This window comes from Sphingopyxis sp. OPL5 (assembly GCF_003797775.2).
GTDB lineage: Bacteria > Pseudomonadota > Alphaproteobacteria > Sphingomonadales > Sphingomonadaceae > Sphingopyxis.
The window spans coordinates 4326655-4439648 of the sequence record NZ_CP060725.1 but is presented as its reverse complement, the minus strand read 5'-3'; the positions used below and the strand labels follow the sequence as shown (position 1 = coordinate 4439648).

The 112994-nt window shown below is 66.0% G+C and carries 112 protein-coding genes and 2 pseudogenes (2 of these 114 only partly in view); 56 read left to right on the top strand and 58 right to left on the bottom strand.

The genetic code is table 11. The features are described from left to right. From EEB18_RS21370 to EEB18_RS21320, 11 genes are all read right to left on the bottom strand, one after another. Positions 1-134 carry the beginning of a 2Fe-2S iron-sulfur cluster-binding protein gene (locus EEB18_RS21370; protein ID WP_187669045.1) on the bottom strand. 856 nt of this gene lie to the left of the window's left edge, so the window shows 134 of its 990 coding nt (coding positions 1-134); the start codon lies at positions 132-134; its stop codon lies off the left edge, out of view. A gap of 40 nt (positions 135-174) precedes the next feature. Then, positions 175-1278, bottom strand: a complete 1104-nt coding sequence (locus EEB18_RS21365; protein WP_187140707.1) for a toluene hydroxylase — start codon at positions 1276-1278, stop codon at positions 175-177. 44 nt (positions 1279-1322) lie between these two features. Next, positions 1323-1643 (bottom strand): MmoB/DmpM family protein, encoded by a 321-nt coding sequence (locus EEB18_RS21360; RefSeq protein WP_187140706.1) that lies wholly within the window; start codon positions 1641-1643, stop codon positions 1323-1325. A gap of 41 nt (positions 1644-1684) precedes the next feature. Then, a complete protein-coding gene (locus EEB18_RS21355; RefSeq protein WP_262408032.1) occupies positions 1685-2017 on the bottom strand; it encodes a Rieske 2Fe-2S domain-containing protein in 333 nt (110 codons plus the stop codon). 59 nt (positions 2018-2076) lie between these two features. Continuing rightward, a complete protein-coding gene (locus tag EEB18_RS21350) occupies positions 2077-2340 on the bottom strand; it encodes a toluene-4-monooxygenase system B family protein (protein WP_187140704.1) in 264 nt (87 codons plus the stop codon). A gap of 12 nt (positions 2341-2352) precedes the next feature. Next, positions 2353-3846: a YHS domain-containing protein gene (locus tag EEB18_RS21345; RefSeq protein ID WP_187140703.1), complete on the bottom strand. Its 1494-nt coding sequence runs from the start codon at positions 3844-3846 to the stop codon at positions 2353-2355. A gap of 27 nt (positions 3847-3873) precedes the next feature. Further along, on the bottom strand, positions 3874-5304 hold the full coding sequence (locus EEB18_RS21340; RefSeq protein ID WP_262408031.1) for an aldehyde dehydrogenase family protein: 1431 nt from the start codon (positions 5302-5304) through the stop codon (positions 3874-3876). Positions 5305-5315: 11 nt separating this feature from the next. Further along, on the bottom strand, positions 5316-6053 hold the full coding sequence (locus tag EEB18_RS21335) for a glutathione S-transferase family protein (RefSeq protein WP_222943123.1): 738 nt from the start codon (positions 6051-6053) through the stop codon (positions 5316-5318). Continuing rightward, positions 6050-6727: a glutathione S-transferase family protein gene (locus EEB18_RS21330; protein WP_187140702.1), complete on the bottom strand. Its 678-nt coding sequence runs from the start codon at positions 6725-6727 to the stop codon at positions 6050-6052. Before EEB18_RS21330 ends, EEB18_RS21335 begins: the two co-directional genes overlap by 4 nt. 122 nt (positions 6728-6849) lie before the next feature. Continuing rightward, positions 6850-7530 carry an SDR family oxidoreductase gene (locus EEB18_RS21325; protein ID WP_187140701.1) on the bottom strand — a complete coding sequence of 227 codons (681 nt, stop codon included), beginning with the start codon at positions 7528-7530 and terminating at the stop codon, positions 6850-6852. Positions 7531-7545: 15 nt separating this feature from the next. Beyond that, positions 7546-8763 carry a CaiB/BaiF CoA transferase family protein gene (locus EEB18_RS21320; protein ID WP_187140700.1) on the bottom strand — a complete coding sequence of 406 codons (1218 nt, stop codon included), beginning with the start codon at positions 8761-8763 and terminating at the stop codon, positions 7546-7548. Positions 8764-8887: 124 nt separating this feature from the next. Between EEB18_RS21320 and EEB18_RS21315 the strand changes: the two genes are divergently transcribed. Further along, positions 8888-9814: a LysR family transcriptional regulator gene (locus EEB18_RS21315; RefSeq protein WP_187140699.1), complete on the top strand. Its 927-nt coding sequence runs from the start codon at positions 8888-8890 to the stop codon at positions 9812-9814. A 70-nt stretch (positions 9815-9884) separates the two neighbouring features. On the opposite strand, the pseudogene EEB18_RS22805 reads toward EEB18_RS21315, so the two are convergent. Next, positions 9885-10246: pseudogene (locus EEB18_RS22805) on the bottom strand (transposase); the annotation flags it as partial. Between the two features lie 581 nt (positions 10247-10827). Beyond that, positions 10828-11682, bottom strand: coding sequence for a class I SAM-dependent methyltransferase (locus EEB18_RS21305; RefSeq protein WP_187140697.1), 855 nt, complete (start codon positions 11680-11682; stop codon positions 10828-10830). Positions 11683-11829: 147 nt separating this feature from the next. Here EEB18_RS21305 and EEB18_RS21300 point away from each other — a divergent pair, with 147 nt between their 5' ends. The 4 genes from EEB18_RS21300 (at position 11830) to EEB18_RS21285 (ending at position 16398) form a co-directional block, all read left to right on the top strand. After that, on the top strand, positions 11830-12801 hold the full coding sequence (locus EEB18_RS21300; protein WP_187140696.1) for a glucokinase: 972 nt from the start codon (positions 11830-11832) through the stop codon (positions 12799-12801). Between the two features lie 76 nt (positions 12802-12877). Beyond that, positions 12878-13819, top strand: a complete 942-nt coding sequence (locus tag EEB18_RS21295; RefSeq protein WP_187140695.1) for a DUF808 domain-containing protein — start codon at positions 12878-12880, stop codon at positions 13817-13819. A 45-nt stretch (positions 13820-13864) separates the two neighbouring features. Next, positions 13865-15181 carry an aspartate aminotransferase family protein gene (locus tag EEB18_RS21290; protein ID WP_187140694.1) on the top strand — a complete coding sequence of 439 codons (1317 nt, stop codon included), beginning with the start codon at positions 13865-13867 and terminating at the stop codon, positions 15179-15181. 113 nt (positions 15182-15294) lie between these two features. Beyond that, positions 15295-16398: a choice-of-anchor A family protein gene (locus tag EEB18_RS21285; protein ID WP_056347953.1), complete on the top strand. Its 1104-nt coding sequence runs from the start codon at positions 15295-15297 to the stop codon at positions 16396-16398. On the opposite strand, the gene EEB18_RS21280 is transcribed toward EEB18_RS21285, so the two are convergent. Then, complete coding sequence (locus tag EEB18_RS21280; protein WP_187140693.1) at positions 16395-17630, bottom strand: ATP-binding protein; 1236 nt, start codon at positions 17628-17630, stop codon at positions 16395-16397. The two genes, EEB18_RS21285 and EEB18_RS21280, sit on opposite strands and share 4 nt — an antisense overlap. A 149-nt stretch (positions 17631-17779) precedes the next feature. Between EEB18_RS21280 and EEB18_RS21275 the strand changes: the two genes are divergently transcribed. Then, complete coding sequence (locus tag EEB18_RS21275) at positions 17780-18205, top strand: hypothetical protein (protein WP_056348531.1); 426 nt, start codon at positions 17780-17782, stop codon at positions 18203-18205. A 61-nt stretch (positions 18206-18266) separates the two neighbouring features. Continuing rightward, positions 18267-19268, top strand: a complete 1002-nt coding sequence (locus EEB18_RS21270; protein ID WP_056347949.1) for a fumarylacetoacetate hydrolase family protein — start codon at positions 18267-18269, stop codon at positions 19266-19268. A gap of 41 nt (positions 19269-19309) precedes the next feature. Here the strand turns inward: EEB18_RS21270 and EEB18_RS21265 are convergent, their stop codons facing one another. The 7 genes from EEB18_RS21265 to EEB18_RS21235 all read right to left on the bottom strand — a co-directional run bounded on the left by EEB18_RS21265 (position 19310) and on the right by EEB18_RS21235 (position 26432). Then, entirely contained in the window at positions 19310-20278 is a 969-nt protein-coding gene (locus EEB18_RS21265) for a type II secretion system F family protein (protein ID WP_410468139.1), read from the bottom strand. Positions 20279-20347: 69 nt separating this feature from the next. Then, positions 20348-21316 carry a type II secretion system F family protein gene (locus EEB18_RS21260; RefSeq protein ID WP_187140691.1) on the bottom strand — a complete coding sequence of 323 codons (969 nt, stop codon included), beginning with the start codon at positions 21314-21316 and terminating at the stop codon, positions 20348-20350. 66 nt (positions 21317-21382) lie between these two features. Then, positions 21383-22660, bottom strand: coding sequence for a P-loop NTPase (locus tag EEB18_RS21255; RefSeq protein WP_187140690.1), 1278 nt, complete (start codon positions 22658-22660; stop codon positions 21383-21385). Then, positions 22657-23301: a CpaD family pilus assembly protein gene (locus tag EEB18_RS21250; protein ID WP_187140689.1), complete on the bottom strand. Its 645-nt coding sequence runs from the start codon at positions 23299-23301 to the stop codon at positions 22657-22659. Before EEB18_RS21250 ends, EEB18_RS21255 begins: the two co-directional genes overlap by 4 nt. 25 nt (positions 23302-23326) lie before the next feature. Then, positions 23327-24883, bottom strand: coding sequence for a type II and III secretion system protein family protein (locus EEB18_RS21245; protein ID WP_187140688.1), 1557 nt, complete (start codon positions 24881-24883; stop codon positions 23327-23329). Position 24884: 1 nt separating this feature from the next. Further along, the gene (gene cpaB, locus EEB18_RS21240) at positions 24885-25925 is read right to left on the bottom strand and encodes a Flp pilus assembly protein CpaB (RefSeq protein ID WP_187140687.1); all 1041 of its coding nucleotides are present in this window, start codon (positions 25923-25925) and stop codon (positions 24885-24887) included. Positions 25926-25973: 48 nt separating this feature from the next. Further along, positions 25974-26432 carry a prepilin peptidase gene (locus EEB18_RS21235; RefSeq protein WP_262408258.1) on the bottom strand — a complete coding sequence of 153 codons (459 nt, stop codon included), beginning with the start codon at positions 26430-26432 and terminating at the stop codon, positions 25974-25976. 125 nt (positions 26433-26557) lie between these two features. Between EEB18_RS21235 and EEB18_RS21230 the strand changes: the two genes are divergently transcribed. Next, complete coding sequence (locus EEB18_RS21230; protein WP_187140685.1) at positions 26558-27688, top strand: NAD(P)/FAD-dependent oxidoreductase; 1131 nt, start codon at positions 26558-26560, stop codon at positions 27686-27688. Positions 27689-27777: 89 nt separating this feature from the next. Then, entirely contained in the window at positions 27778-27954 is a 177-nt protein-coding gene (locus EEB18_RS21225; protein WP_082545046.1) for a YegP family protein, read from the top strand. A gap of 18 nt (positions 27955-27972) precedes the next feature. On the opposite strand, the gene rnhA is transcribed toward EEB18_RS21225, so the two are convergent. Genes rnhA through ispH form a run of 3 tightly spaced genes read right to left on the bottom strand, consistent with a single transcriptional unit; the run spans position 27973 to position 30385 of the window. After that, the gene (gene rnhA, locus EEB18_RS21220) at positions 27973-28440 is read right to left on the bottom strand and encodes a ribonuclease HI (protein ID WP_187140684.1); all 468 of its coding nucleotides are present in this window, start codon (positions 28438-28440) and stop codon (positions 27973-27975) included. Then, positions 28437-29399, bottom strand: coding sequence for a homoserine kinase (gene thrB, locus EEB18_RS21215; RefSeq protein ID WP_187140683.1), 963 nt, complete (start codon positions 29397-29399; stop codon positions 28437-28439). Before thrB ends, rnhA begins: the two co-directional genes overlap by 4 nt. After that, positions 29399-30385 (bottom strand): 4-hydroxy-3-methylbut-2-enyl diphosphate reductase, encoded by a 987-nt coding sequence (ispH, locus tag EEB18_RS21210; protein ID WP_187140682.1) that lies wholly within the window; start codon positions 30383-30385, stop codon positions 29399-29401. The genes thrB and ispH overlap by 1 nt, the downstream gene beginning before the upstream one ends. Before the next feature lie 208 nt (positions 30386-30593). Between ispH and EEB18_RS21205 the strand changes: the two genes are divergently transcribed. The 9 genes from EEB18_RS21205 (at position 30594) to tatC (ending at position 37850) form a co-directional block, all read left to right on the top strand. Next, positions 30594-31205 carry a hypothetical protein gene (locus EEB18_RS21205; protein WP_410468115.1) on the top strand — a complete coding sequence of 204 codons (612 nt, stop codon included), beginning with the start codon at positions 30594-30596 and terminating at the stop codon, positions 31203-31205. Between the two features lie 136 nt (positions 31206-31341). Then, complete coding sequence (gene argS, locus EEB18_RS21200; protein ID WP_187140762.1) at positions 31342-33069, top strand: arginine--tRNA ligase; 1728 nt, start codon at positions 31342-31344, stop codon at positions 33067-33069. Further along, entirely contained in the window at positions 33069-33845 is a 777-nt protein-coding gene (locus tag EEB18_RS21195; RefSeq protein ID WP_056347924.1) for an SPOR domain-containing protein, read from the top strand. Before argS ends, EEB18_RS21195 begins: the two co-directional genes overlap by 1 nt. A gap of 95 nt (positions 33846-33940) precedes the next feature. Next, positions 33941-34948: a beta-N-acetylhexosaminidase gene (gene nagZ / locus EEB18_RS21190; protein WP_056347922.1), complete on the top strand. Its 1008-nt coding sequence runs from the start codon at positions 33941-33943 to the stop codon at positions 34946-34948. 18 nt (positions 34949-34966) lie between these two features. Further along, positions 34967-35749 carry a segregation and condensation protein A gene (locus tag EEB18_RS21185; protein WP_056347921.1) on the top strand — a complete coding sequence of 261 codons (783 nt, stop codon included), beginning with the start codon at positions 34967-34969 and terminating at the stop codon, positions 35747-35749. Beyond that, the gene (gene scpB, locus EEB18_RS21180) at positions 35746-36342 is read left to right on the top strand and encodes an SMC-Scp complex subunit ScpB (RefSeq protein WP_056347919.1); all 597 of its coding nucleotides are present in this window, start codon (positions 35746-35748) and stop codon (positions 36340-36342) included. The genes EEB18_RS21185 and scpB overlap by 4 nt, the downstream gene beginning before the upstream one ends. Before the next feature lie 46 nt (positions 36343-36388). Further along, positions 36389-36622 (top strand): twin-arginine translocase TatA/TatE family subunit, encoded by a 234-nt coding sequence (locus EEB18_RS21175; RefSeq protein ID WP_056347917.1) that lies wholly within the window; start codon positions 36389-36391, stop codon positions 36620-36622. A 32-nt stretch (positions 36623-36654) separates the two neighbouring features. Continuing rightward, on the top strand, positions 36655-37047 hold the full coding sequence (gene tatB / locus EEB18_RS21170; RefSeq protein ID WP_187140681.1) for a Sec-independent protein translocase protein TatB: 393 nt from the start codon (positions 36655-36657) through the stop codon (positions 37045-37047). Then, the gene (tatC, locus tag EEB18_RS21165; RefSeq protein WP_056347915.1) at positions 37044-37850 is read left to right on the top strand and encodes a twin-arginine translocase subunit TatC; all 807 of its coding nucleotides are present in this window, start codon (positions 37044-37046) and stop codon (positions 37848-37850) included. Before tatB ends, tatC begins: the two co-directional genes overlap by 4 nt. Positions 37851-37868: 18 nt before the next feature. Here tatC and EEB18_RS21160 read toward each other — a convergent pair whose 3' ends face one another. Continuing rightward, complete coding sequence (locus EEB18_RS21160) at positions 37869-37997, bottom strand: entericidin A/B family lipoprotein (protein WP_056347913.1); 129 nt, start codon at positions 37995-37997, stop codon at positions 37869-37871. A gap of 219 nt (positions 37998-38216) precedes the next feature. After that, on the bottom strand, positions 38217-39647 hold the full coding sequence (gene mgtE, locus EEB18_RS21155) for a magnesium transporter (protein WP_056347911.1): 1431 nt from the start codon (positions 39645-39647) through the stop codon (positions 38217-38219). 169 nt (positions 39648-39816) lie between these two features. Here mgtE and EEB18_RS21150 point away from each other — a divergent pair, with 169 nt between their 5' ends. Continuing rightward, positions 39817-40269 (top strand): peptidylprolyl isomerase, encoded by a 453-nt coding sequence (locus EEB18_RS21150; protein ID WP_056347909.1) that lies wholly within the window; start codon positions 39817-39819, stop codon positions 40267-40269. 30 nt (positions 40270-40299) lie between these two features. Here the strand turns inward: EEB18_RS21150 and EEB18_RS21145 are convergent, their stop codons facing one another. Further along, the gene (locus tag EEB18_RS21145) at positions 40300-41433 is read right to left on the bottom strand and encodes an NAD(P)H-dependent flavin oxidoreductase (protein ID WP_187140680.1); all 1134 of its coding nucleotides are present in this window, start codon (positions 41431-41433) and stop codon (positions 40300-40302) included. A 113-nt stretch (positions 41434-41546) separates the two neighbouring features. Here EEB18_RS21145 and nadC point away from each other — a divergent pair, with 113 nt between their 5' ends. The 3 genes from nadC to EEB18_RS21130 all read left to right on the top strand — a co-directional run bounded on the left by nadC (position 41547) and on the right by EEB18_RS21130 (position 43428). Beyond that, positions 41547-42392, top strand: coding sequence for a carboxylating nicotinate-nucleotide diphosphorylase (nadC, locus tag EEB18_RS21140; protein WP_187140679.1), 846 nt, complete (start codon positions 41547-41549; stop codon positions 42390-42392). Further along, the gene (locus EEB18_RS21135) at positions 42379-43101 is read left to right on the top strand and encodes a ribonuclease T2 family protein (RefSeq protein WP_187140678.1); all 723 of its coding nucleotides are present in this window, start codon (positions 42379-42381) and stop codon (positions 43099-43101) included. The genes nadC and EEB18_RS21135 overlap by 14 nt, the downstream gene beginning before the upstream one ends. A 93-nt stretch (positions 43102-43194) precedes the next feature. Continuing rightward, a complete protein-coding gene (locus EEB18_RS21130) occupies positions 43195-43428 on the top strand; it encodes a hypothetical protein (RefSeq protein WP_056347903.1) in 234 nt (77 codons plus the stop codon). A 641-nt stretch (positions 43429-44069) separates the two neighbouring features. On the opposite strand, the gene EEB18_RS21125 is transcribed toward EEB18_RS21130, so the two are convergent. Further along, positions 44070-45365, bottom strand: a complete 1296-nt coding sequence (locus EEB18_RS21125) for an MFS transporter (protein WP_187140677.1) — start codon at positions 45363-45365, stop codon at positions 44070-44072. 134 nt (positions 45366-45499) lie between these two features. Between EEB18_RS21125 and pgsA the strand changes: the two genes are divergently transcribed. From pgsA to EEB18_RS21110, 3 genes are read left to right on the top strand one after another with little or no spacing between them, the layout of a single operon-like run. Further along, entirely contained in the window at positions 45500-46072 is a 573-nt protein-coding gene (gene pgsA / locus EEB18_RS21120) for a CDP-diacylglycerol--glycerol-3-phosphate 3-phosphatidyltransferase (protein ID WP_187140676.1), read from the top strand. Between the two features lie 4 nt (positions 46073-46076). Continuing rightward, entirely contained in the window at positions 46077-46334 is a 258-nt protein-coding gene (gene moaD, locus EEB18_RS21115; protein WP_187140675.1) for a molybdopterin converting factor subunit 1, read from the top strand. Next, complete coding sequence (locus tag EEB18_RS21110) at positions 46331-46771, top strand: molybdenum cofactor biosynthesis protein MoaE (protein ID WP_187140674.1); 441 nt, start codon at positions 46331-46333, stop codon at positions 46769-46771. The genes moaD and EEB18_RS21110 overlap by 4 nt, the downstream gene beginning before the upstream one ends. Positions 46772-46877: 106 nt before the next feature. On the opposite strand, the gene EEB18_RS21105 is transcribed toward EEB18_RS21110, so the two are convergent. After that, positions 46878-47783: a hydrogen peroxide-inducible genes activator gene (locus tag EEB18_RS21105; protein ID WP_056347895.1), complete on the bottom strand. Its 906-nt coding sequence runs from the start codon at positions 47781-47783 to the stop codon at positions 46878-46880. Positions 47784-47919: 136 nt separating this feature from the next. Here EEB18_RS21105 and EEB18_RS21100 point away from each other — a divergent pair, with 136 nt between their 5' ends. Further along, positions 47920-48387, top strand: coding sequence for an EF-hand domain-containing protein (locus EEB18_RS21100; protein ID WP_187140673.1), 468 nt, complete (start codon positions 47920-47922; stop codon positions 48385-48387). Here the strand turns inward: EEB18_RS21100 and trmFO are convergent. After that, a complete protein-coding gene (gene trmFO, locus EEB18_RS21095; protein WP_187140672.1) occupies positions 48384-49730 on the bottom strand; it encodes a methylenetetrahydrofolate--tRNA-(uracil(54)-C(5))-methyltransferase (FADH(2)-oxidizing) TrmFO in 1347 nt (448 codons plus the stop codon). The two genes, EEB18_RS21100 and trmFO, sit on opposite strands and share 4 nt — an antisense overlap. Before the next feature lie 77 nt (positions 49731-49807). On the opposite strand from trmFO, the gene EEB18_RS21090 reads away from it, so the two are divergent. Both EEB18_RS21090 and EEB18_RS21085 read left to right on the top strand, forming a co-directional pair. Then, positions 49808-50494 carry a lysoplasmalogenase gene (locus EEB18_RS21090; RefSeq protein WP_187140671.1) on the top strand — a complete coding sequence of 229 codons (687 nt, stop codon included), beginning with the start codon at positions 49808-49810 and terminating at the stop codon, positions 50492-50494. Between the two features lie 109 nt (positions 50495-50603). Further along, the gene (locus EEB18_RS21085; RefSeq protein WP_187140670.1) at positions 50604-51302 is read left to right on the top strand and encodes an SDR family oxidoreductase; all 699 of its coding nucleotides are present in this window, start codon (positions 50604-50606) and stop codon (positions 51300-51302) included. Between the two features lie 54 nt (positions 51303-51356). On the opposite strand, the gene EEB18_RS21080 is transcribed toward EEB18_RS21085, so the two are convergent. Next, positions 51357-52199 (bottom strand): TauD/TfdA dioxygenase family protein, encoded by an 843-nt coding sequence (locus EEB18_RS21080; protein ID WP_187140669.1) that lies wholly within the window; start codon positions 52197-52199, stop codon positions 51357-51359. A gap of 165 nt (positions 52200-52364) precedes the next feature. On the opposite strand from EEB18_RS21080, the gene EEB18_RS21075 reads away from it, so the two are divergent. The 3 genes from EEB18_RS21075 to EEB18_RS21065 all read left to right on the top strand — a co-directional run bounded on the left by EEB18_RS21075 (position 52365) and on the right by EEB18_RS21065 (position 53803). Continuing rightward, positions 52365-52745, top strand: coding sequence for a glycine zipper 2TM domain-containing protein (locus tag EEB18_RS21075; protein WP_187140668.1), 381 nt, complete (start codon positions 52365-52367; stop codon positions 52743-52745). A 140-nt stretch (positions 52746-52885) separates the two neighbouring features. After that, the gene (locus tag EEB18_RS21070) at positions 52886-53446 is read left to right on the top strand and encodes a peroxiredoxin (protein WP_187140667.1); all 561 of its coding nucleotides are present in this window, start codon (positions 52886-52888) and stop codon (positions 53444-53446) included. 18 nt (positions 53447-53464) lie between these two features. Next, the gene (locus EEB18_RS21065) at positions 53465-53803 is read left to right on the top strand and encodes a hypothetical protein (protein WP_187140666.1); all 339 of its coding nucleotides are present in this window, start codon (positions 53465-53467) and stop codon (positions 53801-53803) included. A gap of 9 nt (positions 53804-53812) precedes the next feature. On the opposite strand, the gene EEB18_RS21060 is transcribed toward EEB18_RS21065, so the two are convergent. From EEB18_RS21060 to gyrA, 3 genes are all read right to left on the bottom strand, one after another. Beyond that, a complete protein-coding gene (locus tag EEB18_RS21060; RefSeq protein ID WP_187140665.1) occupies positions 53813-55885 on the bottom strand; it encodes an amidohydrolase family protein in 2073 nt (690 codons plus the stop codon). Positions 55886-56015: 130 nt separating this feature from the next. Next, positions 56016-56324, bottom strand: coding sequence for a DUF952 domain-containing protein (locus tag EEB18_RS21055; RefSeq protein WP_187140664.1), 309 nt, complete (start codon positions 56322-56324; stop codon positions 56016-56018). After that, the gene (gyrA, locus tag EEB18_RS21050) at positions 56321-58987 is read right to left on the bottom strand and encodes a DNA gyrase subunit A (protein ID WP_410468138.1); all 2667 of its coding nucleotides are present in this window, start codon (positions 58985-58987) and stop codon (positions 56321-56323) included. Before gyrA ends, EEB18_RS21055 begins: the two co-directional genes overlap by 4 nt. Positions 58988-59278: 291 nt before the next feature. On the opposite strand from gyrA, the gene EEB18_RS21045 reads away from it, so the two are divergent. The 3 genes from EEB18_RS21045 to EEB18_RS21035 all read left to right on the top strand — a co-directional run bounded on the left by EEB18_RS21045 (position 59279) and on the right by EEB18_RS21035 (position 62902). Then, a complete protein-coding gene (locus EEB18_RS21045) occupies positions 59279-60490 on the top strand; it encodes a hypothetical protein (RefSeq protein ID WP_187140662.1) in 1212 nt (403 codons plus the stop codon). A gap of 61 nt (positions 60491-60551) precedes the next feature. After that, positions 60552-61523, top strand: coding sequence for a hypothetical protein (locus tag EEB18_RS21040; protein ID WP_187140661.1), 972 nt, complete (start codon positions 60552-60554; stop codon positions 61521-61523). Then, positions 61520-62902 carry a sensor histidine kinase gene (locus EEB18_RS21035; protein WP_187140660.1) on the top strand — a complete coding sequence of 461 codons (1383 nt, stop codon included), beginning with the start codon at positions 61520-61522 and terminating at the stop codon, positions 62900-62902. The genes EEB18_RS21040 and EEB18_RS21035 overlap by 4 nt, the downstream gene beginning before the upstream one ends. Before the next feature lie 31 nt (positions 62903-62933). Here the strand turns inward: EEB18_RS21035 and EEB18_RS21030 are convergent, their stop codons facing one another. From EEB18_RS21030 to gltX, 3 genes are all read right to left on the bottom strand, one after another. After that, complete coding sequence (locus EEB18_RS21030) at positions 62934-63506, bottom strand: hypothetical protein (protein ID WP_187669044.1); 573 nt, start codon at positions 63504-63506, stop codon at positions 62934-62936. Between the two features lie 262 nt (positions 63507-63768). Next, positions 63769-65055 carry a citrate synthase gene (locus tag EEB18_RS21025; RefSeq protein ID WP_187140658.1) on the bottom strand — a complete coding sequence of 429 codons (1287 nt, stop codon included), beginning with the start codon at positions 65053-65055 and terminating at the stop codon, positions 63769-63771. A gap of 36 nt (positions 65056-65091) precedes the next feature. Then, entirely contained in the window at positions 65092-66546 is a 1455-nt protein-coding gene (gltX, locus tag EEB18_RS21020) for a glutamate--tRNA ligase (protein ID WP_187140657.1), read from the bottom strand. A gap of 130 nt (positions 66547-66676) precedes the next feature. Here gltX and EEB18_RS21015 point away from each other — a divergent pair, with 130 nt between their 5' ends. Further along, positions 66677-68764: a ComEC/Rec2 family competence protein gene (locus EEB18_RS21015; RefSeq protein ID WP_262408030.1), complete on the top strand. Its 2088-nt coding sequence runs from the start codon at positions 66677-66679 to the stop codon at positions 68762-68764. Here EEB18_RS21015 and lexA read toward each other — a convergent pair. The 11 genes from lexA to EEB18_RS20960 all read right to left on the bottom strand — a co-directional run bounded on the left by lexA (position 68718) and on the right by EEB18_RS20960 (position 81110). Next, on the bottom strand, positions 68718-69401 hold the full coding sequence (gene lexA, locus EEB18_RS21010) for a transcriptional repressor LexA (protein ID WP_056347868.1): 684 nt from the start codon (positions 69399-69401) through the stop codon (positions 68718-68720). The two genes, EEB18_RS21015 and lexA, sit on opposite strands and share 47 nt — an antisense overlap. Before the next feature lie 65 nt (positions 69402-69466). Beyond that, positions 69467-70657, bottom strand: a complete 1191-nt coding sequence (locus EEB18_RS21005; protein ID WP_187141519.1) for a molybdopterin molybdotransferase MoeA — start codon at positions 70655-70657, stop codon at positions 69467-69469. Then, positions 70654-71127 (bottom strand): cyclic pyranopterin monophosphate synthase MoaC, encoded by a 474-nt coding sequence (gene moaC, locus EEB18_RS21000; RefSeq protein ID WP_187141520.1) that lies wholly within the window; start codon positions 71125-71127, stop codon positions 70654-70656. Before moaC ends, EEB18_RS21005 begins: the two co-directional genes overlap by 4 nt. Positions 71128-71184: 57 nt before the next feature. Continuing rightward, entirely contained in the window at positions 71185-72015 is an 831-nt protein-coding gene (locus tag EEB18_RS20995) for a hypothetical protein (RefSeq protein ID WP_187141521.1), read from the bottom strand. A gap of 382 nt (positions 72016-72397) precedes the next feature. Further along, positions 72398-73183 carry an indole-3-glycerol phosphate synthase TrpC gene (trpC, locus tag EEB18_RS20990; protein WP_187141522.1) on the bottom strand — a complete coding sequence of 262 codons (786 nt, stop codon included), beginning with the start codon at positions 73181-73183 and terminating at the stop codon, positions 72398-72400. Further along, the gene (gene trpD / locus EEB18_RS20985) at positions 73180-74178 is read right to left on the bottom strand and encodes an anthranilate phosphoribosyltransferase (protein WP_187141523.1); all 999 of its coding nucleotides are present in this window, start codon (positions 74176-74178) and stop codon (positions 73180-73182) included. Before trpD ends, trpC begins: the two co-directional genes overlap by 4 nt. Then, positions 74175-74765 carry an anthranilate synthase component II gene (locus EEB18_RS20980; protein WP_187141524.1) on the bottom strand — a complete coding sequence of 197 codons (591 nt, stop codon included), beginning with the start codon at positions 74763-74765 and terminating at the stop codon, positions 74175-74177. Before EEB18_RS20980 ends, trpD begins: the two co-directional genes overlap by 4 nt. Before the next feature lie 78 nt (positions 74766-74843). Further along, the gene (locus EEB18_RS20975) at positions 74844-75851 is read right to left on the bottom strand and encodes an NADP-dependent oxidoreductase (RefSeq protein ID WP_187141525.1); all 1008 of its coding nucleotides are present in this window, start codon (positions 75849-75851) and stop codon (positions 74844-74846) included. Next, positions 75848-76915 carry an alpha/beta fold hydrolase gene (locus EEB18_RS20970; protein WP_187141526.1) on the bottom strand — a complete coding sequence of 356 codons (1068 nt, stop codon included), beginning with the start codon at positions 76913-76915 and terminating at the stop codon, positions 75848-75850. The genes EEB18_RS20975 and EEB18_RS20970 overlap by 4 nt, the downstream gene beginning before the upstream one ends. Before the next feature lie 725 nt (positions 76916-77640). Beyond that, the gene (gene trpE, locus EEB18_RS20965; protein ID WP_262408029.1) at positions 77641-79158 is read right to left on the bottom strand and encodes an anthranilate synthase component I; all 1518 of its coding nucleotides are present in this window, start codon (positions 79156-79158) and stop codon (positions 77641-77643) included. A gap of 2 nt (positions 79159-79160) precedes the next feature. Beyond that, positions 79161-81110: a peptidylprolyl isomerase gene (locus EEB18_RS20960; protein ID WP_187141527.1), complete on the bottom strand. Its 1950-nt coding sequence runs from the start codon at positions 81108-81110 to the stop codon at positions 79161-79163. Positions 81111-81288: 178 nt separating this feature from the next. Here EEB18_RS20960 and tpiA point away from each other — a divergent pair, with 178 nt between their 5' ends. The 11 genes from tpiA (at position 81289) to EEB18_RS20905 (ending at position 93799) form a co-directional block, all read left to right on the top strand. Then, positions 81289-82041 (top strand): triose-phosphate isomerase, encoded by a 753-nt coding sequence (gene tpiA, locus EEB18_RS20955; protein WP_187141528.1) that lies wholly within the window; start codon positions 81289-81291, stop codon positions 82039-82041. A 225-nt stretch (positions 82042-82266) separates the two neighbouring features. Next, a complete protein-coding gene (gene secG, locus EEB18_RS20950; protein WP_262408028.1) occupies positions 82267-82707 on the top strand; it encodes a preprotein translocase subunit SecG in 441 nt (146 codons plus the stop codon). A gap of 118 nt (positions 82708-82825) precedes the next feature. After that, positions 82826-84457 (top strand): CTP synthase, encoded by a 1632-nt coding sequence (locus EEB18_RS20945; protein WP_056347848.1) that lies wholly within the window; start codon positions 82826-82828, stop codon positions 84455-84457. 27 nt (positions 84458-84484) lie between these two features. Further along, on the top strand, positions 84485-85171 hold the full coding sequence (locus tag EEB18_RS20940; RefSeq protein ID WP_056347846.1) for a Crp/Fnr family transcriptional regulator: 687 nt from the start codon (positions 84485-84487) through the stop codon (positions 85169-85171). Between the two features lie 336 nt (positions 85172-85507). Beyond that, positions 85508-86758, top strand: a complete 1251-nt coding sequence (locus tag EEB18_RS20935; RefSeq protein ID WP_187141530.1) for a lipoprotein-releasing ABC transporter permease subunit — start codon at positions 85508-85510, stop codon at positions 86756-86758. Next, entirely contained in the window at positions 86751-87470 is a 720-nt protein-coding gene (locus EEB18_RS20930) for an ABC transporter ATP-binding protein (RefSeq protein ID WP_187141531.1), read from the top strand. The genes EEB18_RS20935 and EEB18_RS20930 overlap by 8 nt, the downstream gene beginning before the upstream one ends. Further along, on the top strand, positions 87457-87933 hold the full coding sequence (locus EEB18_RS20925) for a glutathione peroxidase (protein WP_187141532.1): 477 nt from the start codon (positions 87457-87459) through the stop codon (positions 87931-87933). Before EEB18_RS20930 ends, EEB18_RS20925 begins: the two co-directional genes overlap by 14 nt. A gap of 10 nt (positions 87934-87943) precedes the next feature. Then, positions 87944-88141, top strand: a complete 198-nt coding sequence (locus EEB18_RS20920) for a hypothetical protein (RefSeq protein ID WP_187141533.1) — start codon at positions 87944-87946, stop codon at positions 88139-88141. Positions 88142-88198: 57 nt separating this feature from the next. Then, entirely contained in the window at positions 88199-91687 is a 3489-nt protein-coding gene (dnaE, locus tag EEB18_RS20915; RefSeq protein WP_187141534.1) for a DNA polymerase III subunit alpha, read from the top strand. Between the two features lie 4 nt (positions 91688-91691). Next, positions 91692-92099, top strand: coding sequence for a GFA family protein (locus EEB18_RS20910; protein ID WP_187141535.1), 408 nt, complete (start codon positions 91692-91694; stop codon positions 92097-92099). A gap of 95 nt (positions 92100-92194) precedes the next feature. Beyond that, positions 92195-93799 carry a long-chain fatty acid--CoA ligase gene (locus tag EEB18_RS20905; protein WP_187141536.1) on the top strand — a complete coding sequence of 535 codons (1605 nt, stop codon included), beginning with the start codon at positions 92195-92197 and terminating at the stop codon, positions 93797-93799. 44 nt (positions 93800-93843) lie between these two features. On the opposite strand, the pseudogene EEB18_RS20900 reads toward EEB18_RS20905, so the two are convergent. The 5 genes and pseudogenes from EEB18_RS20900 to EEB18_RS20880 form a co-directional block, all read right to left on the bottom strand. Beyond that, a pseudogene (locus EEB18_RS20900) lies at positions 93844-94133 on the bottom strand (GIY-YIG nuclease family protein). A gap of 54 nt (positions 94134-94187) precedes the next feature. Further along, on the bottom strand, positions 94188-95276 hold the full coding sequence (locus tag EEB18_RS20895) for a PA0069 family radical SAM protein (RefSeq protein WP_187141537.1): 1089 nt from the start codon (positions 95274-95276) through the stop codon (positions 94188-94190). Positions 95277-95425: 149 nt separating this feature from the next. Then, positions 95426-95950, bottom strand: a complete 525-nt coding sequence (gene moaB / locus EEB18_RS20890; RefSeq protein WP_187141538.1) for a molybdenum cofactor biosynthesis protein B — start codon at positions 95948-95950, stop codon at positions 95426-95428. Next, positions 95940-97685, bottom strand: coding sequence for a lytic transglycosylase domain-containing protein (locus EEB18_RS20885; RefSeq protein ID WP_187141539.1), 1746 nt, complete (start codon positions 97683-97685; stop codon positions 95940-95942). Before EEB18_RS20885 ends, moaB begins: the two co-directional genes overlap by 11 nt. A 3-nt stretch (positions 97686-97688) precedes the next feature. Continuing rightward, the gene (locus tag EEB18_RS20880; protein WP_262408027.1) at positions 97689-98459 is read right to left on the bottom strand and encodes a uracil-DNA glycosylase family protein; all 771 of its coding nucleotides are present in this window, start codon (positions 98457-98459) and stop codon (positions 97689-97691) included. A gap of 143 nt (positions 98460-98602) precedes the next feature. Between EEB18_RS20880 and EEB18_RS20875 the strand changes: the two genes are divergently transcribed. From EEB18_RS20875 to EEB18_RS20845, 7 genes are all read left to right on the top strand, one after another. Continuing rightward, positions 98603-100258: an electron transfer flavoprotein-ubiquinone oxidoreductase gene (locus EEB18_RS20875; RefSeq protein WP_187141541.1), complete on the top strand. Its 1656-nt coding sequence runs from the start codon at positions 98603-98605 to the stop codon at positions 100256-100258. Between the two features lie 94 nt (positions 100259-100352). Beyond that, on the top strand, positions 100353-101906 hold the full coding sequence (locus EEB18_RS20870) for a tetratricopeptide repeat protein (protein ID WP_262408026.1): 1554 nt from the start codon (positions 100353-100355) through the stop codon (positions 101904-101906). Next, the gene (locus EEB18_RS20865; RefSeq protein ID WP_187141542.1) at positions 101903-102751 is read left to right on the top strand and encodes a 4-(cytidine 5'-diphospho)-2-C-methyl-D-erythritol kinase; all 849 of its coding nucleotides are present in this window, start codon (positions 101903-101905) and stop codon (positions 102749-102751) included. The genes EEB18_RS20870 and EEB18_RS20865 overlap by 4 nt, the downstream gene beginning before the upstream one ends. Beyond that, positions 102748-103479: an N-formylglutamate amidohydrolase gene (locus tag EEB18_RS20860; RefSeq protein ID WP_187141543.1), complete on the top strand. Its 732-nt coding sequence runs from the start codon at positions 102748-102750 to the stop codon at positions 103477-103479. Before EEB18_RS20865 ends, EEB18_RS20860 begins: the two co-directional genes overlap by 4 nt. Before the next feature lie 59 nt (positions 103480-103538). Further along, positions 103539-105401 (top strand): dihydroxy-acid dehydratase, encoded by a 1863-nt coding sequence (gene ilvD / locus EEB18_RS20855; RefSeq protein ID WP_056347815.1) that lies wholly within the window; start codon positions 103539-103541, stop codon positions 105399-105401. Beyond that, a complete protein-coding gene (locus tag EEB18_RS20850) occupies positions 105398-105787 on the top strand; it encodes a hypothetical protein (protein WP_187141544.1) in 390 nt (129 codons plus the stop codon). Before ilvD ends, EEB18_RS20850 begins: the two co-directional genes overlap by 4 nt. Positions 105788-105799: 12 nt before the next feature. Continuing rightward, a complete protein-coding gene (locus EEB18_RS20845) occupies positions 105800-106096 on the top strand; it encodes a hypothetical protein (protein WP_187141545.1) in 297 nt (98 codons plus the stop codon). Here EEB18_RS20845 and EEB18_RS20840 read toward each other — a convergent pair. After that, positions 106081-106533, bottom strand: a complete 453-nt coding sequence (locus EEB18_RS20840; protein WP_187141546.1) for a hypothetical protein — start codon at positions 106531-106533, stop codon at positions 106081-106083. The genes EEB18_RS20845 and EEB18_RS20840 overlap by 16 nt on opposite strands. Before the next feature lie 75 nt (positions 106534-106608). On the opposite strand from EEB18_RS20840, the gene EEB18_RS20835 reads away from it, so the two are divergent. Together EEB18_RS20835 and EEB18_RS20830 are read left to right on the top strand one after the other, a co-directional pair. After that, on the top strand, positions 106609-108057 hold the full coding sequence (locus EEB18_RS20835; protein WP_316248978.1) for an NAD(P)H-hydrate epimerase: 1449 nt from the start codon (positions 106609-106611) through the stop codon (positions 108055-108057). A 1-nt stretch (position 108058) separates the two neighbouring features. Then, positions 108059-109258, top strand: coding sequence for a class I SAM-dependent RNA methyltransferase (locus EEB18_RS20830; protein WP_187141548.1), 1200 nt, complete (start codon positions 108059-108061; stop codon positions 109256-109258). A gap of 36 nt (positions 109259-109294) precedes the next feature. Here EEB18_RS20830 and EEB18_RS20825 read toward each other — a convergent pair whose 3' ends face one another. The 4 genes from EEB18_RS20825 to EEB18_RS20810 all read right to left on the bottom strand — a co-directional run bounded on the left by EEB18_RS20825 (position 109295) and on the right by EEB18_RS20810 (position 112120). Beyond that, positions 109295-109729, bottom strand: a complete 435-nt coding sequence (locus tag EEB18_RS20825; RefSeq protein WP_056347802.1) for an MAPEG family protein — start codon at positions 109727-109729, stop codon at positions 109295-109297. A gap of 15 nt (positions 109730-109744) precedes the next feature. Beyond that, positions 109745-110176 carry an MAPEG family protein gene (locus EEB18_RS20820; RefSeq protein WP_056347800.1) on the bottom strand — a complete coding sequence of 144 codons (432 nt, stop codon included), beginning with the start codon at positions 110174-110176 and terminating at the stop codon, positions 109745-109747. 144 nt (positions 110177-110320) lie between these two features. Beyond that, the gene (locus EEB18_RS20815) at positions 110321-111484 is read right to left on the bottom strand and encodes a CaiB/BaiF CoA transferase family protein (protein ID WP_187141549.1); all 1164 of its coding nucleotides are present in this window, start codon (positions 111482-111484) and stop codon (positions 110321-110323) included. Positions 111485-111592: 108 nt separating this feature from the next. Next, a complete protein-coding gene (locus tag EEB18_RS20810) occupies positions 111593-112120 on the bottom strand; it encodes a helix-turn-helix transcriptional regulator (protein ID WP_222943122.1) in 528 nt (175 codons plus the stop codon). A gap of 191 nt (positions 112121-112311) precedes the next feature. Between EEB18_RS20810 and EEB18_RS20805 the strand changes: the two genes are divergently transcribed. Further along, positions 112312-112994, top strand: partial view of an NAD(P)/FAD-dependent oxidoreductase gene (locus EEB18_RS20805; RefSeq protein WP_187141550.1) — the 5' end (the start) only. The gene runs 937 nt beyond the window's last position; 683 of the gene's 1620 nt are visible here — the first part of the coding sequence; its start codon is at positions 112312-112314; its stop codon lies off the right edge, out of view.

Below are 112994 nucleotides of genomic sequence, written 5' to 3'. Positions count from 1 at the left end.
CAGGAGCCGCAGGCACCCGACGCGCATTCATACGGGAGATTAAGCCCCGCCCGGAGCCCCGCCATCAGCAATGTCTGTCCCGGATGACAGGCAAAAGCCTCCCCGGTCGATGCAACGGTCGCCTCGACCGTCACATCGCTGCGCGATGCTAGCATTGTCTCTATGCGACGGCTTTTAGGCGTCGCTCCCCAGTTCAGCCTCGTTGATGAGAGCGCTCCAGTCGGTGCGCACCCGTGACCGCATCGTCTCGGCAATCGCAGCCGAAGCCGGCTTGCCCTTGCCGAAAAGCGATTTCTCCTCGCGGACGGAATAGGCTTCCGCGGTCGCACCCGTGACGTAGCGCGTGATCAGATCCGTGCCCGCCTGCACGATCTCGTCCACCCGCCCGCGAGACTCAGCCACCAGTGTCCTCATCTCCGACCTGGCGTCAGGCGCCTGGGCGATGACGAACCGGGCGACGGCAATGCTCCAGCGGTTGGCGCGCACCGTATCGACATAGAGATTCTCGGCGATCAGCGCGTCGGTCTCGGCGCCCAGCGATCGCGCGACGATCGCGAATTGCTGCAGGAAGATGTTGTCGAGCACCGGCCGTACGCACAGTTCGTAGCCGACGAAGGCGCGGTCGAAGTCGTAGACCAGCATGAGTTGCTCGATTGCCTTGCGGATCGGTTGCCAGCCCGCATCCTTTTCCCAGATCGCGCGCTCGCCCGTCCCGAAGCCGCGCATTGGATGGGCATTGTCGAGCTGCTTGGTGCGGTAAGCGATCCGCTGGACGCGGCGCAGCGTGTCGGCGGTCTGGAACGTCGCACAATTGCCGACATAGGAGGACGGGGCCAGTTGCTGGACATAGGACGAAAGCATCTGCTGGCCATGCGCCAGATAGCGGCAGGGCGTCATCGCCGTCTGCAGGAAGGTCAGCGCCGTGTCGTCGAGACGACCGTCCGCCTTCTTTACCTCGGTGAAGTTGCGCAGCAGCTCGTCGACATAGGTTTCCTGCTCATCCTGCAACTGGCAATATTTGCGGTAGGTGAGCTCGTCCGGATCGCGAAAGTCGTTCCAGGCGGTGACGCCGAACAGTTTCGCGTCGCGATGCTCCCTGAGCCACACATTACCGGGAACGTCGGGGCCCATCTCGAGGGGCTGGCCACCGTCGTTCCGGTAGGTGTGGTTCATATTATGGGTGACGACTTCATATTCGCTCGGCTTGCGCCCGAGATTGCCGAAGCTGGACCAGGTCTTCGCCCGGTTCCTGCCGATACGTGTGACGGCTCCGCTCATGTTCCCTCTCCTAAAGGTGTGGCTTGCGTGTCCAGCACCTCTCTTTAGTTGCTGTGATACCAGGTGATTTCGCTGTCGGTGGTCTTGATGCGGCCAGCGAAGCTGGGCATCTCGATCTCGATCCGGGGCAGCGGGAAGTCGCGCCCCAGGTTGCGCTCCATCGATTTGCGCGTGAGACGGCAGGAGCCCAGCGTGTTGATGCGGATATAATCGCCGCGGTCGATCACGAAGACCTGCTTGTCGGGATTGTCTTCCGCGATCGCGTCCATCGCGGCGTCTGCGATCTCGCCCGAGCGCAGGATCGGGCCGCAGCCCTCCTCGCTGATCTCCTGCACCTCGACGATACGGCTTTCCGAAGTCTCCATCTCCACCTCCCTCATCCCTTGTGCTTTTGTGTCTTCCACGATCATTCCTCGATGGGCTGCTCGCCGACGCGAACCTTCCCCGCATCAATTTCAACCGGATAGCGCTTGAGCCGGCAGTTGGACGGGTTGATGCCCCGGCCGCTGTCGGCGGCGAACTGCCAGAGGTGTGCGCGGCAGGTCAGCACCCCCTTTTCGAACTTTCCCTCGACCAGCGGGATGTCCTGGTGCGGGCAGATCGCCTGATAGGCGTGAAACTGCCCTTCATGCTTGAGCACCAGCACCTCGACGTCCCCGGCCTCGAAGACATCCATTTCGCCGTCCCAGAGCTCGTCCTCGCTGCAAATCTCGTGAAACGTCACGCCGGTCGCGGTCACTGACATCATTCCTTTCCTTTCCATGCTGTCGCGACCGCGACCGTCTTCTTCTCGTTGCGTCAGGCGGCGTAGCGCACCGTCACGAAATCGAGCGGCGCGACGCCCTTCTCGGCCATCACCTCGCCGAAGTTGCGATCGAGCGGCACAACCTCATCGGCAATGAGCGCCTCGTAGGTGCCGCCTGGCTTCGCCTTGATGCGGCGCCCGACCGAATGGATCGCGACCGCATCGGCGATCTCGGCCATGCTGTTGTCGGTATCGATCGCGACGAGGTGCGGCACGAAGTCGCCCTCGAACACGCCGTAGATGGGAAACAATGCCATGATGCTTCTCCCTTATTCGGCGGCCTGCGCGTAGGACCGATAGTCCTCCGCCCAGCGGTAGCCATAAGCGTCGTCGCCCATCACATCGGGGGTGATCGACATGTAGGCGAGACCGCCTTCGAGGTTCATCGGCTGGATCATGCCGAGCAGGAACCGATCGATGACGTTGGTGTGACCCGCATAGCGCTCGGGCTCGACGTCGAAGCACCACTTCGAGATTTCGCTGTCGAAATTATAGACCCGACCCTTATATTCGGACTTCCACTGCTTGAGGTGGTGGCGGTCCCAGCCGGAGCCCAGCGGCAACTGGGTGATGTTGCAGAGCGCCGGCAGCGTCGCCGGGTAGGTCTGCTCCATCTTGCCCTCGTTCACATTGTCGATGATCTCGTCCCAGAGACCGCCCCAACTGTCTTCCCAGCTCGGATATTTCTCGTTGAGCCAGGCGCGCTCGGCCTTCGACACGCCGGCATTGGGCTTCCAGAACAGGGTCGGCCGCCAGAACCAGGTGCCGATATGCATGGCGTGATGGCCATGTTCGAGGCATTCGAGGAACTGGTCCCAATACCATGGCTGCTTGAGGCCGAGGTCGCGAGTCACGCGCTCGTGCTGGGTGACGACCCACTCGAGCATGAACTCCTTGAAGCTCTGCTTGCGATGCTCGAGCGGCGTGTAATAATCCATCGCCGTCCCGGTCAGCGTCTGGAACAGGCGGAACGACCGCCAGAAGGCGACATCGAAGATCCGCTGCGCGCGTTCGGGATCGTGCTTCATCATGATCTCGAGCGTCGGGAAGCCGGCCTGGGCGTGGCGGGCCTCGTCGGTCTGGATCGACGAAAGGAGGTTCGAGAAGTCAATGTCGCCCGCCGCCATCGCGTCGGCCGCCAGCGCCACGAACTGGACGTTGGTGAACCCATGCTCGACGACCAGGCTGGTCGCGATCGCCGCTTCCACGACATTGGCATTCAGCATCCAGTCGTCGAAGAAATTCTTGACCGCGAGGACGCCCCACTCGTTGGTGTGGAACCCCTTGTTGCACCAGTCGAACCGGGGATCGTTCTTCAGGAGGTCGTGGCTGAAAGCGAGGTCGAGCTGCGCGTGGCGCGTCTCGTCGAGCATTCCGTAGACGCCCATATTGCGCCAGGCAGGGGAGGGCGCGAACCGGCAGAAGCGCGACTGCAACGTGATAGCCATCTGCTCGACGAAGCAGGTGGTGCCCATGTGCAGATGGCTCGCCGCAGTATGGGCGGGGTCGAGCCGCTCGTAGAGATTCGCGCGCTTCAGCGCCTCGCGCACCGCATGGGCGCCGGCCTCCTTCTCGCGCTGGACCGACACATAGTCGCGATAGGTGCAGCGATAGGGCTCGTCCCACGTCAGCCAGGCTTCTTTCGGCACGGGGCCGACGCCACTCCACTGTTCGGGGAAAGCCTGCTTCTCGTCGACATAGGACAGGGTCCAGTCGACATCGCGGGCAATGTCATACCAATCGTCACGTTGCAGCAGGGACATGGATATTCTCCTCTCCGGTCAACCCCGTCAGGGGCCGACCTTCTTGACGTTGACGACGTGGACAGAGGTATATTCCTCCAGACCCCAGCGAGCGCCTTCCACTCCGAGACCGGACTGTTTGACGCCTCCGAACGGGATATCGGGTCCCATGGACGGGTGTTGGTTGACCCACGTCGAGCCGGCCTCCATGCGCTCGGCCAGCGCAGCTCCGGCCCCTACGTCTGACGTCCAGACCGATGCGCCGAGCCCGAATTGCGATGCGTTCGCGCGCGCGAGCGCATCTTCGGGATCGCTGTACCGATAGACGGTGAGGATGGGACCGAAGGCCTCCTCATGAACGATGTCCGCATTCGACGGCACATCGCCCAAGAGGGTGATGGGGAACCAGTAGCCAGGGCCATCCGGCACCTCCCCAACATGGAGAACAGTAGCACCCTTCGCCTTGGCGTCTTCGACCAGGGCGACGAGGCGGGCATGCTGCGCGGCATTCTGGATGGGACCCATCTGGATCCCATCGGCGAAGCCGTCGCCGATCTTGACCGACCTAGCGATCTCGATCATCTCCGCGATCAGCGCGTCGTGCAGGCTGTCGGGCACGAACAGGCGCTTGAGCGCCGCGCAGACCTGGCCGCAATTCGAGAATTTCGCCCAGAAGATATCGTTGGCGAACTTTTTGGGATCGACGTCGGGCAGCACGATGCCGGCATCATTACCGCCAAGCTCGAGCGTCAGGCGCTTCAGTGTCGGCGCAGCGTCCGCCATGATGCGCTTGCCCGTCGCGGTCGAGCCGGTAAAGGCGATCTTGCGGATGTCGGGATGGGTCACGAGCGCGGCGCCGACCTCGTTGCCGCCGTTGATCACGTTGACGACGCCTGCCGGGAAGATTTCGCGCGCGATCTCCCCGATCTTCAGCGTGGCAAGCGGGGTCACGAGGGCGGGCTTCACCACGACGGTATTTCCCGCAACCAGGCAGGGGCCGAGCTTCCATAGGCACAGCAGGACCGGATAGTTCCAGGCCGTGATCGCGGCGACGGGCCCAAGCGGACGCCGGCGCAGCTCGACGAACTGTTCGGGCTTGTCGCGGATCACGACTGGATCAAGGTCGAGATCGCAATAGCTCTCCATGGTCGCGATAGCGCCGTTGATCTCGCCCTTGGCGTTGTTGATCGGCTTGCCCTGCTCACTGGTCAGCATGTGCGCGAGGATGTCGATATTCTCGCGCAGCTTCGCCGCGAACGCGCGCACCAGTTGCTGACGCTCGGCGATCGGGGTCGTGGACCAGGCCGGGAAGGCCGCCTTGGCGGCGGCCACGGCATCGTTGACCTGCATCGGGTTGGCGACGGGGGCCTTCACGAAGGGCTCGGCCGTCGAGGGGTTGATGACCTCGACGAAATCGGTGGTCGGCGCAGCCTGACCGCCGATCGTCATTTTCGGGTCGCCAACAGTCACCATATCCATCTTTCGACTCCTCAGTTCGACGAGCTTCGTTCGCCAAGGCGCGTTTGCCCCGCGCCGAACAGCGTCTTCCATTGATCGGGATCATAACCCTGATAGCCTTGCCCGCGCTCGATGCCCCTGGCATCCTCGGGGCGCACCTTCGCCGAAGGCCGCTCGGCAATGCGGTCCGACCAGGCCTTGACCGCCGGATAATCGGCGAGATCGACGCCATGTCCCTTCGACACGCGGGTCCACGGAAACGCGGCGAGATCGGCGATGGTGAAGCTGTCGCCGACCAGCCATTGGCGTGCGCTCAGCGCATGTTCGAGCACATCATAATGCCGGCGGACCTCGCGCTCGTATCGCTCCCTGGCATAGGGAATATCGATCCCGGCCTTGGGCGCATGGCTCACGAAATGCGCGCCTTGCCCGCTCATCGGGCCTTGCCCGCTGACCTGCCAGCAGACCCAGGCGAGGCAATGATATTTGTCCGCTTGGTCTTGCGGCAGCAGCTTGCCGAACTTCTCGGCGAGATAGAGCAGGATAGCGCCGCTCTCGAACACGCGGATCGGCTCGCCGTCGGGACCGTCATGATCGAGGATCGCTGGCACCTTGCCGTTCGGGTTGATCGCGAGATATTCGGGCTTGAACTGATCGCCCTTCGAAATATCCGTCCAGACGATGCGATAGGGCGCACCGACCTCCTCGAGCATCATCAACACCTTCCGGGCGTTGGGCGTCGTATGGTAGAAGAGGTCGATCACGATCATGCCGCCTTTTTGCTGACGTCGGAGATCCGGGCCCTGAGCCGCTCGACATAGGCGACTAGATTGGGCTTCGAGGCGACGTAGTCCTTGGTGTCGAAGATGAAGGGCGTCTCGAGCGTATGCTTGAGGAGCGAGAGCACATTGGCATCGATCGAGCGCGGCTTGTCACCCATGAAATAGGGCTGGTCGCCGAGCTGGCCGGCAAGCGCATCGACGTCCTGCCGCGCGCGGGCATAGACCTGCTCCGCGTTGAGGCGGCCCATGCCCTGCCCATCGAACTCGCCGAGCACCATGCGGCGGAAGGTCTCGAGCTCGTTGCGCAGCGATGCGTCGGGCTGGTTGCCGCCACAGATGATGGGAACATACGTTTCCCAGTTCGCCTGCTCGCGCCAGCGTGGCTGAATGACCGCCGACCAGTAGAAATGCTCGTCGAGCAGGCGATTGAACGCCATCATCTGCGCGCGCTCGCGCGCGTCCGCTCCCCTGTCGAGCGGCTCGCTGCGGCTCGCCTCGAAGTGGCGGATGATGGCGGTCGAATCCGCGACGATCGTGCCGTCGTCATCCTCGATCGTTGGCAGCTTGCCGTGCGGCGTGTCCGCCTTCAGGGTGAACGGGTTGGCGCCGACCAACTGGTAGTCGATCCCGGCCAGGTCCATGTAAAAGGCAACCTTGGTCACATAGGGACTGATGCAGGGAACCGACCATCCCGGACCGTAGCAATACAGCTTCACCATTATCCTCTCCTTTCCTCCGATCAGCCGATGTTTGCCTCGGCCTTGTCGGACATTTTATTATCACCTCACCAGATGAGCGCCTGTCCGTTCGAGTGGCGGAAGTCGCCGGCGGTCTCGAGCGTCAGCTCGTCCATGCGTGCGATAAGGCCCGTGGCGGCCTCGGCGGGCGAAATATAATTATAGTCGCCGGGATAATCCTTCACGAGGTCCGTCTTCACCATGCCGGGATGGAGCATCCGCACGGCAATGCCCTGCTTCTTCAGGTCATGGTGCAGGTTGAGGCCGACCATGTTGGCGGCCGCCTTCGATAGACGATAGCTATACTGGCCGCCCGAGCTGTTGTCGCCGAGCGAGCCTACCCGGCTCGTGACGATTCCGACCTTCGAGCCTTCCTGCAGCAGCGGCAACGAAGCCTCGATCGTGCGCAGCGGCCCGACCGTGTTGATCTGGAATTCCCAGTTGAGCCTGTCGTAGTCGATCTTGCCGAGCTCGTCCAAGGTCATGACGCCGGCGATATGATACAGCACGTCGACCTTGACGCCGCTCTCCTGCAGCGTTTTGACCATGCCGCTCACGGCATCGCCCGACGTCACATCCACCTTGGGCAGGATGGTGACGGAAGCATCCTCGAAATCGGTGCTTTCCCCCATGATCGCCGCATAAACCGTGTCGCCGCGATCCGCGAGTTGCTTGGCGATATTCCAGGCGATGCCCTTGTCGGCACCCACCACCAAAGCTGTCGTCATTGTCCGTGCCTCTCCTTAAGCGGCTTGTTCGCGTGTCTGTTCGGGATCGAGGCCCAGCGCGCCGTCGTGGCGCAGCTTCTCGATCGCGCTGCTGTCATAGCCCACCTCGGCCAGAAGCTCGGCGCCATGCTCGTTGAGGAGCGGCGCGCCGCTGCGGTGGGCGGTCGGGGTCTTCTCGAAACGGGCTGGCGCGCGGGTCTGACGCAGCGGGCCTGCTGCAGGGTGATGATATTCGAGGAGGATATTGTTCGCGATCACTTGCGGATGCGCGATGACCTCGCGGCGGGTGAGAGCCGGTGCGCACGGGACGTCATGCTTCTCCAGCAGCGCCATCCAATGGGCGGTCGGCATCGTCTTGAGCACATCTTGCGTTAGTTCGAGGCGGGCATCGACATTGGCATCGCGGTTCTCGGCAGAGCAGAAGCGCTCGTCGGCGAGCCACTCCGGCTTCTCGAACGCCGTGCAAAGGCCCCGCCATTCCTTGTCCGACATGATCGACACGGTCATGTGGCCATCGGCGGTCTCGTAGATGAGGTCGATGAAGGAGGCGGCGGTCGCCGGGGCATCCGCCTGATCGGGATAGGTGAGGCCGCCCATGTCGGAGGCCCAGAGAAAATAGAGCACCGAATCGAGCATCGACAGGCGAATGTGCTGACCCTGACCCTCGGTGCCGCGCCCGACCAGCGCTGCGGTCATCGTCTGCGCCGCCATCACCGCCGCGAGCTTGTCGGGAAGCACCGTGCGGATGAGGCGAGGGCGCTCGCCATCGCTGCCGGCCTGGATGGTGGTGAGACCAGAGACGGCCTGGATAACCGGGTCGTAGACCGGCTTCCCGACCCAGGGACCCTCGTCGCCGAAACCGGAGATCGAGAGATAGATGAGCTTCGGGTTGATCGCCTTCAGCGCCTCATAACCGAGCCCCAGGCGCTGCATAACGCCGGGACGAAAATTCTGGACGAAGATATCGGCGCTCTCGACCAGCTTCTTGAGCGCATCGACGCCCGCCGGGTTTTTGAGGTCGAGCGCGATCGAGCGCTTGTTGCGGTTGATGTTGAGGAACATCGAGGACATGCCGCCCCGGCGATTGCCGAGCGAACGTATATGATCTCCCTTACCCGGTGTCTCCACCTTGATGACGTCTGCGCCCTGGTCCGCCAGGATCATCGTGGCCCACGGCCCCGACAACATCGTGGTGGCATCGATCACGCGCACGCCGGACAACGGTCCAGACATTCTTCTCTCCCAACATGGTCGTTCGCCGGGTCAACCGGCTTGGATCGTTGAAAGCAGAGTGCAATATCTGCATCGTTCTGATAATCTGGTATTCTTTGATTTCACTGTTCTGATTGGGTGAACGATGCCACTGCGCAACCTCTACAGAATGGCGGTTTTCGCCAAGATCGTCGAGAAGGGCAGCTTTTCCGAGGCAGCGCGCGCGCTTGGCATCGCAAAGTCGGCCGTCAGCCAGCATCTGACTTCGCTTGAGGAATCGCTCGACGTAACCCTGATGATTCGCACCACGCGGTCACTGGCCCTAACCGATGAGGGGCTCGAATATTATGAGAGCTGCGCGCGCATCGTCGCCGAAGCCGAACGCGCCCAGCAGGGCGTGGAGCGCACGCGGGAGAGCGAAAAGGGTAAGGTTCGGCTGACCTGCTCCTATAATTTGGGCCTGAATTTCGTGGTGCCCGCTATGGCGGAGTTCCGCACATTGCATCCCAACATCGAACTGGATCTGATCCTCGAGGATCGGATCCTCAACATCGTCGATGAGGGTATCGACCTCTCGCTCAGATCAGGCTGGCTTACCGACAGTGCGCTGTTCGCCGTGACGCTGGCGCCGATGGAGATGGTTCTGTGTGCCAGCGAGTCCTATCTGGCCGAACATGGTTGCCCGACCCGCCCTTCAGAGCTGGCGGCCCATAGCTGGGTCGGGATTTCCGGCGTGTTCAATCCGGATCGGGTGTCACTTGAGACCGATACGGGGAAAACCGAGACTGTAAACCTTACCACACCTCTACGGGTCAACAGCGGCATGGCGGCGCGCTTTCTCATTCAGGGCGGTGCCGGTATCGGCATGCTTCCGAACTACGCTATTCAGGAAGCTCTTCGCTCAGGCGATATCGTGCGCATCATGTCGGAATGGCGATCCAAGCGCGGAACGATCTCGGCCCTGTTTCCTTCGAAGCATCACATGTCGAAACGCAGCCGCGCATTGATCGAGTTCCTGCGAACGCAGCTTCAAGAAACATTGAACCTCAACGCCGGCAGCTCCAAGCCGTAAAAGGTAAAATCCTAGTGGTTTCTGACTTTTTTTAATCGTCGGGATTGCGAGCAGTGTTAGCCAGAGGTAGTTATGAATATCTGGCGAGCGCCGCGACTTGTCTGATCATGATGGCGCTGAAAGCGACGTCATGTGGCCCTACGAGTGTTTGCGCATATCATTCGTAGTACTTGACCGGCCTGCAGAAGTTGGTGCCCATGCGAAGGAGCGTTCGACCACCCACCGGCGAGGCGGGAGAACGAAGCCGCGCTTTGCCTCGGGCAATTTGACGACTTCTAGGGTGATGCCGTGCTGTTGGGCGGCCTGTGCGGCATGGTCGCCGGTATAGCCTTGGTCGATCCAGGCGATCTCAACGCTGTCGCCGGTGACGGCCTGAACGGTCCGAGTGAGTGCCTCGACCTCGCCGCGATTCTCCGCGCTGGCCGGCGTGACACTGCGACGCGAGCAGGTGACCTCGAACGCCGAAGTCCGATCAGGTTGCTGCCGGATCGCGAGCCGGCAACGGCTGGAGCTTGGGTGACGGACCAGCCGCAAATCAGCGTGGTCGATCGAGACTGCGGGGGCGCCTATTCGTGGACAGCGGCAAGACCTTGCCGCGACAGCCTCCGCATCCTTGCCGACCGGTGTCGCTCGCGACATTGTAGCTGTTCGTGCCGCTATCATAGCGCGGTGACGTCGGTGACGTTGGCAATCGACGGTACACGGCGGTCTACGGCGGCTCTAGCGTAGTAGCAGTTGCGACTGATATTCGTCCCATTTATCCACGCTGGGGCGCCATTTCCTTCATCGCAGATATGAAAGCGGCTTGGTGCCGCTTCGGCAGCTTGGCCGCGAGGCCCGATGCAAGTGGATGAATACCCCGGGCAGTACGTCCGAAACGTCTCGCGGTTGCTGATCACGGGGCCTGTATACCCCCCAGGCAGACGTCCGTGGTCGCTCCCGTGATCGTTCCCTATCATAGCGCGATTCGCGGCCGACGGACAGCGTTGTCGTCTCTCCGTTCGTCGCGCTTTTTAACTATTTTTTGCGGTCACGATCCACGCTGCGCCGTTGATAAGTACCGATGATTCGCCGGGTTGCCGGGCGAAGGTTGCGCGCACCGCATCGGCGGCTTTTGCCCGGATATCATCGGGTTGATCGGTGAGTGCGCGCGACAGCGGTCCGACCGCCGACGCCAGCAGCACGGCATCGTCGATCGCCGCCGCGCGCGTCGCGCCATGGCCATAGGGAATGACCGTATCGAACGGGGCGATTGCGATGTCCGCAAACCCCGCGGCCGCGAGGATGTCCTCGATTCGCGCGCGGTCGGCGAAGGCGAATGGGCCGGGGGCCAGTGGATCGGTCACAGGCGGCGTAACCAGATCGCGGATCGCCGTCATCGGCAGGCGCACCCAGTCGTTCTCCGCCGGTGTGCGCCAGCAGGCGAAAGCCAACCGCCCACCGGGTTTCAGGGCGCCCCGCATGTGGTCGAAGGCCGCGACCGGATCGTCGAAGAACATCACCCCGAAACGCGAAAACAGCAGGTCGGCCGCCGCCGGTTCCCACGCCGCGGTGGCGGCATCGGCGAGCCGGAATGCGACCGGCGCATCGGCCGGGGCATCGGCGCTGGCGCGGGCGATCAACTGCGGAGAAATATCGACGCCGAGTACATGGCCTTCGGACCCCGTCCGCGCCGCCAGGGCAAAGCTCGTCGCGCCCGCGCCGCATCCGATGTCGAGGATATGGTCGCCGGGTGCGACATCGGCGGCGGCGATTGCGGCATCGCCGAACGCCGCGAGCATCAGGTCGAGTCGCTGTTGGTGGAGGACCCAGTTGTCGCCGCTTGCGCCGGTCCATTCATGCGTACGGGATGGTGCGGCGCTGCTCATGACGATGCTCCTTATTGCGATCTATTCGCAAGTATCGGATATCCGTCGCCGGGACAAGTCCTGCGCATAGCTATGCCCTGTTGCCAGCCGCCGGGTCATGCGACAGTCTTGCGGCCAGATTATCGCGGGATGCCGTCAGGGAGAGATATGAGCGAGTCCATCGTCACGGTCGATATCGGCGGCACCCACGCGCGCTTCGCGATCGCCGAGATTGCGGATGGCCGTGTCCTGTCGCTCGGTGAAGCGACGACCTTGCACACCAAGGACCATGCCAGCTTCCAGACCGCGTGGGAGGATTTCGGCCGCCAGCAGGGCGGAGTCCTGCCGCGCGGCATCGCGATCGCGATCGCCGGGCCGACGCGCGGTGAGGTGATCCGCTTCACCAACAACCCGTGGATTATCCGCCCCGCGCTGATCGGCGAAAAGCTCAACGTCGACCGCTATGTGCTGGTCAATGATTTCGAGGCGGTCGGCCATGCCGTGGCGCAGGCCGATAGCGGCTATTTCGAGACGCTCTGCGGCCCCGAAACGCCGCTTCCCGAAACCGGCACGATCAGCGTCATCGGACCCGGCACGGGTCTCGGCGTCGCGCACATCTGGCGCGACGGCACCGACTATCGTGTCCAGGCGACCGAGGGCGGCCATATCGACTTCGCGCCGCTCGACAGCATCGAGGACGCGATCCTCGCGCGGCTGCGCAAACGCCATCGCCGCGTATCGATCGAACGCATCGTCTCGGGACCCGGCATCGTTGACATATACGAGACGCTCGCAGCGATGGAGGGGCGCGCGGTGACCCCGCTCGACGACCGCACGATCTGGACCAACGGCACCAGCGGCACCGACAGCCTCGCCGCCGCGGCGATCGACCGCTTCTGCCTGTCGCTCGGCAGCGTGTCGGGCGACCTCGCGCTGGCGCAGGGGGCGAGCGGCGTGGTGATCGCGGGTGGCCTCGGCCTCCGGATCAAGGACAGCCTGATCAAATCGGGCTTCCCCGAACGGTTCGTCGAAAAGGGCCGGTTCGAGGGTTTTATGGCCGCCTTGCCGGTGAAGCTGATCACCCACCCACAGCCCGGATTGTTCGGCGCGGCGGCCGCCTTTGCGCGCCAGCATCTCTGACGCGGCGCAACATCCCCTTTCGCATGGCGCTCCGGCTCGATAGAGCGGGGGAAACTGCCACGGGGATCAAGCTTATATGCCTTCAGGACTTTTCGCGCTGCTCGACGATGTGGCGACCATCGCCAAGGTGGCGGCGGCGAGCATCGACGATATCGGCGCCGCGGCGTCCAAGGCAGGGGTGAAGGCCGCCGGGGTGGTGATCGACGACACCGCGGTAACCCCGCGCTATCTGACCGGTTTCACGCCCAACCGCGAACTGCCGATCATCTGGCGGATCGCCAAGGGGTCGATCAAGAACAAGCTGATCTTCATCCTTCCGGTGCTGCTGTTGCTGTCGGCGCTCGCGCAATGGGCGATCACCCCGATCCTGATGGTCGGCGGTGCCTATCTCTGCTTCGAGGGCGCAGAGAAGGTCTGGCACAGCCTGACCGCCAAGGATCATCCGCTCGAGGAAGATGTCGCGCTGGTCGCCGACAAGAATCACGAGGAAGAAATGGTGTCGGGGGCGATCCGCACCGATTTCATCCTGTCGGGCGAAATCATGGTGATCGCGCTCAATGAAGTGCTGACCGAGCCGCTCGGTATGCGCGCCGCGACGCTCGCGGTCGTCGCGATCGTCATCACGATCGCGGTGTACGGCGTCGTCGGGCTGATCGTGAAGATGGACGATATCGGGCTGCATATGAGCAAGGGCGGCACCGGCGCCGGCCGCGCGATTGGGCGCGGGCTGGTCACGGCGATGCCGAAGCTGCTCGCGGCGCTGGCGACGATCGGCACCGCGGCGATGCTGTGGGTTGGCGGCCAGATCGTGCTGCACGGGCTGCACGACCTGCATCTGGCCAACCTGTCCGAACCGCTCGAACATTTTGCGGAGGCTGTCGGCGGCGGCTTGCCGGTCGCGGGCCTGTGGGAATGGTTGATCAACGCCGGCGGGGCGGGCATCTTCGGCCTGTTGCTTGGCGGGATCATCGTCGGTGCGCTCCATCTGCTGCCGGGCCGCAAGAAGGCGGCGCACTGACTTCTCCCCTCCCGTTCAGGGGAGGGGGGCTTTAAGGAGGCGACAATGCACCGCGAAAACGATCCCCTCGCCGCCTTCTGGATGCCCTTCACCGCGAACAAGGCATATAAAACAAACCCGCGCCAACTCGTCTCGGCGAGCGGTATGTATTACCAAAGCGCCGACGGCCGGCAGATCCTCGACGGCACCGCGGGGCTATGGTGCTGCAACGCCGGCCATTGCCGGCCCGAGATCGCCGAGGCGATCGCGCAAACCGCGCGGACCCTCGATTTCGCGCCGACCTTCCAACTCGGCCATCCACTCGTTTTCGAACTCGCCAGCCGGGTCGCGGCGTTGATGCCCGATGGTCTCGACCGCATATTCTTTACCAACAGCGGCAGCGAATCGGTTGATACGGCGCTGAAAATTGCGCTCGCGGTGCAGCGTGCGCGCGGGCAGGGGAGCCGGACGCGGCTGATCGGGCGCGAGCGCGGCTATCATGGCACCGGCTTTGGCGGGATCAGCGTCGGCGGCATCGGCAACAACCGTCGCGCCTTCGGCCCCGGCCTGCCCGGCGCCGACCATATCCGCCACACCCACGGCGTTCCCGGCAACGCCTTCGCGCGCGGCTTCCCGCCGCAGGGCGCCGAACTCGCCGACGACCTGCAGCGCCTCGTCGACCTCCACGGCGCCGAAACGATCGCGGCGGTGATCGTCGAGCCGATGGCGGGTTCGACCGGGGTGCTGATCCCGCCAGTCGGCTATCTGCAGCGCCTCCGCGAAATCTGCGACCGCCACGGCATATTGCTGATCTTCGACGAGGTGATCACCGCCTTCGGCCGCGTCGGCGCCGCCACCGCGGCCGAGGCGTGGGGCGTCACCCCCGACATCCTGACCATGGCCAAGGGGCTGACCAACGCTGCGGTCCCGATGGGCGCGGTCGCGGTGAAGCGCGACCTTCACGACGCCGTGATCGACAGCGTCCCGGGCGGGATCGAGCTGTTCCACGGCTACACCTATTCGGGCCATCCGCTCGCCAGCGCGGCGGGGCTGGCGACGCTCGACCTCTACGCCCGCGACGGCCTGTTCGACCGCGCCGCCGACCTCGCCGCTTATTGGGACGAGGCTGCCCACAGCCTGAAGGGTCGGCGGCATGTCATCGACATTCGCACCATCGGCCTCGTCGCCGGTATCGAACTCGAACCCCGCCCCGGCGCGCCGACCGCGCGGGCGACCGAGCTGTTCCATGCCTGCTTCGACGACGGCCTGCTCGTCCGCGCCACCGGCGACATCATCGCGCTGTCGCCGCCGCTGATCGTCGAGAAAGTGCAGATCGACCAGATGTTCGCCAAACTCGGTGACGTGCTAGCGGTGATAGATTGAGGGGCGAGCGTCCCGAAACGGCACAACGGCTCGTCGCCTCCTTCTACAAAATCAGACCGAAAATTGCTAGGGGCGCCGCCTCTCCTGCTCCTGAAAATCTGGAATCTTCACCCGTGTTCATCGCTTTCCGTTCGCTCGCCCCGCTCGCCCTGGTCGCGGCGCTCCCCCTTGCTCCCGCCGTCGCGCAGTCGACGACGGCGGTTACAGGCCTCGATGCGCTGCGCGAGTGGAACCTAGTGGTGCTGGGCGACCTGCAATCCTCGTCCGAAGTCGAGGGCCGGACCTTCGTCGGCGGCAATCTGACCGGAAACTCGTCCAACTACAGCATCCGTCCGCTCGGTACTTCACCCACCGGACAGCCGGGACTGACCGTTGTGGGCGACGTCAACGGCGGGCACAAGAATCTAAACAATGGCGGCGGCGCGATCGTCGGCGGCAACGTCAACAGTGGCTTCAACCTCAACGGCGCTGCGCAGACGGTGAAGGTGGGTGGCACGATCAGCAATACCAATGTCAACCAGAACACGGTGGTGTCCAACCTCGGCACCAGCAACCCGTCGTTCGTGTCTGGTTTGCAAAATCAGAAAAGCCAGCTCGGCAGCAGCCTGACCAGCCTGTCCTATGACATGGGCACGCTGACCGCGAACAGCCAACTGGTCATCCAGGGCAATCGCGGCACGTTCAATGCCCAGCCGGATGCGAACGGCACGGCGATATTCAACATCAGTTCGGCCGATCTCGACCGGATCGGCGAGATCCAGTTCAACCTGAACGGGGCAAACACAGCGATCGTCAACGTCAGCGGCCGTTCGGTCAGCCTCAACGACAATTTCCTCGGCGGCACGAACAACCTTGGCGAGCATTTGATCTGGAATTTTCATCAGGCGGAGGACCTGAACCTGACCACCGCCTGGGGCGGTTCGGTGCTGGCGCCGCTTGCCGACGCGCAGACCGCAAATTACATTCAGGGTTCGGCGGTGTTCCGCAATCTCAACCAGAATGGCGAGATGCATACCGGCACCTACAACGGCGGCAATATCGGCTCGCCGGGCGGTGGATCGGGTTCGTCGGGCGGAAGTTCGTCGGGTGGCGGTTCGAGTTCGGGCGGCGCGACGCCGGTGCCCGAACCGGGGATGTTCGGTCTCTTCGGTCTCGGCGTCGGCGGCCTCCTCTATTGGCGTCGCCGGAACGCGAAAAAGGCAGGTCGCGAAGGCTAAGCTCCGCTCGCCAACGGAAAGGCCACCGACACCCGCGTTCCCTTGCCGACGTCGCTTTCGATATCGAGCTGTCCCTGATGGCGCTCGCTGATATGCTTGACGATCGCCAGCCCAAGCCCCGTTCCGCCGACCGAGCGGCTGCGCGCCTCGTCGACGCGATAGAAACGTTCAGTCAGGCGGGGGAGGTGGTCGGCGGCGATGCCGTCGCCTTCGTCGCGCACAGACAGCCGCGCGCGCTGGCCTTCGCGGATCAGTTCGACCGTCACCGGGGTGTCGGCGCGGCCATATTTCATCGCGTTCGAGATGATGTTGTGCGCCAGTTGGCCAAGTTGCGCCTCGTCGCCGAGCATCGGCAGCGGCATATCGTCGAAGACCGCGACGATATCGCGGGCGCGCGGCCTTTCGCTGTCTCGCAGCTGGGCGATCGTCGTGCGCACGATCGAGGTCAGATCGACCGGGGTGGTGGGGCGCCGGAACCGGTCGGCCTCGACCCGCGAGATCGACAAAAGGTCGATGACGAGTTGCTGCATCCGCCGCGCCTCGCGCTCGATGATCGACAGGAAGCGGTGGCGGGTCGCGGTGTCGGCGTCGCCGTTCATGTCCTGTAGCGTCTCGACATAGCCGAGGATCGCGGCGAGCGGCGTGCGCAGTTCGTGGCTTGCGTTGGCGACGAAGTCCGACCGCATCCGGTCGGCGGCGTCGATCGCGGCGCGGTCGGCGAGGAAGATGATCTTCTGCCCGCCCGACAGCGCCGCGATGCGCATCGTCCAGCGCTGGCCCGGACGCGGGAAATCGACGAGGTTGATCGGTTCCGGCGTCGCGGGCGCGTCGATCCCCGACAGCCATTCGGTCGCGGCGGGGTGTCGGATCGCGGTGCGCACGTCGGCGCCGACGATGTGGCGGCCGAGCAGGCGGATAGCGGCGTCGTTGGCGAGGGTGACGATATTGTCATCGCAGCCGAGCAGGGGTTCCTTTTCCTGGTCGGCCCACAGTGCGAAATCGGGATGGCGGAGCAGCGACGCCGGCGGCGGGGCGGGGGACGGCGCTGTGCCGGCGCGGTTCTCGGCCATCACGGGGCTGGGCAGCGCCGAATAGACGAGCGCGGCGGCGGCGACGCCCGCAGCGGCCAGTATCGCGATCGCCAATGCGTCGCCGCCGGCCAGCGCGGCAAGGATGACCGCGATGGCGACCAGGGTCAGCGCCACGACGAGGCTGGAGAGGCGGTCGAACATCGGCGCTCGGCCTCGCACGAAGCGGGGGCGCGGCGCAAGCGGCTTTGCAGCCATTAACGCCTTGTCGCCAAATGTCCCGAAACGGGAAGTGGCGGCGCACATGCGGTCTTTTGCTTTTCCCCGCGTCGTCCATGGTTTATGCGCCGATCATGGAACAGCAGGATCAGCCGAATGGCGCGGGGGCGCCCAATTCCGATGAAGCCATGGAAGCCGTTCCGTCGCGGCGCCGGATGCTCGCGCTCGGCGCGGTCGGCGTGTCGGCGGCACTGACGATACGTCCCGCCTTTGCTCAGACCGCGGTATCGGTGATGAATTGCCAGATCCCGGTGCCCGACGTGTCGGGTGCGGGCAAATATATCGACGGCAGGGGCAATCTGGTCGCCGCGGGCACCAAGGGTGCGTTTCCCGGCTCGCCGCGGCCGTTCACCGGCGAAGAGGTGAAGCGCGCCTTTCGCGGCCAGACGCTGCCGGGCACGACCTCCAGCCAGTCGCAGGCCTATCTGGAATATATCCGGCGCTTGCGGGCGGGGCAGAGCGGGTTTACCTGTTTCGCCTCGATCACGATGCAACGCTGATCATCGCTTCCTTGGTTGGCGATGACGGTTCCCCCCGCATCGCCAGACAAAGGAAATCCGCTTGAAACTAGCCTCGCTGAAGAAGGGTCGCGACGGGCGGCTGGTCGTCGTTTCGGACGATCTCGCCTGGTATGCCGACGCTGGCCAGATCGTCCCGACGATGCAGGCGGCGCTCGACAATTGGGCTTATGCGGCCCCCCGCCTCGCAGCGCTGGCCGAGGATCTCAACCATGATGCGATCCCCAAGGATCGGTTTCACGAGCGCGACGCGGCATCGCCGCTGCCACGCGCCTATCAATGGGCCGACGGCAGCGCCTATGTGAACCACGTCGCGCTGGTGCGCCGGGCGCGCGGCGCCGAAATGCCCGACAGCTTCTGGCACGATCCGCTGATGTATCAGGGCGGCAGCGACGCCTTTCTCGCGCCGCGCGACCCGATCCCGCTCGGCGATCCCGCGTGGGGCTGCGACATGGAGGCCGAGGTCGTCGTGGTCACCGGCGACGTGCCCGCCGGTACCGACGCGGTCGCGGCGCGCGGCCATATCCTGCTCGTCGGGCTGACCAACGACGTGTCGCTGCGCGGGCTGATTCCGGCCGAACTCGGCAAGGGCTTCGGTTTCTTCCAGTCGAAACCCTCAAGCGCGATGTCGCCGGTGTTCGTCACCCCCGACGCGCTTGGCGAGCGGTTCCGCGATGGCAAGCTTCACGGCACCCTGTGCGTTGACCTCAACGGCCAGCCGCTCGGCCGTGCCGATGCCGGGGTCGACATGACTTTCGATTTTGGTGCGCTGATCGCGCATGCGGCGAAGACCCGCGACCTTGGCGCGGGTACGATCATCGGCTCGGGCACGGTGTCGAACCGCGATGCCGATGGCGGACCGGGCAAACCGATCGCGCAGGGCGGATTGGGCTATTGCTGCCTCGCCGAGGTGCGCACGGTCGAAACGATCCTAGAGGGCGAAGCGAAGACGCCTTTCATGCAGAAGGGCGATACGGTCCGCATCTGGATGGACGACGATCGCCACCACAGCATTTTCGGTGCAATCGAGCAGCAGGTCGGCTGATCTGGAGCAAATACCCCTCCCGCGCGGCGGGAGGGGCTTTGTCACATTCCGCTGAGCGCGTCCTTGAGCGAACAGGCGGCCGGGCCAAGGATCACGATGAACAGGCACGGCAGGATGAACAGGATCAGCGGCACCGTCATGATCGCGGGCAGGCGAGCGGCCTTTTCCTCGGCGCGCATCATGCGCTCGTTGCGGAATTCGGCCGACAGCACGCGCAGCGCGCTGGCGAGCGGCGTGCCGTATTTCTCGGTCTGGATCATGGTCGTGACCACGCCCTTCACCGAATCGAGATTGACGCGATAGGCAAGGTTCTCGAACGCTTGGCGGCGTTCGGTCAGGAAGCCGAGCTCGATTGAGGTCAGCGCGAACTCTTCGCCCAGTTCGGGATAGGCGCGGCCCAGTTCCTTGGACACGCGGCTGAAAGCGGAGTCGACGGTCAAACCCGCTTCGGCGCAGATGACGAGAAGGTCCAACGCGTCGGGCAGGCCCTTGCGGATCGCGTCGGTGCGCTTCGACCGCTTGTTCTCTACGAACAGGTCAGGGGCCTTGTAACCCAACAACAACGCCGCCATCGTCGCCCCCGACCGCTTAAACGGGGTCAGGTCGGGCCACATGTCGACGCCATAGATCAGGAATGCGACGAGTCCGCCGAACACGATGGGCAGGATCAGGCGGCCAAAGATAACCGCGACCGCGAGATCCTTTGACCGAATACCCGCCTGCGCCAGCTTCTGCTGCACATCCTTGATCTGGTCTTCCTGCAGCACCTGAAGCTTGCCGAGGAAGGTGCGCATCTTGTCAGCGGTCTGGTTTTTTCGGACAAGTTTCGCGCGGCGCTTCGCGGTCGACGCGGTGATACCGGCCTTGAGCTGTTCGCGGCGGTCGTTCAGCGCCTTGACGCGCTTCGCCATCGGATCGCGCACGGTCAGCGCGCCATAAAGCGCGATCAGTACTGCGCCGACGCCGACCGCAGCGAGCGTGGTCGCGACCCAGATGACATCGACGCCCATGATGGTCGGGCCGCTGGTCGAACCGGTGAACGAGGCGAGGAGCAGGGTGATGTTCATTCGTCGCGCCCCTTAGATTTCAAAACTGATCATGCGCGACATGATGAAGGCGCCGAGGCTCATCCATACCAGTCCGCCGAGTCCAGTGATGATCAGCCTTTCTTCGAAGAAGAAGCCCTGAAGATATTCGGGGTTCATCGAATAGACGATACCGAAGACGAAGAAGGGCAGCGCACCGACGATATAGGCCGACGCCTTGGCTTCCGACGACATCGCGCGAATCTTCAGCTTCATCTGCGCGCGCTTGCGGAGCACGTCGGAAAGGTTCGCGAGCGTTTCGGCGAGGTTGCCGCCCGTTTCGCGCTGAATTGCGATCGTGATGCAGAAGAACTGGAATTCCGGCGTGCCGAGCATCTCGGCCGATTCCTGCAAAGCCGCTTCCATCGTATTGCCGATGCGGATGCGTTCGACGACACCCTTGAACTCTTCGCCGACCGGGCCGGGCAATTCCTGGCTGACGACCTGGAAGGTCTCGGTCACGGGAAGGCCCGATTTCAGGCCACGGACGAGCAAGTCAATCGCGTCGGGAAAACGCGTGTTGAACTTGGCGACGCGCTTCTTGATCAGCCGGTTGATCACGAAATAGGGCAGGCCGAGCGCGGCGATCACGCCAATCAGGGCGGCTAGCGGGAACGGGCTGCGGATCAGCAACAGCAAGCCCGCAACGACGACGAACAGGGCCATCGACGCCATCATGTACTGGCTGACCGTCCAGCTCTTGCCGGTCCGGCGGAGCCGCTTTTCCATTTCTTCGCGGCGCGGCATGAAGCTGGAGAGGCTCTGACCGCCCCTGTTGCTTCCGGACTGGATCGTTTTGCGCATCTGCGCCGCGACCACCGCTTCGGTCGACGCGGCGTGGCGGTCCTTGACCATCGCCAGTCGCCGCGACTTCGCCTTGCCCATCGACGGGCCGCTGAACAGGACAAGCATGGTGAAGGCCAGAAAGGCGCCACCGATGATAAGGATGACTGACAGGTCCATAGTCGGTTTTCGTCCGCTTCTCGTCCCAAGGCCGGCTGGCGACCGGTCACCCGGCCGCCATCGTCCTTATTTTGCGCCCTTTTTGGCCATCATGCCGCCGATCCCGCCAAGCTTGCCAAGCAGCGAGGCGCCCGACTTGCCCTTGGCGGACGGTGCCACGGCCTCTTCGGCCTCGGTGTCCGCGCCATCGAGGATGAGCCGCATCAACTGGTTCCACACCGCGCTGGCCTTGGTGCCCTTGCAAATCTCGGCGTAGGATTTGCCAAGCTTTGCCGACTGGCTGACCAATTTGGGGTCGAACGGAATCACGATGTCGATCTGACGTTCGATCGACGATTCGAACTCCTTGCGCGACAGTTCGCCGATCGCGGTCTGGAACTTGTTGGCGACCAGGATGACGCGGGCACCCGGCACATTTTGCTTGAACCACGACAGGATGCGGATCGTGTCGCGCGCCGAGGCGAGCGTCACGTCGGCGACCAGCAGGATCGTTCCGACTTCCGACACCAGGTGCGGGAAGGGGATCAGCACGTGGCGCGGGATGTCGACGATCGTCATCTCGAATGCGTTGCGCAGCTCTTCTTCCAGCTGGAAAAAGGCCGAACCGTCGGTCATCACGGGCTGGTGGATCGGCGCTTCGGCCGACAGCAGGCTGAGCTTGTCCGATGCCCGCACCATCGCGCGTTCAATGAACAGACCGTCGATGCGGCTCGGATTGTCGATCGCGTCGATCAGCCCACGGCCCGGTTCGAGGTCGAGGGTCAGCGCGCCGGTCCCGAAATGGATGTCGAGGTCGAGCAACGCCGTCTGGCGACCGGCCTGTTCACTCATCGCCCAAGCGAGCGAGGTCGATACAAGCGAGGCGCCGACGCCGCCGCGAACGCCAACTACCGCCATCATGTGATGCGGCTTGTCGTCCATCATGTCGGCATGCTTCGGTGCGGACAGCATCGCCTGTGCCATCGTCAGCGATTCGCGGACCTGGTCGAGTGATAGCGGCTTGAGCAGATAGTCCTGGATTCCGCTCGACAGCAGGTCGCGATACAGGCGCACGTCGTTCACCTGGCCGGCGGCGATCACCACCGTACCGGGCTCGCAGACTTCGGCCAGCGCGTTGATGTCGTTGATCGGATCGCCCGATTCAGACATGTCGACGAACAGGATGTTCGGGCTCGCCGAGACCGACAGCGACTGGACCGCATTGCGCAGGCCGCCCTTGTTGCACTTCTCGATAGGCCAGCCCATGTCGTTGGCGGCCGCGCGGATCAACTCCAGCGTATCATCATCGCACACGAAGGCGTTGAAGGGTTCGCGCAGGCCGGCTGCTTTAAATGGCGCGTTCACTGATTGCCTCCCCCGCTGGTTGACGTCTGTTTGAGTTCGCCGGCGCCCGAGGGCGGCCTCTCGCGGTAGGTCTTGATCGCGCGCGTCGCCGACGCGGGATCCTGACGATCGTTGCTCGCGCCCTTGATCAGGTCGTTCGGATCGGCGACCATCGCGGCGAGGTTGCTGTTCGACGCGCAGCCATAGTTGGACGAGGTCGCGTTGTTGAAATTGATCGACGACTTGCTCGACCAATCGGGGCAACCCGGGACCGAAGCGGACGCACGGGTAACGACGACGCGCAGGCTGCCGGGCGCCACCGTGCCGGTCGTGACCGGAACGGCGTTGCTGAGCAACATGCCGCGGCGTTCGATCATCGCGCGGATCGACGCCTGGGCCGCGCTGGCGCCATAGGGCGAAGGGTCCTCGATCGAAATGCGATCACCATAGCGCACGCCCATCGCGTCGAGCCAGCCTTGCAGGCGCCCCTGTTCGCTTGGCGGTAATTCGCCGCCGCTGGTCGCGACATCGAACTGATAAATGCTGTTGCGGACGATCGGCTGATGGACCGAATCGAGACCTGTATTAGAATGGGCGCCGCCCGTGCAGCCGGCGAGCGTCGCGGCCATTGCGAGGGTCGTCCAAGTTGCGATCTTGTTCATAATCTTGCTCCTGAAAACCAGCGCGTCACTTGATGCTGAAGCCCGGCGACACATCGGCCCCGGCGCGCAGGCGATCGGCGTCGGCCGGCGAGGTGTCGAGGCGCGGCTTGGGGCGGTCGCCGCCGGTCACGCCGTTGCTCGTCTGGTTGATGAGCAGGCGCGCGGCATCGTTGGCATCCTGATAGGCGTCGGTGGGCAGCTTGATGTCGTTGGCCGAGACCGGCTGGACCAGATAGGGCGTCACGATGATGACCAGTTCGGTCTCGCCGCGGCGGAAGCTGTCCGATTTGAAGAGCATGCCGAGAAGCGGCACGTCGCCAAGCCCCGGCATCTTGTCGATGGCGCCGATCGAGCGATTGTTCATCAGCCCGGCGATCATGAAGCTTTCGCCCGACCCCAGTTCGACGGTCGTCTCGGCGCGGCGGACGGTCAGTGCCGGAACCTGGAAGCCCTGCAATTCGATCGCGCCCTCGGTCGACAGTTCCGACACTTCGGGGCGAACGCGCAGGCTGATTCTGCCGTTGGACAGGACCGTCGGCGTATAGGCCAGGCTGACGCCATATTTGCGATATTCGATCGTCGTGCCGGCGAAGTTGCCGGGGATCGGAACAGGGAATTCGCCGCCGGCGAGGAAGTCGGCGGTTTCACCCGAAATCGCGGTCAGGTTCGGCTGCGCCAGCGTCACGACCATGCCCGAACGCTCGCCCGCATCGAGCGAGGCGATCAGGTCGAGGCCGAACAGGCGACCCGCGCCGGCAAGGCTGCGGACGCCGGCTGGCGTGTTGATCGTGTATGTCTTGCCATAGGTGGTGCTGTTGAGCGGCTGCCCCGTGACCGGGTTATAGGGCGTTGGCACCGTGTTGGGGGGGAAGATCGCCGTCGGCGCCGTGGGATAGGCGATCTCGCCGGCCGAACGTCCACCGAAAACGCCGCCGAGGAAGCCGTTGCCGAGCGGGCCATCGCGGTCGCGGGTCAGCAGGTTGCCGCTGATTTCCTTGACGAGCGAGCGATTCACCTCCGCGATGCGGACCTGCAGATTGACCTGCAGCGGCGTCGCGGTGCGCAGGCGCGAGAGCACCTTGGTCTGGTCTCCGACGAAAGCCTGGACCAGCCGTTCGGCCTCGGCGGCATCGTCGGGCGAATGGACCGTGCCGGTGAGCAGAACGAAGCCGTTCATCGTGTTCGCAGAAATCGTCGCCTCGGGCATCGCCAGCGAAAGCATCTGGTCGATGGTCTCGATATTGTTGCCGACGCGCGCGACGGTCGAATAGACGACCCGGCCGCTGGCATCGGTGGCATAGATGCTCGTTTCGCCCGGCTTCTTGCCGAAGATGTAGAGCTGACGGCTCGAGCGGACCTGAACGTCGGCGACTTCGTCGTTGGCGACGAAAACGTCGGTCATCGCGGCGGGAAGGCTGATCAGCCGGCCGCGTCCCACCGACAGGTCGACGCTGCTGCTGGCATTCTGGACCGCTTGTGCCAACGCCTGGTGGGCGGGGGCCGTTACCAGCGTGGCTGCCACCAGGCCGATGGCCAGGGTGCGGGCCAGCGCCGCTGCCTTGAACTTGGGTTTGCTGCTCATCTTACTTACCCCCAACCGGAACTTCGGTCACTTTTTCGCCGCGCGTCACCCGCACGATCGGACCGCGGGGTGCCGCCGGTGCTGCACCTCCATAATTCGAGTTCTGTCCGCCGCCGTAGTTGTTGTTCGGCTGCTGACGTGGTGCCGACACGCGGCCGCTGACCGGGACCCAGAAGCGCGACACATCGCCGCCGGTCGTCGCCGAGCCACGACCCGAGGTCGGGCGTGCGGCGGCTTCGGCCATCATCTTCTTTTCGGCGGCCGTGCCGCCCTTGGTCGGGACGTTGATTTCGCCCGAAGCGATCGCGGCGTCGAGTTCGCCGGCGCTTTCGGCCAGCGGGCGCAGGGCGAGCGACAATTTGCCCATGTCCTGTGCAACGGCGATCTTTTCGGCGATCTCGGGCGTCGCTTCGAGCGTCACCGAGCCGAACGTGCGAACCGGGGTCTTGCCCGTCTCATCCTCGGCATCATAGCGCTGGTCGGTGGCGAGCACGCGGACGTTGCGCACGATCGTTTCGGCGGTGAACAACTGGTCGTCGGGATAGGCGCTGCCTTCCTTGACCTTGATTTCCTGGGCCAGCACCACGTCGACGCGGTCCCCCGGAAAGACGAAGCCGGCGACGCCCTGTTCCTGGCTGACCTTGACGGTCACCGCGCGCATGCCCGGGCCAAGCGCCGCGGCGAGGAAGCCGCGATCGTCGGGATGGACGAGCGCGCCCTGCGTCAGCGGCTGGCCGGCGGTGATCGGATAGCGAACCACCGTGCCGACAAGGCCGTTCACGTCGGTCTTCTCTTTCAGGAAATAGGCCTTCTCGACCAGTTCCTTGGGCCAAGGCTGGAAACGGAAGCTGTCGGGGCCGATAATCGTCCCGACGGGCAGCTGGCGGGTTGCCACCAGAATCATCGGGCCCTGGACGTCCGGTGCCGCGGCGGCGCGCGCTTGCGGAGCCGCCGCGCCGCGCATCATCTGGTTGACCCCGAACGCCGCCCCGATCGCAATGACCAGCGCGCCGACGATCAGCATTATCTTTCGCGTATCCATGACGATTTTTCGCCTCCTAACACTCGCCAGACGCGGCGGTGCTTGCCCTCAACTCGATGCGATAGCCTGAAACTGGTTAAGATATTGTTGGTGAAGCGCCCAAAGGCCCGCAGCGGCGATTGCAACACCATAGGGGACCTGCGGCTTGGCCTCCGGGCGCTTGACGATCTGCCAGACGAGCATGGCGGCCGACACCGCCGCCCCGGACAGCGCCATCACCATCAGTGACGGCATCGTCAGCGGAACCGGCACCCACAGGAATACGGCAAAAACGTTTTTCACGTCGCCCCCACCCATGGCGTTGAACATGTACATCACCAGGAAAGCGGCGAAGATCGTCGCGGCGACCCCAACGAGAATCGCGACGTCGGGCCACAGCGTCCATCCGGCGGCAAACCAGAAAGGAATCGCGAGGACCGCGATAAGGCCATTGAGGCCGTTCGAAATCTCGCGCCAGCGCAGGTCGCTGATCGCCGAGCAGATCATCAGGATCGCCGCGAGCAGCATCAGGATCAACTGGGGAGCATGGCCGTTCATGCCCCGATCCCATAGAGGTCATGGCTTACCAAATAGTAACCATGTTGGGCGCCGCGCATGCTTGCATTCCGGGACCCAGAAGATATGCGGCGGGGATGACCGGCGCGCTCCCTTCCGACATCGACGTCCTGATCGTCGGCGCTGGGATCGCGGGCGCCAGCCTCGCCGCCGGTCTCGCGTTGCATCGGCGTGTGCTGATGATTGAAGCAGAGGATGTACCTGGATATCATGCGACGGGCCGCTCGGCGGCTTTTTGGCAGGAAAGCTATGGCGGAACCGGCGTCCAGCCGCTGACGGCGGCGTCCTTCGAAGCGCTCGCCCACCCGCATCCCGATTTTTCCGATCGCCCCTTCCTCTTGCCGCGCATGGCGGTGATGATCGGGCGTCGTGACGAGGCGCCGGCGGTCGATGCCTTTGTCGCCGCGTTCGAGGCGAAGGGCGTCGCGGTGTCGCGCCTGTCGGCCGCCGCGCTTGCCGATCATATCCCCGGGCTTCGCCCCGACTGGAGCGAGGCGGCGTTCGAGCCGTCATGCCGGGACATCGACGTTGGCGGCTTGCATGCCGCCTATCTGCGCGCGGCGAAGCGGGCAGGAGCACTGCTGTCGGTGCGCACGCCGCTGATTTCGGCGCGCCGCGAACAAGGCGGCTGGCGGGTGGAAACCGGCCAGGGCACAATCCGCGCCGCGCTGATCGTCAACGCGGCGGGCGCCTGGGCCGATGCGGTCGCCCGCGCTTGCGGCGTCGCGCCGGTCGGTATCCGTCCCTATCGCCGCACGATCGCGCAGGTCCGGCTCGGGGTTCCTACACCCGCCGCGCTGCCGCTGATCGGGCATGTCGGTGGTGATTTTTATTTCAAGGGCGAGGGCGAGGGGCGCATCTGGCTGAGCCCGCACGACGAGACGCCGAGCGATCCCTGCGACGCCGCGCCCGAGGAACTCGACGTCGCCCTAGCGATCGACCGGCTCCAAGCGGTCGTCGATTGGCCGATCGCGGCGGTCGAGCGCAAATGGGCCGGACTGCGCAGCTTTGCGCCCGACCGGCTTGCGGTCCTTGGTCCCGACCCCGACGTGCCGGGTTTTGTCTGGTGCGCGGGGCAGGGCGGTTTCGGTATCCAGACCGCGCCCGCGATCGCGGGTTTGCTCGCCTGGCAACTTGGCGCGCCTGCGCCTGACGGCGCGATCGCGCGCGTCGACCCATCGCCTTATGCGCGAGCACGCTTCGCCTGATATCTCAACGGCACGCTTGCGCACGGCAATCGCCGGGCTAACATGGGTTAGCCGCACGGACCGGCGGCTGTATCTTTGGAGAACCCCCGATGGCCCATTATTTCGAGATCAAGAAGAACAAGGCCGGCGAGTTTGTCGCCTATTTCAAATATAACAGCGAAACGATGTTCTGGACCGAGGGCTATTCGAGCAAGGCCTCCGCGGTGAACGCCATCGAATCGATCAAGAAGAACGGCCCCGGCGCCGAGACCAAAGAAGCCGAATAAGCGATCGGGCGCGGGCGTTCAGCGCGCCCGCGCCTTTCGCATGATGTCCAGCGCGGCGTCGCTGGCGAGCTGGTCGGCGAGTTCGTTGTCGGGGTGCCCGGAATGGCCCTTGACCCACAGCCACTCGATCTGGTGGCGCGCCGCCTCGGCGACCAGTCGCTGCCACAGATCGGCATTGGCGACCGGCTTTTTCGCCGCGGTCTTCCAGCCGTTTTTCTGCCAGCCGAAGACCCATTTGGTAATACCGTCGCGAACATAGACGCTGTCGGTCGACAGTTCGACGCTGCAACGGCGTTTGAGCGCCGCCAGCGCCTCGATCGCCGCCATCATTTCCATGCGGTTGTTCGTCGTATCGGGTTCGCCGCCCGACAGGGTCTTCACCACGTCGCCCCAGCGCAGCACCGCGCCCCAGCCGCCCGGGCCGGGGTTGCCCTTGCACGCGCCGTCGGTCGCGACGATCACCGTTTTGCCCACCGCCTCGGTCATGCGGCAGCGAAGAGGCTGTCGGCGTCGGCAGCCTGATAGCGGCGCAGCCGTTCGAGGAATGGCGACGGATCCTTGCGCGTCACCAGCGCATCGGCGGGGGTATGCACCCAGTCGTGCGCGCGGGTGAGCAGGAAGCGCAGCGATGCGCCGCGGGCGAGGAGGGGCAGCGCCGCCTGTTCCGCATCACTGAGCGTGATCGCGCCGGCATAGCCGCGCATCAGCGCCTTGGCGCGGGCCGCGTCGCACCGTGTGCCGTCGGCCGAAAAGGTCCAGCTCGCATGGGTGACCGCGACGTCATAAGCGCGGAAATCGGTCGCGGCGAAATAGAAGTCGATCAGCCCGGTGACCCGGTCGCCGAGCATCAGCACATTATCGGGAAACAGATCGGCATGGATGACATGCGCCGGCAAATCGGTCGGCCAGTGCGCGTCGAGATAGTCGAGTTCATCGCCGACGATCGCGGCGAGGCCGGGGCGCACCGCATCGAGGTCACCGGTTGCCTCGGCGATGGCGCGCCAGTGACGATGCCCCATGCTGTTTTCGCGTCCGCCCGCATAGTTCGCCAAGGCGCCATGCATGCCGCCCAGTGCCGCACCCGCCGCAGCGCATTGTCCCGGTGTCGGATGGTTCAGCGAAATGCCGGGCAGGAACTGGATGATGCAGGCGGCGCGATCCGAGATGCGCTGGATCGCAAGGCCGTCGCGGTCGCGGATCATCGGCGGCACCGCGCAGCCGCTGGCGGCGAGATGAGCGAGCAGGTCGACGAAGAAGGGCAGTTCTTCGACCTTCACCCGCTTTTCATAGAGCGTCAGGATGAACCGCCCGGCGGTGGTTTCGAGCAGGAAATTGCTGTTTTCGACGCCCTCGGCGATCCCTTTGCACGACAGGACGGTGCCGATGTCGTAGCGGGCGACGAGCGCGGCGAGATCGTCGGGGTCGACCCCGGTATAGACCGCCATCAGGCCGCTGCCGGCTCGAGGCCACGCGGCAGCTTGAACACCATATTCTCTTCGGCGGTTACCACCACATCTTCGATGATCGGGCGGTGTGCCGCGACCGCGTCGATGACCTCGCGCACCAGTTGCTCGGGCGCGCTGGCGCCGGCGGTGATGCCGAGCGTGCCGATATCGGCCAGCCATGCGGGGTCGATGTCGCCGCCGCGCTGGACGAGATGCGCGGGCGTGCCCATGCGTTCGGCGACCTCGACCAGTCGCACGCTGTTCGAGCTGTTGGGCGCACCGATCACGATCATGCGGTCGCAGCGGCCGGCGATCGCCTTCACCGCTTCCTGCCGGTTCGACGTCGCATAACATATATCTTCGCCGCGCGGTCCTGCGATCGCGGGAAAGCGGTGCTGGAGCGCCGTGATGATGTCGCGGGTGTCGTCGACCGAGAGGGTTGTCTGGGTCAGGAAGGACAGCATTTCGGGATCGGGCGGCGACAGCGCGGCAACATCGTCGACCGATTCGACCAGGGTCATCGCCCCCTCGGGCAATTGCCCCAGCGTCCCGATCACCTCGGGGTGGCCGGCATGGCCGACGAAAATGATGTGGCGGCCGCTTTCATACGCGCGTTCGGCCTGGCGATGGACTTTCGACACCAGGGGGCAGGTCGCGTCGATATAATCTAGTCCGCGTGCCTCGGCCTTGGCGGGGACCGCCTTGGGCACGCCATGGGCGCTGAACACGACTGGCACGCCGTCGGGAACCTGTTCGAGCGATTCGACGAAAATCGCGCCCTTCGCCTTAAGCGTATCGACGACATAGCGGTTATGGACGATCTCATGCCGCACATAGACGGGCGCGCCATAGCGATCGATCGCCAGTTCGACGATGCGGATCGCGCGGTCGACCCCGGCGCAAAAACCGCGCGGCGCGGCGATCAAAACCGTCAGTTCTGCCGCTTCGCTGCCATTTGCGGCGGGTATATTACGGGGTGCGTTCATCTCGCGGGCGCTCTAGCGCAGCGGCCGCGGTGCGGTAAAGCAACTTCGCACCGTTGCGCCCCGTTCATCGCCCCGATAAGAAGCGGCGCGCATGGAGCAGGGATCAATCGCCCTCGTCGCCCCAGCCAAGTGGAAAGCCTTGACCATCATGATGCCCATTTCGTCCCCGTCGCGTAAATTTCTGGCTGTGCTGTGTGGCACGGCGGCCATGGCGACGGTCGCGGGCTGCGCGAAGGACAATGAGCTGGACCTGTCGGGCGGCGTCGGCATCACCGCGACGCGGTCGGCCTGCCCCGCGGTGGCGGTTCCGCTCCAGACCGGCGACGTCACGCTTTTCGACCCCGCGACCAGCCGCGATGCGGCGGCGATCGACGTCGTGGCGACGATCACCAACCTGACACCCCAGTGCAACGACACCGGCGAGAAGGTCTATCAGCTCGCCAGTTTCGATGTCGTCGCGACGCGTCGCGACGCCGGCCCGGCGCGTTCGGTCACCATCCCCTATTTCTCGACCGTCGTGCAGGGCGGCACCGCCGTCGTCGCCAAGCGGATCGGTGCGGTGACCGTCAGCTTCGCCGACGGCCAGACCCGCGGCACCGGTCGCGGCCAGGCGTCGGCCTATGTCGACCGCGCGGCGGCGACGTTGCCCGCCGACATCATGGAACGCATCACGCGCAAGCGCAAAGCGGGCGACCAGGATGCCGCGATCGATCCGCTGAGCATCCCCGAGGTCCGCGCCGCCGTCGCGCGCGCCAGCTTCGAACTGCTCGTCGGCTTTCAGCTGACGCAGGACCAGCTCGAATATAACGTCCGACGATAAGCATCGCGACGGCGCCGTTTCGCGCCGTTCGCGTCGGTTCGCCCTGCGGCGCCATCGGGCGACGCAGGGCTTTTCGCGTTGCCCAAGCTGCTATAGGGCGCGCGCCAGCAGCTTTGTTCAAAGATAGGCCATGCCCGTGACCCTGTTCAGCCGTTTTTCCGCCCATATCGGCACCGCCCTCGATGCGCTGGTAGCGCGCGGCGCGCTTCCTGACGGGCTCGATCGTTCGTCGATCAGCGTCGAACCGCCGCGCGACCCCTCGCACGGCGATGTCGCGACCAACGCCGCGATGGTGCTCGCCAAGCCCGCGGGCATGAACCCGCGGGCGCTCGCCGACCTGCTCGTCGCCGAACTCAGCGCGCTCGACGAAGTGACCGAGGCGAGTGTCGCCGGACCGGGCTTTATCAACCTGCGTCTGGCCGACGACAGCTGGCGCGCCGAACTCGCGCTGATCCACGCCAGCGGCGATGATTATGGCCGCTCGGCGACTGGGCAGGGGCGCACGGTCAACGTCGAATATGTCTCCGCCAATCCGACCGGGCCGATGCACGTCGGCCATTGCCGCGGCGCGGTCGTCGGCGACGCGCTCGCCGCGCTGCTCGAATATGTCGGGCATGACGTCATCCGCGAATATTATGTCAACGACGCGGGAGCGCAGGTCGACGTGCTCGCGCGGTCGGTGCACCTGCGGTACCGTGAGGCGCTCGGCGAGGATGTCGGCGCGGTGCCCGAGGGGCTTTATCCCGGCGATTATCTGATCCCCGTCGCACAGAAGCTGGCCACCGAATATGGCGACCGCTTCGTCGGTGCGCCCGAAAGCGTATGGCTTGGGCTGTTCCGTGCCGAGGCAGTCAGCGCGATGATGGACATGATCCGCGCCGATCTCGCCAAGCTGGGCATCCATCACAATCTCTTCTCGTCCGAGGCCGAGCTGCAGGCGGCGGGCAAGCCGGCAGACGCCGAAAAATGGCTGCGCGATCACGACCTCGTTTATGACGGTGTGCTCGAAGCGCCGAAGGGCGAAACGCCCGAAGATTGGGAGCCGGTCGAACTGCCGCTGTTCCGCTCGACGCGGTTCGGCGACGATCAGGATCGGCCGATCAAGAAATCGGACGGCAGCTGGACCTATTTCGGCGCCGATCTCGCCTATCATTTCCAGAAGGCCGAGACCGCCGACGAACTGATCGACATCTGGGGCGCCGACCATGCCGGCACGGTCAAGCGGATCAAGGCCGCGGTCGCCGCGATGACCGAGGGCAGGAAGAAGTTCGACGTCAAGCTGGTGCAGATGGTCCGCCTGCTCAAGAACGGCGAGCCGTTCAAGATGTCGAAGCGCGCGGGCAATTTTGTCACCCTCGCCGATATCGTCGACGAGGTCGGCAAGGACGCGGTGCGTTTCACCATGCTCACGCGCAAGGCCGATGCGCAGATGGACTTCGACTTCGCGAAGGTCGTCGAGGCATCGCGCGACAACCCGGTCTTCTATGTCCAATACGCCCACGCGCGGATCGCGTCGTTGAAGCGCAAGGTTGCCGAAGCGGGAATCGCGGCGGCACAGCCGAACCCCGCGCGGCTCGACGAGCAGGAACTGGGACTGGTGAAATTGCTCGCGCAATATCCGCGAATCGTCGAATCGGCGGCGGCGGCGCGCGAGCCGCATCGGATCGCTTTTTATCTGGGCGACGTCGCCGCAGCCTTCCACGCCTGGTGGAATATGGGCAACGACCGGCCCGAGGCGCGTGTGATCATTGCCGACGACGCCGAATTGACCGCGACCCGCCTTTATTTGGCCGATGGAATCGGGCAGGTTATCCGGGGCGGGCTCCACCTGATGGGTGTGGAAGCGCTCGAGGAGATGCATTGATGGCGGGCGACAGCGACAAGGGGCAGGGCGAAGCCGGACTGGGGCTGGGCGACGAGGATCGTCTGCCCTGGCTCGAAGCGGCCGACGAGTTCGAGGATGACGGTGAAGTTTCGCCGACCCGGCTGCTCGTCATGGTGCTCGGCGGCCTGTTGCTGATCGGCGCGGTTCTCGGAGGCCTCTGGTGGATCCAGAATGGCGGGGCGCGCGGTGAGGGCGAACTGATCGTCGCGCAAAAGGGCGACTACAAGGTCGCGCCGAAGAATGACGCCGCCAAGACCTTCGAGGGCGAGGGCGACGCGAGTTTCGCCGCGAGCGAGGGCGCCGAGCCGTCGGGCAAGGTCGATGCCTCGCGGATGCCTGAGGAACCCGCCGCCAGCCCCGCCGAACGCGAAGCCGCTTCCAAGGCCGCGAAGAAAGCCGAGGCCGACAAGATCGCCGCCGCCAAAGCGGCGCGCACCGCCACCGACAAAGACAAGGGCAAACCCGCTGCGACCTCGGCGAAGACCGCCGAACCGGCCAAGGCGGCACCGGCGGCTTCGGGATCGGCGATGATCCAGCTCGGCGCGTTCAGCAGCGAGGCGGCCGCGGCCAAGGCATGGACAAACCTGTCCAAACGCTTTGCCTATCTGTCCGAGCTTTCCAAGTCGGTGTCGCCGGCGACGGTCGACAGCGGCCAGGTCTATCGCCTGCGCGCGGTCGCCGGGACGGCGGCCAACGCCCAGAGCCTGTGCGGAAAATTGCGCGTGGCGGGTGAAAATTGCGTCGTCGTCCGCTGATTCGCCCCGCTTGGCCGCAGCGGACTTTGGTTCGATATAGGGGCTGTGCCATGCACGCGCCTGAGGGGGTGCCGACCGATGGAGGTTGACGCACGATGATACCCGCGATTTTCGGCCTCTCGGGCCACAGCCTCACCGACGACGAGCGCGCCTTCTTTCGCGACAGCGACCCGGCGGGCTATATATTGTTCGGGCGCAATATCGATAATCGTCAGCAATTGCGCAGGCTTACCGACGAATTGCGCGATCTCGACGGGCGCGAAAACCTGCCGATCCTGATCGACCAGGAGGGCGGCCGCGTTGCGCGCATGAAATCGCCCGAATGGCCGGCTTTCCCGAGCGGGGCGGCGTTCGACGCGCTGTACGAACGCGCGCCGGCGAGCGCGATCGAAGCGGCGCGGCTCAACGCGATGGCGCTCGCATCGATGCTGTCCGAAGTTGGCATCACCGTCGATTGCCTGCCTTTGCTCGACGTGCGCCAGCCCGGCGCGAGCGATGTCATCGGCGACCGCGCGCTCGGCAGCGAACCGATGCGCGTTGCCGCGCTCGGCCGCGCGATCCTGAGCGGGCTGCAGGACGGCGGCGTCGTCGGCATCGTCAAGCATATCCCCGGCCATGGCCGCGCGCTGCTCGATTCGCACAAGGAACTGCCGGTGGTCACCGCGCTCGACCGCGACCTCCAGACCGACCTTGCCCCCTTTGCGGCGCTGCGCGACGCGGCGATGGCGATGACCTGCCATGTCGTCTTCACCGCCTGGGACCCCGACCGGCCCGCGACGATGTCGCCGGTCGTCATCGACAGCGTGATCCGCCAGCGCATCGGTTTCCACGGGCTGCTGATGAGCGACGATCTCGACATGGAGGCGCTCTCGGGCGACGTTCCTTCTCGCGCGGCGGCGGCGGTCGCGGCGGGCTGCGACATCGCGCTCAATTGCTGGGGCAAGATGGGCGACATGATCGGCATCGCGGGCGCGCTCGACCCGATCAGCACCGTCTCGCGGGCGCGGCTGGAAGGCGCGATGGACCGCATCGCGGGCACCCACGACGAACGCCAGTTCGCGCTGCTGGTCGACCAGCGCGACGCGCTGCTGGCGCTGGCGTGATGAGGGCCTGATCCGCCGATGGAGGAACTGCCGCTCGACTATGATGTGGCGCCCGCGGCCGAGCGTGAGGATGCGCTCCAGCTGTCGCTCGACAGTTGGGAAGGCCCGCTCGACCTGCTGCTCACGCTGGCGCGCAGCCAGAAGGTCGACCTCCGGCAAATCTCGATTCTCGCGTTGGTCGAGCAATATTTGACATTCATCACCGAAATGCGCGCCAAGCTGGAGGTTGCCGCCGACTATCTGGTGATGGCGGCGTGGCTCGCTTACCTCAAATCGGCGCTGCTGCTCCCCAAGGATCCGCTGGAGGATCCGTCGCCCGACGAGCTGGCCCTGCGCCTGCAACTGCGGCTCCAGCGGCTGGCCGCGATGCGCGAAGCGGCGGCGCGCCTGCTCGCGCGCGATCGCGTCGGGCGCGACGTATTCCTGCGCGCCAAGCCCGAGGGACTGCGTGACGTAAGGTTGCGCCGCTGGGATGCGAGCCTCTACGACCTGCTGTCGGCCTATGGACAGGTGAAGCTGCGTACCGAGCCGGTGGTCCATATCGTGTCGCGGCGCCCTGTCATCACGCTCGACGCGGCGCTGCACCATCTTGGACGGCTGATTGGGGTCAAGCTCGACTGGGCCGAACTCGCCGATTTCCTGCCGCCCGACTATGACGGCCCCTTGCGCCGCTCGGCGATCGCGTCCAGCTTCGTCGCGGCGCTCGAACTGGCGCGGCAGGGCCGCGTCGACCTGAAGCAGGAGGGGGCCTTCGAACCGCTGTATCTGAGGGCTGCCCAGATAGGACAACAACCGACATGACGATCGACGACCGCGAACGTGCGATAGAGGCGATGCTGTTCGCCAGCGACGAACCGCTCGACGCACGGCAAGTCGCGGCGCGTTTTGCCGAGGAAATCCCGGTGGCCGACGTCAAGGCGGTGATCCATGCGATCGCCGCGCGCCACGCGGGAAGCGGCATCGAACTCGTAGAACGCGGTGGTCACTGGCATTTCCAGACCCCTGCCGATCTGGCGCATTTGCTCCGCCGCGAACGCGACGACCCGCGCAAATTGTCGCGCGCCGCGTCCGAGGTGCTCGCCATCGTGGCGTACCACGAACCGGTCAGCCGCGCCGAAATCGAAGCAATTCGCGGTGTCCAGACGTCGAAGGGCACGCTCGACGTGCTGATGGAGGCCGAGTGGATCGCGCCGGCGGGCCGGCGCGAAGTTCCGGGGCGCCCGCTCATCTACAAGACCACCGACGCATTTTTGCAGCATTTCGGACTTAGCAGCCGCAAGGATTTGCCGGGCATCGAAGATCTGCGCGCAGCGGGTCTGCTCGATCCGGTCGATCTCGCTTTCGAGGAAGCGATGGGCGAACTGGACCTAGTAAAAGACGGCGAAGACGCCTAATTAGGACATCAACAGACGCTCGGGTCGGGCGCAAAGGAGATTTTTCATGGGCGGATTCAGCCTGATTCACTGGCTTATCCTCGGTGTCATCGTGCTGCTCTTGTTCGGCAAGGGCCGTTTTTCCGACATGATGGGCGACGTTGCCAAAGGATTGAAAAGCTTCAAGAAGGGCATGGCAGACGACGATACGCCGGCCCCGCCGATGAAGCACATCGAAGGGCAGCGCACGCCCGAAGCCACCCCGATGCCTACGCCGACCAGCGAACAGGACAAGCTCTGATCGCCGACCGCCGGCTGGGGGAAGTTTAGTAGATGTTCGACGTCGCGCCCACCGAGTTATTGCTCGTCGTGGTGGTGGCCTTGGTGGTCATCGGCCCCAAGGACCTGCCCAAGGCGATGCGCTTCGTCGGCAAATGGGTCGGCAAGGCGCGCGGCATGGCGCGTCATTTTCGTTCGGGTCTCGACACGATGATGCGCGAGGCCGAACTCGAGGAACTTGAGAAGAAGTGGCGCGAGCAGAATGAAGCCATCATGCGCGAATTTCCGCGCGTCGATGGCGATGGCGCCCCGTCCATGATTCCGGCGGCGAGTGTCCCCGCCGCCGAAACGCCATCCGAACAATCGAGCGCGGAGGCTGATCAGGCTGCCGCCGCGCAGCCCGCAGAGACCCATGCCATCCCGCCGAAGGATGGCCCGCTTCCATGAGCGTCGAAACCCCGGTGACGGCGGAAGAGGAGGGCGCCGGCGGCAAGATGCCCTTGCTCGATCATCTGGTCGAGTTGCGCTCGCGGTTGCTCAAGTCGCTGGCGGCGCTGGCTGCCGCTTTCGCGGTCTGCCTCTATTTCGCCAAGCCGATCTATAGCGTGCTGGTGCAGCCGCTGGTCGCAGCCGGGCAGGGCAAACTCATCTATACCCAACTCGGCGAGGCATTTTTCGTCGAGATCAAGGTCGCGCTGTTCGCCGCCGTGATGATCGCCTTTCCGGTGATCGCCAACCAGCTCTGGAAATTTGTGGCGCCGGGGCTTTATCGGCAGGAAAAGCGGGCCTTGCTGCCTTTCCTGATCGCGACGCCGATCCTGTTCGCGGCAGGGGCCTGTCTCGCCTATTTCATCACCATCCCGGTGGCACTGAAGTTCCTGCTTGGTTTTCAGGGCAATATGGGCGGGATCACCCAGGAAGCCCTTCCCTCGGCGGGCAATTACCTCAGTTTCATCATGCAGTTCATCATGGCGTTCGGTATCGCCTTCCTGCTTCCGATCCTGTTGATGCTGCTTGAGCGCTCGAGCATCGTGACACGCGCCCAACTGGTTTCGGCGCGCCGCTACATGATCGTTGGCGCCTTCTTCATCGCGGCGATCTTCACGCCGCCCGACGCGGTCAGCCAGTTGTTGCTCGCGGTCCCGCTGGTGTTGCTTTACGAGCTGTCGCTACTCGCGATCTGGTTTACCCAGCGCCGACGCAAAACAGGCGCCGAAACGGCGCCTGTCGAACCTCTCGAAGAGGTTTAGGGTAAGGACTCGACGGGATCAGTGAATCGCGTCGCTTCCCGCCTGACCAACCGACTCGATATCGCGGCCGACACCTTTCACGGTGTTGCAGCCAGCGACCAGAAAGCTGGCAAGCAAAGCGGCAAGAACGATACGGACATTCGACATGATCAGAACCTCGTGAAATCTGTGTGCAAAATGGCCCGGCGCGCTTCGAGGGGGGGGAGGGAATACGCACCGGGCCAATGTTGCTGAGCAGCGCTGCGGGGGGGCGATGACCGCTGCTCATATGGGAAACTGCCAAGGCGGTGGATAAGTTCCCGAAAAAAATGCGGACGGGGAAATTTTTTTTGATTCTTTTGAATCGCTTGCGATTCCAGCGCTTTGTCAGTTCAGGCTGGTGAGCCCGCTGGCCACCGCGAGGCCGAGGAAGGCCAGAAAGCCCATGGAGTCGGTCGTCATGGTGACGAAAACCGAACTCGCGACTGCCGGATCCTGATCGAGCCGGTCGAGCAACAGCGGGATCGCGACCCCGGCGACGCCGGCGACGAAGATGTTCACGATCATCGCGGCGGCGATGACGCCGCCGAGCTGGGGATTGCCGAACCACAGCGCGGTCGCCGTCCCTGCGATCAGTGCGATGGTGCCGCCGTTGAGCAGCGCGATCTTCACCTCGCGGAGTACTGCGCGCCAGCTGTTCGAATCGGTCAGCTGGTTCATCGCGAGCGCGCGCACCGTCACCGCCAGCGTCTGCGTTCCGGCATTGCCGCCGACCCCGGCGACGATCGGCATCAGTGCCGCGAGCGCGACCATATGTTCGATCGCGCCGCCGAAGAAGCCGACGATCGACGAGGCGACGAGCGCGGTGCCGAGATTGGCGACCAGCCAGCGCACGCGCGCCACATAGGTTTCGCGGATCGGTTCGTTGATGTCGCCGTCGCCGGCGCCCGACAGGCGCAAAATATCCTCGCCCGCCTCTTCCTGGATGATGTGGACGACATCGTCGACGGTGATCATGCCGACCAGCCGCCCCGAACGGTCGATGACCGCCGCCGAGATCAGCGCATATTTCTGGAAGCGCAGCGCGACCTCTTCCTGGTCCATGTCGACCGGGATCAACGTCTGCTCGCGTTTCATCACGTCGCTGATCGCAATCTCGCGCGGGGTGCGCAAAATCCAGCTGAGCTGGCAAGTGCCGACGGGTTTGTGCATCGGATCGACGACGAAGATTTCCCAGAAATCGCTCGTCAGGTCGGTGTCCTCGCGCAGCCGGTCGATGACATCGCCGACCGTGACATGCTCGGCCACCGCAACGAACTCGCGCTGCATCAGGCGGCCGGCGCTCTCTTCCGGGAAGGACAGCGCGTCCTTGATCGCCGCCCGGTCCTCGGGCTCCATCGCGTCGAGGACGGCCTGCTGGTCGTCGGCCTCCATGTCCTCGATGATCGCGACGGCGTCGTCGGTATCCATCTCGGACGCCAGTTCGGCGACCTGTTCGGGCGCGAGCAGGTCGATCAGCTCCTCGCGCACATAATCGTTCATTTCCGCCAGCACGTCGGCGGATAGAAGGTCACCCAAGACGGCAGCGAGCATCGGCCGCTCGTCGGCGCGCGCGAGTTCGAACAGATCGGCGATGTCGGCAGGATGCAGGCGGCCGATGCGCTCGCGCGCCGCTTCGGCTTCGCCGGCCTCGGCGAGTTCGATGACGTCGCGGACGAATTCTGGTTTCAGCCGGTCATCCTCGTCGAGCTCGGTTTCGGGCAGGGCGGTATCGACCAGCACATCGTCGGGGGGCAGGGAGTCTTCGCGTTTATCCATCGCGCGGTCCTCCCTTACCTATGCCGGAAAACCCGGCTGCGAACCGGTCTTCCCCCTAGTCCCGGCCCGCCGCGAAGGCAACGACGTGCGCGATGATCGGCAAAATTTGCGTGGCATCTGCGCCGCCCTTGGCTATGGGACCGCCAATCCCGCTTCACAGGAGTTTTTCATGACCGAACAGACCCTCACCCTGTCGCTGTCGACCGGCGATGTCGTCATCCGCCTGCGCCCCGACCTCGCGCCGCTGCACGTCGAGCGCATCAGCCAGCTCGCCGGCGAAGGCTTTTACGACGACGTCGTCTTCCACCGCGTGATCCCCGGCTTCATGGCGCAGGGCGGTGATCCGACCGGCACCGGCATGGGCGGCAGCAAGCTTCCCGACCTGCCGCAGGAATTCAATGCCGAGCCGCATGTTCGCGGCGTGTGCTCGATGGCGCGTTCGCAGAACCCGAACAGCGCGAACAGCCAGTTCTTCATCTGCTTCGACGACGCGCGTTTCCTCGACAAGCAGTACACCGTCTGGGGTGAAGTGATCGAAGGCATGGAAAATGTCGACGCGCTGCCCAAGGGCGAGCCGCCGCGCGAGCCCGGCAAGATCGTCAAGGCGACCGTCAGCGAATAAAGGAAAATCCCCGCTTCGGCGGGGATTTTTTTAGTCGCCGATAAAGCCGTTCAGCCGTTCGCAGGCGGCGATCCAATCCTCTTTGAATTCCTGCACCACCTGCCCGGCGCCCATCGCCTCGTTCATCAGCCCGACCCCCTGACCGACCCAATAGGTGGCGAGATGCTTCGCACCCTCATGACCGCCTTCGGACAATTTATCGACTTTGCGCAGCGCCGGTTCGCTGACCAGTGACTGGAGCGGCATCGGGAGCGGTTTCGGCGCGCCTTCGGCTTCCCATGCGTCGGTCCAGGGCGAACGGAGCTGGCGCGAGGGTTTGCCGGTGCGGCTTTTCGAGCGGACCGTGTCGCGCGACGAGGCGGCGAGCATCTTCTCCTTCACCACCGGATTGGTCTCGGCCTCGGCGGTGGTCAGCCACACCGAGCCGGTCCAGGCGCCATGCGCGCCCATCGCCATCGCGGCGGCCATCTGGCGCCCGGTGACGATGCCGCCCGCGGCGAGGATCGGGGTGTTCGCGCCGACCGCCTCGACCGCGGCGGCGACTTCGGGGACGAGCACCATCGTCGCGACTTCGCCGCAATGGCCGCCGGCTTCGCCGCCCGCGACGACGAGGATGTCGACCCCGGCGCGGACCTGCGCCAGCGCATGGTCGCGGGTGCCGACGAGCGCGGCGACGGGGACGTTGTTACGCTTGCCGAGTTCGAGCATCAGCGGCGGCGGCACGCCGAGCGCGTTGGCGATCAGGGCGATCGGGTGGCGGAAGGCGACTTCGAGCAGCGCGGCAGCGCCGGCATCGGACATATTGTCGCCGAGGCTGGTACGTGCGGCGCCGGGCAGCGACAGGTCGCTGTCATCGACGCCATGCTTTTGCAGCAGCCCCGAAATGAAGGCTTTGTGCTCGTCCGGGATCGGTGGCAGCGCGGCGTTTTCCTCGCCCTTGCCGGCGAAACTGTTCGGAACGATCAGGTCGACGCCATAGGGGCGCCCGCCGATATGCTCGTCGATCCACGCCAGTTCCTCCTCGAGCCGTTCGGGCGGCAGCGAGGCGGCGCCGAAGACGCCCATGCCGCCGGCCTTCGACACCGCGACCACGACGTCGCGGCAGTGCGAGAAGGCGAGGAGGGGGAATTCGATGCCGAGCATCGCGCAAATGGGGGATAGCATCAGGTCTCTCCAGCTTGTCTATTTTGTCGATCTTCACGCATATCGCCCATGTCAGCGTTAGTTTACGTAAACGTCAAGTTGATTTGCGCGGGCGCCGCTTTATCGCGGACGGCATGAGCGATTTTTCCCTGCCCGGCTTCGACCTCGACGCCTTCGTCCGCGCCACTTTTGCCGAAGATCTGGGCGAGGGCGGCGATATCACCTCGCTGGCGGTGATCCCCGCCGATGCGCGCTTCAGCGGGGTGATGGACAGCCGCGATGCGATCATCGTCGCGGGGCTGCCGATCGCCGAAGCTTTCTTTCGCGCGCTCGATCCGGCGATGGAGATCGAGATACTGGTCGAAGAAGGCGCGCGCGTGCCCGCGGGAACAGACCTGATGCGGCTGTCGGGCAACGCCCGCGCGATGCTCACCGCCGAACGCTCGGCGCTGAACACGGTACAGCATCTGTCGGGCATCGCGACGCTGACGCGCGAATATGTCGATGCGCTGGAAGGCAAGGCGACGCTGCTCGACACGCGCAAGACGATCCCCGGGCTGCGCGTGCTGGAGAAATATGCGACGCGGATGGGCGGCGCGACCAACCATCGCATGGGATTGTGGGACGCCGCGATGATCAAGGACAATCATGTCGCGGTCGCGGGATCGGTCGAGGCGGCGGTGCGCCGCGCGGTCGACGCGGGAATCGCGAACATCATCGTCGAGGTCGACCGGGTCGACCAGGTCGAACCCGCGCTGAGCGCGGGGGCGACGCACCTGCTGCTCGACAATATGGACCTCGCCGCCTTGCGCGAATCGGTCGCCATCGTCGCCGGCCGGGTGCCGGTCGAGGCGTCGGGCGGGGTAAGGCTCGATACGATCCGCGACATCGGCGCGACGGGGGTGACCTATGTCTCGGTCGGGCGGCTGACCCAGTCGGCGCCCGCGGCCGACATCGGGCTCGATTTTGCGCTGGCCTGAGGTTGCTGCGGCGGCGCTGCTGGCGCTGGCGCCCACCGCCGCGCTGGCGCAGGCGCCCGCGTGCGTCGCCCCCGACCGCACGATCATCCCGCGCCTCGAACAGCCGAAGCGCGGCGAGCCGGTCCGCAATCCGCCGATCGCCGGTTACCTCCTGAGCCTGAGCTGGTCGCCCGAGCATTGCGCGGGGGTGCGCAACGCGAAGGACGCGCGCGACCGGTTCCAATGTTCGGGCGAGAACGGCCGGTTCGGCTGGGTGCTGCACGGGCTGTGGCCCGAGGCGGCGACCCCCGGCTATCCACAATGGTGCCGGCCGGCGAAGATCGTGCCGCAGCCGGTGCTGCGCCGCCATATGTGCATGACGCCGTCGGCGCAGCTGCTGCAGCATGAATGGGCGAAGCATGGCACCTGCATGAGCCCCGATCCCGCCTCCTATTTCCGCGCCGCCGAAATCCTGTTCCGGACGGTAAACTTCCCCGACATGACGGCGCTGGCGGCGCGGCCGCAGACCGCGGGGTCGATCCGCCAGGCGTTCGTGGCCCGCAATCGGGGCATAAGGCCCGAAATGCTGGCGGTGGCGACCGACCGCGACGGCTGGCTGTCGGAGGTGCGCTATTGCCTCGGCCCGCGCATGAAGCCGCAGCGCTGCCTGCCGTTCCAGCGCGGACTCGATGACAATAGGGCGGTGAAGGTGCGGCCGATGCCGCGTTAACGGTTCTTGTTTCGCGCGTCCCCGGGCGGGACAGGCCGGCGTTAACGATTTTTTAACCTTACCGACTCGTTAACCCCGCATTAGCTTGGGGGCATGAACGAATTCGACCCCGAACTGCGTATCGACATCCGCGACCGGCTGCGTTCGCACGGCCGCCGGCAACTGGTCATCGCGCGCATGAGCGCGCCGGCCGATTGGGAAGGCGCGCTGCGTTACGATCTTGCGCAGCACCGGCGTCCGCAGCCGGTGGTCGGGTCGACCGACCTGAAGCTGTTCCTGCAGAGTTTCGCGATTTTCTTTACCGCGACGATGATGTTTTTGATCTGAGGGGCGGGAAGCGACCGATTTTGGACGTTCACCTACAGCCTTTGTTGCTTCCAGAGCGGACGTAGACCACGGTTTTTGAATCCGCTGTTACGAGTCCAATTCTTCCGTCGAAATCGTGGGGAGAGTTAACTCCCCGCTGATCGTCTGAACCTTCTGCTAGCAGTGACCAGAAGTAACCTGTGCCCCGACCGCTCACGAAGCCGTAGCTACCATCTGTGGACGGACTGAGCAGAAGGGGCGGTTGCACCGTCAAGTGATATCCTTTGTCATGCGCAGCGACATAGGTCATCGAACGGTGCGTCCCGTCGAGAATATATACTCTACTTCCTTCGATACGCAGTGCAGGCGCACCGACCGCCACGTAGCATCCCCATACCGCCCGCTGGTCAATCGGCTCCGGACGCATAAATATACCCGCTAAAAAAGCCAGAGCGGCCAACGGGATGAAAATGATTGCTCCGGCAATGGCTCGATCTTTGAGCGAGGCGCCCATTAAAAAAGATGATGTCATTAAATCGTTTTGTCACGGCCAAGCGCAATAGTCGCGCGAGAACGTCTCACCGTCGATCTGCTGCACTCAATACCAGACAATCCGCTTCCCACCCCTAAGCCGACCTTTGCAGCGTACCGACAGTTTCCCTTCAGTCGCACGCCCGGTGGAGCTTGACCGCCAGCCATGCCGAGATCAGGCACATCACCGCGCTCATCAGCAGCTGGTCGACGACGCCGACGCCGGCGAAGCCCAGCCCGATCGCGAGCAGCGAGCCTGCGACCATCGCGCCCGAGTTGACGATATTGTTGGCCGCGACGGTGCGCGCGGTCTGATCCTTGGGGACCGTGGTGGTCAGAAAGGCGTAGAGCGGGACGACGAACATGCCGCCGCTGATCGCGATGCCGAGCAGGCTGGCGAGGAGCGGGATGACGTCGGCGTGCGCGAGCAGGCCGGACACGCCGTACATGACCCCCGCCGGGTCCTGTTCCCAGTTGCGGCACACCCAATAGAAACAGAGGACGAAGCCGCCCATCACGATCACGCTGGCGGGGCTGTATTTGGCCGAGACCTGACCCTTGAGCAGCCGGTTGACCGCGACCGAGCCGATCGCGATGCCGATCGAGAAGACCGCGAGGAACAGGCTGGCGACGCTTTTGTCGGCGTGGAGGATGTTCTTCACCAGCGGCGGGAACTGGATGAACAGCACCGCGCCGATCGTCCAGAAGAAGCTGATCGAGAGGATCGCGAGATAGAGGCGCGGGATATGCATCGTGCCGCTGACGAGCGTTTTCGACGAGCGGATGATGTGCCAGTCGATGCCATGTTCTTCATGTTCGGGCGGGGCCGGCGGCACCTGGCGCGAGGTGATATAGCCGAGCGCGGCGACGAGCACGACGCCGAGCGCGGCCCATTCGACGTCGATGACCCCGGCGAGGATCGTCCCGGCGAGGATCGCGATATAGGTTCCGGCCTCGACCAGCCCGGTGCCGGCGAGCACTTCGTCGCTTTTCAGATGTTGCGGCAGGATCGCATATTTGATCGGGCCGAAGAAGGTCGAGTGGACCCCCATCGCGAACAGCGCGAGCATCATCAGCGGGATGGCCAGCAATTCGATGCCCCAGCCCATCCAGGCGAGCACCAGCCCGGTGCCGCCGACGATCATGATGATGATCTCGCAGAATTTGACGATGCGGATGATCCGCGCCTTGTCGCGCGTGTCGGCGAGTTGCCCCGCGAGCGCCGAAAGCAGGAAGAAGGGCAGGATGAACACCGCGGTCGCCACCGCGCTGAACAGCGTTTCCTGCGTCTCGTCGTTGTAGACACCATAGACGACGAACAGCACCATCGCGTTCTTGAACAGATTGTCGTTGAACGCGCCGAGCAGCTGGGTGACGAAGAGGGGCAGGAACCGGCGTTGCTTCAACAGCGCAAAGGTGCCGGTCATATATTGGTCCATCCCGTCAAAATTCGTCCGACCGCCTCGGGCCTTACAGGCATTATGGTTGTCGCCCGGCGGGCTTATCGGCTAGGGACAGCAGGGTCAAAGCCAAAAGGCCGCGCGAGCGGGAAACAGGGGTCATGCTCAGCCTTCCGAATATCCTGACGCTGTCGCGTATATTGGCGGTGCCCATCCTGCTCTTCCTGCTGTGGCCGGGGGTGGTCGAAGGGTCGATGCAGCCGAAGCCGATCGACTATGCGCTCGCCTTCGTCCTCTATTGCCTGATGGGCATTACCGATTATTTTGACGGCTATGTTGCACGCTCGCGCGGCATCGTGTCGCGGCTGGGTGCCTTCCTCGATCCGATCGCCGACAAGATCATGATCGCGGCGGTGATCCTGCTGCTCGTCTTCACGCGCGACATCACCGGATATCATGTCATCGCCGCGCTGATGATCCTGCTGCGCGAGATCATCGTGTCGGGGCTGCGCGAATTCCTCGCGACGCTGCAGGTGTCGATGCCGGTGACCCAGCTCGCCAAATGGAAGACGACGTTCCAGCTCATCGCCTTCGGGGCGCTGATCCTCGCCGGCGCATTGCCCGCGATGGTCTGGATCAAGGCGGTCGGCCTCGCCTCTTTGTGGGGCGCCGCGGTGCTGACGCTGATCACCGGCTGGGATTATCTGCGCGTCGGCCTGAAGCATATGGATTGAGCGCATGGCGCTGACGCTGAGCTATTTCGCCTGGGTGCGGGAGCGGATGGGGGTCGCCGACGAGGCGGTCGCGCTTCCCGACGACGTGCACACGGTCGCCGACCTGATCGCCTGGCTCGCCGCGCGCGACGATCGCGGCGGGCTGGCCTTCGCCGAACCCGCGCGCATTCGCGCGGCGGTCGACGGGCAGATGGTCGGTCCCGATGCCATCGTCGTTGGCGTGGCCGAGATCGCGCTGTTTCCGCCGGTGACCGGCGGATGATCCGCGTCGCGGTCCAGCCCGCGGCGATCGACGTCGCCGCCGAACTGGCCGCGCATGATGCCGGCGGGCACGGCGCGAGCGCAAGCTTTGTCGGCCGGGTGCGCGGCGACGGCGGGCTGACCGAGCTGTTCCTCGACCATCATCCGGTGCTGACCGTGACGGGCCTGGAGGAATTGGCGACCGAGGCGACAAAGCGTTGGGGGGTTTCGGCGCTGACCTTGATCCACCGCGTCGGCGGCATGGCACCGGGCGAGACGATCGTGCTGGTGCTGGCGAGCAGCCCGCATCGCGGCGAGGCGCTGGCGGCGGTCGAGTTTCTGATCGACCGGTTGAAGACCGATGTGATGCTGTGGAAGCGCGAGACGTTCGGCGACGGGCGGGCGGCATGGGTCGAGCAGCGTGGCAGCGATCATAAGCGTGCCGAGCGGTGGGATTAGGAACCCGTCTTTGCGAGGAGCGAAGCGACGCGGCAATCCAGAGTTGCGTAACCCGCCCTGGATTGCTTCGCTTCGCTCGCAATGACGGAGTATTTGGTTGGGGCGCTCACCCCGCCTTGTGCTGCCGGAAAATCTCGGCGAGCATCTGAAACTCTTCGGCGCGCGGGCTGCCCTTGCGCCAGACCAGCGCGATCGTGCGCCAGTCGTGATCCGAATCGAGCGGGCGGGTGTCGATGTCGGTGTGATCGAGGATGCCGGCCTCGATCGCCATCTGCGGCAGCATGGTGATGCCGAGGCCATTGTCGACCATCTGCACCAGCGTGTGCAGCGACGTCCCCATCATCCGCGCGCCGGCGCGCAGTTCGGGGCGGTTGCACGCGGCGAGCGCATGGTCCTTCAGGCAATGGCCATCCTCGAGCATCAGCATCTGCGCCGGGTCGATCTGGTCGGCGCTGACCATCGCGGGAAGATCCTCCGACTGGTCGCCGGGGAAAGCGACGAACAAAGCGTCGTCGAACAGCGCCTCGCTCTCGACGTCGCCGCACGCATAGGGGAGGGCGAGGAGGACGCAGTCGACGGCGCCGTGGTGGAGCGATTCGCACGCCTGCGCGCTCGGTTCCTCACGCAGGAAGAGCTTGAGCGCGGGGCGGGTCTTGCGCAGCAGGCGCAGCATGCCGGGGAGCAGGAAGGGCGCGATCGTCGGGATGACGCTCATCCGCAGTTCGCCGACGAGCGGCGCGGCGGCGGCCGCCGCCATATCCGCCAGTTCCTCGGCCTCGCGCAGCACGCGGTGCGCCTTGGCGACGATCGCGTTGCCGAGGGTGGTGAAGCGGACGACGCGGCGGGTGCGCTCGACGAGGGTCTGGCCGAGCAAAGTCTCGAGTTCGCGAATGCCCGCCGACAGCGTCGACTGGGTGACGTTGCACGCGTCGGCGGCGCGGCCGAAATGGCCATGTTCGTGCAGCGCGACCAGATATTGCATCTGTTTCAGCGAGGGCAGGTAATTTTGCATTGATCGAATGTAGCAATCATCCTGCCGGATTTGAACAGGTCATTCGATCATCGGCTTGGTCCGATCCGCGCGGCATCCGGTTGCCCGCGCCCGCAGGTCCGTGATAGCCTTGGCTCTTCGGGCTGAGGGGATGGACATGGCGGTTTCGCGGTTCCTGATCGGCGGTATCGCCAGCGCGCTGTTGCTCAGCGGCGGCGTCTTTATCTGGAAGGGCTATAGCCAGATCGCCGAGGAGGCGGTGATCCCCGACGCGCCGCCCGATCCGGGGCCGATCCCGGTGGCGGGCGCGGGGGCGCCGAAACGCGGCGCGGCGCCGCCAGAGCTTCCCGCCGCCAAGGACGCGTCGCGCGAGGAGCGGCGCTTCAACCGCTATGATCGCGATCGCAACGAAGTGGTCAGCCGGGTCGAAATGATGTCGACGCGCACCGCGGCGTTCCGCAAGCTCGACAAGGACGGCAACAATCTGCTGACCTTCGAGGAATGGGCGGCGGCGACCGGCGAACGCTTCGCGGGGGCGGACAAGGACAAGTCGGGGGGGCTGAGCCGCGCTGAGTTCGCGACGACGGCGCCGAAAAGGGCGGTGCCGGCGAAGTGCAAATGTTAGGCTGAGACCCCCTCGGCGACTTTCATCCACTCGGCCAAAGCCGCACCCGCGCGCTGGGTGTAGCCCAGTTTGCGGTCCTTTTTGCGGACATCCTCGGCGAGCGGCGGGAACAGGCCGAAGTTGACGTTCATCGGCTGGTAGCTTGCCGCATCCGCGCCGCCGGTGATGTGGCCGAGCAGCGCGCCGAGCGCGGTTTCAGGCGGCGGCGGCGGAAGCGTGCGGCCGCCGAGCTCGGCGGCGGCGAAGAGCGCGGCGATCAGGCCGATCGCGGCGCTCTCGACATAGCCTTCGCAGCCGGTGATCTGGCCCGCGAAGCGGATGTGCGGCGCCGATTTGAGGCGGAGCTGATGGTCGAGCAGTTCGGGCGAGCGGATGAAACTGTTGCGGTGTAGCCCGCCGAGCCGCGCGAATTCGGCCTTTTCGAGACCGGGGATGGTGCGGAACAGCTCGACCTGCGCGGCGTGTTTAAGCTTGGTCTGGAAGCCGACCATGTTCCACAAAGTGCCGAGCGCATTGTCCTGGCGCAGCTGGACGACGGCATAGGGCCAGCGCCCGGTGCGCGGATTGTCGAGGCCGACGCCCTTCATCGGGCCGAAGCGCAGCGTTTCGGGGCCGCGTTCGGCCATCACCTCGATCGGCATGCAGCCTTCGAAATAGGGGGTGCTCGACTCCCACTCCTTGAACTCGGTCTTGTCGCCGTCGACGAGTCCCTGGACGAAGGCGTGGTATTGCTCCTTGTCCATCGGGCAGTTGATATAGTCCTTGCCGTCGCCGATCGGGCCGACCTTGTCCCAGCGGCTCGCCATCCAGGCCACGTCCATGTCGACACTGTCGCGGTAGACGATCGGGGCGATGGCGTCGAAAAAGGCGAGCGCGTCCTTGCCGGTCGCGGTGCCGATGCTGTCGGCGAGCGCGGCGCCAGTCAGCGGGCCGGTGGCGACGATGGTGAGGCCTTCGGTGGGCAGCGTGTCGATGCGTTCGCGGACGATGGCGATGTTGGGGTGCTGCGACAGCGCCTGTGTCACACCGCCCGAGAAGAGGTCGCGGTCGACCGCGAGCGCCGAGCCGGCGGGGACCTTGTGGACATCGGCCTCGCGCATGATGATCGAGCCGAGGCTGCGCATCTCCCGGTGGAGCAGGCCGACCGCATTGCTGTCGCCGTCGTCGCTGCGGAAGCTGTTCGAGCAGACCATTTCGGCGAGGGTGTCGCCCTGATGCGCCGGGGTCATATCGCCGCCGCCGCGCATTTCGGACAGCCGGACGCGATAGCCGGCTTCGGCGAGTTGCCATGCCGCTTCGGAGCCGGCGAGACCGCCGCCGATGATGTGGATGTCGTGCGCCACTCTTTACCCTAATCGTTGACTTGCAGTTGGTGCGCCGCGCAGTAGGCGTCTTGGGCACAAGATGCAAAGGGGGCGGTATGTCGGGTGACGGCGGTTGGGATCGGGCGCGGTGGCTGTGGGTCGCGGCGCTGGCCGGCGGGGTGAGCTTTTTCTGGGCGGTGCTGCAACATCTCGACGGACCGGCGATCTGGGCGTGGAAGACGTCGGGGGTCGCGCTGCTGGCGCTGTGGGCCGCCGCCAATGCGCGAAGCACCGACGGCTGGCTGATCGCGGCGGCGCTCGGTTTCGGAGCGCTCGGGGATTATCTGCTCGACGCGCTGGGAATGTTGCAGGGCGCGGCAGCGTTCGCGACCGGGCACCTTATCGCGATCGCGCTGTACCTGCGCAACCGGCGGCCGAGCCTGTCGGGATCGCAACGGCTGCTCGTCTGGGCGACGGTGCCGCTCGCGCTGGTGATCGCCTGGGGCCTGACGCACGCGGCCGAGACGGGGCAGATGATCGCGGCGATGGCCTATACCGGCGGGGTCGCGGTGATGGCGGCGACCGCCTGGGCGAGCCGGTTCCCGCGCTATCGCACCGGTATCGGCGCGATGATCTTCCTGGCCAGCGACCTGTTCATCTTTGCCGGCGAAGGCGGAACCTTGTCGAGGTCGGTGACGATGTGGCTCGTCTGGCCGCTCTATTTCACCGGGCAGGCGCTGATCGCATGGGGCGTGGTCAGCACACTGTCGCGCGAAAGCGATGCCGGGCGGGTGACCGCCTGAAAGTCCAGAGGTCCTGAAAGGCAGCGGGTCGCGCCCGTCGCCGTTGATCCTTGCCGCGCGCCTCCATAGAGCTTAGCATGCTAATGATTGATGGCGCGCTGGAGGGCATATGACGGGCTTTGACGGACTGGCGGGACAGCATGTGCTGGTCGTCGGAGGCAGTTCGGGGATCGGGCAGGCGGTCGCCGCGATGGCGGCGCGGCACGGCGCTTCGGTCACGATCGCCGGGCGCGATGCGGCCAGACTGGCCGCGGCGGTGGCGACGGTCGGGGGAGAAGGCGCGGCGCTGGATATGCTCGACGAGACCGCGGTCGAAGCCTTTTTCGCGAGCCGCGAACCGTTCGATCATGTCATCGTCACCGCCGCGCAGCTTCGGTCGGGGCCGATCCGTGACTTGCCGCTGGCGGACGCGAAAGCGACGTTCGATTCGAAATTCTGGGGCAGCTATGTGATCGCCAGACACGCGAAAATTGTCGACGGCGGTTCGCTGACGCTGACGTTGGGAGCCGGCGGGCGCCGACCGCGTGCCGGCCGTGCCGCGGTGGCCGCCGCGACCGTCGCGGTCGAGGGGCTGACCCGGGTGCTGGCAAGCGAGTTCGCGCCGGTTCGCGTCAATTGCGTTTCGCCGGGGCTGGTCGACACGCCGCTGTTGCGATCGGTCCGTCCGGCTTCGAGTCCGCCACCGCCGCAGCCGGTCGCGCGGGTTGCCAGCCCCGAAGAGATCGCCTTCCAGATTCTGGCCTGCGCCGTGAACCCGTTCATGACCGGTGCGATCGTCGATGTGGACGGCGGACTGGCGCTCACCTAAGCCCGATTGAGCCACGAAGCCTTTAGAAACGCAGGGGAAAGTCGCGCAGTTTCTCTAGCCGTCCCACGCCGCGATCGTCGTGCGGTGCAATAGCCGGTCGTGGCCATCGTAACCGCCGGTCGCGCGGTGGAGGACCGAGCGATTGTCCCACATGACGAGCATGTCGGGTTCCCAAGCGTGGGAATAGCGAAACTCCTCGCGCCCCTGCCACTGGATCAGTTCGTAGAGCAGCGACAGACCCTCGCTATCGTCGAGCCCGTCGAAGCCGATGATATAGCCCGCGCAGCCGAACAGGCCCTTGCGGCCGGTTTCGGGATGGTCGCGGACGAAGGGATGGCGCTGCGTTTCGAGCGCTTCGTCGCCCGAGCGAATATCCATGCTGCGATCCTTGTCCTTCGCACCGTACATGCCCGAAGGGGCGTAGCCGGCGCGGGCGCTGTGGATCGCCTGCAGGCCTTCGACGCGCGCACGCATCTCGGCGGGCATCGCGTCGAGCGCGGCATGCTGGTTCGCAAATTCGGTGTTGCCGCCGACCGGGGGGATGGTGATGCCGAACAGGCAGGTTCCCGCCGGTGGCCGCGCCTGGAAGCTCCAGTCGCTGTGCCAGTTTTCGGCGAACAGCGGCGCGGTCTCGTCGGCGCGCCGCCTGACCGCGATGACATGGTCGCGGCCGGGGATCGGCTTGATGAAAGGATCGTCGCCGAAACCGCCAAAATAGCGGGTGAAGCGCTCAAGATCGTCGTCGCCCAGCTTCTGGTCGGGGAAGGCGAGGACATGATGGTCGAGCCAGGCGGCGCGGATGTCCGCGACGGCGTCGGCGGCGAGCGGCCGGGTCAGATCGACGCCGGTGATGCGGGCGCCGCAGGACTGACCGCTGGGGGTGATGGTGAGGGTCATGGTGCGATGCTGCGCCGATTGCGGCGCGGGGTCAATCGGGCGCGCCAAACCGCCCCGAAAGCTGGCCGAGCCGATGCGAATGGAGCCTTTGCGCAACCGCAGTTCAGCCGGGCGCCATCTTCGCAGCCCTAATTTGATCCGCGGGGACCAAGACGGAGAAGACATATGTTCCTGCTCAAGAAACTGGCGCTTACGGCGCTGATCGGTGCCAGCACCCTCGCGGCGCTGCCCGCCGAAGCCGATGCGCGCGACCGGCACCACCGCCAGTCCTATTATGGTCACCGCGACAATGACCGGTATCGCGATTATCGCCGCGACTATCGGCGGGACTATCGCCGCGATTATCGGCGCAGCGACTATCGCGATCGCCGCTATCATTGCCGACGCGGCAGCGGCACGACGGGCCTGATCGTCGGCGGAGCGGCGGGCGCCTTGATCGGCCGCGAAGTCGATCGTTATGGCGACCGCGTTCCCGGCACGATCATCGGCGGCGCCGCGGGTGCGCTGATCGGCCGCGAGATCGACCGCGGCGGTCGTCGCTGCTGATCCGGCGACGGCAGCGGGCCGACACCGGCCCGCTGCCGTCGGTCGTGGCGGGTAAGGCTGATTTTTTTGCCATGCACCGGCGAATTTCGCGGTAAGGTCGACGGGCGGAGCAAGTTTTCCGCCTTTCGTGGAGACCGCTGATGAAAACCCTGACGAAAATCGCAATGTCGTTCGGCCTGGGCCTGTCGCTTGCCGTGCTTCCGGCGCAGGGCATCGCGGCCCTCAAGCAGGGTGCGAAGGCACCCGATTTCACGCTGAACGCGGCGCAGGGCGGCAAGGAATTCAGCCTGTCGCTGAAACAGACGCTGCGCAACGGGCCGGTGGTGCTCTATTTCTTTCCGGCGGCCTTCACGCCCGGTTGCACGGTGGAGGCGCACCTGTTCGCCGAAGCGAACAGCCGTTTCAACCAGCTCGGCGCCCGCGTCATCGGGGTGACCGCGGGCAATATCCACCGCGTCGCCGAATTTTCGCGGTCGGAGTGCCGCGACAAGTTCGCCGTCGCCGCCGATCCGGGGGCCAAGGTCGCGGCGACCTATGACGCGACGATGCAGCGTCCCGACGGGACGACGCTGTCCAGCCGCACCTCCTATGTCATCGCCCCGAACGGGACGATCCTGCTGAGCTACACTGACAGCAAGCCGCAGGCGCATATCGAACAGACGATGGCGGCGGTGCGCGCGTGGAATGCGCGGAAGCGGTAGGTGGGAGAAGCTGTCGCGATGCCGATTATCGATCATGTCCGCCGGATCATCGACCAGGAATGGATCCGGGTCGACTGGACCGGGACCCAGACGCTCAAGCACCGGGCGATTTCACTCGTGTCTCCCGCGATGGCGATGGGACTGGCGAGTATCTCGCCTTCGCTCACCCTTGCCATCGCGCTGGGACTGGCCGGCATGTTGGGCTACGTCGCCATGGCCATATGGATCGAGGGGCGACGGCTCAAAGGGGCCGGCGCCTTTTCGACGAAACGATCGGAGCGCTTCGTCGCGCGAATGCGCAGCGGTGGGGCCGCGGTGGACAAGGAAAAGGCGGACCCTGGGTCGAGCCCGGGGTGACGCGGATGGCTACTTCGGCCGCCCGCTATATCCCGCCGCCTTGCGCAATTCGTCCGCGTCCATGACATAGCCGTCGCTGACCACCGTCACGACGCGGCGCAGCGCGCCGATTTCGGTCGCGGGGTCGCCGTCGACCAGCACCATGTCGGCTTCCTTGCCGACCGCGATCGATCCGGTGCGTGTGTCGGCGCCGACGACGCGGGCGGGGAGGATGGTGGCGCTCTGCAAGGCTTCAGCCGGGGTGAAGCCGGCCTGCTGATAGATTTCCAGCTCGCGGATCAACTCGATGCCCCAGCCGTCGGTGCCCGCGACGATCAGCACGCCCGCCTTGTGCAGCCGGCCGACGAGTTCGACCATCTTCGCATAGCTTTTGCGATAATCGTCGCGCGTATAGCCCTCGACCAGCGGATAGCCCGCCGAGGTGAAGACCGAGCGTTCGAGGACGGGCGAGATGATGCCCATATAGGGGGCATAGGCGGGCTGCGGCGTGCCGCCGTCCTGCGTCAGCATGCCTTCGAAGATGACGATCGTCGGGTCGACGATGGTCTTTTTGGCGGCGAGGTCGGCGATGAAGCCCTTCATCGGCGGCGCGTCGAGGTCGATATCCTTGAAAAGGCGCGCCGGCCCCTCGACACGCTGGCGCGTGTTCGCCTTGTCGAGCACGTCGCGCGGCATCGCTTCCATCACGACGAAATTGAGGTGGGTGAGCTCGTCATAGCCCGCGGTCACCGCCTCGCTCGGCCGCATGCCCGCGGGGACATGGCCATGGACGTGGAGGCCGAGCTTGTGCGCCTCGGCGGCGGCTGGGGCGATCCACGCGGGGTTCATCGAGGTGTAGAATTTGACGCCCCACAGGCCGGCGGCTTTGACGCGCCGGACGGCGGCGATCGCTTCCTCCTCGCTGCTCACCACCTCGGCGCCCTGCGCCGCGAGCGGGTCCTTCTTGTCGATGATGACCGAGATGAAGGGTTCGCCCATCAGCAGCGTGCCGTCGGCGCGCCGCTTGGTCGCGTCGATCGCGCGGTCGATGTTGGTGCCGGGACTGCGGAAGCTGGTGATGCCGTTCGCCATATTCGACAGCACATCCCAATCGTCGCCGATGTGGAGGTGGCTGTCCCAGATGCCGGGGACGAGCGTTTTGCCGCGCCCGTCGATGACACGCGTGCCCGCGGGCGCCTTGAGCGAGCCGGCGGCGCCGATCGCGGCGATCTTGCCGTCCTGCGCGAGCACGGCGCGTGCGGGCAGGAAGGCGCCCTTGTCGGCGTCGAAGAGCTGGACATTGTCGAACAGCACCGGGGCTTTCGCGGCGGGGGCGAGGAAGCGTTTGGCGATGCCCGCGACAGCCTCTGCGGTGGCGGCGTCCTGCGCGTCGCGGAGCTGCTTGAGCGCGCCTTCATAGCCCTCCGGCACCACCGAGATGAAGCCGATATTGGCGAAATAGCGTTTCTTGTCGTCGAGCCAGACGGGGTAGGGCGAGGAGAGGATGCCGCTGACGAAGGCGAGCTGGACGGTCTTCGGCCCAGCGGGGCCTTGAATGACCTGCGTGCCGGCGAGGGTCATGTGGCCCCTACCGCTGGGCAGGAAGGCGAGCCCGGCGTCGCCCGCCGCAGCGAGCGCGTCGATCAGCGGGGCGTTGGCGATGCCGACGCCGCCGGCCGGGATATACCAGCCGCCCGCCGGCGCCTCGCCCGCGTCGGTCGCGGTTTTCCAGGTCGCGCGACCGCCGGCGACGCGGAACTCCTCGGCAGCGTCGCCGGCGAGGGTGATGCCGCGGATCGTCGTCGCGGCGATCGTGCCGTCGGGCGCGAGGCTGTCGACCTGGTCCATCTCGGTGATCCAGCCGCGCAATTCCTGCGACCAGCGATAGGCGATGCGTCCGTCGGGCATCTGCCAGCGCCACTGGTCGCCATGCTTGCCGGCTTCGGAGACGACGACATAATGGACCGCGTCGGCGGGCGGCTTGAGCAATTCTTCCTTGGGCACCGGCTTCGACTGGGCGGCGGCGGCGGGCGCGGCGTCATGCGCATAGGCGGTAACGGGAGCGGCGGAGGCCAGCAGGGCGGCAATCAAGAACAGGCGCATCGTCAAATCTCCCCTGAGCGCGGACATGGCAAAGCCCGACGTTGGTAGGGCCCGACGTTGGTAGGGGAGTTGGGCCGCGCGAAGCAAGATGCGACCAAAGGCGACGAGCCTTCGATCAAAGGCGACCTCGTCAGCCGCGCCTTTGCAGTCCGACCACCGCATGCATCGGCAGTTCGGCATAGATATGCGGGAAGAGCGCGCCGCCGCGCGCCGGTTCCCAGCGGACCGCGTCGCCGAGGCAGGTGAGGTCCACCTCGGCGATCATCAGGTCGGTTTGGCCCGCGAAATATTTGGCGATCGTCTCTTCGAGCTGCTCGGCGGTCGACAGGTGGATATAGCCGTCGGCGATATCCACCGTGGCGCCGCGGAACACGCGTTCGCGTTCGAAGTCGGTCCATTGCTGGGCGGTCAGAACCTTGAAGGCGGTGGTCGCGGTCATTCGGTCGCGCCGTCGGGTGCGGGTTCGGCAGCGTCGTCGACCGCGGGCGTTTCGTCGTCCCCTTCCTCGGTGTCCTCGTCGCTGTCGCCGATCAGCGCCGCCGACACGACATGCTCGTCGTTGGCGACGTCGAACAGCCGCACGCCCGCCGAGCCGCGCCCGATGACGCGCAAGGAATCGAGTCCCATGCGGATCAGCTTGGCCTGGTCGGTGACGAGCATCAGCTGATCGGCCTGAACCGCGGGGAAGCTGGCGACGACGAGGCCGTTGCGGCCGATATTGTCGATGTTGGTGATCCCCTGACCGCCGCGACCGGTGCGGCGATATTCATAGGCCGAGGACATCTTGCCATAGCCGTTGGCGCAGATCGTCAGGATGAACTGCTCGCGCGCGGTCAGTTCGGCCATCCGGTCCGGGGTCAGCGTCGGCTCATTCTCGTTGTCCTTCCACGGCGCGGCGCGCAGATAGGCCTCGCGCTCGTCGCCGGTGGTGCCAACGCGGTGGAGGATCGACAGCGAGATCACCTCGTCGCCCTCGCCGAGGCGCATGCCGCGCACGCCGGTCGAATTGCGGCTCTGGAATTCGCGGACATCGTCGCCGGCGAAGCGGATCGCCTTGCCCTGGCGGCTGGCGAGCAGCACATCGTCGCTTTCGTCGAGCAAGGCGACGCCGATCAGGCGATCATCCTCGTCCTCGCCTTCGAATTTCATCGCGATCTTGCCGTTCGATGGCACGTTGGTGAAAGCGTCCATGCTGTTACGACGCACATTGCCCTTCGCGGTTGCGAACATGACGTGGAGCTTGCCCCATTCGGCCTCGTCCTCGGGCAGCGGGAGGACGGTCGAGATCGTCTCGTCCTTGCCGAGCGGCAGCAGGTTGATCATCGGCCGGCCGCGCGTCGCCGGCCCGCCCTCGGGCAGGCGCCACACCTTCATGCGGTAGACCTTGCCGAGGGTCGAGAAGAACAGCACCGGGGTGTGCGTCGAAGTGACGAACAGCTCGGTAACGACATCCTCGTCCTTCGTCGCCATGCCGGCGCGGCCCTTGCCGCCGCGGCGCTGGGCGCGGAAGGTGTCGAGCGGGGTGCGCTTGATATAGCCGTCGAGGGTGACGGTGACGACCATCTCCTCGCGCTCGATCAGATCCTCGTCGTCGATGCCGTCGGCGGCGGGCGCGAGCAGCGTGCGGCGCGGTTTGGCGAATTCGTCGCGCACCGCGACCAGCTCTTCGCGCATCACGGCATAGAGTTTTTCGCGGTCGGCGAGGATCGCAAGCAATCCCTCAATCTCGTCCGCCAACTCCTTGAGTTCCTTGCCGATCTCATCGCGGCCGAGGGCGGTGAGACGGTGCAGGCGGAGGTCGAGGATCGCCTTCACCTGGACTTCGGACAGGCGATACGAAGCGCTATCATCCATCTCGCCGTCGATCGCCTCGACGAGGCGGATATAGGGGGCGATGTCGCCGATCGGCCATTCGCGCGCGAGCAAGGCGTCGCGGGCCGCCGCCGGGCTGGGCGATCCGCGGATGATGCGGACGACCTCGTCGAGGTTGCTGACCGCGACGACGAGGCCTAGCAAGATATGCGCACGGTCGCGCGCCTTGTTGAGTTCGAACTTGCAGCGACGGGTGATCACCTCCTCGCGGAAGTCGATGAACGCCGACAGGATCGTCTTGAGCCCCATCATTTCGGGGCGGCCGCCGCGGATCGCGAGCATGTTGGCGGGGAAGCTCGACTGGGCGGGGGTGTGGCGCCAGAGCTGGTTGAGCACGACCTCGGCGGTCGCGTCGCGCTTCAGCTCGATGACGACGCGCACGCCCTCACGGTTCGATTCGTCGCGGATGTCGGCGACGCCCTCGATGCGCTTGTCGCGCGCCGCCTCGGCGATCTTCTCGACCAGGCCCGACTTGCCGACCTGGAACGGGATGGCGGTGAGGACGATCGACTGGCGGTCGCCGCGGCCTTCCTCGATGACATAGGTCGATCGCATCATGATCGAGCCGCGACCGGTGGCATAGGCGTTGCGCGCGCCGCCCTGGCCGAGCATCATCGCGCCGGTCGGGAAATCGGGGCCGGGGATGATGGCCATCAGGTCTTCGAGGCTGATGTCGGGATCGTCGATCGTCGCCAGCGTCGCGTTGATCACTTCGCCGAGGTTATGCGGCGGGATGTTCGTCGCCATGCCGACCGCGATGCCGCCCGCGCCGTTGACCAGCAGGTTCGGATAGCGCGCGGGGAGGACGGTGGGTTCGGATTCCGAGCCGTCATAGTTGGGCTGGAAATCGACGGTGTCCTTGTCGAGATCACCGAGCAGGGTGTTCGCGACCTTGGCGAGGCGCGATTCGGTGTAGCGCATCGCCGCCGGCGGATCGGGATCCATCGAGCCGAAATTGCCCTGGCCGTCGACGAGCGGCACGCTCATCGACCAGTCCTGCGTCATGCGCGCGAGGGCGTCGTAGATCGAGCTGTCGCCATGCGGGTGATATTTACCCATGACGTCGCCGACGATGCGCGCCGATTTGCGATAGGGGCGGCCGGCGACATAGCCGCTTTCGAACGCCGAATAGAGGATGCGGCGGTGCACGGGCTTCAGGCCGTCGCGCACGTCGGGCAGCGCGCGGCTGACGATCACGCTCATCGCGTAATCGAGATAGGAGGTCTTCATTTCGTCGACGATGTTGATCGGCGAAATGCCGTCGCTGGGCGGCGGCGTAGGCGTATTTTCTTCGGTCAAGACCCGGCCTTTTTTCTGCTTTTCGGGAGGTGGTTTTGGTCTAGCCGATGGGGCGGGCAAAGGCCAGCGATTCGGGCGATTTCGACAGGATTATTTCCACGCCAAAACAGGGGCGCCGAACGCCAAAAGTGACGTCACGCCGCCGCGAACGCGGGGCTTGCCAATCGGCGGCTCGCCCCTAAAGGTCGGGCGGGTGAGACCCAAGCAGCCTTGCGCCCGCCGATGGCCCTGATCGCGCTGATCGGCGCCAGCGAAACGCTGCCCGATGGCGGGCAGCGCGCGCTCGTCACCGTCGCCGGCGAAACGCTGATCGAACGGCAGGCGGCACGCCTCGCCGACGTCGGCGTTACCCATGTCGCGGTCGCGGTCGGCGCGGTGCCCGCCGACCTGCTCGCCACGTGTGATCGTATCCGCCGCCGCGGGGTCAAGGTGACTCCGGTGCGCGCCGCCGCCGACCTGCTCGCGCTGGTCGAAGGCGACGACCGCATTATCCTCGTCACCGACGGGCTGCAGGCGGGGGGTATGCATTATGCCGCGATCGCCAAGCCCGGGTCGCCGGCGATCCTCGTCACCGGCGACACCCCGCTGACCCAGAGTTTCGAGCGGATCGATGCGACGCGGCGCTGGGGCGGACTCGCGAGCATTTCGGACCATATGGTGCGCGAACTCGCCGAGATGCCGGGCGAATGGGACATGATCCTGACGCTGCTGCGGATGGCGGTGCAGTCGGGCGCGCGGCGGCTCTATTGCGAGCCGGCGCTGTTCGAACAGGGTGACATCGCGATCGTCACCGACCGGCCGACCGCTGCGCTGCTCGAACAATCGAGTCTGCAGCAGGTCGAATATGGCGGCATCGGGCTGGGGCGCTCGGCGATCATGATGCCGATCGTGCGCCTGTTCGGCCCGATGCTCGTCAAGTCGCCCGCGACGGCGCGTTATCTGCCCTATGTCACCGGCCTGCTGTGGGTGATCGTTGCGCTGCTCGCGGCGAGCGGGCTGGCGGCGGCCGGCGCGCTCGTCGCGATTCTCGGCGGGCTGGGGCTGGCGGCGATGCGCTTCCTGTCCGCTTTCCGTGCCGAGAGCGCGGCGCAGGACCGGGTGCGCGAGGTCATCCGGACCTTCGCCTGGGTCTTGCTCGCGGTCTTTCCCTGGCTGCTGTCGCTGGCGGGCGCCGACCACAGGATGCCGCCCTTTTCCGAAGCGGCGCTGGCGCCGTGCCTAGCTGCGACGATCCTGCTGGCGCGCTGGCTTTACGAGGATTCGGGCGAGCGGCGGCGGTTTCACTGGCTGCTGCCCGACGCCGATCAGGCGTGGATGATACTGGCACCGGCGCTGATTTTCGGCATCGCACCGCTGATGCTCGCGATATTGCCGCTGCTCGCCTTGTTCCAGATCCTGCTTTGGCTGCGCCTTGCGCGGCGTCCCGCGGGCTGAGAAAACAAAGCGCTTCAAGGTTTAGCGCGCATTAACGCCAAGCTGCTATCCGCGAGCTGACATGGTGCAAGCATCGCTTCTTTCCCAACTGGCGTCGGTGAATCCGGCGCTGTCGGCGTGCCTGCACGAAACCGCCGAATATCTCGCCGCGCCCGGCGCGACGCGGCTTTCGGAGGAGCAGCGCGCGCTGGCGCTTGGCGTCGCGCGGCGGCTGGTCGGCGATGCCGCCGACCTGCTCGGCGACGCGGTCGATTCGGTCGCGCTGTGGCACGACTGGTCGGCGCACGGGCTGCCCGGTGCGACCCAGCTTGCCGGCCTGTGTTTCGCGCGCGCCGAGGAGCATCGCTGGCGCGAGCAATCGGACCGGCATGGCAGCGAGGCCGTCGTGCCGGTTTCGGGTGAGACGGGCGATGGGCCGCTCGCGGCGCCCGCGCCCGCCGACGACCCGTTGTCCGAAGTCGACCGCGGCTATCTCGCGCTGCGCATCGCCGACCGGCGGCGGTTCGATGCGATCGGCCATCCGGTGGTGGCGATCGACGATCTCGATCCCGACCTGTTCCGCTCGCTGCTGCTCGACGTCGCCGCCTGGGCGCTCGTCCGCTCGGGCAAGGATCCCGCGCAGGCCACGCGGCTCGGTGAAGCGGTGCGGGGGGCGCTGGCCGCGCACGACCCCGCGCGGGGCATCGACCGCGCTGCCATGGGCTATCATGCGGCGCTTGCCGCCGTCGGCGTCCAGTCCGACAGCGCCGCCACGGCGATCGCGCGCCACGACTGGCCGGCGCTGATCGCGCTCGCCGCGGCGGCACAGAATTATCGCTATGCCGACATGGCGCTGGCGCTGATCACCGCCGAGCCGGCGCAACTCGCGCCGCTGCTCGCGCCGTTGCTGCGCGATCATGCCGCGCTGGCGCCGCTCGAAGGGTCGCTGGCGATGCTGGCGAACCGCGCGGTGGCGAGCGCCGCGCCCGACGATTATGCCGCCGCGCTGCAAGCCCGCGCCGCGACGCTGGGCGACGAAGGCGGTGCGCGATGAGCGAGCGCGTCATTCGGGGCCGGATCGATCGGAGCGGGGCGCTGGTCAGCGGCGACCCGGCGCTGCTGCGCCTGCAGCAACGCGCCGGCGGAGCGCTCGAAAAGCCGCTGGCGCTGCCCAATCTGGCGCGGCTCGTCGCGCTGGCGCAGCGATTGCAGCGCGAAATCAACCGGCCGCTGATCGCCGCCGACGACCATAGCGACATCCATGCGCTCGTCCGGATCGTGCCCGACGCCGATGGCGCGACGCTCGAGATCACCGACTGGCGGACCCGGCCGATCGCCCAGCCGCAGATTCCGCCGATCACCGAAGCCGCGGTCGCCTCCCCGCAGGCGTGGGCGTGGGAATGCGACGGGCAGCTCCGGCTCGTCTCGCTGCGCGGCGGGGCCGATGCGCCGCCGGTCGTAGCAGGCTGGGAGGGGCGCTCGTTGTCTGAATTGTTCGAACTCCAGCCCGACGACGACGGGCATTTCCCGGTGCTGCAAGCGCTTGCGCGGCAGGCGCGGTTCACCGGCCAGCGGGCGCGGACCGACGGTCCCGGCGGGCGGCTGGTGACGACGCTCGCCGCCGATCCGCTGTTCGACGCCACCGGGCGGTTCACCGGTTTTCGCGGGACCGCCTTGCCCGAGGCGGGGGTTTCGACCCCGGCACCGGCTCCGGCGGCGCTTTCCGACCCCGCCTTTGGTTCGCTGCCGCTGTCCGACCCCGCCTTTGGGCGCCGCATCGACGGTGCGCTGCGCGGGCCGCTGGCGCGGATCATCGCGACGGCGGAGACGATTTCGGGCCAGTTCGACGGACCGATCCGCGCCGATTACGCCCGCTATGCCGGCGATATCGCGCATGCCGGGCGCCACCTGCTCGGGCTGGTCGACGACCTCGCCGACCTCCAGAATATCGAGCGTCCGGGGTTCAAGGCGGCGCGCGACGAGATCGATCTTGGCGACTTGGCGCGTCGCGCGGTCGGATTGCTGGGCATGAAAGCCGAAGAAAAGGGCATCCGCATCGACGCTCCGCCGACCGACGAGCGGATGCCGGCGACCGGCGAGTTCCGCCGCGTGCTGCAGGTGCTGCTCAATCTGCTGGGCAATGCGATCCGCTATTCGCCCGAGAATTCGCTGATCTGGATTCGCCTCGACCGCCAGGGCGACCGCGCGATGGTCACCGTCGCCGACCAGGGACAGGGGATCGACGCCGGGCAGCAGGCGGTGGTGTTCGAGAAATTCGAGCGGCTGGGTCGCACCGACAGCGGTGGGTCGGGACTGGGTCTTTATATCGCGCGGCGACTGGCGCGCGCGATGGCGGGCGACCTGACCGTCGACAGCGCGCCGGGGCAGGGGGCGCGGTTTACGCTGAGTTTGCCGGCGCGGGATGGGGTTTAGCGCTTGCGGCTAACTGACCGCTTTGGGGTGGCTAGCTGTCATTCGATCGCGCGCTCTTGATGAAAGTCTCCGCGACTTTTGATCGCGGAAATAATTTCAAAACATCACGGAGCATTCGCCTCGCGGCCTTCGCGGCCGGAGTGTCGCAGCTGATAGGACGGGGCAGGTCAACCACCCCATAAATTTCGTCTGAAGCTGCAAAACCAACCGCAATTTCAGGTGAGTCATGATCCCATCGTCGCAGGCAGCCCGATGGACGAACGTCCGTATCCATACCCTCCAGCTTATCAGGGCGAACGCGCCACAACTGCTTTCGCGCTTTCATCGCCATATCGGGGGGGAGAACGAAAACCTCTCTTCCGATCACTTTATCTTCGGGTCGAAATGTGTGCGTGACGACGAGCGAGTTGTTCGAAGCCAATTCATACGAAAGAAAATGCTCGCCAAATCCTTCTCCACCGAACCCCTGATTGATCTCGATTTTCTCCCTGGACAGCATTTCTTCCGACGGAAGCGCAGTGCCATCCACCAAGCGATCCTCTGCCTTCACTGCTTGATTGGTGCAGGAAGTTGCCAACAGCCCGAGAGCAACCGCAGATACCATTGCGCGCGAAAAATTTGTGAAAGCACATCGCATCAGTACATCTTGCTGATTGTCAGCGACGTCCGCAACTGGTCGTTTCCGGACCTCCGTCATCCCGGGCGTGACCCGGGACCTGCCTTTTTCTTCAAGGCAGGCAGGCCCCGGATCAGGTCCGGGGTGACGAAACTATAGAGGTCGGCTCTCGGTCGTTACCGGCCGTCGCCATCACGCACAAAAAAGGGGCCGAAAACCGGCCCCTTTCTCGTTTTCGTCTGTCGCTCGATCAGCGCTTGTCGACCGGCACATAGGGACGCTGCGTCGGGCCGGTGTAGAGCTGGCGCGGACGGCCGATCTTCTGGGCGGGGTCCGAAATCATTTCGTTCCACTGCGCGACCCAGCCGACGGTGCGGGCGAGGGCGAAGAGCGCGGTGAACATCGTCGTCGGGAAACCGATCGCCGACAGGATCACGCCCGAATAGAAATCGACGTTCGGGAACAGCTTCTTCTCGACGAAATAGGGATCGTTGAGCGCCATTTCCTCGAGCTGCAGCGCCACTTCGAACACGGGATCGTTGACCTTCAGCGCGTCGAAAACCTCGCGCACGGTCTTTTGCATCACCGTCGCGCGCGGGTCGTAGTTTTTATAGACGCGGTGACCGAAGCCCATCAGGCGGAACGGGTCGTCCTTGTCCTTGGCGCGCGCGATATATTCGGGGATGCGTTCGGGGCGGCCGATTTCGCGCAGCATGTTGAGCGCGGCTTCGTTGGCGCCGCCATGCGCCGGACCCCACAGGCAGGCGATGCCCGCCGCTATGCATGCGAAGGGATTGGCGCCCGACGAGCCGGCGAGGCGGACGGTCGAGGTCGACGCGTTCTGCTCATGATCGGCGTGGAGGATGAAGATGCGGTCGAGCGCGCGTTCGACGACCGGGTTCACCTCATAGGGCTCTGCCGGCACGCCAAAGGTCATGCGCAGGAAATTGCCGGTGTAGCTCAGCGAATTGTCGGGATAGACGAAGGGCTGACCGACCGAATATTTATACGCCATCGCCGCGATCGTCGGCATTTTCGCGATCAGCCGGTGGCTGGCGATCATGCGCTGGCGCGGGTCGTGGATCTCGGTCGAGTCGGGATAGAAGGCGCTGAGTGCGCCGACGACGCCGCACATCACCGCCATCGGGTGCGCGTCGCGGCGGAAACCGCGATAAAAGGTCGACAGCTGTTCGTGCAGCATCGTGTGGCGGGTGATCGTGGTGTCGAAGGTCGCGAGTTCGTCCGCGCTCGGCAGTTCGCCGTTGAGCAGCAGGTAGCAGGTTTCCATGAAGCTGCTATTTTCGGCGAGGTCGCCGATCGCATAACCGCGATGGAGCAGGACGCCCTCGTCGCCGTCGATATAGGTCAGGTTCGATTCGCAGCTCGCGGTCGAGGTGAAACCGGGGTCATAAGTGAAGGCGCCGGTCTGCGCGTAAAGCTTGCGGATATCGATGACGTCGGGGCCGACGGTGCCCTTGAGCACGGGGTTCTCGACGGTGGTGTCCCCCAGGGTGATCTTTGCGGTCTGGTCGGTCATATTCTTCCCCTGTTGTGGCGGCGGGAGTCGCTGTGGCTACGCCCCTGCCGGATTATTGTGCGCTGCGTCAAGTCGCGCCAGGCTGGCATCGCGGCCCAGCAGCAGCAGCACGTCGAAAATCCCCGGCGATACGGTCCGCCCGGTCAGGGCCGCCCGCAGCGGTTGGGCCAGTTTCCCGAGCCCGACGCCGGCCGCTTCGCTCTCTTCGCGAATTGCGGCCTCCACCGTGTCTTGCGACCAGCCGGACAGCGCGCGCAAACGGTCGGCGACCGAAGCGAGCATCCCCTCCGGTGCGTCCTGTAGCACCGCTGCGGCCTTCTCGTCCATCGCCAGCGGTTCGTCGGCGAAGAGGAAGGTCGCGCCGTCGGCGATCTCGTGCAGCGTCTTGGCGCGCGGCTTGAGCGCGGGCATCGCCTGCGCGAGCAGCGCCTGATCGGCGGCGGAGAGATCGCGGCCGAGAAGCGTGCCGGTCATCGGCGCGACGAGCGCGGCGAGGCGGGCGTCGTCGGCTTCGCGCAGATAATGGCCGTTGAGATTTTCGAGCTTCTTGAAGTCGAAGCGCGACGGCGAACGGCCGACATGCGCGAGGTCGAACCACTCGGTCGCCTGCGCGCGGCTGATGATCTCGTCGTCGCCATGGCCCCAGCCGAGGCGGAGCAGATAATTGTTAACCGCCTCGGGCAGATAGCCCAATTCGTCTCGATAGGCGTCGACGCCGAGCGCGCCGTGGCGTTTCGACAGCTTCGCGCCGTCGGCGCCGTGGATCAGCGGGACGTGCGCGTAAACGGGCTCGCGCCAGTCCATCGCGCGGATCAGCGCGAGCTGGCGGAAGGCGTTGTTGAGATGGTCGTCGCCGCGGATGACATGGGTGACGCCCATGTCATTGTCGTCGACAACGACGCTGAGCATATAGGTCGGGGTGCCGTCGCTGCGCAGCAGGACGAAGTCGTCGAGCTCGGCGTTCTGGACGGTGACGTCGCCCTGGACCTTGTCCGGAATCGTCACCGCGCCGTCCTGCGGCGCGCGCAGGCGGACGACGTGCGGCACGGCGGGGTCGCCGTCGTTCCGGTCGCGCCAAGGGCTGCGGACGCGGAAGGGCAGGCGCTTTTCCTGGGCCTCGGCGCGCATCGCGGCGAGTTCGTCCTGGGTCAGATAGCAGCGATAGGCATCGCCCTTGGCGAGCAGCTGCGCGGCGACATCGGCATGGCGGTCGGCGCGAGCGAATTGATAGACGGTGTCGCCGTCCCAATCGAGGTCGAGCCAGCGCATCCCGTCGAGGATCGCGTCGATCGCCGCGTCGGTCGAGCGCGCGCGGTCGGTATCCTCGATGCGCAGCAGGAACTTGCCGCCGTGGTGGCGCGCGAACAGCCAGTTGAACAGCGCGGTGCGCGCGCCGCCGATGTGGAGGAAACCCGTGGGCGACGGCGCGAAGCGCGTCACCACATCGGCGCCGGTCGCTTCGCCGGATATGGTTTGATTTTCGGTTGCCACAACGGCCTCTTTCACTCAGTTTTGCGGGTCCCCGCGGACGGCGGGGACGGGGATCGGGGGTGCCCCTAGCATGGCGACAAGGCCGCTTCAAACGCCCATTGGTTTGCGCGCGGCGGCGATGGTGCGGCGCATGCCCGAGTCGATCGAAGCGCGGCTCGATGCCGAGCGCGAACGGATCGCGCTTTGGCTGCCGGTCGCGCTTGGCGCGGGGATCGCCGCCTGGTTCGCGCTGCCCACCCGGACCCACTGGATCGGGCTGCTGCTGGTGCTGGGCGCCGGCGCGCTCGCCGGGCTGCTGATCGGCTGGCAACGCCGGTTCGGGCGCGCGGTCGTCGTCGAATGCGCGGTGATGGCGCTGGGGCTGTTGCTCGTGTGGGGGCGAGCACTATGGCTGTCGGCGCCCGTGCTGGCGCTGCCGGTGGTAACCGAATTTTCGGCGAGCGTCGAAAGCGTCGAGCCGCTGCCGGCGAAGGACCAGGTCCGGCTGATCGTGCGGCCGCTGAAGCGACCCGATCTGCCGCCGCGGTTGCGGATCACCGCGGCGGGCGAACAGGGCAAGGGCATCGCGCCGGGCGAGGCGATCGGGCTGCGCGCGCGGTTGATGCCGCCGCCGACCGCGAGCCTGCCCGGCGGCTATGATTTCGCGCAGCGCGCCTGGTTCGACCGGATCGGCGCGGTCGGCACGGTCCTCGGCGAGATCGGGCGGGCGCCGGGCGCGGGGGACGGGGTGCAGACGCTGCGCGCGCGGCTGAGCGATCATATCCACGGGCAGATCGACGGATCGGCAGGGGGGATCGCCGCGGCGCTCGTCGCGGGCGATCGCGGCGCGATCAGCGAGGCCGACGAGGAGGCGATGCGGCGGAGCGGGCTGGCGCATTTGCTGTCGATCAGCGGGCTGCATGTGACCGCGGTGGTGACCTTTGCAATGCTGATCGCGATGAGCCTGCTCGCGCTCAGTCGGCGGCTGGCGCTGGCGGGCTATGTGCTGCCGCTGGCGGCGGCGGTCGCAGCGCTGGCGGGCGGGGGGTATACGTTGCTCGCGGGGGCCGAGGTGCCGACCTTGCGCTCGTTCATCGCCGCGCTGCTGGTGCTGATCGCCTTTCTGCTCGGGCGCGAGGCGCTGACGCTGCGGCTGGTCGCGGCGGGCGCGCTGATTGTGCTGATCTGGCGCCCCGAATCGCTGGCGGGGCCGAGTTTCCAGCTGAGTTTCGCGGCGATCACCGCGATCGTCGCGCTCCACGAAAGCCGCGCGATGCAGCGGTTCATGGCGCGGCGCGAGGAGCCATGGGTGTTTCGCCTGGGACGCGGGGTCGCGGGACTGGTGATCACCGGGCTCGCGGTCGAGGTCGCGCTGGCGCCGATCGCGCTGTTCCATTTCCACAAGGCGGGGCTCTATGGCGCGCTCGCCAATGTCGTCGCGATCCCGCTGACGACCTTTGTCATCATGCCCGCCGAGGCGCTGGCTTTGCTGTTCGACAGCGTCGGGCTCGGCGCGCCCTTCTGGTGGGTCGCCGAGCAGGCGCTGAACGCCCTGATCTGGCTCGCGCACAGCGTCGCCGATGCGCCCGGCGCGGTCGCGACGCTGCCGGTGTTCCCGCCCTGGGGTTTCGGCCTCGCGATCTTCGGCGGGATATGGCTGCTGCTGTGGCGGACGCGCTGGCGTTGGGCGGGGGCGGTGCCGCTGGTCCTCGGCATGGCCGTCCTGCTCGCCCAGCCGCGGCCCGATGTGCTGATTACCGGCGACGGCAAGCATATCGCCGCGGCACAACCCGACGGCAGCTATGCGTTGCTGCGCGAGCGGGCGGGGGATTATGTGCGCGACGCGGTGGCCGAGGCGGCGGGCATCGATGCGCCGCTCGCCGCGCTCACCGACCTCGATCATGTCGCCTGCAACCGCGATTTCTGTCGCTGGACGCAGGATGGGCGCACCATCCTGGCGGCGCGCGGGCGCGACCGGATCGAGGGGGCGGACATGGCGGCGGCGTGCGCCGCGGCCGATGTGGTGATCAGCGAGCGCTGGCTGCCGCGCGAATGCGCCGGGCGCTGGCTGACGATCGACCGCGATACCTTGCCGCAGACCGGCGGGCTGGCGCTTTACCTCGGCGATCGGCCGCGCGCGGTGACGGCGTTAGGCGCGGGCGACGAGCATATGTGGCGCCGCCCGCCGCAGGTCAGTGGTAACGACGAAGCAGTCCCGACAACTTCCCTTGCACGATGACGCGCTCGGCGGCGTAGCGCTGCGGCTCATAGGCACTGTTCGCGGGATCGAGACGGATCATCTTGCCCTCGCGGCGGAAATATTTGAGCGTCGCATCCTGCCCGTCGACGAGCGCGACGACGATATCGCCTTCGCGCGCGGTGCTGACCTTTTGGATCAGCGCATAATCGCCGTCGAAGATGCCGGCCTCGACCATCGAGTCGCCCGACACTTCGAGCGCATAATGTTCGCCCGAACCAAGCAGCGCGGCGGGGACCGCGAGATTGTCATGATTTTCGAACGCCTCGATCGGCACACCCGCGGCGATCTTGCCGTGGAGCGGGACCTCGACGATGTCGTTCGCGGCGATCGGGCGCATCGCCGGGGCGGGCTTGCGCAGCGGCACGACATTGTCGCGATCGGTGCTGACGGCCGCCTTGCCGCCCTCGGGAAGCTTGACGACCTCGAGCGCGCGGGCGCGGTTGGGGAGGCGGCGGAGGAAGCCGCGCTCCTCGAGCGCGCTGATCAGGCGGTGGATTCCCGATTTGGATTTGAGCCCGAGCGCCTCCTTCATCTCCTCGAACGACGGCGAGATGCCGCTCGCGTCGAGCTTTTGCTGGATGAAGTGGAGCAGTTCATGCTGCTTGGCGGTCAACATCGGGCGTTCTCCATGATGCCGGTTTCGGACATAAGGAGAACGATAATGGAACAGAAGCGAACTTGTCAAGCGATGTCGATATAATCCGCCGCGTCGCCCGCCGCGCGGGACGGCGCACCGATCTCGCGGATGACGAGCGCATTCGCCGCAGCGAGCGGAAAGGTGCGGCCGCTGTCCTGTCCGTCGAAGGGCGAGAGAAGGCCGCCGTCGATCCGTCCGCGCAAATAGTCGCGTCGCGCGCCGCCGGGGCCGAGGGGGGCCGCGAGCGGGGCCCTGCGCAGTTGCGGGAGCGGGGCTCGCGCGCCGGCGAGATGGCGGACGAGGGGGAGCAGGAACAGGGTCGCAGTAACGAAGGCCGACGAGGGGTTGCCGGGCAGGCCAAGCAGCAGCGCGTCGCCGAGCGTGCCCGCGATCAGCGGCTTGCCGGGGCGCATCGCGATCTTCCAGAAATCGAGCCGCCCGCCGGCATCGTCGAGCGCGCCGCGGACATGGTCGTGATCGCCGACCGAGGCGCCGCCGACGGTGACGATGACGTCGTGACGTCGCGCCAGGTCTTTTAATACCTTGGATAAAATTTCACGGTCGTCGCGGATGTGGAGCGGGATGCTGACCACGGCGGGCTCGGCGGCGAGCATCGCGGCGAGCATCGTGCCGTTGCTGTCGGGGATCTGGCCGGGCGCGAGCGCACGGCCCGGCTGGACGAGTTCGTCGCCGGTGGTGAGGATCGCGACACGCGGGCGGGCGCCGACCACAAGCTGCGCGTCGCCACCCATGATCGCCGCGGCGATCGCACCGGCGTTGAGCCGGGTTCCGGCGGCGACGAGCATGGCGCCGGTCGCGAAGTCGCTGGCGCGGTCGCGAATATGGGCGCCCTGGGCCTCCGGGCCATCGCCGGTCAGCGTCAGGACCGTGCCGTCGGCGGCGACATCTTCCTGCAGGATGACCGTGTCGGCGTCGTGGGGGACCATCGCGCCGGTGAAGATGCGGATCGCCTGACCCGCGCCGAGGGGCAGGACGGGCGCGGAGCCTGCGGCGACCTCGCCGATGATCGTCCATGGTCCCGGCAGGTCGGCGAAACGGATCGCATAACCGTCCATCGCCGAAAGCGGCGCCGCGGGCTGGTCGCGCAATGCGATGACATCGTGCGAAAGATAGCGGCCAAGCGATTCGGAAAAGGCGATATTCTCGGGCGCCAGCGGCGCGCGGAGCGCGAGCAGGCGTGCCTGCGCCTCCTCGACGGGGAGCAGCTTGCTCATTCGGCGCGCCAGTCGCCCGAGCGGCCGCCGCTCTTTTCGAGCAAACGAATATCCCCGATCATCATCGCGCGGTCGAGCGCCTTCGCCATGTCGTAGAGGGTGAGCAGCGCGACCGAGGTGGCGGTGAGCGCTTCCATCTCGACCCCCGTCGGCCCCGTGGTCGCGGCGGTCGCGGTGACCGAAATGCCGGTTTCCTCCCATTCGAACTCGACGCCGACCTTGGTGAGCGCGAGAGGATGGCAGAGCGGGATGAGGTCGGCGGTGCGCTTGGCGCCCATAATCCCGGCGATGCGCGCGGTCGAGAGGACGTCGCCCTTGGGCGCGTTGCCGGTGCGGATGGCTTCGAGCGCCGCAGGGGACATGGTGATGCGGCCGGTGGCGACGGCGCGGCGCGCGGTTGCGGGCTTGGCGCCGACGTCGACCATATGGGCGGCGCCGCTTTCGTCGAGATGAGTCGGGCGTTGGGTCATGGCGATGAAGCGAAGCAACGCTGCGGAGGAAAGGCAAGTAGAGATAATGACAGGCGGTCAGGTGACGATGATTTCCAGCGATGGGTCCGACACCTGCGTCGCTTCGCAGCGCGTCTTGAAATCGGCGAGGCCGGCGCGCCACCACCGGTGCTCGGCACGGATCTTGTCGAAGCCTGCGGCGAGCGCGGTCATGTCGATGTGATATTCGCCGACGACCCGCATCGGTCCGGCGGGTCCGTTGGGAAAACTATGCGGGTCGTATTTCCGGGGTTCGACGAATACATCGAAGACCGTCAGCGCCTCGAGCCCGCTGCCCCAAGCCAGGAGGTTCGCGACCGGCATCGTCAGGTCCATGTTGGAGGTACCGCCATAATTGCTGATCAGCGCGGGCTCGAGCGGGCTGAGGAAAAGCATGCGGTCATTGCCGTTCGCGTAGGGGAGGACTTCGCTGTTGCGGACCACGACCGATTGGTGCCAGCGCTCCTTTTTCCGCATCGACCGGGCGACGCCGTCGATATTGACGATGCGGATCATCGCTTTGGCAGACGGATCGGGCGTAGGCGTCTTGTCCCAGACATTGCCGCCGGGCCATTCGATCATGACCGTCATGCCGCTTGGCTGTCCGGCGGGGAGGATGATGGACCGTTCCGCCATCAGGCCGGCCGGGAGGGGCGGGGCGCGTCTGGGTAGATAATCGGACGTCCATCGGCCGGTTTCGGAAAAGATCGCGCCCGCTTCAGTGTACAGCGTGTCGAATTCGAGCGTGCCGCCGAAGCCGTCGAGGGGCGCGCGGTGACGACATTGATACATGGTTTTCGGCCATTCGGCCGCTTGGGCCGAGCCACCCTCCTGTGCCGATGCCGCCTGAACGAGCAACGGGAGGGTCATCGGTAGCGCCAAAAGCCATGATAGCCGATTGATTCCCGCCATCGTTCGTTCCCTGGTTCCCGGTGTCGATCCGATTCTTGTAACCGCCTGCTGTAACCGGCGAGACATTACCGGTTCGTATAGGATGCCCGTCGGTGATGGGAGCGAGCTGGTTTTGCTGCGGGTTACGAAGACCGCTTACGGGCGGAAGCGGCCGTAGAGAGATCCTCCCTGTGGCCGCAGGCCATGGGGAGGGAGACCGCCGCAAGCGGTGGTGGAGGGGCTGAAAGGTAGCGCGACGCCTACGGCGTCGGCCCCTCCGTCAGCCCTGCGGGCTGCCACCTCCCCATCGCTTCGCGACAGGGAGGATTGGGGATGTCCGCTCCCCACCCCGAAGTAGACGCTATCCTTCCAGCAACGCCTTCGTCGCCGTCGCCACATCGTCCTGTCGCATCAGGCTTTCACCGACGAGGAAGCTTTTCACGCCGCTGGCCGCGAGGCGCTGGCAGTCGGCGTGAGTGGCGATGCCGCTTTCGCCGACGAGCAGCGTGCCGGCGGGCACCAGTTTCGCGACGCGTTCGGTGACCGCGAGGTCGGTCTCGAACGTACGCAAATCGCGGTTGTTGACGCCGATCAGGCGCGACTGGAGCGCGGTCAGCGCGCGGCTTAGCTCGGCTTCGTCATGAACCTCGACGAGGACGTCCATGCCGCGTTCGATCGCCGCGGCCTCGATGGCCTGCATCTCGGCGTCTTCCAGCGCGGCGACGATGATCAGGATCGCGTCGGCGCCGATCGAGCGTGCTTCGGCGACCTGCCAGGGGTCGATCATGAAATCCTTGCGCAGCACCGGCAGGTCGCATGCGGTGCGCGCGGCGATCAGAAATTCTTCATGGCCCTGGAAATAAGGTGCGTCGGTGAGCACCGAGAGGCACGCCGCGCCGCCGGCCTGATAGGCGCGGGCATGGTCGGTCGGATCGAAATCTTCGCGAATCAATCCCTTGGACGGCGAAGCTTTCTTGATTTCGGCGATCAGCGCGAAGCCGCCGGCGTCGATCTTTGCCTGCAGCGCGGCGGCGAAGCCGCGCACCGGGCCGGCGTCGATGCCGTCGAGATCGGCCATCGTTCGCGACTGGCGGCGTTCGGCGACTTCTTCGGCCTTCGTGGCGAGGATCTGGGTGAGTTTGTTCATTTGTAAGCGATCCAGCAGTCGAGCAGTGCGTTGGCGAGGCCCTTGTCGATCGCTTCGGCGGCTTCCTCGACGCCTTCGGTTCGCGTCCGGACCGCGCCTGCGACGAGGAGCGCCTCGGCGGCGTTGTAGAGGACGGCGTCGCGATAGGCACCGGGCTCGCCCTGGAGAAGGCCGCGCAGGGCCTTCGCATTAAAAGCGGCGTCGCCGCCGCGCAGTTCCTCGAGCGGGCGTGTCGGCAGGCCCGCGTCGGCGGCGTGGCTGCGCTGCATGACGACGCCTTCGGGGGTGACCACCGCGACCTCGTTGCCGCCGGCGAGCGACAGTTCGTCGAGGCCTTCGTCACCCGAAATCACGCGCGAATGCTCGGTGTCGAGCCGGTGCAGCGCCTCGGCATAGACGGGGACATAGGCGGGGCGCGCGATGCCGACGAGCTGGCGCGTGACGCGCGCGGGGTTGGCGAGCGGGCCCATCAGGTTGAAGATGGTCCGGCGGCCGAGCGCCTTGCGGATCGGCATGATGCGCTTCATCGCCGGATGCCGGGTTCCCGCGAAGAGGAAGCAGATGCCGAGGTCGGCAAGCTGTTCCTGCGCCATATGGTCGGCGCGGTCCATGTCGAGGCCGAGGGCTTCCAAGGTATCGGCGGCACCGGATTTCGACGAAGCGGCACGATTTCCGTGCTTTGCGACCGGAACCTCGCATGCTGCCACGACAATGGCGACCGCGGTCGAGACGTTCAGTGTATGATGGCCGTCGCCGCCGGTGCCACAGACGTCGATCGCGCCCGCAGGGGCCTCGATCGCGATCAGCCGGTCGCGCATTGCCTGCGCCGCGGCGGCGATTTCGACCATCGTCTCGCCGCGGTCGGACAGCGCGGCCAGGAAGCCGGCGATATCGTCGTCGCTGCCGCCGCCGTCGAGCATCGTCGCAAAGGCGTGCGCGGCCTCGTCATGATCGAGCAGCGCGGCCGGATCGGGGAAGGGACCGAAGCGGCTCATGCCGACTGGCGTTCGCGCACCGGCAGGCCCGCGCTCGCCATGAAATTGGCGAGCATCGCATGGCCATGTTCGGTGGCGATGCTTTCGGGGTGGAACTGGACGCCATGGATCGGCAGCTCGGCGTGGCGGAACCCCATCACCGCGCCGTCGTCGCTGGTCGCGTTGATGACAAGGCTGGCGGGAATATCGACGACCTCGAGGCTGTGGTAGCGCGTCGCGGTGAGCGGCGAGGGCAGGCCGGTGAACAGCCCGCTGCCGTCGTGGCAGACGGGCGAGGTCTTGCCGTGCATCAGATGGCCGCGCTGCACGATGCCGCCGAAATGCTGGCCGATCGCCTGATGTCCGAGGCAGACGCCGAGCAAGGGCCGCGCGGCATCGGCGCAGGCGGCGACGAGGTCGAGGCTGATCCCCGCCTCGTTCGGGGTGCAGGGGCCGGGCGAGATGAGGATCGCATCGGCACCGCTGGCGAGGGCCTGCGCAGCCGTGAGCGCATCGTTGCGTTCGACGCGCACCTCGGCGCCCAGCTCGATCAGATAATGAACGAGGTTGAAGGTGAAGCTGTCGTAGTTGTCGATGACGAGGATCATGGGATGGGGCGGTAGCGATTTTGCGGGAGTGGGGGAAGGGATAGAAGCTTGGGAAGGCGCAAGTCCGGCTTTTCGGGCCTAGTCGACCATCCGGACGACGATTTTGCCCTTGGCGCGGCCCGATTCGAGATAGGCGATCGCGTCGGCGATGGCGGCGAAGGGAAAGACGCGGTCGATCACGGGTTCGAGCCGTTTTTGCTCGATAAGCGCCGCCAATTCGGCGAGCTCGGCGCCGCTGGGGTGCATGAGCAGATAGCGGTAGATCGCGCCATGCTTGCGGGCTTTGGCGCGGATGCCGAAGCTTGCGAACCAGAAGAGCGCGGCGAGGAGCGCGCCGCGGCCGAGATCCTTTGTCGCGGTGAGCGGTTCGGGCATCCCCGCGACCGAGACGACGGCGGCGCCGGGTTTGACGACGGCGAAGCATTTGGCGAGCGTGTCGCCGCCGATGAGGTCGAAGGCGCCGTCCATGTCGTGGACTTCATTCGCGAAATCCTGCGTCGTGTAATCAATGACGTGGTCGGCGCCGAGCCGCTCGACGAGGTCGCGGCCGCGCGGCGAAGCGGTGGTGGTGACCTCTGCCCCCAGCCATTTGGCGAGTTGGATCGCGAAGGTGCCGACCCCGCCCGCGCCGCCGGGAATGAAGACGCGGCTGCCGGGTTTGAGCTGGAGTTCGTCGCGGAGCGCCTGCAGCGCGGTGAGCCCGGCGAGCGGGACGCCGGCGGCGGTGGTGAAATCGAGCGACGCAGGCAGCAACGCAGCATGATCGGCAGGGACGACCGCGAGTTCGGCGAAGGCGCCCATGCGCTCCTTGGGTGCGCGCGCGAAGATGCGGTCGCCGGGGACGAAGCCGGTTACTTTCTTGCCGCACGCCTCGACCACTCCGGCGAATTCATTGCCCATGACGACGGGCATTTTATAACCCTGCACGACTTTCAGCATGCCGTCGCGAATCTTGAAGTCGACGGGGTTGAGCCCGGTGGCGTGGACGCGGACGAGGATGTCGTCGGGGCCGGGCGTCGGGGCCGGGACGTCGCGCAATTCGGTGGCTTCGGGGCCGCCGTAGCGGGTGAGGACGAGGGCCTTCACGGCTTTTCCGCCATCAGTTTCGCGAGATCGTCCTTCCAGAATTTGGCCCAGGTATGCGTGCTGTGCCCCTTGGTTTCGGGGCTGGCGGGGATCAGGATGAAGGTGGCGCGCGGCATGCGCGGGGCGGCTTTTTCGGTGATACCGTAGAGCGGCGGGTTGATGAAATCGTCGGCGCTGTTGATCCAGAGCACGGGGACGGTAATTTTTTCGAGGTCGGCCCAGGGATTGTAGGTGCGCGAGCTTTCGAGCTGGTAGATCGTGTCGTTGGCGTCGTTGCGGCCATAGGTGCGGGCAAAGGCCTCATCCTTATATTTTTCGGCGGCCTGGCGGGTCGGATATTGCGCCTGCAGCGCATAGGGGTTGGCGCCCGCGATCATGCTGAGCGCGGCGGCGGTGCGCAGGCCGGCGGCGGGTGGCGCACCGTAATTACCGTCCTGCCACAGCGGATCGGCCTTGATCGCGTCGATCGACAGCGTGCGCCACATGCGGTTCTGGCCTGCGATCTCGACCGGCAGGCAGGCGAAGGGGGCGAGGCGCTCGGCGAAACCGGGCCAGGTCTCGCCCCAGACGAAGGCGTGCATGCAACCCATCGAGGTGCCGAGGATGAGCTTCAGCTTCTGCACCCCGAGCTTTTCGGTGAGCAGGCGGTGCTGCGCCGCGACCATGTCGGCATAGTCATATTTGGGGAATTTCATCCGCAGCCCGTCGCTGGGCTTCGACGAGCCGCCATGGCCGATATTGTCGGGCAGGATGACGTAATATTTGCTCGTATCGAGCGGCTGGCCGGGGCCGAAAAGCTCGCTCGCGAACTGTGGCTGGAAGAATTGTTTGCCGGTGCCGCCGGTACCGTGAAGGATCATCACGGCGTTGGTGACATTACCTTTCGCGTCGCGCTGTGGCGTGCCGAGCGTGGTGTAGTGGAGCTTGAGCTCGGGCAGTTTCTCGCCGGTCGCGAAGGTGAAATCCTGGAGGATCGCATCGGCTTCGGTGGCGCCTTCGATCTGGGCTTGGGCGGGCGTAGCGGCTGCGAGCAGCAGGGCGAGGGGGACGATGAATTTCAGCATGGGGTGAAGCTAGCGCGTTTGCGGAGCGGTGATAAGTCCTCTGCGTCGCGAGATCGACGAGGGTTTCGGCATTGTCTGCGTTGGGGTGGAGAGCGGACGTCTATTCAATGACGCTCTCAGGTGGTAGCTCATCCAAGGAGCCTGCACCGAAAGGCGTGGAAATTGACTAGCGAAATAGCTGCCCCCGCAGATCTAGAGGCTCTGCTTGACCATGTGCAGGACGAAGTGACCTTCGGCACCTTCCTTCACGCTCTAGCAGTCGACTTTGAGGCCGATCGCGCATTGGTCGATGCAGACCCCGAACAGTATAAATACGCGGCTGGACCGCTCGGATGGGAAGTGGGGACGATCTCAGACTTACTCTTTGGCGCGGCAGCGGAGGCGGGTCGCCGCCCACCATTAAGGCCGCCGGTTGCTAGCAACCCTTGGCAGCGTTGCGCCGAGATGCTGCTGATCGCAAAGATAATGGAATAGGCTGGCATCATTCGCCAAGGCGCTGACCAAAACAAAACTGGTGAACGTCCGCAATCGGTCGTGAGCTGCCTTAAATCCTCGTCATGCTGAACTTGTTTCAGCATCCATGGCCGGACTTTTCGTTCGGCGCCTCGTTCGTCGAAAGGGCAGGCCATGGATCCCGGATCAAGTCCGGGATGACGAAAGATGAGATGATCGCGATCGGTCGCCGCCCGGCTGACCCTATCGGACGGATCAAATGGTGCCGGCGCTCACTGCCCATACCCCGGCATGCCCGCCAGCCGTACCGCCTCGCGTGCCGCCGCGAACAGCGCGCCGGCCTTCGCCTCGCACTCGCGCTGTTCGTAGGCGGGGTCGCTGTCGGCGACGATGCCGGCACCGGCCTGGACGTGCATTTCGCCGTCCTTGACGATCGCGGTGCGCAGCACGATGCAGCTGTCCATATTGCCGTCGGGGGCGAAATAGCCGACGCCGCCCGCGTAAGGCCCGCGCGCGTCGGCCTCGAGTTCGGCGATGATCTGGCAGGCGCGGACCTTCGGCGCGCCGCTGACCGTGCCCGCCGGGAAGCCCGCGAACAGCGCGTCGATGGCGTCCTTGTCGGGCGCGATGCGGCCGATGACGTTCGAGACGATGTGCATGACATGGCTGTAGAATTCGACGGTATAGCTGTCGGTCACCGTCACGCTGCCGCCGACCGCCGCGCGGCCGACGTCGTTGCGGCCGAGGTCGAGCAGCATCAGATGCTCGGCGCGCTCCTTGGGATCGGCGAGCAGGCTTTCGCGGTTATACGCGTCCTCGGCGCTCGTCTTGCCGCGCGGGCGGGTGCCGGCGATCGGGCGGATCGTGATCTCGCCGTCGCGCACCCGGACGAGGATTTCGGGCGACGAGCCGATCAGCGCGAAGCCGGGGAGGTCGAGGAAATAGAGGAAAGGCGAGGGGTTGATGCGGCGAAGCGCGCGATAGAGGTCGAAGGGCGGCAGGTCGAACGGGTTCGAAAAGCGCTGCGACAGCACGACCTGGAAGATGTCACCCGCCGCGATATAGTCTTTCGCGGTCGCCACCATTGCGGCGAAATGCTCGGGCGTGGTCGCGGGATTGGCGGCGATGGTCGCCGGGTCGGTGAGCGTGGTCGCGTGCTCGGCATGCGGATTGCCGGTCGCGAGGCGCGCGGCGATGGCGTCGAGCTTGTCCTGCGCGGCGTCGATCGCGCGGTCGATCGGCGCATCGTCGTCGGGCCAGATCGGGGCGATGAGGAAAAGTTCGTCGGCGAGCCGGTCGAAGACGAGGATCACCGTCGGGCGCACGAAGACCATGTCGGGCAGGCCGAGCCCGGCGCCCGGCGCGCGCGGGATGCGCTCGACGAGGCCGAAGGTTTCATAGGCGAAGAAGCCGACGAGCGTCGCGAGCGCCTTGGGCAGCGCATCGGGCACGTCGAAACGGCACTCGGCGACGAGGTCGCGCAGCGCTTGCAGCGCCGGAGCGGCGACGGGCACGAAATTTTCGCGGTCACGCTGCCAGTCGCGGTTGATGCGCGCGGCGTCGCCGCGTACCTCGAACATCAAATCGGGATCGAGCCCGATCAGGCTGTAACGGCCGCGCGTTTCGCCGCTTTCGACCGATTCGAGCACCCAGTCGCCGCGTCCCGGCGCGATCAGCTTGAGCGCCGCCGACACCGGGGTTTCGACATCGGCGATCAGCCGCTGCCAGACGACCGCGCCGCGGCCCCCGGCCAGCGCTTCGAGCGCGGCAGCTCTACCCTCCAGGCTCACCCTTATTCGGCGACCGGTGCGTCGCCGGTCAGCTCCTTGCGCAGCTGGTCGATCAGCTTCTGGTTGAGCTTGACCCCGACGCGCTTGCGGGCGTCCTGCATCATCTGGGCGACGAGTTCGTTGCCGAAGGCCGGGCCGAGCGGGCCGGCGATCGCGGCGACGCGTTCGGGCTGGATATCCTTCGGGTTCGGACGCTCGACCTTGCCGAGCGCGATCACCATCCAGCCGCGGTTGCCGGGGATTTCGAGCGTCTTGACGCTGCCCTGTGCCATCGAGAAGAGCAGGGCGAGTTCGGGAGGCACGCGCTGGCCGCCCGCGCCGAGTTCGGCGCGAAGCCCGCCGATCGTCTGGACGTTGCCGATGTTCGGCCCGGCGGCGCGCACCGCGTCGGCGAAGCTCTGCTTGCCGTCGACCGCCTTGACGATCGCGCGCGCCTTGTCGCGGGCGACCTTCTGCCCCTGCGCGAGCTTCCAGTCGGCGAGGAGGTCGGCGCGGATCTGAGCGAAGGGCGGCGGCGCTGCGGGGACGACCGACTTGATCGCATAGACGGCGAATTTCTCGTTCTCGACCAGCGTGGCGAGATGGGTCTCGCCCGCGTCGCTGCCCTGGAACGCCTGACTGATCATCGGCGCGAGGTCGGCTGCGAGCGCGAAGGCGGGCTGTGCAGGCGCCCGGCCGCTGGGCAGCAAGGCCGGGGTTTCGACGAGCGTGAGCTTGCGGTCGGTGGTGATCTCGTCGATCGACACGCCCTCGTTCACCGCGTCCTGAACGCCGTTGTAGAAACTGATGATCGCCTCTTCGGCCTTGCTCTTTTGAAGCTGGGCGCGGATTTCGGGGGTGGCGTCGGCGAGCGTCTTGGCTGGCGTCGCGGTGATCGTCTCGACCTGCGCGATGGTCCAGCCGAGGCCGGTCTGTGTCGGGCCGAGAATGTCGCCGCGCTTGGCGGCGAAGGCGGCCTTGGCGGCGGCGCTGTTGGTCATGCCCGAATAGGCGGTCAGCGTGACGTCGCCCGACGAACCGGCGGTGAGGCCGGCGGCCTGCGCGGCGGCGGCGATCGACGAACCGCCGCGAACCTTGGCCGCGATGCTGTTCGCGCTCGCCTGGTCGGGCGCGATGACCTGCGCGAAGCGGCGCGTCTCGGTCGCGGCGAAGCGCGCGGCGTTTGCCTTGTAGATGTCGGCGATTTCCTTGTCGGTCACCGCCGCGACCGGCGCGATGCTGCGGTCGAACACCGCATATTGCAGCACGCGGCGCTCGGGAATGCTGAAGCGGGCGCGATTCTCGCCCAGATATTTCTGCAGCACCGCGTCGCCCGGATCGGCGGTCGGGGCGAAGCTGCTGGACGGAATATAGGTCGCCTGGCCCTCGCGCCGTTCGAGCAGCAGCGCGGCATAGGGCTGCGCCATGGCGGGCGCGACGCGCGGCATGCTGCCGACCGGGACCGCGAGCTGTTCGGCGTAAATCTGTTGCGCGATGTCGCTGCGCAGCGCGGCTTCGGTGATGTTGTTCTGGCGCAGGAACGCGTCGAACACCGTCTTGTCGAAATTGCCCGATACGCCCTTGAACACCGGCAGGTCGGCGATACGGCTGTCGACGAGGCGCTTGCTGATCCCGAAGCCGAGGGTGTCGGCATATTGGGTGAAGGCCGCGCCGTCGATGAGCTGGTCGAGCGTCTGCTGGAGCCCGCCGGCCTCGACAAAGGCGTCGATCGTCAGCGTCGGCTGGTCGCGGCGTGCCTGATCGAACGAGCGGCGCACCTGGTCGCGCAGTTCGGCATAGCCGATGTCGGTATCGCCGACGCGTGCGACATTGGAGCCGCCGACCCCGCCGCCGAGCGGCGAATTGCCGCCGATATCGCCGAGCGCGAAGGCAACGCCGACGAGCGCGACGAAGGCGAGGGCGAGAATCTTGCCGATCGTGGAGGAAAAGAGGCTGCGGATCGCGGTAATCATCGAAGGGGCAATCTTTCGAATAGGGTGCGCGGGCGCGCAATTCGGTGCGGCTTTAGGCGGGTCGGGCAGCGGCATCAAGGCGCGAAAGTGGCCCGGCGCGCCGCAGGCGCGTCTTGCCTAGCGCCATCGCCCACCGCTAGGGGCGTCGCAACCGGAACAACAGCGAGAGGAAATGGCGATGGCGCGGCGCAAATATGTGGTCGGCAACTGGAAGATGAACGGCGTGTCGGCATCGCTCGCCGAGGCGCAGGCGATCTTCGCCGCCGCCGCCGAGCACAAGGCGGTCGATGTCGCGCTTTGCCCGCCCTTCACGCTGATCGGCGCGATGGTCGCCGCCGTGCCGGGCGGGGCGGTCGGCGGGCAGGATTGCCACAGCGCCGCGTCGGGCGCCTTTACCGGATCGGTCGCCGCGGCGATGCTCGCCGATGCCGGCGCCAGCCTGGTGATCGTCGGACACAGCGAACGCCGCGAAGGCTGCGGCGAGAGCGACGCCGATGTAAAAGCGAAGGCCGAGGCGGCGCTGGGCGCCGGACTCGATGTCATCCTGTGCGTCGGCGAGCCGCGCGTGGTCCGCGAATCGGGCGGCGCGATCGATCATGTGCTGGCGCAGGTGCGGGAATCGCTGCCCGACAGTTTCGATCCGACGCGGCTCGCGATCGCCTATGAACCGATCTGGGCGATCGGCACCGGGCTGGTGCCGACGACCGAGGATGTCGCGGCGATGCACGGATCGATCCGCGCCGCGCTGTCCGCGCGGATCGGCACGGGATCGGACGTGCTGCGGCTGCTCTATGGCGGGTCGGTCAATGGCGACAATGCCGCCGAATTGCTGGGCGCCGGCGACGTCGACGGCGCGCTGGTCGGCGGCGCGAGCCTGACGGCGGGCAAGTTCCTGCCGATCGTCGCGGCGGGAGGGAGCCTCTCTCAATAGGCTTCCAAGTCCGCTCGCATCGAGCGCAGTCGAGATGCCGATCGGTCGCGCGCGGTCGCGGGGTGTCTCGACTTCGCTCGACACGAATGGGAAAGGAGAGGGCCGACAGCATCGTTTTTCTTGCGTGGACCCTGGCTGGTCCTTGCGGGTTGAAGATTTCGCGCGCCATCTCTATGTGCACCGCCAGATTGGCCCATTTGCGGCACCCCGTTTCAGGATGATATGATGTCGAACCTCTTCACCTTCCTGCTTGTCGTCCAGGCCGTCGTGGCGGCCGCGATGATCGGCGTCATCCTGATGCAGAAGTCGGAAGGTGGCGGGCTTGGTGTCGGTGGCAGCCCCGCGGGTCTGTTGTCGGCGCGCGGCGCGGCCGATTTCATGACGCGCGCCACGACGATCCTCGCGACGGCGTTCGTCGGCCTGTCGATCGTGCTCGCCGCCATGGCTTCGGTCGGCGGTTCGGGCAGCACCACGCTCGACACCTCGCTGTCGAAATCGGCGCAGCCCGCAAGCGGTGCGGCGACCGGGCTGACCGCCCCGGCGCAGGCCCCCGCGAACGGCGCCCCGGCGCAGGCACTGCCGAGCGACGATCCGCTGGCCGCCGCCGCGGCGGCCGCCGCTGCCGAAACGCCCCCCGCCGCACCGCCGGCTCCCGCCAAGAAATAAGCGGCGGCGCCGCAAGGCGCCTCCCGCTGCCCGCATTCGTGCGCGGCGGAATTATTTCCGCCGTTTGCGATTCGACGGCTTGCGCCGTCCCCCTCCTGTTGAGTAAGTCTTTCCTCCCATGGCGCGGTTCATTTTTATCACCGGCGGCGTGGTCTCCTCGCTTGGCAAAGGTTTGATGGCGGCAAGCCTCGCGGCTTTGCTGCAAGCGCGCGGCTATCGCGTCCGTATCCGGAAATTCGATCCCTATCTGAACGTCGATCCGGGGACGATGTCGCCCTATCAGCATGGCGAAGTCTATGTGACCGACGACGGCGCCGAGACCGACCTCGATCTTGGCCATTACGAGCGCTTCACCGGCGTCGCGGCGCGGCAGAGCGATAACGTCACCTCGGGCCGTATCTATCAGCAGATCATCACCAAGGAACGCCGCGGCGACTATCTGGGCGCGACGGTGCAGGTCGTCCCGCACGTCACCGACGCGATCAAAGCGTTCGCGCGGACCGACATCGACGACCTCGATTTCGTGCTGTGCGAAATCGGCGGCACGGTCGGCGACATCGAATCGCTGCCGTTCATCGAGGCGATCCGCCAGCTGCGCAACGAGGAAGGCCGCGACAAGACGCTGTCGGTCCATGTCACGCTGGTGCCGTACATCGCCGCCGCAGGCGAATTGAAGACCAAGCCGACCCAGCACAGCGTGCGCGAACTCGCGTCGCTGGGCGTCCAGCCCGACATCCTGCTCTGCCGCTGCGAAAAGCCGCTGCCCGATGGCGAGCGCGCCAAGATCGCGCAATTCTGCAACGTGCGGAAGGAAGCGGTGATCCCCGCGCTCGACGCCGACAGCATCTATTCGGTGCCGGTGCAATATCATGGCGAAGGCCTCGACAACGAAGTGCTGCGCGCCTTTGGTATCCACGATGCGCCCGACCCCGACCTGACGCGCTGGTTCGACATCATGGACCGCAAGCAGCACCCCGAGGGCGAAGTGACGATCGGCGTCGTCGGCAAATATGTCTCGCTGCCCGATGCGTACAAGAGCCTGAACGAGGCGCTGGTCCATGGCGGCATGGCGAACCGGGTCAAGGTCAACATCCGCTGGCTCGATGCCGAGATGTTCGAAAGCGGCGAGGATCTCGCCGCCAATCTCGAGCCGCTGCACGGCATCCTCGTCCCCGGCGGCTTTGGCGAGCGTGGGTCCGAAGGCAAGATTTCGAGCGTGCGCTTCGCGCGCGAACGGGGCGTGCCCTTCTTCGGCATCTGCCTTGGCATGCAGATGGCGTGCATCGAGGGCGCGCGCAACACGAGCGGTATCGCGGCGGCATCGAGCACCGAATTCGGCAAGACCGACGAGCCGGTGGTCGGCATGATCACCGAATGGATGAGCGATGAAGGGCTGCAGCAGCGCGGCGCCGACACCGACCTTGGCGGCACGATGCGGCTGGGCGCCTATGAAGCGAAGCTGTCGCCGAACAGCCATGTCGCGGCGGTCTATGGCGCCAATGCGATCAGCGAGCGCCACCGCCATCGCTATGAGGTCAACGGCGCCTATCGCGAGCGGCTCGAATCGGGCGGTCTCGTTTTTTCGGGCATGTCGCCCGACGGCATGCTACCCGAAATCGTCGAGCGGCCGGATCATCCCTGGTTTATCGGGGTGCAATTCCATCCGGAACTCAAGTCGAAACCCTTCGATCCGCACCCGCTGTTCGCGGGGTTCATCGAAGCGGCGGTGAAGCACAGCCGGCTGGTCTGACGCCGGGCAACAGGGGCAACGGGGCTTATGGATCACGCGAAACTCGCCGAGCTACAGGGCCCCGACAGCATATTTTCCGGCCTGTCGGTCGAGGATTGGGCCGACATCGCGAGCCGCGCGGTGCAGATCAACTTCGTCAAGGGCAGGGAATTGCTCGTCCAGGGCGATCCCGGCGACATGATGCTGATCCTGACCGAAGGCACGGCGCGCGTGTCGATGCTGACCGCCGGGGGACGCGAGATTGTGCTCGCCTATGCCGAACCCGGCGCGGTACTGGGCGAGATCGCGCTGCTCGACGGCGGCGAACGCACCGCTTCGGTCACCGCGACGAGCGCGGGCAGCGCGCTCCAACTCGGCCGCAACGCGCTGCGCGATTTTGCCACCAGCCACCCCGATTTCGCCTGGTCGCTGATGCAGCAGCTGGCGCGGCGGCTGCGCACCGCCGACCAGACGATCGAAAGCGACCGCGCCTATGCGTCGGGGCCGCGGCTGGCGCGCTACCTCAAGCGCCTGATTCGCAAGGACAGCATCGAGACGACGCACCGCGTCGAACTCAGTCAGACCGAACTCGGCAATTTCGCGGGGATGAGCCGCGAACATATCAACCGCCAATTGCGCAGCTGGGAGGAATCGGGGGTCATCTCGCTCGAACAGGGGCGGGTGCGCGTGCTCGATACCGACATGCTCGAGGATATCAGCGAGAGCGAGGGATAGAATCACAACGCCCGGGCCTCGATCTCGAGACCCGGGCGCCTGTGACGAACTACCGCCATCCCCCTTTGCGTGGACGAGGCGAAGCGTCCACACTCCCTGAAACCGGGCCTTTAGCCGCGTGATCCAGAAGTCATCGGGCTAGGCTCCCGGGCGCCGCTTGTCACCCTCTGGCAGTTAGCTTGCGATGCTTTTGCGCAGCCCTGTGGCCGATGGGCAACAGATTTTGCGAATCACTCGCAAGGACTCCCCGCTTACGGCGCCCATTGCCAGCAACCGGGAGGCCCCCTAAAGCGGCGCTATGACGGCATTTTCCAGCGCGTTTCACGGACCGACCCTATGATCCTGCGTCCCTATGAACGCACCATCTTCAAACGTTATCTGCTTCCGGCGCGCGGCGAGGGGTTCATCTTCGTCGCCGCGTCGTTCAGCTTCGTCGCGGTGATGCTCGGCGTCGCGGCGCTCGTCATCGTGATGAGCGTCGTGAACGGGGTGCGCGGCGAGTTGTTCGACAAGATCGTCGGACTCAATGGCCATGCGGTGGTGCAGGGCTTTGGCGGCCGCATCGATAATTGGCGCGACGTGCTGAAAGAGGTGCGCGCGACCCCCGGGGTGACGTCGGCGACGCCGATCATCGAACAACCGCTGCTGACCACCTTCAACGGCCGGGTCGAGGGCGTCGCGGTGCGCGGCATGCTGGTCGACGACATCCGCAAGAACGACGTGCTGAAGGGCGAGGTGCTGCAGGGCAATCTCAATCGCCTGACCGACGGGTCGGGCGAGGTAGCGCTGGGGTCCGAACTGGCGCGCAACCTGGGCGCGAACGTCGGGTCGCAGATCACGATCATCAACCCCGCCGGGCGGTCGACCCCGTTCGGGACGGTGCCGCGCGAGATCAGCTATTCGGTCGGGGCGATCTTCGAGATCGGGGTCTATGACTTCGACAAAAGCTATATCATCATGCCGATGGCCGATGCGCAGTTGCTGCTGCTGACCGGCGACCAGATCGGAATCATCAAGGTTCAGACCGAGAATGCCGACAAGGTCGGCGAAATCCTTGCGCCGCTGTCGCAAAAACTCGCGGCGACGGCGATCGTCGCCGACTGGCGGTCGACCAACAGCAGCCTGTTCGAGGCGCTGGAGGTCGAGCGCGTCGCGCTGTTCGTGATCCTGTCGCTGATCATCCTCGTCGCGGCGTTCAACATCGTGTCGTCGCTGATCATGCTGGTGCGCGCCAAGACGCGCGACATCGCGATCATCCGCACGATGGGCGCGCCGCGCGATTCGGTGCTGCGCATCTTCGTCGCGATCGGCGTGGCGATCGGGGTCGGCGGGACGCTGGTCGGGCTGATCCTCGGCTTTGTCGCGCTCTATTTCCGCAAGGGGATATTGAACGGGATCGGCTATTTGTCGGGGCAGAATCTGTGGGATCCGTCGGTGCGGTTCCTGACCGAATTGCCGTCGAAACCCAATCCGGTCGAGATCGGGGTGGTGGTGGTGATGACGATCGTCTTCAGCTTCCTCGCGACGCTCTATCCGGCGTTCAAGGCCGCGAATACCGATCCGGTGCAGGTGCTGCGCTATGAATGATATTTTGCAGCTGACCGCGCTGACGCGCCATTTCGAACAGGGCGGTGCGCGCATCGATGTGCTGCGCGGCATCGATGCCCGGTTGCGTCCGGGGGAGATCGTGGCGCTGCTCGGCCCGTCGGGCTCGGGCAAGTCGACCTTGCTGCAGGCGGTCGGGCTGCTCGAAGGCGGCTTTGGCGGCAAGATCATGATCGACGGCGAGGATGCGACGCGCTTCGACCAGGGCGAGCGCACCAAGACGCGGCGCGAGAAGATCGGCTTCGTCTATCAATTCCACCACCTGCTGCCCGATTTCAACGCGATCGAGAATGTCGTGCTGCCGCAGCTGATCCGGGGTGCCAAACAGGCCGAGGCGGAGGCGCGTGCCGAGGAACTGTTGACCCGGCTGGGGCTGGGCGAGCGGTTGCATCATAAGCCGAGCAAGCTGTCGGGCGGCGAGCAGCAACGCGTCGCGGTCGCGCGTGCGCTGGCCAACCGGCCTTTGCTGGTGCTCGCAGACGAGCCGACCGGCAATCTCGACGAGGCGACCGCGGACCGGGTGTTCGACCAGTTCGTCGCGCTGGTGCGCGACAATGGATCGGCGGCGCTGGTCGCGACGCACAACGAGCGGCTCGCGGCGCGGATGGACCGCGTCCTGCGCCTGCACGAAGGGCGGATCGAAGAAGAAATCATCATGGCGGATCTGAGGGGAGGGCGAGATGGGACTTTATGATCTTTCGGCAAAGCTGCCGGGCGGCGGCACGCAATCGCTGGGCGATTATCAGGGCAAGGTGCTGCTGATCGTCAACACCGCGTCGAAATGCGGTTTCACCCCGCAATATGAGGGGCTGGAGGAACTGTACCGCGACTATAAGGACCGCGGGCTCGAAATCCTCGCCTTTCCGTGCAACCAGTTCGGCGCACAGGAGCCCGGCGATGCGGCGGAAATCGCGAATTTCTGTTCCTTGACCTATGACGTCTCCTTCCCGCTGATGGCGAAGATCGACGTCAATGGCAGCGATGCCGACCCGATCTTCAAGCATTTGAAGAAGGAGCAGACCGGCCTGCTCGGCAGCGGGATCAAGTGGAATTTCACCAAGTTCCTGGTCGGTCGCGACGGCAAGGTGGTGTCGCGCCACGCGCCGACGACCAAGCCCGAAGCTTTGCGCAAAGAGATCGAGGAATTGCTCGGCTGAGGAGTTGCCGGTGGCGGGGATGAAGCGGACGACGCGGATGGTCCTGAAGCGGTTCGCGATCATCTGCGCATGGCTTGCCGTCTATTTTGTGGTGCGCGAAAATTTCGGGTGGACAGGCGTTCTCCTGCTCGTGCCGATCGCCTTCGCGATCGGATATGTCGTACCGGTGATCGCGCGAAAATGGGCGGAGCGCGACGCGATTAAATGAGTGCCGGAGACCGTATCGGGCCTTCCCCGAATCGTCACATATGCCTAGCGTCATTCGATGGCCTACAGCCCCTTTGTCCCCCTGCGCGTCTTTTCCAGTTACACGATGCTGGAGGGGGCGATCGACCCGAAAGCCATTGCGAAAGCGGCGCGCGAGCGCGGATTTCCGGCGGTAGCGATCTGCGACCGTAACGGGCTGTACGGCGCGATGGCGTTCGGCGAGGCGTGCAAGGCGGCGGGCGTCCAGCCGATCGTCGGCATTTTCCTCAGCGTCGCGCGGCCCGGGCCGCGACTCGCCAATGGCGCACCGCAGATCGACTGGATCGCGCTCTATGCGCAGGACGAGGCGGGCTATAACAATCTGTGCGCGCTGGTGTCCGATGCGCATCTCGGCCGCCCGGTCGACCAGGATCCGCATGTCACCTTCGCCAAGCTCGCGGGACGCACCGACGGGCTGATCTGCCTGACTGGCGGCGGGGAGGGCGCGCTCGTGAAATTGCTCGCGGGCGAACAGAAGACGGCGGCGGACGATTATATCGAACAGCTCGAAGCGCTGTTCGGCGGGCGACTCTATATCGAGCTGTCGCGGCGCGGCGATGCGGCCGAGAAGACGGCCGAAAAGGCGCTGATCGACATGGCCTATGCGCGCGCGCTGCCGATCGTCGCAACCAACCCGGCGTCGTTCGTCGAGCCGCAATTCCACGCCGCGCATGACGCGATGCTGTGCATCGCGCAATCGGCCTATGTCGAGAGCGAGGATCGGCGCGTGTCGAGCCCCGAAGCCTGGCTGAAGCCCGCCGAGGCGATGGAAGACGCGTTTTCGGATTTACCCGAGGCGATGCGCAACAGCCTTGTCATTGCACAGCGCTGCGCCTTCATGGCACCCAAACGCGCGCCGATCCTGCCCAGCCTCGCCGGCGACCGCGAGGGCGAGGCGGCGCAGCTTGCTGTCGATGCGCGCGCTGGGCTGGAGGCGCGGCTGGCGCTCTATCCCGAGCTCGGCGACGAAGAGCGGCAGGCCTATGTCGAACGCCTCGACTTTGAGGTCGGGGTCATCGTCCAGATGGGTTTCCCCGGCTACTTCCTGATCGTTGCCGACTTCATCAAATGGGCCAAAGCGCATGATATCCCGGTCGGGCCGGGGCGCGGATCGGGCGCGGGCAGCGTCGTCGCCTGGGCGCTGACGATCACCGACCTCGACCCGCTCAAACTGGGGTTGCTGTTCGAACGCTTCCTCAATCCCGAACGCGTGTCGATGCCCGACTTCGATATCGACTTCTGCGAAACGCGGCGCGGCGAGGTGATCCGCTATGTGCAGGAGAAATATGGCCGCGATACCGTCGCGCAGATCATCACCTTCGGTAAGCTGAAGGCGCGGGCGGTGCTGAAGGACACCGGGCGCGTGCTCCAGATGAGCTATGGGCAGGTCGACCGGCTCGCGAAGCTGGTGCCCAACCATCCGACCGATCCCTGGACGCTCGAACGCGCGCTGAACGGCGTCGCCGAGCTGATGACCGAATATAAGCAGGACGACGGGGTGCGTCGGCTGTTCGACATGGCGCGCCAGCTCGAAGGCCTGCCGCGCCACAGTTCGACCCATGCCGCGGGCGTGGTGATCGGCGACCGGCCGCTCGACCAACTCGTCCCGCTCTACCGCGATCCGCGCTCGGACATGCCGGTGACGCAGTTCGACATGAAATATGTCGAGAGCGCGGGGCTGGTGAAGTTCGACTTTCTCGGTCTCAAGACGTTGTCGGTGCTCAAGGAAGCGAAGCGCCTGCTCGCGCTGCGCGGGATCGACGTCGATCTCGATACGCTCGAATGGGACGATGTGGCCGTGTACGAGCTGCTCCAGCGCGGCGAGACGGTCGGGGTGTTCCAGCTGGAATCCGAAGGCATGCGGCGCACGCTGGCGGCGGTGAAGCCGACCAATTTCGGCGACATCATCGCGCTCGTCGCGCTGTATCGCCCGGGGCCGATGGACAATATCCCGCTGTTCGGCGCGCGCAAGAACGGGCGCGAGGCGATCGCCTATCCGCACCCGCTGCTCGAGGGTATCCTCGCCGAAACCTACGGCATCTTCGTCTATCAGGAACAGGTGATGCAGGCGGCGCAGATTCTCGCCGGCTACAGCCTCGGCGGCGCAGATTTGCTGCGCCGCGCGATGGGCAAGAAGGTCCAGGCCGAGATGGACGCGCAGCGCGAGACCTTCGTCACCGGCTGCGGCGAGCACAACCAGATCGCGCCCAAGGCGGCGAACGAGCTGTTCGACTTGATCGACAAATTCGCGGGCTATGGCTTCAACAAGAGCCACGCGGCGGCTTATGCGTTGCTATCGTACCAGACGGCCTGGCTGAAGGCGCATTATCCGCACGAATTTTTCGCGGCATCGATGTCGTTCGACAGCCACCAGACCGACAAGCTTTCGATCTTCATCGACGATATGCGGCGGCTGGGCGTCGGCATCGCGCCGCCCTCGATCAACGACAGCGAAGCCGATTTCTCGGTCGGCGAGGCGGACGACGGGTTGGCGGTGCGTTACGCGCTCGGCGCGCTGAAGGGGGTCGGCGAGAAGGCGATGGAGGCGCTGGTCGCCGAGCGCCGCGCGCATGGCGACTTCGCGAGCCTCGACGATTTTGCCGGGCGGATCGACCCCAAGCAGCTCAACCGTCGCCAGATCGAGGCGCTCGCGGGCGGCGGGGCGTTCGACCCGGTCGAGCCCGAACGGCCGCGCGCTTTTGCCGGCGCCGAGGCGTTGCTCGCCTGCGCCAACAGTTCGGCGCACGAGCGATCGACCGGGCAGGGCGGGTTGTTCGGCGGCGACATCGCGATCGCCCCGGCGCTGCAACTGCCGACCGCCGAACCCTGGACGCTCGGCGAGCGGATGACGCGCGAGAAGGAGGCGTTCGGCTTTTATTTCTCGGCGCATCCGGTCGAGAATTATGAGGCGATCATCGCCGCCCGCGGGGCGCGGAGTTACGGTGACATCTGCACCAATGTCGCGATGACCCCGGGAACACGCATCCCGATGATGATGGCGGCGATGGTCGAAAGCGCGCGCCCGCGCATGTCGCAGCGCGGCAATCGTTTCCTCAACCTGACGCTGTCCGACCGTAGCGGTCAGTTCCAGTCGAGCTGCTTCGACGAGCAGGCGGGCAAGATATTGGAAGCGCTGGCGGTCGACGGCGGCTGTGCGATGCTGAGCGTCGAGCTCGATCTGCTCGAAGGCGAAGAGACGCCGCGCGTGACGGTGCGCGGGGCGCAGCCGCTCGCCGATATCGCCGCAACCGCCGCGTTGCAGCTCGAATGCCGGATCGAGACGGCGAGCGCGATCGCAGACCTCGCGCGCTTTGCCGAGCAGCGCGAGGATGCGCGCGGGACAATCGTCATCACGACGCTCGATCCCGATACCGGTCTGGATATCCGGATCAACCTCGGGCGCCGCTTTGCGCTCGACCCCGACCTCGTCGCGCGGCTCGAAACGGTCGCCGGGGTGACCGATCCGAAGCTGTCGCTCGTCGCACCGCGCGATTTTCGGGTGCGCTAGCCCGATGACGCGAACGACCTGTGGCTCCTGCCTCTGCGGCGCCGTCCGCTTCGAGATTTCGGGCGAGTTTGACGCCTTTTTCCTCTGTCACTGCTCACGGTGCCGGAAGGATAGCGGCTCGGCGCACGCAGCGAACCTGTTCTCGTCGAGCGCGACGATCGCCTGGCTGGCGGGGAAAGAGACCGCCAAATCCTGGCGCCTTCCCGGCAGCCGCCACGAGCGGAGCTTTTGCAGCGCGTGCGGCAGCGCGCTGCCGAGCGTGCAGATGGACGGCGCCATGCTTGTCGTGCCGGCGGGGAGCCTCGACGATCCGGTCGCCATCCGGCCGACCGCGCATATCAGCTGTGCGAGCCGCGCGGACTGGGATGTCGAACTGGAGCATGTCGCGAAACTGGACGGGCTGCCCGGCTGAGGCGCGCCGGTGACGGCAGGAAAATGCGCCTTTGGCCTTGCGCGGCGCGCCCTGCCGCCTCTATTCCAAGGCAAAATCATAAAGAGGATGCCCCTATGTCCATGCAAGGCCAGCCGTTACTCGTCACCAGCCTGATCGATCACGCCGCGCGCGAGCATGCGTCGCGCGAAATCGTGTCGCGCTGGGCCGACGGCAGTGTGACGCGCTCGACCTGGGGCGAGGTCGGCAAGGATGCGCGCCGCTTCGCCGCAGCGATGACGAAGCTGGGCATCGCCAAGGGCGACCGCATCGCGACGCTGGCGATGAACCACGGCCATCATCTGGTCAGCTGGTACGGCAGCGCGGGGTTGGGCGGGGTGTTGCACACCGTGAACCCGCGGCTGTTCGACGAGCAACTCGTCTATATCATCAACCACGCCGCCGACCGCGTGCTGTTGTTCGACGCGATGTTCCTGCCGATCGTCGAGCGGCTGCGCGACCAGTTGCCGACGGTCGAGCATTTCATCCTGTTCGATGCGCCCGCGCAGGGCGATTATAAATCCTACCGCGAGCTGATCGGCGCCGAGGACGGCCGTTTCCAGTGGGTCGACCTCGACGAACGCGATCCGGTCGGACTCTGTTACACCAGCGGCACGACGGGCAATCCGAAGGGTGTGCTCTATGAGCATCGCTCGAACGTCATCCACGCGATCACCGAGATCCAGCCCGATGTGTTCGACATGTCGAACCGCAGCGTGGTGCTGCCGATCGTGCCGATGTTCCATGCCAACAGCTGGGGAATCCCCTTCGCCGCCGCCACTGTCGGCGCGAAGCTGGTGTTTTCGGCGAGCAACGATGCGCAGGTCCTTTGCGACCTGATCCATAATGAAGGCGTGACGCACAGCGCGGGCGTGCCGACGGTGTGGATCGCGATGTTCGCGCATATGGACAAGACCGGCATCGGCTATGGCAAGCTCGCGCGGGTGATCATCGGCGGTTCGGCGTGCCCGCGCGCCATGATCGAACGCTTCATGAAGGACGATATCGAGGTCGCCCACGCGTGGGGCATGACCGAAACGTCGCCGATCGGCACCATGGGCAAGCGCCCGTGGAACTGGGACGCGATGAGCTTCGACGAAAAGGTCGACAATGTCGCCAAGCAGGGTTGCCCGCCTTTTGGTGTCGAGCTGCGGATCGTTGATGACGAGGATCAGATCCTGCCGCGCGACGGCGAGACGAGCGGGAGGCTGCAGATCCGCGGGCCGTGGATCATCCAACGCTATTACCGCGCCGATGAGGATGCGGCCGACGAAGACGGCTGGTTCGACACCGGCGATGTCGCGCTGATCCACCCCGATGGCGTCATGCAGATCACCGACCGCGCCAAGGACGTCATCAAGTCGGGCGGCGAATGGATCAGCTCGATCGAATTGGAAAATGCCGCGCTCGGTGCACCGGGGGTGCAGGAGGCGGCGGCGGTCGGCGTCTATCACCCCAAATGGGACGAACGGCCGGTGCTGCTGGTTGTGAAGAAACCGGGGGCTGATGTCAGCGAGGCGAGCATTACCGCCTATCTGGGCGACAAGATCGCCAAATGGTGGCTGCCCGACGAGGTGATCTTCGTCGACGCCCTGCCGCACACCGCGACCGGCAAGCTGCTCAAGCGCCAGCTGCGCGAGGATTATAAGGACTATCGGCTGAAGTCGCTGGCTGCTGCGTGAGACCCCGTCGCCCCCGCGAAGGCGGGGGCCGCTGGCGGCACGAATCAACCGTTGATGGTCTCGAACAGGTCGGCCCATTCAGGATTCGCTTCGGAAATAAGGCGTAGTTTCCAGACGCGGTTCCATTTCTTCAAGGCCTTTTCGCGAACGATGGCTTCGTCGATCCGGTCGAACGGTTCAGCATGGACCAGCGGTCCAGTCCCCATTTCTTGCAAAATTTAGACCCCGTGCCAGAGCGGTGCGCGAAAATTCGAGCCGGCAAATTGTCCGTCACGCCGATGTACAGGATGCCCATTGGCTTGTTGGTCATGATGTAGACATAGGCGTTTCTCATCGGCCCTTTCTCCATGATGCCAACGGCCCCCGCCTTCGCGGGGGCGACGGTTTGTCAAAATAGCCCCATCTGCCCGTCGCGTTCGGGCGGGCGGAACAGGTCGCAGCGGAGCGGCGGGAATTTCCGGTCCATGCCATGTTCGCGCGCGGCGCGTTTGACTCGGGTGCGGATCAGGTCGGCCCACACGCCCTGACCCTTCATTCGCGTCCCGAAATTCGGGTCGTTGTCGCGGCCGCCGCGAATGTCGCGGATCATGTGCATCACCTTTTCGGCGCGGTCGGGGTAGTGCGCCGCGAGCCAGGCGCGGAACAGCGGCGCGACCTCGTGCGGCAGGCGGACGAGGATATAGGAGGCGCGGATCGCGCCGGCCTCCGCCGCCGCTGCCATGATCGCCTCGATCTCGTGATCGGTGATCGCGGGGATGATCGGCGAGATATTGACCTGTGTCGGCACGCCCGCGTCGATCAGCCTGCGGATCGCGGCGAGGCGGCGGCGCGGGTGCGGCGCGCGGGGTTCGAGGGTGCGGGCGAGCGCAGGGTCGAGGCTGGTGACCGAGACCGCGACCCCGACCAGCCCGTCCTTCGCCATGCCCGCGAGCAGGTCGAGGTCGCGGAGCAGGCGGTCGGACTTGGTGGTGATGATCAGCGGATGCCTGGTCTCGGCGAGCACCTCGACCACCGCGCGGGTGATGCCCCATTCGCGCTCGATCGGCTGGTACCCATCGGTGTTGGTGCCGATCGCCATGGGCGCGACCCGGTAATTGCGCTTGGCAAGCTCGGCACGCAGCAACTTCGCGGCGTCGGGCTTGGCGAAGAGGCGGCTTTCGAAATCGAGCCCGGGCGACAGGTCGTGGAAGGCGTGGGTCGGGCGCGCGAAGCAATAGATGCAGCCATGTTCGCAGCCGCGATAAGGGTTGATCGAACGGTCGAAACCGATGTCGGGCGATGTGTTGCGCGCGATGATGGTTTTCGGGTGCTCGACGGTGACCGTGGTGCGCAGGCGCGGCGCGTCGCCGTCGATCGCCTCGGCCTCGTCGAGCCAGTCGCCGTCGGCGGCGCGTTCGAGAGAGCCGGTGCGGGTGGGACGCAGGTTGGTCGGCGCGCCGCGGCCGGCGATCGGGGGGAGGGGTTTGGGCGATTCCACTTGGCGAGGATATCGCGCCGGACGGAACAAAGGAAGAACATTTCTCTTCCATCGTCATTCCCGCGAAAGCGGGAACCCAGTTCCAGCAGCCAGGGTTAGCGCAATTTCGCTCTGGGTCCCCGCTTTCGCGGGGATGACTAATATGGTTGTTATTCGGTCAGCCGCGGCATCAGTTCCACGAAATTGCAGGGCTTGTGCCGGCTGTCGAGCTGAGTGGAGAGAATGCCCTCCCACGCGTCCTTCACCGCCCCCGTCGATCCCGGCAGCGCGAAGATATAGGTGCCGCGCGCGAGCACGGCGCAGGCGCGCGACTGGATCGTGGAGGTGCCGATGCTCTGGTAGCTGAGCCAGCGGAACAACTCGCCGAACCCCGGAATGTCCTTGCCGTCGAGCATATGCAGCGCCTCGGGCGTCACGTCGCGGCCGGTGACCCCGGTGCCGCCGGTGGTGATCACGACGTCGACCGCCGGATCGTCGATCCAGTTGTGGAGGCGCGAGACGATCAGCGACTTTTCGTCCTTGATGATCGCGCGGTCGGCGAGGATGTGGCCCGCGCCGCCGAGCAGGACGACGAGCGTGTCGCCCGACCGGTCGTCGGCGGCGCTGCGGCTGTCGGAAATGGTCAGGACCGCGATGCGGACCGGCTTGAAAGCCAGGCTTTCGTCAATCGGCATTGGTGAGGCCGCTGGCGTAGGTCAGCTGCACCCGGTCCTTGGTATCGGGGAAGCGCGGCCACTTACCCTGCGCGAGCGCGGCGCGGCTGACCGAGGGCTTGCCCTGCTGCGCTTCGTACATCCAGTAGTTGCGCAGCACGATGCCGACATAGCCGCGCGTTTCCCAATAGGGGATCGATTCGATGTAGAGCAGCGGATCACCCTGATCGCGGACCTCGGTCTGCCAGCGCGCGATCGGCGCGGGGCCGGCGTTATAGGCGGCGATCACTTTCGGCAGCTGGCCCCCAGTCGAGCCATCGCGGCTGAGATATTCGAGGTAACGCTGGCCGAAGTCCATGTTGACCGCGGGGGTCTTGAGGTCGCCGGGTCCCGATGCGTCGCCGTTCCAGCGCGCGAGGTCGCGCGCGGTGCCAGGGCGGACCTGCATCAGCCCCATCGCGCCGGCGCCGCTAACCGCGGTACGCTGGAAGCGCGATTCCTGCAGCGTGTGGGCAAAGACGAGCGCGGGGTCGACCCGCCAGCCGCCATTGGGTTCCCATTTCGGCTGCGGATAGCGCGTCGCGGCGGCGAGTTTGCGCCCCTGCGGGGTGTTGTGGGCGAGATAGAGCTGGGTCTCGGGCAGGCTCAGGGCGCCGGCGATGCCGATCAGCCGCTCATGCTGTTCGGCGTTGCCGATGCGCGCCTGATGCCGGATCAGGTCGCCGGCATATTTGTCCTCGCCGATCTCGGCGAAGGCGATCGCGGCGCGGACATTGGACTGTTCCTCGAGCGCGCGCCAGGCGCTGCGGTCGGCGCGGACGGTCGGATTGTTGGACGGCTGGCCGAGCGTTTCGGCAGCGAGCAGTCCGTAAAATGTTTCCTCGTTGGTCGCCGCGGCGCGCAGGCGTGGCTGGACCGAGGCGGGTTCGCCGGCCGCCATCGCGGCGCGCGCGGCCCAATAATAAGCGGCGGCGCGGAGTTCGCTGTCGGGCGCTTCCCTGGCGACGCGGTCGAAAGCGGCCAGCGCGGTGCGATAGTCGTGGAGGCGCCAGGCGGCGAGACCCTGCACCCACGCGCCTTGCGTGGCCCAGGCGCCGCCGTTGGCGGTGCAGGCGAGCGACAGGCGCAGCGCGTTCTGGTCGTCATTCTCGATATAATAGGACCAGGCGACCTTCTGCTGCCACTCGGCGCGCGAGTCGGGGCTGAGCTTGTCGAGGACCGCGTTGAGCAGCGCCTCGGCGCCGGCAGGGTCGTCGTTCTTGATGCGGTCGGGGATGCTGCTGGCAAGACCGTTGGCGAAGGGATCGCTGACGCTGTCGGCGCCGAGGCGGCGCGGGGCGCTGCCCGACCAGGACAGGCGCGTCTGATAGGGGAGGCTGGGCAGGTCGGTCGCGCCGCGCTTGGCGGCAAGGCGGCCGAGCTGTTCGGCCTGCGGCAGATTCGGCGAGCGCGACAGAATCGGCATGATGTCGGCGACTTCGGCCTTGGGGCTGTTCGGCGCGAGGAGCAGTTCGGCGCGCAGGAAGTCGGTGAGCGGGCCGTTTTCTGCACCGTCGAGCAGCGCCTTGGCGTCGGCCCAGCGCTGGGCGCGGATTGCGACCAGAACCTGCGAATAGAGCTGTTTCTGCTTGCCGGACAGGACCGACGGCACCGTCTGCGGCGCGGCGGTGAGCGGGTCTCCGGCGTCGGCCGCGATCGCGGGCGTTGCAACGGAAACAAGAAGCGATGCGGCGAGAGCCGCGGTCCATTTGATCATCTGTCAACGTCCCCGGTTGAACAGTTTGAGGCTATCCCAGGCCGCCGCTTTCTGGGCGGGCCGGGCCAGCAGCATTGCGGGATGCGCGATTGCCACCGCCTCCACCTTGCCGCCATCTTGGTTAATATCGAGTAAGTTTCCGCGCGCGTCGGACAGCGCGATCTTTGCCGCCATCCGCACGATGTCGCTGCCGATCAGCAGCAATCGGCCGGGCCGTGCGAGGCGGAGGTGATGCCAGAGCAGGCGATCGAGTTCGCCCAGATCGCGCTCGTCGCAGCGGCCGCCGGGCGGACGGGTGACCGCAAGGCTGGCCATATAGCAGGCGTCGCGCGTCGTGCCGATCGCACGCAGCATCGCGTCGAGCAGCTTGCCGGCGGGGCCGGCGAACAGTTCGCCGTCGCGCTGGTCGTCGATTTCGGGCCAGGCGGTGAGCAGCATCAGCGGCGCGCCGGCGTCGCCGACGGGCAGCACGCGGCGCGCGTCCCACTGGCTGCCCGGCACATCGGGATGGTCGGCGAGCCAGCTTTGGAACGTCGCCCAATCCCCGGGCAACTCGACCGGGCCCTTGGCCACGGGCGCTGCGACGACCTCCTGACGCTGGAGCGCGGCGGGAAGAGGGGCGGCTTCGGGTTCGGCTGCGATCGCGGGCGCCATTTTCGGACGCGCGGGCGCCGGGTCGTTCGCGGGCGGCGCGGCGAGCCAGCCCGCCGGCGTTTCGCCAACAAGCGCGTCGACGCCCGCCAGCGACCACCAGTCGTTATAGCTCTCCGCCAACAAAGCTGAATTCGGCCCACCCATGTGATTTGTTCAAACAGGCAGTTGACGGACGCGTCAATTGGCGGGCATCGCAATTCGTGACAGAATGAGCGCAGGGCACGATGAATGTCCGGCGCCGGGACGGCAGAAAGGTTATTGCGGTGAGCGAACGGGAATCGATGCCCTATGACGTGGTTATCGTCGGGGCGGGTCCGGCGGGGCTTTCGGCGGCGATCCGGCTTAAGCAGCTGGCGAACGAAGCGGGCAGTGAATTGTCGGTCTGTATCCTTGAAAAAGGGTCGGAGGTCGGCGCGCATATCCTGTCGGGGGCGGTCATCGACCCCAAATCGCTCGACGAGCTGCTGCCCGACTGGCGGACCTCGGGCTGCCCGCTTGCCGAGGTGCCGGTCAACGACAACCAGCATTGGGTGCTGACCAATACCAAGAAGTTCGGGCTTCCCGAATTCATCTCGCCCGGCTTCATGCACAACAAGGGGACCTATACGGGCAGCCTCGGCAATCTCTGCCGCTGGCTCGCTGAACAGGCCGAGGGGCTAGGGGTCGAAATCTTCCCCGGCTTTCCCGCCGCCGAAATCCTTTATAACGACGATGGCTCGGTCAAGGGCGTCGCGACCGGCGACATGGGCGTCGCGCGCGACGGCAGCCACAAGGGCGACTACGCCCCCGGGCTCGAACTCCATGCGAAATACACCTTCTTCGGCGAAGGCGTGCGCGGCCATCTGACCAAGATGCTCAAGCCGCAGTTCGCGCTCGACAGCGATTGCGAGCCGCAGGTCTATGGCCTCGGCGTCAAGGAATTGTGGGACATCAAGCCCGAAAACCACGCCGAAGGCCGTGTCATCCACACGCAGGGCTGGCCGCTCGACAACAATGCCAATGGCGGCGGGTTCCTCTATCATCAGGCCAACGGGCAGGTCGCGCTGGGTTTCGTGACCTGGCTCAACTATCGCAATCCGCATATCTCCCCGTTCCAGGAGATGCAGAAGTGGAAGACCCACCCCGAGATCGCCAAAATCCTGAAGGGTGGCAAACGCGTGTCGTACGGCGCGCGCGCGATCAGCGACGGCGGCTATCAGTCGGTGCCGAAGCTGGCCTTCCCGGGCGGTGCCTTGATCGGCGACAGCGCCGGTTTTCTGAACGTGCCGCGTATCAAGGGCACGCATACCGCGATGAAGTCGGGCATGATGGCGGCCGAAGCCGCGTTCGCGGCGGTGACCGCCGGGCGGACGAGCGACATGCTGACCGCCTATCAGGACGCCTATGACGACAGCTGGGTGAAGAAGGAACTCAGCGTCGTGCGCAACGTGCTGCCGCTCGTCGAGAAATGGGGCGACCTTGCGGGCACGATCCTGTCGGGCATGACGATGTGGCTCGAAACGCTGAAGATCAAGGTTCCGTTCACGATGAAACATCATCCGGACAACGAGAGCCTCTATCGCGCCGACATGATGCCGAAGCCCGACTATCCCAAGCCCGATGGCGTGCTGACTTTCGATCGCCTGTCGTCGGTGTTCGTGTCGAACACCAACCATGAGGAAGACCAGCCGGTCCACCTGCAGCTCAAGGACCCGTCGATCCCGGTCGCGTATAATCTGCCGCTCTATGACGAGCCGGCGCAGCGCTATTGCCCGGCGGGGGTGTACGAGATCGTCGGCGAAGCCGAAGGCGACCCGAAGTTCGTAATCAACGCGCAGAATTGCGTCCATTGCAAGACGTGCGACATCAAGGACCCGACCCAGAATATCAACTGGGTCACCCCCGAAGGCGGCGGAGGCCCCAATTATCCGAATATGTAAGTTTGGCCTGATCGCGGTCGCGGCGCTGGCGCCGTTCGTTGCACAGGCGGCCGACGGCGGCGATGCGGCGCTGAACGCGCTGGCCCGCGCGCGGTTGGCCGAGGATGCCGGCGATCCGCAGCAGGCGCTCGCCGCGCTGACCGCGGCGTCGAGCCTGATCCCCGACCTGCCCGGGCTGCGCGGGCGGATGCTCGAACAGGCGATCGACGCGGGCGATCTCGAGGCCGCGCGCAGCGCCGCAGCGCTGCTGTGGGCCGGCGGCGACCGCCGGTTCGATGCACAACTGGTGCTGGTCACCGACGCCCTGCGCCGGTCGGACTGGAAAGCCGCGCGCGACTATGTCGCGGGTCGTGCCGACAAGACCGGCGGCGACGCGGTCGCGCGGCTGGTGACGCCGCCGCTGAACAGCTGGATCGATGCGGGACTGCGCGAAAAATCGCCCGAGCGGCATCTGCTCGACGCTGGCGGGCGCGGACTGCCGCAGCCGGCGTTCCAGCTCGAAGCGGCGCTGGTCCAGCTTGCGACGGGACGCAAGGCCGATGCGGTGGCGCTCGCCGACAAGGTGACGCTGACCGATCGCACCAGCCAGTTGGTCGCGGTTCGCCTTGCCGCGACGCTCGACAAGACGGGCGAGAGTGATGCGGCGAAGCGGCTGCGTGGGCGGATCGCGCTGGCGGCCGGCGAGCGCGAAGATCCGGTGCTGTTGCTGCCCGACCAGGCGGTGATCAACCCGCGCGGCGGGGTGGCGCACTGGTTCGGCCTGCTCGCCGATGGCTTTGCGCGCACCCCGAACAGCAATCCGAAGATTCCGTTGCTCTTCGCGCGCGTCGCTTACTGGCTTGAAGGCAGCGACTGGCAGGCGCGCGCCGCGCTGGTCGAGGCGCTCGACCGCAACGAGCGCCAGGATGATGCGCTCGGCGTGCTGCAGGACGGCCGGGTGCCTCTGCCCCCGGTGCTGATGATGCGGCGGGCCGAACTGCTGGCCGATGACGGTAAGACGGCCGATGCGGTGGCGCTCGCCGAACGGGCGGTGGCAACCGACAAGCCGGCACGCACCTTGTTGGTGCGCTATGCCGATGTCGCGCGGCGCTCGAACGATCCGCGCGCCGCCGAGCGCGCCTATGCGCGGCTCGAAGCCGATCTGGGCGACGATGATTTCGACAAGGCGCTGCACGGCAGCATCTTGATCGCGCGCGCCGAACTGCTGTTGCAGGCGAACGACTGGGATGCGGCCGAGCCGTTGCTCGACAAGGCGATCGCGCTGCGCCCGGACGATCCGAACATCCTGAATTTCGTCGGCTACTCGTCGATCGAGCGGCGCAAGAATGTCGACAAGTCGCTCGCGCAGATCGAGGCGGCGTGGGCGCAGGACCCGCAAAGCGCGGCGGTTACCGACTCGCTCGGCTGGGCCTATTTCCTGACCGGGCGTGTCGATGAAGCGGTGCCGCTGCTCGAAAAGGCGCAAGGCGGCGATCCGGGCAATGCGGTGATCGTCGAGCATCTGGGCGATGCCTATTGGCAGGCGGGGCGGCGGTTCCAGGCGCGCTACACCTGGCGTGCCGCAGCGTTGCTGGCGGAAGCCGATATGGCGACGCGGATCGCGGCGAAGCTGCGCGACGGGCTGACCCCCGCGACGACCGCACCATGACCGCGTTTACCGAGACGGGCTGGGCGAAGATCAATCTCGCGCTGCATGTCCGCGCGCGGCGGGCCGATGGCTATCACGAGATCGAGACTCTGTTCGCCTTCGTCGACCATGGCGACGGGATCGCGGCGCGGGTGGCCGAGGCCGATAGGCTGACGATCGACGGCGAATTTGCCGAGGGGCTGAGCACCGGGCCGGACAATCTGGTGCAGCGCGCAGTTGCCCTGCTCCGCGAACGCTATGGCGCCGACCGGGTGCCGCCGCTCGCGATCGAGCTGACCAAGCGGTTGCCCGTCGCGGCGGGGATCGGCGGCGGTTCGGCCGACGCCGCGGCGATGGCACGGCTGGTGCGAACACATTTCCTGCCCGAATTGGGCGACGCGACGCTGGCGCGGGTCGTCGCCCCGCTGGGCGCCGATGTCGCGGCGTGCGTCGCGAGCGCGACCTGCCTCGGCGTGGGGGTAGGCGAGCAACTCTCGCCGGTGCCCGAATTGCGCCTCGGCGATACCCCGGTGCTGCTGGTCAATCCGCGCGAGGCGGTGGCGACCGGGCCGGTGTTCGCGGCGTGGGACGGGATCGATCGCGGCGCGCTGTTCGGCGATCCGGCGGGGCGCGCGCAATTGTTCGCGGCGCGCAACGACCTGCAACGCGCGGCGATCGCGCAATGTCCGGCGATCGTGAATGTGCTCATCGAACTTGGCGGCCTCAGCCCCTGGCTGGCGCGCATGTCGGGATCGGGGGCGACCTGTTTTGCGTTGTTCGATGCGCTCGCCGAACGCGACGCGGCGTCGGTCAAGCTGGCGCAGAGCCATCCGCATTGGTGGCAGATGGCGGGGACGCTGCGATGAGCGAGGCGTGGGTCGCGCTCGGGTATCCGCGCGCGGGCGGGGTGCTGCTGATCGGGGACCATGCGTCGAACCATGTGCCCGCCGACATCGACCTTGGCATCGACCCCGCATTGCTAAGCGAGCATATCGCCATCGATCTCGGTGTGGCCGAGGTCGCGGCGCTGCTGGTCGAGGCGGGGGCGGTCGATGCCGCGATCCTCGGCGGGGTGTCGCGACTGGTCGTCGACTGCAACCGCGATGAGGACGCGCCCGGCGCGGTGCCGATCGCCAGCGACGGCCACGCGATCCCGGGCAATGCGCTGGATCATGATGGCCGCGAGGCACGGATCGCGCGCGTCTTCCGGCCCTATCACGACCATATCGCCGCGACGATCGCGGCGCAGCGTCCGGCGATGATCCTGTCGCTGCACAGCTTTACGCCATCGCTCGCGAGCGATCCGGAGCAGGCGCGGCCGTGGCAGGCCGGGGTTCTCTACAATGAGGACGACCGGCTGGCGGCGCCCGCGATCGCGGCGCTGGAGGCCGAGGGACTGATCGTCGGCGACCAGCTTCCCTATTCGGGCAAGCTTCTGAACGCGACGATGAACCGGCATGCCGAGGCCAACGGGATTCCGTATGTCGGGATCGAGATGCGGCAGGATCTGGCGCGCGACGCGGCGGGGCAGGCGCTGTTCGCCGAACGGCTTGCTCGCATGTGCAACAAACTGGCATTGAATATCGCAGAATAGGTGTGTAGAGGCGCCTTTCTTCGCCGAATTTTGAAATATTATTATCAGGACTGCTCAAAATGCCTTCATATCGTTCGCGCACCACCACCCATGGCCGCAACATGGCGGGTGCTCGCGGCCTCTGGCGCGCGACCGGGATGAAGGACAGCGATTTCGGCAAGCCGATCATCGCGGTGGTCAACAGCTTCACCCAGTTCGTGCCGGGCCATGTCCATCTGAAGGACCTCGGCCAGATGGTCGCGCGCGAGATCGAGGCGCATGGCGGGGTCGCCAAGGAATTCAACACGATCGCGGTCGATGACGGCATCGCGATGGGCCATGACGGCATGCTCTACAGCCTGCCGAGCCGCGACCTGATCGCCGACAGCGTCGAATATATGGTCAACGCGCATTGCGCCGACGCGATGGTGTGCATTTCGAACTGCGACAAGATCACGCCGGGCATGCTGATGGCGGCGCTGCGCATCAATATTCCCGTCGTCTTCGTGTCGGGCGGCCCGATGGAGGCGGGCAAGGTCGTGCTCAAGGGCAAGACCGTCGCGCTCGACCTCGTCGATGCGATGGTCGCCGCGGCGGATGAGAAATATAGCGATGAGGAAGTGCTGGCGATCGAACAGGCGGCGTGTCCGACCTGCGGCAGTTGTTCGGGCATGTTCACCGCCAATTCGATGAACTGCCTGACCGAAGCTTTGGGACTGTCGCTGCCGGGCAACGGCTCGACGCTGGCGACGCACGCCGACCGTAAAGCTTTGTTTTTGAACGCCGGTCGCCTCGTCGTCGACATGTGCCGCCGCCATTATGAGCAGGACGACGACAGCGTGTTGCCGCGCAATATCGCGACCTTCGAAGCGTTCGAAAATGCGATGAGCCTCGACATCGCGATGGGCGGATCGACCAACACGGTGCTGCACCTGCTCGCTGCGGCGTTCGAGGCCGGGGTCGATTTCACCATGGCCGACATCGACCGGCTGTCGCGCCGCGTGCCGTGCCTGTCGAAGGTCGCGCCGGCGAAAAGCGACGTCCATATGGAGGATGTCCATCGCGCCGGCGGGATCATGGCGATCCTCGGCCAGCTTGAGCGCGCCGGGCTGCTTCACGCGCACCTGCCGACGGTCCACAGCGCGACCTTGGGCGATGCGCTCAACAAATGGGATATTTCGCGGACCAACGACCCCGAGGTCCAGAAATTCTTCATGGCGGCGCCCGGGGGCGTGCCGACGCAGGTCGCGTTCAGCCAGGACCGGCGCTGGGACGACCTCGACCTCGACCGCGAAGCCGGCGTGATCCGCTCGGCCGAGCATGCGTTCAGCCAGGATGGCGGGCTGGCGGTATTGTCGGGCAATGTCGCGCTCGACGGCTGCATCGTGAAGACCGCCGGGGTCGACGAGAGCATCCTGAAATTTTCGGGTCCTGCGAAGGTCTATGAAAGCCAGGATGCTGCGGTCGCCGGAATCCTGACCGGGCAGGTCGAGACGGGTGACGTCGTCGTCATCCGCTACGAAGGGCCGAAGGGCGGGCCGGGCATGCAGGAAATGCTCTATCCGACGAGCTATCTCAAATCGAAAGGGCTGGGCGCCGCCTGCGCTTTGATCACTGACGGGCGGTTTTCCGGCGGCACCTCGGGGCTGTCGATCGGCCATGTTTCGCCCGAAGCGGCCGAGGGCGGGACGATCGGGCTGGTCGAGAATGGCGATCTGATCAACATCGACATTCCGTCGCGGACGATCACGCTTGCGGTCGCCGACAGCGTGCTGGCCGAGCGTCGCGCCGTGATGGAGGCGAAGGGGGAGGCTGCCTGGCAGCCCGAGAAAGCGCGTCCGCGCAAGGTTTCGGTAGCACTTCAGGCTTATGCCGCGATGACGACCAGCGCCGCACGCGGCGCGGTGCGCGATCTTTCGCAGCTAAAGGGGGGCAAGGGTTGAGGACTATCGGACTGGCGGCGCTGCCGCTGTTGTTGCTCGCGGCGTGCGACCGCGCCCCCGACAATGCCAAGCTCGCCGAAACCGAAGCGAAGCAATCGCGTGATGCGGCGAATGACGGGCGCATCGAATGCGCGCTCGAAGGCGCGAAGCTGTTCGACCGCACCTGCACGGTGCAGGAAATGAACGGCGAAGCGGGCACCATATTGGTGGTCGGGCGCGGCGACGTCGGTTATCGGCGTTTGCAGATCACCACCGACGGGCGCGGGGTGATTTCGGCCGACGGGTCCGAACAAGCGACGGTGACGATCATCGGCGAAGGCATGATCGAGGTCGCGATCGGAGCGGACAAGTATCGTTTGCCGGCGGATACGGGCGGGGTCGACTAAGCCTTGCGGGGCATGGACATTCTGTCGCTGCTCGGCCTGTTTCTTTCCGTGGTTTTTGCCGCTCTGGCCTGGCGTCGGACGCGCGGACTTCCTGAAGCGAGCGTCATTCGATGGCTCGTACCGCTCTTCGTCGTCGCGGCCGTCCCCCTCGGCATTTTTGCCTGGTGGGGGCAATATACGCCCGCCGGGCGCCGCGCTTTCGACGAAATGGATGGCCTCTATCCGCTCGCGGCGGGCGTGTTGACCCTGTTGCTGACTGCGACCGCGGCGCTTGTCGGCATATGGGCGAGGCGTCAGGCCGGCCGGTAGCGGAGGCCGTTGCTCGCGAAACCTCCCTTTGCGTCGAACGCACTCCAGATTTCCCCCCACTTGAAGGTCATGGGGGATTTCCAGTTCGGACCGAGGCCGAGATTTTCGGCCAGCGCCTTGCGAACAAAGGCGATCTCGGCATCGATGGCGCCGCGCGTTGGCCAGCCGTCCTCTTCTGCCGCATCCGGCAGGGTCACGCCCCAGCCGGCTTGTTCCAGACGGTCGTCCTGGAAACATAGCGAGACGATCGCCGGGTGGCCGCCAAAACTCAGGCCGTGCAGGTATAGCCATGCATATCCATTGCCATGGTCTCGCGACCTTTCGACGAGATGGGTGATCTGCGGCTCGATCTCGGCACGGGTTTGATAGGGGGCGAAGCGTGCTTCGCCCACGCAAAGGTTGCCGGAACCCGGTTCGATCGAAAAGGCGGACGTCATGCGGCGATATTCCCCTGTCCCCGAAACCCTGGAATACAAACCTATCGCGGCTTTGCGGGACGTCAACAACCGGGCGTGCCGGTTCGGGGCATCGGCGACCAGGACGCGTATAATGTTCTGCATCGACGGCAAACGCGCTACGACAAGGAAATGGTCATTCCCCGCGACGCCCCGATCCTGACCACCGCCGCGATGCGTGCGGCAGAGGCGGCGTGCGTGGAGGCCGGGACCTCGCTGTCCGAATTGATGGACCGGGCCGGCGCGGCGGTGGCCGACACGGCATGGCGTATGGCGGCGGGCGGGCCGGTGCTGATCCTGTGCGGGCCGGGCAATAATGGCGGCGATGGCTATGTGGCGGCGCGTTTGCTTGCCGAGCGTGGTGCGGTGGTGCGGGTTGCCGCGCTGGCCGAACCGGCGACCGATCTGGCGCGCGCGGCGCGGGCGCTGTGGGGCGGGCCGGTCGAGGCGCTGACGGGCGATACGGGCCCGGCGCCACTGATCGTCGATGCCCTGTTCGGCGTCGGATTGACGCGGCCAATCGGCGGCGACCTCGCGGCGATCTTGCGGAGCTTCGCCGGGCGTCGCGTGCTGGCGGTTGATGTGCCGAGCGGGGTCGATGGCGATGGGGTTCACGACTGGACACCGCCGCTGTCCGCCGATGTGACGCTCGCCCTGGGGGCGCTCAAGCCCGCGCATGTGCTGCTGCCGGCTGCGCCGCATTGCGGGCGGGTTTTGTTGGCGGCGATCGGGATCGCGGCCGAGCGAGCGATGCGGAGCGCGGCGCTGCCCTTGATCGTCGCACCCGGCGCCACCGCGCACAAGTTCAACCGCGGGATGGTGTTGGTCCGGTCGGGGCCAATGTCCGGTGCCGCGCGGCTGACCGCCGCCGCGGCGCTGCGGAGCGGGGCGGGTTATGTCGTGCTGAGCGGCGCCGACGATGCGCCTTTCGATGCGATCATTGCCGAAGAGGCGGCGCGCTATGGCAAGCGGCTGGGCGATGCGCGGGTCGGCGCGGTGATCGTCGGGCAGGGTTATCCGGTGGGCGAAGGACTGGACCGCGATGTTGCGGCGGCGCTCGATGGGGGCAAGCCGCTTGTGCTCGATGCCGCTGCCATCGCTGCCGCTCTGCCGCGCCTGCGCGCGTCCCGTGGCGCGGTGCCCGCGATCCTGACCCCGCATGAGGGCGAGTTCACCAGGGCTTTTCCGGGGCTGGCGGGCAGCAAGATCGATCGCGCCAAGGCCGCCGCCGCCGATGCGGGCGCGGTGCTGATCTACAAGGGCGCCGATACCGTGATCGCGGCGCCCGACGGCCGCGTCGTCGCGGCCTGGCCGGGCAGCCCCTGGCTCGCCACGGCGGGGACGGGCGACGTCCTCGCGGGGGCATGCGGGGCGATGCTGGCGCGAGGCGGCGATGCTTTTGATGCGGCGGTTTCCGCAGTGGGCTGGCATATTGCGCGCGCGCAGGCTATCGGCCCCGGCCTCGTCGCCGACGATCTGGCGGCCGACGACCTGGCGAAAGACTGACGTGACCGAAACCACCCTGATTACCCGTATCGCCGCGCGCGGCGATGGCGTGACCGCCGATGGCCGCCATGTGATGGGCGCGGTACCGGGCGACCATGTCCGCGACGACGGCATCATCGTCCTCGGCCCCAACCGTGCCGAACCGCCGTGCCGTCATTTCGGCAAATGCGGCGGGTGCCAGATGCAGCACGTCGCCGAACCCGCGCTCGCCGACTATGTGCGCGACCGGGTGATCGGCGGGCTTGCGGGGCAGGAGGTGTCGGCGGACGTAGTGCTGCCCGCGCTGCTGTCGCCCGCGCACAGCCGTCGTCGCGCGGCGCTGACCGCGCTGCGCACCGGTAAGCAGGTCGCGATGGGTTTCAACGCGGCGCAGAGCAACCAGATCGTCGACATGCGGATGTGCCCGCTGCTGCTGCCCGAACTGTTCGCGCTCGTCGCGCCGGTGCGCGAATTGCTGGTGCTGATCGCGCCGCCGCGGCGCCCGGTGAAGGTCAAGATGCAGATGCTCGACCAGGGCGTCGAACTGGTGCTCGAAGGCGTGAAGGCCGAAGGACTCGACGCGGCGATGGCGTTGCAGGATTTCGCAGGGGCGAACAGGCTCGCGCGCTTCGTCATCGACCAAGGCGACGGGTATGAGACGCTGTGGCAGCCCGATCCGCCGACGGTGCGCTTCGGCGGCATCGCGGTCGAGGTTCCGCCCTTCGCGTTTCTGCAGCCGACGGCGGTCGGGCAGGAGGCGCTGATCGAGGCCGTGACGAGGGCGATCGGCGATGCACCGGCGGTCGCCGACCTGTTCGCGGGGGTCGGGACCTTCGCGCTGTCGGTGCAGGCGGGCAGGAAAGTCTATGCTGCCGAGGGTGCGCGCGATGCGGTCGCGGCGCTGACGGGGGCGGCGAACCGGGCGCGGGCGCTGGTCGCGAGCGAGCATCGCGACCTGTTCCGGCGGCCACTGGTGCCGGCCGAACTCAACCGCTTCGGCGCGGTGATCCTCGATCCGCCGCGCGCCGGCGCCGAGGAGCAGGCGAAGGAACTGGCGGCATCGGACGTGCCGGCGATCGCCTATGTCAGCTGCAACCCCGCGAGCTTTGCGCGCGATGCGAAGATATTGGTCGCGGGCGGCTATCGCCTCGACTGGGTACAGCCGGTCGGGCAGTTCCGCTGGTCGACGCATGTCGAACTGGCGGGACGGTTTTCGAAATAGCCGTCGCCCCCGCCTTCGCGGGGGCGACGTCCCAGATCAATGCAGCACGAAGCCCATGAACGCATGCACGCACAGCGCGAGCAGCGCGAGGCTCGCCAGCGCGAAGATGCCGAAGCGCCACATCACGCGGTTGACCGTCGCCTGGATGATGCTGTGCAGGATGCGCAGACCGACATAGGCCCAGGCGATCTGGGTGTTGAGGCCGCCGCCCAGACCGCCGATCGCGAGCGCCAGCGCGACCGCGTAGAACACCGTCGGCTGTTCCATCAGATGGTTATAGTTGTGCGCCTTCCACTGGACTTCGGGCGGCAACACCTCGTCGAGGCTCTTGCCGGTGCCGCCGACCAGCTTCGCGGCGTCGATCTTGGCGCGGCTCATCGCGGGGATGCGCGTCGCATACATCCACACCCACATCACCATCGACCATAGTGCGAGCGTCGCGACCGGCCCCAATATCGCGTTGGTTTCCATATTCTTCTCTCCCCCTCAACCCAAAGTTGCGATCACTGCCAGCAAGGCGAGCGCCAGCAGGCACAACGTCGACGCGGCAAAAATGGCAAAGCGCACCGGAATGCGGTTCACCGTCGCCTGCCAGAAACTGTGGATGACGCGCAGCGCGACATAGGTCCAGGCGATCCACACAACATAGGCGGGATAACCGCCGACCGCGTGCAGGATCAGGATGACCGCATAGAAAAGCGTCGGCTGTTCGAGCAGGTGCGTGTAATTATGCGATTTCCAGTTGGCGAGCGGCGGCAATATGCCTTCGAGGTCGCCGCCGCGGCCGCCGGGAGGGGCCGCCTTCAGGTCGATCCCCGACTTCGCCAGCGCGCGGAATCGCGATACCGCGACCCACACCAGCATGATCAGCGTCCACAGGATCAGCACCGCGCCCGGCGCGAGAATATTCGGCGTCATCTGCTTCCCCTTTTTTGTTTGGCGACGATGCTAGGGCTGGTCCGCCACAATGCAAGACTTCCTCGTCATTGCGAGCGAAGCGAAGCAATCCAGAGGGGTTTACGGGGGCTCTGGATTGCTTCGCTTCGCTCGCAATGACGATGCTTATTGGTTTTGCCGCGCCGCCACCTCGGCCCGGATCGCGGTGCCATCGCCGTCGATCCGGGGAGCGAAGCCGATATCGCGCGGCGGCGCGGCGCCATATTTCACCGGCGGCTGCATCTCGTAAAAGCCGCCGACATCGGGATGGGTCCGGTGGCGAAAAAAGCCCGTCGCGGCGAGGTGGGGGTCCTCGCGAATGTCCTGCAGGTCGCGCACCGCCATCGCGGGAATATCATTCTCGGCGAACAGCGCGAGCCATTCGTCGGTCGTTTTCGCCGGGGTCTGGTGCGCGATCTCGGTGTAGACGAGCTGCATATGCTCTCCCTTCGCCTTCGCCGCCTCGAACGCCGGGGTGCCGAGCAACGGCGCGCTGCCGAACAGCGCGAGCAGGCGCGCGGTCGAATCGGGGGTGTAGGGGACGATCGCCACATAACCGTCCTTGGTCGGGAAGGGCTGGCGCGTCGGGTCGAGCTGGCGCGGGTACCCCGCCGGGCCGATCGGCGGATCGAGCGTGTCGTCACGCAGATGCTCGACCATCATGAAGCTGGTGAAACATTCGAACATCGCAACCTCGACCGCCTGGCCCTCGCCGGTGCGCAATTTGTGGATCAGCGCCGCGAGGATTGCCTGCGCGCCATATTGGCCCGCCACTTTATCCGCGATCAGCGACGGCAGATAGCGCGGGCGCGGGTCGCCGTCGACGCGCGGCAACAGGCTGGTGGTGCCCGTCGCGGCCTGAATGACGTCGTCATAGGCCTGCAAATCCGCGTAAGGACCGTCTTGTCCGAAGCCGGTGCCATGGACATAGATGATGTCGGGCTTGATCGCCTTGCAGCCGTCATAATCGAAGCCGAGCCGCGCGATCGCCTTGCCGCGGACATTGTGGAAGAACACGTCGGCGGTCGCGATCAGGTCGCGCAGCACCGCGGCGTCCTCGGCCTTCTTGAGGTCGAGCGCGATCGACCTTTTGCCGCGATTGACCGTCAGGTGGACCGACCCCATCGTCGGGTCGGGAATGCCGTTGCCGAGGTAGCGCGAGATATCGCCCAGCCCCGGCGCCTCGACCTTGATTACCTCGGCGCCCAGGTCGGCGAGCATCTGGGTCGCATAGGGGCCGAAGATGACCGTCGTCAGGTCGATGATGCGGATGCCTTCGAGCATGGTCATGCAACAGTTCCGGTAATCACGCCGCGTCTCTCCTCCGCCCGTTTCTTTGGGCGACGATAGAATGATTGCGAAGTGAAACGGAAGAGGCGATTGGCACGCGGGCCAAGTTTATGCGGGGCGCGGTGCGTCGAGCAAATCCTCGATGAACAGCGACACCAGCATGGCCTGGCTGCTGACCCCGGCCTTGGCGTAAATCTGGCTGAGCTGCGAGCGCACCGTGCCGGTCGCCGCGCCGCGCAGCCGGGCGATCGCGGCGACGTCGCAGCCCTTGAGCGCGAACAGCGCGACTTCGCCTTCGCCCGGGGTCAGTCCCCATTCGTCGAAGCGCAGCGCGATATGGTCGGCGAGCGCGCCGCGTGCATCGGCGAGTGCCCGGTCCTGTCGACGCAGTTCGGCGGTGATCCGGCGGATGTAGCGCGACCCCATCACGACTCCGCCGAGCAGGGCGAAGGCGACGATGCATTCCATGACGATCTCCGCGGTGATGCCCTGGCGCACCTCGGTGAACAGGTCGTCGATGCCGTCGACGACGAAGTAGATGGCGGCAACCGCTTGAAGCGCGAGGGTGGCGACCGGGAGCGCGACGCGCCGGTCGGTCAGCAGTTGGGCAGGCGGGTTCGGTTCGGGCTGCGGCATATGACTCCCACTTATGTCGTGGAATTTGAGCGCCTGCTTATAGGCGCGATCGGCGGTCGGGCCTAGCCGCCGGGAAATGGCCGACTGTCGACGGCGCCGCCGCCGTGGGCTTTCATGCCTTTGTCGCGCTCGGGCTGGACTTTTAGGACAGGGCGATTGGCGCGCCCGCCGATGCGGGCTAGAGGGCGGCGATGCTTCGCCTGACCGAATTGACGCTGCCGCTGCACCATGCGCCGGAGGACCTGCCCGCCGCGATCTGCAAGCGGCTGCGGATCGGGCCGCGCGAACTGGTGAAATATGTCGTCGCGCGGCGGGCGAACGATGCGCGCGACAAGGCAGCGATCAAGCTGATCTATTCGATCGACGTCAATGTGAAGGACGAGCGCACGGTGCTCGCGCGCTTCCGAAAGGACCGCAATGTCCAGCCGACGCCGAACACCGCCTATAAATTCGTCACCACCGCGCCGCCTGCGGGCACCAAGCGCCCGGTGGTGGTCGGGGCGGGGCCGTGCGGGCTGTTCGTCGGGCTGATCCTTGCGCAGATGGGTTTCCGGCCGATCATCCTCGACCGCGGCAAGGTGGTGCGTGAGCGGACCAAGGACACCTGGGACCTGTGGCGGCGTTCGGTGCTGCACCCCGAATCGAATGTCCAGTTCGGCGAGGGCGGGGCGGGGACCTTTTCCGACGGCAAGCTCTACAGCCGGATCAAGGACCCGCGCCATCTCGACCGCAAGGTGCTGACCGAATTCGTCAAGGCGGGCGCGCCGCCCGAGATTTTGACCGAGGCGCATCCGCATATCGGCACCTTCCGGCTGGTGACGATGGTCGAAAGCCTGCGCGAGACGATCGAGGGGCTGGGCGGCGAATATCGCTG

Bases quoted from the DNA above. Each gene is read 5' to 3' on its own strand.
- EEB18_RS20925 (WP_187141532.1), top strand. From the start codon at position 87,457: ATGGGACTTTATGATCTTTCGGCAAAGCTGCCGGGCGGCGGCACGCAA.
- EEB18_RS21245 (WP_187140688.1), bottom strand. From the start codon at position 24,883: ATGAGCAGCAAACCCAAGTTCAAGGCAGCGGCGCTGGCCCGCACCCTG.
- EEB18_RS21160 (WP_056347913.1), bottom strand. From the start codon at position 37,997: ATGTCGAATGTCCGTATCGTTCTTGCCGCTTTGCTTGCCAGCTTTCTG.
- tatC (WP_056347915.1), top strand. From the start codon at position 37,044: ATGAGCGTCGAAACCCCGGTGACGGCGGAAGAGGAGGGCGCCGGCGGC.
- EEB18_RS20840 (WP_187141546.1), bottom strand. From the start codon at position 106,533: ATGACGTCCGCCTTTTCGATCGAACCGGGTTCCGGCAACCTTTGCGTG.
- EEB18_RS20865 (WP_187141542.1), top strand. From the start codon at position 101,903: ATGACCGCGTTTACCGAGACGGGCTGGGCGAAGATCAATCTCGCGCTG.
- EEB18_RS21060 (WP_187140665.1), bottom strand. From the start codon at position 55,885: ATGCGCCTGTTCTTGATTGCCGCCCTGCTGGCCTCCGCCGCTCCCGTT.
- EEB18_RS21025 (WP_187140658.1), bottom strand. From the start codon at position 65,055: ATGACCGACCAGACCGCAAAGATCACCCTGGGGGACACCACCGTCGAG.
- ispH (WP_187140682.1), bottom strand. From the start codon at position 30,385: ATGAACGCACCCCGTAATATACCCGCCGCAAATGGCAGCGAAGCGGCA.
- secG (WP_262408028.1), top strand. From the start codon at position 82,267: ATGTCGAACCTCTTCACCTTCCTGCTTGTCGTCCAGGCCGTCGTGGCG.
- EEB18_RS20930 (WP_187141531.1), top strand. From the start codon at position 86,751: ATGAATGATATTTTGCAGCTGACCGCGCTGACGCGCCATTTCGAACAG.
- EEB18_RS20885 (WP_187141539.1), bottom strand. From the start codon at position 97,685: ATGATCAAATGGACCGCGGCTCTCGCCGCATCGCTTCTTGTTTCCGTT.
- EEB18_RS21350 (WP_187140704.1), bottom strand. From the start codon at position 2,340: ATGGCATTGTTTCCCATCTACGGCGTGTTCGAGGGCGACTTCGTGCCG.
- EEB18_RS20860 (WP_187141543.1), top strand. From the start codon at position 102,748: ATGAGCGAGGCGTGGGTCGCGCTCGGGTATCCGCGCGCGGGCGGGGTG.
- EEB18_RS21295 (WP_187140695.1), top strand. From the start codon at position 12,878: ATGCCTTCAGGACTTTTCGCGCTGCTCGACGATGTGGCGACCATCGCC.
- tpiA (WP_187141528.1), top strand. From the start codon at position 81,289: ATGGCGCGGCGCAAATATGTGGTCGGCAACTGGAAGATGAACGGCGTG.
- EEB18_RS21145 (WP_187140680.1), bottom strand. From the start codon at position 41,433: ATGCTATCCCCCATTTGCGCGATGCTCGGCATCGAATTCCCCCTCCTC.
- EEB18_RS21040 (WP_187140661.1), top strand. From the start codon at position 60,552: ATGGTGCAAGCATCGCTTCTTTCCCAACTGGCGTCGGTGAATCCGGCG.
- moaD (WP_187140675.1), top strand. From the start codon at position 46,077: ATGGCGCTGACGCTGAGCTATTTCGCCTGGGTGCGGGAGCGGATGGGG.
- moaB (WP_187141538.1), bottom strand. From the start codon at position 95,950: ATGCCGATTGACGAAAGCCTGGCTTTCAAGCCGGTCCGCATCGCGGTC.
- EEB18_RS20815 (WP_187141549.1), bottom strand. From the start codon at position 111,484: ATGACCATGCTCGAAGGCATCCGCATCATCGACCTGACGACGGTCATC.
- EEB18_RS21225 (WP_082545046.1), top strand. From the start codon at position 27,778: ATGGCCCATTATTTCGAGATCAAGAAGAACAAGGCCGGCGAGTTTGTC.
- EEB18_RS21065 (WP_187140666.1), top strand. From the start codon at position 53,465: ATGCCGATTATCGATCATGTCCGCCGGATCATCGACCAGGAATGGATC.
- EEB18_RS21205 (WP_410468115.1), top strand. From the start codon at position 30,594: ATGGCGACGGTCGCGGGCTGCGCGAAGGACAATGAGCTGGACCTGTCG.
- EEB18_RS21035 (WP_187140660.1), top strand. From the start codon at position 61,520: ATGAGCGAGCGCGTCATTCGGGGCCGGATCGATCGGAGCGGGGCGCTG.
- EEB18_RS21105 (WP_056347895.1), bottom strand. From the start codon at position 47,783: ATGCAAAATTACCTGCCCTCGCTGAAACAGATGCAATATCTGGTCGCG.
- EEB18_RS20970 (WP_187141526.1), bottom strand. From the start codon at position 76,915: ATGCTGAAATTCATCGTCCCCCTCGCCCTGCTGCTCGCAGCCGCTACG.
- EEB18_RS21235 (WP_262408258.1), bottom strand. From the start codon at position 26,432: ATGCTGCTCGCGGCGATCCTGATGATCTGCTCGGCGATCAGCGACCTG.
- EEB18_RS21280 (WP_187140693.1), bottom strand. From the start codon at position 17,630: ATGTTCGACCGCCTCTCCAGCCTCGTCGTGGCGCTGACCCTGGTCGCC.
- EEB18_RS21275 (WP_056348531.1), top strand. From the start codon at position 17,780: ATGGAACAGCAGGATCAGCCGAATGGCGCGGGGGCGCCCAATTCCGAT.
- EEB18_RS21075 (WP_187140668.1), top strand. From the start codon at position 52,365: ATGTTCCTGCTCAAGAAACTGGCGCTTACGGCGCTGATCGGTGCCAGC.
- cpaB (WP_187140687.1), bottom strand. From the start codon at position 25,925: ATGGATACGCGAAAGATAATGCTGATCGTCGGCGCGCTGGTCATTGCG.
- EEB18_RS21365 (WP_187140707.1), bottom strand. From the start codon at position 1,278: ATGAGCGGAGCCGTCACACGTATCGGCAGGAACCGGGCGAAGACCTGG.
- nagZ (WP_056347922.1), top strand. From the start codon at position 33,941: ATGATACCCGCGATTTTCGGCCTCTCGGGCCACAGCCTCACCGACGAC.
- EEB18_RS21325 (WP_187140701.1), bottom strand. From the start codon at position 7,530: ATGACGACAGCTTTGGTGGTGGGTGCCGACAAGGGCATCGCCTGGAAT.
- ilvD (WP_056347815.1), top strand. From the start codon at position 103,539: ATGCCTTCATATCGTTCGCGCACCACCACCCATGGCCGCAACATGGCG.
- EEB18_RS21230 (WP_187140685.1), top strand. From the start codon at position 26,558: ATGACCGGCGCGCTCCCTTCCGACATCGACGTCCTGATCGTCGGCGCT.
- EEB18_RS21195 (WP_056347924.1), top strand. From the start codon at position 33,069: ATGGCGGGCGACAGCGACAAGGGGCAGGGCGAAGCCGGACTGGGGCTG.
- EEB18_RS21110 (WP_187140674.1), top strand. From the start codon at position 46,331: ATGATCCGCGTCGCGGTCCAGCCCGCGGCGATCGACGTCGCCGCCGAA.
- EEB18_RS21345 (WP_187140703.1), bottom strand. From the start codon at position 3,846: ATGTCCCTGCTGCAACGTGACGATTGGTATGACATTGCCCGCGATGTC.
- EEB18_RS21015 (WP_262408030.1), top strand. From the start codon at position 66,677: ATGCCCGAGTCGATCGAAGCGCGGCTCGATGCCGAGCGCGAACGGATC.
- EEB18_RS20905 (WP_187141536.1), top strand. From the start codon at position 92,195: ATGTCCATGCAAGGCCAGCCGTTACTCGTCACCAGCCTGATCGATCAC.
- trpD (WP_187141523.1), bottom strand. From the start codon at position 74,178: ATGAGCCGCTTCGGTCCCTTCCCCGATCCGGCCGCGCTGCTCGATCAT.
- EEB18_RS20995 (WP_187141521.1), bottom strand. From the start codon at position 72,015: ATGACCCTCCCGTTGCTCGTTCAGGCGGCATCGGCACAGGAGGGTGGC.
- EEB18_RS21055 (WP_187140664.1), bottom strand. From the start codon at position 56,324: ATGACCGCGACCACCGCCTTCAAGGTTCTGACCGCCCAGCAATGGACC.
- EEB18_RS21070 (WP_187140667.1), top strand. From the start codon at position 52,886: ATGAAAACCCTGACGAAAATCGCAATGTCGTTCGGCCTGGGCCTGTCG.
- EEB18_RS20980 (WP_187141524.1), bottom strand. From the start codon at position 74,765: ATGATCCTCGTCATCGACAACTACGACAGCTTCACCTTCAACCTCGTT.
- EEB18_RS21030 (WP_187669044.1), bottom strand. From the start codon at position 63,506: ATGGTATCTGCGGTTGCTCTCGGGCTGTTGGCAACTTCCTGCACCAAT.
- EEB18_RS21340 (WP_262408031.1), bottom strand. From the start codon at position 5,304: ATGGATATGGTGACTGTTGGCGACCCGAAAATGACGATCGGCGGTCAG.
- EEB18_RS20940 (WP_056347846.1), top strand. From the start codon at position 84,485: ATGGATCACGCGAAACTCGCCGAGCTACAGGGCCCCGACAGCATATTT.
- tatB (WP_187140681.1), top strand. From the start codon at position 36,655: ATGTTCGACGTCGCGCCCACCGAGTTATTGCTCGTCGTGGTGGTGGCC.
- dnaE (WP_187141534.1), top strand. From the start codon at position 88,199: ATGGCCTACAGCCCCTTTGTCCCCCTGCGCGTCTTTTCCAGTTACACG.
- EEB18_RS21150 (WP_056347909.1), top strand. From the start codon at position 39,817: ATGACCGAACAGACCCTCACCCTGTCGCTGTCGACCGGCGATGTCGTC.
- EEB18_RS20825 (WP_056347802.1), bottom strand. From the start codon at position 109,729: ATGGAAACCAACGCGATATTGGGGCCGGTCGCGACGCTCGCACTATGG.
- EEB18_RS20935 (WP_187141530.1), top strand. From the start codon at position 85,508: ATGATCCTGCGTCCCTATGAACGCACCATCTTCAAACGTTATCTGCTT.
- EEB18_RS21085 (WP_187140670.1), top strand. From the start codon at position 50,604: ATGACGGGCTTTGACGGACTGGCGGGACAGCATGTGCTGGTCGTCGGA.
- EEB18_RS21045 (WP_187140662.1), top strand. From the start codon at position 59,279: ATGGCCCTGATCGCGCTGATCGGCGCCAGCGAAACGCTGCCCGATGGC.
- trpC (WP_187141522.1), bottom strand. From the start codon at position 73,183: ATGAACAAACTCACCCAGATCCTCGCCACGAAGGCCGAAGAAGTCGCC.
- mgtE (WP_056347911.1), bottom strand. From the start codon at position 39,647: ATGGATAAACGCGAAGACTCCCTGCCCCCCGACGATGTGCTGGTCGAT.
- rnhA (WP_187140684.1), bottom strand. From the start codon at position 28,440: ATGACCGAGGCGGTGGGCAAAACGGTGATCGTCGCGACCGACGGCGCG.
- EEB18_RS21320 (WP_187140700.1), bottom strand. From the start codon at position 8,763: ATGTCTGGACCGTTGTCCGGCGTGCGCGTGATCGATGCCACCACGATG.
- EEB18_RS21090 (WP_187140671.1), top strand. From the start codon at position 49,808: ATGTCGGGTGACGGCGGTTGGGATCGGGCGCGGTGGCTGTGGGTCGCG.
- pgsA (WP_187140676.1), top strand. From the start codon at position 45,500: ATGCTCAGCCTTCCGAATATCCTGACGCTGTCGCGTATATTGGCGGTG.
- nadC (WP_187140679.1), top strand. From the start codon at position 41,547: ATGAGCGATTTTTCCCTGCCCGGCTTCGACCTCGACGCCTTCGTCCGC.
- EEB18_RS21130 (WP_056347903.1), top strand. From the start codon at position 43,195: ATGAACGAATTCGACCCCGAACTGCGTATCGACATCCGCGACCGGCTG.
- EEB18_RS21250 (WP_187140689.1), bottom strand. From the start codon at position 23,301: ATGAACAAGATCGCAACTTGGACGACCCTCGCAATGGCCGCGACGCTC.
- EEB18_RS20910 (WP_187141535.1), top strand. From the start codon at position 91,692: ATGACGCGAACGACCTGTGGCTCCTGCCTCTGCGGCGCCGTCCGCTTC.
- EEB18_RS20945 (WP_056347848.1), top strand. From the start codon at position 82,826: ATGGCGCGGTTCATTTTTATCACCGGCGGCGTGGTCTCCTCGCTTGGC.
- EEB18_RS20960 (WP_187141527.1), bottom strand. From the start codon at position 81,110: ATGATTACCGCGATCCGCAGCCTCTTTTCCTCCACGATCGGCAAGATT.
- EEB18_RS21305 (WP_187140697.1), bottom strand. From the start codon at position 11,682: ATGAGCAGCGCCGCACCATCCCGTACGCATGAATGGACCGGCGCAAGC.
- EEB18_RS21100 (WP_187140673.1), top strand. From the start codon at position 47,920: ATGGCGGTTTCGCGGTTCCTGATCGGCGGTATCGCCAGCGCGCTGTTG.
- EEB18_RS21265 (WP_410468139.1), bottom strand. From the start codon at position 20,278: ATGGGCGTCGATGTCATCTGGGTCGCGACCACGCTCGCTGCGGTCGGC.
- EEB18_RS21300 (WP_187140696.1), top strand. From the start codon at position 11,830: ATGAGCGAGTCCATCGTCACGGTCGATATCGGCGGCACCCACGCGCGC.
- EEB18_RS21080 (WP_187140669.1), bottom strand. From the start codon at position 52,199: ATGACCCTCACCATCACCCCCAGCGGTCAGTCCTGCGGCGCCCGCATC.
- EEB18_RS21315 (WP_187140699.1), top strand. From the start codon at position 8,888: ATGCCACTGCGCAACCTCTACAGAATGGCGGTTTTCGCCAAGATCGTC.
- EEB18_RS20820 (WP_056347800.1), bottom strand. From the start codon at position 110,176: ATGACGCCGAATATTCTCGCGCCGGGCGCGGTGCTGATCCTGTGGACG.
- EEB18_RS21290 (WP_187140694.1), top strand. From the start codon at position 13,865: ATGCACCGCGAAAACGATCCCCTCGCCGCCTTCTGGATGCCCTTCACC.
- EEB18_RS21360 (WP_187140706.1), bottom strand. From the start codon at position 1,643: ATGGAGACTTCGGAAAGCCGTATCGTCGAGGTGCAGGAGATCAGCGAG.
- EEB18_RS21260 (WP_187140691.1), bottom strand. From the start codon at position 21,316: ATGGACCTGTCAGTCATCCTTATCATCGGTGGCGCCTTTCTGGCCTTC.
- thrB (WP_187140683.1), bottom strand. From the start codon at position 29,399: ATGGCGGTCTATACCGGGGTCGACCCCGACGATCTCGCCGCGCTCGTC.
- scpB (WP_056347919.1), top strand. From the start codon at position 35,746: ATGACGATCGACGACCGCGAACGTGCGATAGAGGCGATGCTGTTCGCC.
- gyrA (WP_410468138.1), bottom strand. From the start codon at position 58,987: ATGAAGACCTCCTATCTCGATTACGCGATGAGCGTGATCGTCAGCCGC.
- lexA (WP_056347868.1), bottom strand. From the start codon at position 69,401: ATGTTGACCGCCAAGCAGCATGAACTGCTCCACTTCATCCAGCAAAAG.
- EEB18_RS21005 (WP_187141519.1), bottom strand. From the start codon at position 70,657: ATGAGCAAGCTGCTCCCCGTCGAGGAGGCGCAGGCACGCCTGCTCGCG.
- EEB18_RS20810 (WP_222943122.1), bottom strand. From the start codon at position 112,120: ATGCCGCAGCCCGAACCGAACCCGCCTGCCCAACTGCTGACCGACCGG.
- EEB18_RS21335 (WP_222943123.1), bottom strand. From the start codon at position 6,053: ATGATCGTGATCGACCTCTTCTACCATACGACGCCCAACGCCCGGAAG.
- moaC (WP_187141520.1), bottom strand. From the start codon at position 71,127: ATGACCCAACGCCCGACTCATCTCGACGAAAGCGGCGCCGCCCATATG.
- EEB18_RS20845 (WP_187141545.1), top strand. From the start codon at position 105,800: ATGGACATTCTGTCGCTGCTCGGCCTGTTTCTTTCCGTGGTTTTTGCC.
- EEB18_RS21185 (WP_056347921.1), top strand. From the start codon at position 34,967: ATGGAGGAACTGCCGCTCGACTATGATGTGGCGCCCGCGGCCGAGCGT.
- EEB18_RS21175 (WP_056347917.1), top strand. From the start codon at position 36,389: ATGGGCGGATTCAGCCTGATTCACTGGCTTATCCTCGGTGTCATCGTG.
- EEB18_RS21125 (WP_187140677.1), bottom strand. From the start codon at position 45,365: ATGACCGGCACCTTTGCGCTGTTGAAGCAACGCCGGTTCCTGCCCCTC.